We start from the raw sequence: 115,343 nt of genomic DNA, 5'->3' as shown, positions 1-115,343 counted from the left end.
ATAAGCGTTGCCGATTGAGAAACTACAATTCTAAACTTCTGGAGGATATTTTATGCAAAAAGTAATTTTGAACAATGGGGTAGAAATGCCAGTGCTCGGTTTCGGTGTGTATCAGATTGCTGATCAAAGCCAGTGTGAACAAAGCGTTTATGACGCTATCACAAGTGGTTACCGGCTGATTGATACCGCTGCCTCCTATCTGAATGAAGAAGCCGTTGGCAGAGCGATCAAACGGAGCGGCATTGCAAGAGATGACTTATTTATCACTACGAAGCTTTGGGTGCAGGATACTGGTTATGAGCGCACGAAGAAAGCGTTTGAGAATTCACTGAATAGATTGCAACTGGATTATTTGGATTTGTATTTGATTCATCAGCCGTTTGGTGATGTGTATGGCTCCTGGCGCGCGATGGAGGAATTGTACCGTGAAGGAAAGGTCCGTGCAATTGGCGTAAGTAACTTTCATATGGACCGCCTAATCGATCTAATTATTCATAATGAAGTCGTTCCTGCCGTAAATCAGGTTGAAACGCATCCTTTCAATCAGCAAATCGAAAGTGAAGAATTTATGAAGGAGAACAAGGTGCAAATCGAGTCATGGGCGCCTTTTGCTGAAGGAAGGAATAACCTTTTCCAGAATGAGCTATTGGTATCCATCGCTGATAAGTATAATAAATCTGTTGCTCAGGTCGTTTTACGCTGGTTAACCCAAAGAGAGGTTGTAGTCATTCCGAAATCGGTTCGCAAAGAAAGAATGGTCGAAAATTTCAGTATCTTTGACTTTCAATTAAGCGAAGAAGATATGAATGCGATTATGGCGTTAGACACGAAAGAGAGCTTGTTCTTCTCCCACCGCGATCCGGAAATGGTCAAATGGATTGGTAACCGTAAATTAGATATCTGACAATCTAAAGATACTAAAACAAGAGCTGATTGCGTAATTGCATCTGCTCTTGTTTCGTTTGGTTTATAATCGAGAAAAGAAAATTGGAGGAATCATCATGTCGGAGGAAATCCTTAATCAACAAAAAAAACTGGCAAAGCTCATCGAGCAATTTTCACCGAAAGATGGAGTGTTTGAGACAGCTATACCCAATCTGTCTATAATCCGATACTCCAGAGTATCTGAACCTGCATACAGGGTGTATAAACCTTCTTATTGCGTTATTGCTCAAGGGTTAAAAGAGGTGCTCTTGGCTCAAGAACGATTTGAATACGGATCAGCAGATTATTTGATTGCTTCCATGAATTTGCCTGTAGTCGGCCAGATCATTAGAGCTTCCTCCGAAACACCCTATCTGAGCATTAAATTAGAATTTACACATGACCAGATTTTAGAGGTTATCAACGAGGCTAACGTTCGCACGGTGCCGAATGACAATGCAAAGCGTGCCCTGTTTGTAGGTCAGATGGAGCATTCCTTAATGGATGCGACGCTAAGACTCATTGAATTGCTGAACCGACCAGAGGACATGCCGTACCTAGCTCCACTATTTACAAAGGAAATTCTTTATACCCTTCTGAAGGGGCCTTACGGTGTTACACTAGGTCAAATAGCAATGGAAGGCAGCAATACCTATCGAATCAGAGAAGTAATTGATCACATCACTACAAATTTCAATCAATCTATGCGTGTTGAAGAGCTTGCCGAAACGGCGAGTATGAGCCTCTCTTCTTTCCATCGTAACTTTAAGGTTGTGACAGGTATGAGTCCCATTCAATTTCAGAAGCAATTAAGATTACAGGAGGCGCGGCGAGTATTGCTCTCTGAATCTGCAGAAGCTGCTGAAGTTGCTTTCCGGGTCGGTTATGAGAGTTCTTCCCAATTCAGCCGTGAATATTCCCGTATGTTTGGTTCACCTCCAAGATCCGACGTAAAACAATTAAAGGAAATATACGACCCCGCTAAAAGTATCGTTTTCTTAGGGGACTAATGTTTTACATATTTCACCACTTCATAAGCTCTTTGATTTGAGCAGTCAGTTTATTCGCCGCTTTACTATGAGTAGCTTGAGACGGGTGGAAGTCGGCGGCGTAGCCGTCAGCTGCCAGCTGCTCATCAAACTTCATTGCGCTAATATTGCTGTCGGCTGTTTCCCGGCTATACCCGCTAACAGCTTGTTCGACATAAGGATACAGTCTATCCCCCATAATCCCCAGCGTACACAGAATTGAGGCATAAGGATTGTTGCGTCTGACCATTTTTAGAAATTCAATATACTTCCGGGTATATTCTGCTTGCTTACTGGCTTCCTCTTTGGTATAGGAATCATCGTTCGTTCCGAGGTTAATGATAATCAGATCAGGCGCAAACTTATTGAAATCCCAGTATACTTCTTGGGGTAACAGTGTACCATCAAATTCCCCCTCAGACTTGCCCACTTTTTCATAGTAATCCGGGATAAGATGAGTGGTAAGCTTTTGATCGTTTTCCGTGTAGCCTGTGATGATGCCGTATCCGCTGTATGAAACCATGCTATAGTCAGCCTTAAGCTGCTGAGCTGTCAGGTAGGCATAGGTTTTTGTGACATCTTCCGTAGCCGTGGAAAAAGAATGCAGCTCGTATTCATCATCAACGCCATAGCCGCAGGTAATGGAATCGCCGATGAATTCAATTGTATGTAATTTTGGCGGGGTTGGCTTAATGCCATCCGCAGCATCGACAGCGATCTCTTGAATCCCAACTGTTGACATCGCAGCCTCTGATAGTTTAATAACCGTTACCGTTATATCCTGCACAGTGTCGCTTTCAAATACAGTATACGTTTTAATCGGTGTGTCCAGTTGATCGTCAATTACCCGTTTCCCGTTTACGCTAATGCCAATTCGAGCCAAGTTATTACCGGTTGAGGCGACAGCATCACCTTTTAAAGTAATCTCCGCTTTTCTGCCATAGAATGAAAATTCCACACCGCCGCCTGAGAGAGCCAGCCACAGTACTTCGTTATAGTAGTGGGTCCGCCCGATGATCTTCACATGAGGCTCTGTTGCTTTAAACACTTGAGTTGTTGATGACATAATGTACCTTCCTTCCCAGCTTGTATATCAGTAACAGTAACAAAGGTACTTTCTATTTTCAATAATTTGCTTTAATTTAGATGGGGAGTAACCGCAGGGGAAAGGATATTTGTTTCTTCCATTGACAAGCTAATGTTAGTTCAACGGATTAATATACAACTAAAATCCAAACTCTGTTACTCTTTCAAGCCACTCACGCATAAGTGACTCAAATAATAGAGCCTGTTCAATCTGAAGATTATGGCCTGCTCGGTCTAGAACAGCAAAGGTTGCTCTAGGATAATTGTCTAAAATTCTAAAGGCATCTATGTAACCAACGACTGCATCTTGCCGCCCAAGAGTAAATACTGTTGGTTTATCGAAAACTAATTCATCGATATTGGTGGAAAATCCATAGTTTCTTTGAATCTTGCTAAGAAAATCGTAGTCAGCGATTCTACAACCTGCCACTATCTCTTCAGAATACCTTTTCCAATTATATTCATTGAGAACGACTTGATTTGCGCTAAAATCACTTATTTGCTCTTCACTTAAGGTGTCCATAAACTCGCGATCAGAATGAACAACAAAATGCTCGGGAAGTATTCTTCTTTTGTGTTCAGGAATTATTAATGGACAAATCAGTGCAGCACCACCAATACGATCTTTATGTCTATTAATTATTCCTCTTGTAATATATCCACCGTATGATTCTCCTGCTATGAGATAATCTTGGTTTGGGATCAGAGTTTCGATAAAATTTATAACTGCTTCCAGCATATCATCTGAATTACATATTTGATCGTAATCCTTCGTTTGTCCCATTCCGGGTAGGTCAAGATAGATACGACGCCAATCGGAATTATCTTGAAATATCGGTTCCATGCACCCACTCATTAAACGGTGGTCTGGTGTAAAACCATGGATCATTATAATCGGTTTGCCTTTACCAATTTCCTCGTAATATATATGGGCATTCTTGACTTTACAATATGGCATACAGACTCCTCCAAAATTGAGTTATTTATAATATTCTTACACTAAAGAAGAATCTACATTGCCTTTATCGAGCAAACGACCGATAATCTCCATCTCGCCGCCAATTTCGGATTGGAGGTGTTCAAGCTTTTTCTCTGCCGCTGAAAAAATCACCGCCGTCGACGGGCCTCCTGAGGCATTCAGCTTTTCTGTGATCCCTGGAACTGCCTGAAAACTGCAGCCGTTCAGCTCTGCCAGAAGTCCTGCTTCATACCCGGCCCCCTTAGAGCCGACCGGATGAATCTCATGCACCTCAGGCGAGGCTACAAGTGACTGCAGCTGCCGGATACTGCATACTCTTGCCTCTTGTTCCAATACTGCGCTCCCGATCAGCGGTTCTCCCAGCATAACCACACAGTCTCCGGCAACCGACCTCATCAGCTTCAGCCGTTCCTCATCGGTTTCCCCGATTACGGTAATCCCTACGCCGGTCTGGCACGATTTGAAATTTTCTTCCGTGCTGCCGTTCAAATGAGCCTCCGTGAGTCCAGCTTCGTCCAGCAGCCTTTGTACCCCGCGGATAATTTCGCTCCCTGTCGGATACTTTTCCACAGCTAGGGTATCCACTACTGTAAGAATATCCGCGCCTACGGACAGAACTTCCATAACCGCAACTCTGGCTGTATAATAGCCGACTATATCCGGCGGAGTCTGCACAGCATCCATTGGCTTGTTCCCGATACTTGCGCTGGAGTCACAGCCTATGACCAATAAGCGGCTTCCCGCTCTTCGCACTAAAGTTAAATCTCGAATTCTTTGTATTGATGGTTTCATTTATTGTAATCCCCCTGACAACTTTGTAAGCATTGAAGTTCGGATTTTTCAATCCAGCTGTATTTGTGATTATGAAAATGTTCGATACTATGGCCAAAGAAACCTTTAATGGCCTTTGAGTTGAAGAGTTCCTTCTTATCTATCCTGTATGTGATGCTGGACTTTAGTCGAGGTCTGCTACCTACCGCGGTCTGTTACGAATCACGGAGATATTCGTTACAATATGGCTATGTCTTTTGGAGGAGCGATTGATCATGAATTACGAACATAAAGTACAAAGGGAAGTTGCCAACTGGGAACAAAAAATGTTCAAACCGCCGGGATGGCTGGAGAAAACATCGAAAACAATCGGCAATCGAATAAATCATTTAATTCCCCCGAAGGTGCATAACATCATTACGACCACCATACGATCAATCGTGCGTACGGCATTGTTCGGTGCGGAATATACGCCCCGCCGTCCGGTGCAGAGCACTCTGGGTCTGGAGTCTGCCGATAAGGAAGCGAAAGAGTTGTTTGCCTTATACCAAAAAATAGCGGTTGCCGAAGGCGCTGGAACGGGAGCTGGCGGCATTATGCTTAGTATGGTAGACTTTCCAGCTTTAATTGCGATCAAAATGAAATTTTTGTTCGAGCTAGCGCATGTTTACGGTTATGACACCAATCACTTCTCCGAGCGGGTATTCATTCTCAAGGTATTTCAAATGACCTTTTCAGGGCCGGAAAACCGTGCCAGGTTGCTCTATTCCATCATGCATTGGCATATTGAAAAGGAACAGTGGGTCTCCGACGCCGAATACTCCCGAAATATGGACTGGGAGACATTTCAGATCGAGTATCGTGACGCCATTGACTTCCGGAAAATGCTGCAGATGGTGCCTGGAATCGGTGCTGTCGCAGGCGCATGGGCGAATTACACCATTCTTGAGGAGCTGCGTGAATTCGCCATGAACGCTTACCGCCTGCGCAGATTGCACGATGACTTCGAGGCTTTGGGTTGATCCTCTCTCTGTCGCCATATACATCCAAGCCATTACAATATTTCGATATACCCTTCTGTTCCATGCACGCGAATTTGTTGCCCATCTTTTATCAGTTTGGTAGCCTTCTCCACTCCGACAACTGCCGGCAAGCCATATTCACGTGCAATAACTGCTCCATGGGTCATCAGTCCGCCTACTTCAGTGACTAGACCTTTTATGGATACAAATAATGGTGTCCAGCTAGGGTCAGTAAATGCGGTGACTAATATATCTCCATCTTCCAGATCAGCTTCTTCCATGTTTAAGATGACACGTGCCCGCCCCTCTATAACTCCGGAAGAAACAGCTAGACCTGCAATAGCTTCGGCTGGAAGATTTTCTCGTTTGTACTCACCCGAAATGATTTCCCCGTCCGACGTGATCACACGTGGTGGAGTTAGTTTTTCATAAAATTTGTATTCGTCTTTTCGTTTGCTAATGATCTGGTATTCCAGTTTGTTTGTGCGTACGACTTCGCGAAGTTCTTCAAAAGTGAGATAGAATATATCTTCCTTTTCATGAATGACGCCCGCTTGTACGAGTTGTCCCGCTTCTTTCAGTAAAGCCTGCTTATAAACAAGGTAGCGGTTAACCATGCCGTATTTTGGATATTCCCGGTATCCAATGAAATTTCGGATCAGGTCGATCATTCGTTTTGTTTCTTTGGCTTTTTGTTCACCATCCGGTAATTGCTTCAATCTTTCTAATAACTCTTGTTCTTTAGCCAGAGCTTCCTGTTGCCCTTGCTCAAATTTTCGATGGCTAGCATTAGGCTCAAAGTTTTTGATATTACCAAGAATCATGGGGACGAGTGTAATTGGTTTTTCACTCCAACGAGTTCTCGAAATATCGATTTCACCGGCACATCGCATTCCGTATTTGCCCAGATAAGTATAGATAGCGTTTTGAGTTTCTTGTCCACCATCAAACTTAACCAGTTCATCCAAAAAATTATCATCTTTTACATGTTGTAAATAATCAATGACTTCCGGATAAGGACGAATCATATCTGCGACATCCAATAGCGCTAGACCCATTTCCGAAGTAATGTTGTTTGGTACAGATTGAGAAAGCGTATCTGCTGCGTTTTTTTCACCTAACCACTCGTACATTTTTTCATTGATCCATGCTGAAGCATCCATAGCAGTCATAAACACCGCCGTACTTTGTGGGTCAAATAAGATCTTCTTTAATTGCGGGATATCTTCCAGGATAAAATCAAACAAATCCGATCCTGATTTCGTTCGGATGTTTTGTTTCAACTCTTCTATCGATGTTTGATTACGCTTAATCAAATCTGAAACGATGGTCGGGTCGTTTTCGATTGGTGCTTGAAACCCCGCATACGACATCCCTTTATTGCTTTTACCAATACTCTGTTCTTTTTTATCATTTGGTAACGATTTTATAAAATCTCCTCGCTCTACTATGGTCATAACTGCGTCTTTTATGAGCGGATCGTGTTGTCCCATGGCATTTAATAAATTTTCTCTGCTATCAGGTGAAGCCAGATTAGGTGTGATATCAACAAACAGCCTTCCACCGGCTTTTCGCATAGGTGCAGGAGTAATTAACAGATGAAAAGACAGTCCCAATGGTTTCATGGGATCAGTCATCATTTGTTGATGGCCGACAGATACGTAAACGTGATTCTCTTGATCATTTGCTTCAGGAATCGGGAATAAAGTAGTGATTGGCCGGCTCTGGACGATATAAAAGGTATCATGGTCCAGACACCATTCGATGTCTTGTGGACAGCCAAAATAAGCTTCGATCTGTCTTCCGATCCGTGCCAGCTGTAAAATTTGTTGTTCAGTAAGTGTTTGTGCCTTTTGCTGATCGGGATCGAGCTGCCGGGTTTCAGTGCCGCCTTCTGCTAGTCCATAGATAGCCAATTGTTTGGTTGATATGATCTTATCGACGATTTCCTCTTCCTGTACTTTATAACAATCGGGAGAGACCAGACCAGAAACCAGTGCTTCTCCGAGTCCAAAACTGGCATCGATGGATAACAGCTTCCTGTTATTGCTAATCGGATCAGCGGTGAACAATATCCCTGAAGCCTGCGGGAATACCATCTTTTGAACGATCACGGATAAATAAACTTGACTGTGATCAAATCCATTCTGCATACGGTAGATTACCGCGCGTTCAGTAAATAGCGAAGCCCAACATTTGCTGATATGCTGCAGGATGGCTTTATTGCCGATGATATTTAAATAGGTGTCTTGTTGACCCGCAAAAGAGGCATGCGGCAAATCTTCGGCAGTCGCACTAGAACGTACTGCATAGCCAAGCTCATCACCAAGCTGGGAGAGATAGTGAGTTACTGCTTGCACAACATCGGAAGGAATTTCTGCTTCCATAATGAGTTGTCGAATCTTCCGGCTGATTTCACCAATTTGATCCCGATCTTCTACTTTTAGCATAGTTAACTGATTGAGCAAAGCATGATACGTTTCATTTTGTGCGATGGTTTTTTGATATCCCGCTGTTGTAACACAAAATCCTTCAGGCACTTGTATTCCTTCTATTTTTGATAATTCCCCTAAATGGAGCCCTTTTCCGCCAACGAGCAAAAGCTGCGTATTGTCCACTTCCTGAAATCCGAGAACCAAAGAACTCATTTAACATCTCTCCTAACCATTAAATTGAGAAAAAAACATTTGACAAGAGTTCACCGGCATGGTATATTTAAAATGTAAAATACGATATTTATGTCTATACATTTTAAAAAAAGACGCAGACTGATTATATCATCGTGTCTGTTTATATGCAATATAGAAGAACCTGATAAATTACTCAGGTTCTTTTTTGATTTCCCACTACCATTAGTCTCATCATTAAGTGATCACTCTTTTACTTATATCAACACAAAAAAACGGCTGCCGATCATTTAGCAGCCGTTTTTTGTGTGCATTTGTCGAGCCTGATCCAGTTACTTTTGGACCGTTACGATCATCTTCGCCGTTCTGGTTTCACCCGCCATGTTGCGTAACACAGCCTCGTATTCATAGGTTCCCGGAACCTTTCCGGAGATTACTGTTACTGCTGATTGGGCGCCGGGGGTATGAACCTGCAGAGTTTGCGTGTCTACCAGACCTCCATTCTCATAGAGCTCATATTCGGTAGCATTTGTCCCCCACCACAGATTCATACTGACGCTAAAACTACCGTCTCCATCCCAGTTGTCGTTCGATAATACCGCTTGCCCCGGGGATGCATCGGTGACGGTCACAGTCAGCGGCGAACCTTTCGTCGTCCCCAGTGAATTGATCAGTTCACCGGTATAGACATACGTACCGTTCTGCTTGCCGGTAATATCAATCTGCACGGACTGGGCGGATGGAGAATGGTCAGCCAGAGGCACTTCTTTGATGAGCTTGCCATCCTCGTACAGCTTGAAAAGAGTCCCGTTGTTGCCCCACCAGAGATTCATCGTAATAGTGTAATCTCCGTCTCTCAGACCCGTATCGTGCCCGTTATTATCGGACAACACTGGAGTGCCTGGAGCGCTGCTCGCCAGCGGCGTCACCTGGCTGAGCCATGCGGCCCACTTACGCAGCGCGTCTGCCTGTTCAGCCGTAAATACCGTATCTCTGCTGGCATCAACCTCATTGGCGTATGCCGCGAGCAGCTGGCGCGCCATCGCACCATCACGCGCATTCGCCGATTGTTCAGCCTGCTGCAGCTTACCGGCAAGCTGTTCAACAACCGCTCCTGCACCCGGGTCTTCCGATTCGGCTGCAAAGGTGCGTGTCAGCTCTGCCAGGCTTACGAAGGTAGCAGTAACTCCGAAGCTGAAGTCAACGCTGCTCTCCCGGCCCGCACGGTCATAGACCGCTGCAGTTACTGAATTCAAGCCTGGCTCCAGCGTATAAGCCGGGGCATTCAATATTACGCCATTCGGCTCGGCCACGCCGGAGGCCGTATCGGCGGCCGTGTAAGTGATGTCTACGTGTTGATCAATAGTGTATTCAGTTTGACCCTGAATCGCGATGGCCGGAGGTGCGAGATCAATCGGCACCGAAAGCGATTGTTTGGTCTCCTTGTTGCCGTCCAGATCAACGCTCCAGTAGGTCACAGTGTGATTGCCCTCATCGCTCAGAGTTAGATGCGTGCCGCTCTCAATTTCGCCGCCATCGACTTGGTAATAGGTCGTGTCAACTCCCGGGTCTTCATCCGTCGCGGTAAAAGTTACTTTTACCGCTGAAGTATACCACCCGTTCTGCGACTCTCCTTCTACTGCCGCGGTCGTATGCGGTGCTGTCGTATCCGATGGTTCCTCTTCCAGTATGACAAGGTCAGACAGCGGAATATCCAGCTCTTGCACAAGCCGTGCCACCATCTCGGATACCTTGACCGCACCGTTCATCTGAAGATGGGTATTATCTTCAGTTGTACCTACCCACATGAAAATAGATTTGGTGCCCTCAGGACCAAGCTCCTGGAAATATTTCCAGCTGGCCTGATTCAGATCGATCAGTAATGCTCCGGTTTCTTGCGCCGTCTCTTTCATTGCCTGCACATATTCCGGAAAGCTCTTGTTCAATACTTCTCCGGTAAAATCGCGTCGGTTGACCGGCGTAACCAGAACCGGAATTCCGCCTCTCTGTACAGTGCCGTTAATGTAATCTTTCAGATACACCTTGAACTGCTCAGGTGTAAGGTAACGCTCAGGGCGGGATGGTGTGGAATCATTATGGGACCACTGCATGAACAGATAATCCCCTTCGTGAATGCCCAGCAGAATGTTGTTGAGATATCCGCCTACGAGGAAGGTTTTACTGCTTAGGCCGCTTACAGCCCGGTTATCGATACTGATCTGATCCAGATCGAAGTACCCTTTAAGCGTTTCGCCCCATCCGGCCTGCGGACGATAGCTTTCCGCATAATTGGCCACTGTGGAATCACTTGCCAGATAAATAACCGGCTGATCGCCTGCACCGTTGCCCGGCAGATGCTCAATCTTCAGCGCGTTGATCTTCGGCGTGCTGCCTGAGAACTCAAAGTTAAAGACGCCGTCAATCAGGGCGATGTCATACGAAATTTCCTTGAATTCACCCTTCGGTACAGTTGTAACAGGCAATTTGGGCATTTGTTCTACAACAACTCCTGCGTTGGTCGATTCTTGCGAATCGCCAATGGTCATTGTTACCCGGTAATTGGCCGGCTCCATTTCCACCAGGAAGGAGGTACCGTTCACGCGGGTGAAATCCTCCTTCAGGGCATCCCCGGTTTCCCGGTTCTCGTCCTGGAGTAGCGCGGTATTGGCAAAGCCATAGCCGTTTCCTTCCAGGTAAGCTCTTTTGGCGTCTACCTTCCTGTATCCTTCAGCAGCGTTTCCAGAGCCAAAATCAAACTTGTACTCGCTTATCTCGCCTGCCAGTTCACTTGTTAACGAATCCCTCGCGACCGTCAACATGTTCAATGCATGGTCGACCTGGGCCTGCGTCGCTTCCGTACCGATGATCGCTTCCACAACCGCCAAAGCTTTATTCAGCACCGCTTTGGATGCTTCTGTATAAGCCGACAGATCCAATGCTTTCACCTTGTCATGAAGCGCAATCAATGCCTTCTGATCGCCGGCAACCGGCGGCAGCTTCGTCCCTTCAATCTTCACGTTATCGATCTGAGTGGTCCAGTTCAGTGTTCCTCCCCCGCCCTTTCTTGTTCCCAGGAAGCGGAGTGCCCTTGCGTTATTGGCGTAGACACCGGGATTCATCGGAATATCCTCGATCGTCTGCGTGACACTGGGGTCCGCCAGGCTAGTCAACGTCAAATCTATCGTCTTCTTAGCAAAATTAATTTTGACATCCACATTGACCCACTGGTTTTTCAGGATGTTCGTGGCTGTGCCGCCTTCCGGAACAGCTGAGGTGCCGGTACCATAGTCTGCTGTATATGGGCCTGCGAAATAATGGATTTTCGTGTCTGAACTTGAGGAGCCGGTCTTTGTTAACAGAGTAAAAATAATATTCTCGTTTGCATCCTGGAGCGACAAATGTCCTTCCGACGGGGATGCGCCTACATTGCCGGAATGCCAGTCAAAATTGACATTGACGATGTCGCCATTCACTGCATCGAACAGGCGGAACACTTTCGCCCGGTGTCCGGAGCCGGAACCGCTAAGGGACAGCAGCTTGTTCCCGTTCTGCTCTGCGACCGTTCCCGTCATCTGCCCTCCGATACCTGTGGCATTGACCAGCGCATATTTGGAGGCGGCAGGATCACCCTCAAAGTTTTCCTTATAGACCTGGATCTCCGGTTCCGGCTCGGGTTCCAAAATGTCCGGGTCAATGACATACGGCGAAATGCTTAAATCCATGTCTTTCACCGCTCCCGCAACTAATGCGGCAATGACCTGCGCACCGTAGCTGCTGAAATGCGTATTATCGCCCACGCCGTTCGGATACTTCGGATATTCGCCCGGATTGGCGTACAGGAAGATTTTCTCCGTAGCATTCAGGCCGATCTTATCGTAATACGTAACGCTTAACTGGCTCAAATCAATTAGCGGCGCGCCCAGCTCTTCCGCTACTTCTTTGGCAGCGTTCACGTATTCCGGGAAGCTTACGTTAAATTCTTGAGTAACTGTATTAAAATCTCTGCGCCCTACCGGAGTAAGCAGCACCGGTGTTGCACCGCGCTGTCTGGCGCCGTTCACATAACGGGCCAAATATGTTTTGTAATCCGCCGGAGATGCATACCGGTCCGGAATGCCTGCGCTGGCGTCGTTATGGCCGAAGGAAATAAAGAAGAAATCTCCCGGCTTGATCCGCTCTAATATCGTATCCAGACGGCCGTCAACCATAAACGATTTGCTGCTTCTACCGCCGATCGCATCATTCTGGACCACTACTCCATTTGCAAAATAGCGTCCGAATTGCTGACCCCAGCCTTCCTGCGGAGCCTGCATGCTACTATAAGATTGCATCGTCGAATCACCGGCCAAATAGATCGTCGTCGCGGCTCCCGGTGATTTCTCCGGGTATTTCTCGATGATGATTTCCTGCACGTCAATGGCCGTGCCGGAGAAGATGAACTCCAGCTGGCCGTCTACCAGCGCAACGTCATAACAATAGACCCGGGGTTCTCCCGTATTCACGCTGGTCACGGCCAGCTTCTGAACGAATTCGGATTTGACGCCTACGTTCGAGTCGCGTGCATCATCCCCCAGTTTGAGCGTTACCTTGTAATTGGCATTGGGCAGGTCTACGGCGAATTTGGTGTTCTCCGGTAGAGATACATGGTTTGCATCTACCGTAATTCCGCTTGTCTTCTCGAATCCGTAACCCGTAGCTTGTGCATAGAGTGTATCCTGCACGGCGGTTGTACCAGCCGCAGGGTCTGTACCGAAATCAAAGTGATAGACCTGCTCCGGCACTTCTTTTTCGCCGGTAAGAGCCAAATTCGCTTTAGGGAATTCCGTCGCTTCCGCCCCGAGATAAAATCCCGTGTGAGGCGGCTGGTTGTAACTTACATTCTGCCAGGCTACACCCAGCCGGTATACCGGATCTTGCATCAGCGCGGGAATCCGGTAGCCCGTCGGAATTGTCGTCGTATAAAGTCTATATTCCGTGCTGTCTTCACTGCGCAACAGAAGCTCCTCGCGCCAATCGCCCAATATATCCGCCTGAAGGGCCGGATTTCCTTTGGTGTGGTTATTGGTCAAGCTCCCTGCTGCCCGGAAGATTTCCTTCAGCTGCTTATTTCCGTAATCCCACTTGTAAATGAGCGGAATACCTTTCGCTGTACTGTTGTTCCATTCGTGGTCGAACAGCTCCCGCTGGAGATCGCCATCCCACCAGATCGCAAAGTTTGCACTTCGCGGCACTTCATTCTGTTCATAAATGACTTCTCCGTTCGCCGCATATCCGCGGGATAAGGGGTCCATCTGTCCGTTGACAATTGTGGATGCCCAGGATTCGTAACCAGGATAATTCGGATCAATATCCGCCGACATTCCGCGGCCGGTATCTTTCCCTGTATACTGGCCCCAGATAATTTCTCCTGTAGCAGCATCACGCATCTCCAGCCCGTATTCGGCATTCGTATGTTCATGCACGCTGACGATCTGGTAGCCGTCCCGGTTCGGATCGAGCTTGCCGGCATGCATCGCATCGCCATGGCCGAGTCCGGTGCTGTACAGCAAGCTTCCATCGTCGTCAATCGCAAGCGCGCCGTACATGATTTCATCTTTGCCGTCAGCGTCGGCATCCAGCACACTTAAATTGTGATTGCCTTGTCCCTGATATTGAGCCCCGGCCTCGTTGGTGTCAAAGGTCCAACGCTGCACCAATTTGCCGCCAACATAGTCATAAGCCGCCAGCACGGTGCGCGTATAGTAGCCGCGGGCCATGACTACGCTTGGCTTCACGCCGTCCAAGTAGGCAATACCGGCCAGGAACCGGTCTACACGGTTGCCGTATCCATCTCCCCATGCGCTTACATCGCCTCTTGGAGGCTCATATTCTACGGTGGACACGGCTGCTCCGGTCTGTCCGTTGAACAGCGTAAGATATTCCGGGCCCGTCAGGATATACCCGCCGTCGTTACGGTAATCCTTCGTTCCGTCTCCGATCACGGTGCCTTGACCGTCCTTCGTTCCGTCCGCTGTTTTGACGACGACCTCGGCTTTGCCGTTGCCGTCCAGATCATATACCATCAGTTGGGTATAATGAGCTCCGGCACGGATATTGACACCCAGGTCGATCCGCCAGAGCTTGGTGCCATCAAGTTTAACGGCATCAATATAGACATTGCCGGTATAGCCTGCCTGGGAATTGTCCTTCGAGTTGCTTGGACTCCACAGGAAAACGATTTCAAATTCGCCGTCGCCATCCAAATCCGCCACGGAAGCATCACCGGCATAATAGGAATACGTGCCCCCGTCTTTGGTTCGGCCGTCGGCCGGTTTATCCAGCGGAATGGGTAAATAATCATTATGCCACACCGATACCGTCTCCGGCTGCATTTCTTCCTTGCCGGCAATGACGGCGGAAATCTGATACTGTGAGCTGTCTGCGCCTGTTGTGTCCACATAATTCGTGGCATCGCTGATGGGCGCCGTATTGACTTTATATCCGTTTTTATACACATTGAAAGCGATTGCATTTGGATCCGTATTTAAATACCGCCAGCTCAAGAACACGCCGTTGTCGGCCAGAAGCGCAACCAGACCGCGGTCAAGATACTCCGCCTGACGGGCGGTCTGACTGCCCGCTGACTCTGCATATCCCGGAGAAGGGGGAATCGCAAGCGAAATTACCATTAGAAATGACATGAAAAATGCAAGCACCGGTTTCTTGATGGAAATAGCTTTTATACTCATGTACTTAACTCCTCCTATTTATCTAAAATTCATTTTAGAAATCAGGGGAAAATCCGAACATGAAACCGCCATAACAGCGAATCTTCAATCTTCTTATCTTCAATATGTTCTCATTGCTCAGTCTTGTGATGATCCCCCCTTTCTTGACCGTATCTGAATTGTGCAACTTTGACTTCATCCTGACACTGCATCTCCGGTCATGTCTTTCATATTGAGCGGGTCAAACCCCGCATCCAAATATGCACAAAGTGTATCAAATAATGGAATGATGTTCTTCGCAATAAAACGCATTTTAGACCTACATTCGACTTTTTTGCATTTATCTTGGTTCTGAACTATAGGTATTTTGGAAAAGAACTTATAACATAAAAACAAAAAAAAGCCGTCAATATGGCGGCTTCTGATGCACAAAATGACTAAATATCTCGCTCCTCATACTGAAAAGGTTCTTCACACGAATAAATCTCATGGAAAAATCCGAAATACGGGATATCGTCTTCCATGCATTTTATACGATACGACAGTTCCTCATCACACTCCGGCTCTTCGCCGTTGTTTCGCATTACCTCGAACGCATCTATAATATTCTCCAAGAAGTTTGCTTGAATAAACAGGGGCAATGTATCCAACATCGAATTTTCGATCTTGGTCTCAGATCTGTATCCTGCGAGGACTGTTTCAAAATAATCCTTCATAAACTTTTTACGTTTACCGGCGTCTGGTTCAGATTGTATCCAGCCCATTCCGTTTCCCCAGATACTGGCCAAGTCAAACATATACCAACAGTAACAAGAATTATCAAAATCATATACGGTTATTTGCCCGGTATCAAAATCTATCGAATAATTCCCATCGTTGTAATCAAAATGGTTCAACCCAAAAGACTCTTTGTTCCTGTCTACCCCTTCTAAGGTATTAAGGAGCTCTACCAACTTCTCCTTAAGCGGAGATAAGGAATCCGGTATCAGTTTATCAATATATTCGGCATTGTATTTGTCAAAAAAACTATAACGGCGATGGATAGGAGTATACTCTTTCGATATTTGATGCAGTTTCCCCAGGACTTTACCGCAATTATAATAATATTCGGTAATTGGAGCGCCTTCCCGGTACTGATAATTATTTTCCACAAGCATTTTCCCCTTGGCCTTTTTAAACAGGCTGATAAAAAAGATATGATGATTGTGGGTGATCTCTTCCAGCAGATTCCCCTTCCTGGAGCTGACTACATCCGAGACACTTCCTCCATGCTCGAATAAATACCTGATATACTCAAGTTCTCCCAGAAAATCTTCCCGGCTCCTGTCCGGTAAGAAAGCGATTCTGAGTATTTTTGCGTCGGCGCCCTCTTTCTCACAGGTGTATACGACATTCCGCCCTCCGTCATGTGCCTTAACCAGACCGGTTTCATAGCCTTCCAACCCGTATAACTCTGATATTATTGGTAGTAAATATGCATCAACGCTTTTAACGACCTCGTTATAAGTGATAATATCTCTCCTTTAGCTATAACGTATTTATAATAACTTTTGTCCAAACCCCTTCAATATATGTACAGTTTACCAGTTCCTACCGATAACAGGATGGTGAAAAACAATTATAATTGAAATATCCTTCTTCCGTAGTAGCCCGATAAAACAACTTTTTTCAAAATACAAAACCCGCGCGGGGCGCGGGTTATTAATTACTTTAATATTCTCCTTTAATTACAAAAAACGAACCCCGAATTGTTCCAGCTAGTTTAGACTTCTGCCTGGCAAACTTGAATTTTGCTTCTAACTCCTTTGGGACCTCCATCCCCTCAGAAAGCTTAAAACCAACGGCCCGTTTCTTAGGGTCATCCACCGTATACATGACATTGACCGCAAGACCATCCTCATAAAAGACGTAGGCAAATTGGATGTTTTCCACTTGAAAACGCGATGTTTCTAAAGGTTTGGCCGCAAACTCAATATCACGTTCTTCTTTCAAAATCCGGTTCACATAAGCAAGGGTTTCCTGGCTTTCGCTGGTTGGGACAACCGTAAATTCATGCTTGTACTTGTTCATAAAATAACGGGCTTCATTCGCACGTAAACCGGCAAGTGTTTCTACTACAGGTGAAGATTCTAAACCAATCGTAGACACATTTTTAAAATCAACGATATAGGACATGCCTATGCCTCCTTCTATACTCTTTATTTCCTTATAACAGGAATCCACATTTCACCAAAAACTAATCCGTTGTGCTGCCCCATCTCAACCGTTGCATTTGGCCCGCCAACATAAGCAACATTTTTTGCTTCCGGCAAGGCTTGACCAAAGGCAAGGCCGGCAAGGTTATTATTCAGTTCATCAGCCGTCTTCGCTTCCCCTTTAACAACCAGGTATTCCCCCTTAGGAAATTGAATAACTCTGGCTTCTTCTGGTGCAGCTGCTTCGGTCATGACGCCAGCATAATGCATCATCTTGCTATTCACCGCTTCGTTCACGGCAAAAATGTAGTCATTTATGGCTATACCTCTTAAATAATCAAGCCTTCCATCTTGGGTGACGGCCTGCCAAAAATCAGACTTTTCCTTGTTTATGCCAGCATAGTCTGTGTAATCACTTGTAAGCTCCGTTCCTAAACCTATAACGGTAAAGCTTTCTTTTTCTTCTAAGGTATACTGTGCCATATTCAAAAACCTTCCTTCTTGTTAAATTAATCAAATGATTTGTCTTCTTCACTTGATAAGTATATGATAGCCTTAAATCATGTCAAAAAATGATACTGTTTAGGAGTCCGATGAAAAAAGTTGAACGGATTAATATCATCATGCGGTATATCAACAACCGTGCCCACTTTACAATTTCTGAAATCATGCGGGAATTTAACATATCCCGTTCGACAGCTATTAGAGACATCAGAGAAATTGAGGCCTTAGGGATGCCGCTTGTCGCTGAAGTTGGACGGGATGGGGGTTATTTTGTCATGCGAAACTCAGTACTTCCCGTCGTTCGCTTTACCAATAATGAGGTCAAAGCCCTTTTTATTGCCTTTATGGCCACTAGAAATCAACAACTTCCCTATCTAAAGAGTCGTCAGTCTTTATCTGAAAAATTACTGGGCCTCATCTCAGAAAACCAGCAAGAAGAGCTTTTTCTTCTAAATCAAAGCTTGCTTTTTGAAGGGACCAACCCCAACAATCCCGACCTGCTTGATCTTTCAGACCTCCCCCATCCCATGTTAGAAAAACTAATCCAAATCCTTCTTTCAGATAGCTATTTATTGATTACCATCAAAGAGGAGAAGGTAATAAAGTCTTATCCAATTTATCTCTTGCACCTTTATCGTGAAAAAAGCCTTTGGCTGATCGAAGGTTTTGACTTGAAAGAAGAAAAGAAGCAGATTTTTCCTGTCGACCATCTCACTAGTGTTATACCCTACCCGACGAAAAAAAGATTAAGTAAGAAAAAGATTTTAGAAAAGCTAAGTAAGCAGGAAGAAGTAATCAACCTGGTCTTTGAGCTTGGTCCAAAAGCGATTGCCCAGTTCAAAAAATACCATCCTTTAAAGCTTTCAATCTCCTATACGAATCCTTACCAGACCACAGCCGTTCTAAAGACTTTTATCAATGTTAACAAGCCCGAAGAATTGACCGAAATAACAAATTGGCTACTTTTCCTCGGTGGGGATATAAAGGTTAGGGAAATGCCGGAAGAAGTCTTACAAGGTTTGCAAGAGAGATTATATTTATTCTGCCCATAATTAGTATCCAGTTATCCCCTTTTCTGCACACCCGCGGCAGGCGCGGGTTTTTAAAGGAATGATTATTTACCAGTTTCAGCAAACTGTTTGATGCGCTCGCCCACTTGGTCACGTACCCGCTGAAAGACAGCCCATTTTTCTTCCTCTGTTCCTTGCGCTTTCGCTGGATCATCAAATCCCCAGTGCTCACGTTTCACTTTAGGAGGGGTAATTGGACATTTATCTGCGGCATCTCCACACAAAGTAATCACGAGATCGGAGTTGTTCAGCAGCTGTGGATCAATAATATCCGAGGTTTGACTTGAAATATCAATACCCACTTCGTTCATGGCTTGTACAGCCTTCGGATTTAAACCGTGAGCTTCAATGCCAGCACTGTATACATTCCACTCGTAACTCAGGTATTTTTTTGCCCAACCTTCGGCCATCTGGCTCCGGCAGGAATTTCCTGTACACAAAAAGTAAATGGTTTTCTTATCCATGATTGATAGTCTCCTTTAGTTTTAAAATAGGATCAATGTTATATATAAGCCCAGCAGTGTGATGAAAAGCGTGGGAATCGTCAGAATTATACCTGTTTTGAAATACGTTCCCCAGGATATCTTCACACCTTTGGTCGAAAGCACATGAAGCCACAGCAAGGTAGCCAGTGAACCAATCGGTGTAATCTTCGGTCCTAAGTCAGAACCGATGACATTCGCATAAATCAGGGCTTCCTTTATTAGTCCCGAGGTATGCGTAGCCTCAATGGCCAGGGCATCAATCATAACGGTAGGCATGTTATTCATTACTGAGGAGATGATTGCGGCAATAAAGCCCATCCCCATCGTAGCTGCAAACAACCCTTTTTCCGATACAGTCTGAATGGTATTAGCCAATACATCCGTAAGGCCCGCATTTCGCAGCCCATACACGACGACATACATGCCGATGGAAAAGAATACGATCGCCCAAGGTGCGCCCTTCACCACTTCCATTGTCGGTACAGCTGGACTTCTTCTTGCCATGATCAGGAAAAATATGGCGACGATCCCGGCCACCGCAGAAACAGGAATGTTCAGGAATTCACTAACAAAGTATCCCGCCAGCAGAACAGCAAGAACAACCCAGGACAGCTTGAACATCTGTTTGTCCTTAATGGCCTCTTCAGGACTTTTCAGCTGTGAGCTGTCAAAGTTCCTTGGAATGCTTTTACGGAAAAAGAGATAGAGCACGATAATGCTTGCCCCTAAGGAAAATAAGGTTGGCATTAACATCCGCCCGGCATACTCCATAAAGGTTAGTCCAAAAAAATCAGCCGATACGATATTCACCAAATTGCTAACAACCAGCGGCAATGATGTAGTATCGGCAATGAACCCGCTGGCAATGATGAACGGAAATACTTTTTTCTCGTCAAAATGGAGTGCACGGACCATCGCCAGCACAATTGGAGTTAAGATGAGCGCCGCACCATCATTGGCAAAAAATGCGGCTACTATTGCTCCAAGAATGGTGACATAGATGAACATCCGGGTTCCGTTCCCACGGGCGGCTCTTGCCATATGTAAGGCAGCCCATTCAAAAAAACCAATTTTATCGAGAATTAACGAGATCAGAATGATCGCCACAAATGCTAAGGTAGCATTCCAGACAATCAGAGTAACATCAAGAACATCGTTAAAGCTGACTACCCCGAAAAGCAAAGCGAGTATCGCCCCGCCGCAGGCAGACCATCCTATCGAGAGATTTTTAGGTTGCCAAATGACAAAAATCAATGTGACTATAAAGATAAGGCTTGCAAGAGCTACCAAGTCTTTACCCTCCAGTAGTGTCTATACCGCACGCATCTCAGCTCTCCCTTCAAACAAATTTGATCGGACCTCGAACATCATTATATAATTATAAGCTTATATAATCAATAACCTAAATGTCGTTCGCAGCAAACAACAGTTGGCACCTTTTTCATAGTAGAGAGGACTGTTTTGGAATCAGGAGTAAATTGTATACCCACGAATTCACATACACTTGCAATTTACAAGTAATTACGATATAACTAAAGTCAAGAGGTGATAACAATGGAAACCCCACGAGAATTATTCCAAATCATGACCCGGCGTTTAGGATTACTGAATAAAGATTGCTGCAGCGTAGGCGGATGTAATCTCTCCGCAGCCCAAAGCCATCTGCTGTATGAAATTGATCGGAGCCATAGTCCCTCCATGCAACAGGTTGCTGAAACACTCGGGACCGATATTACAACCTTTAGCAGACAAGTCCAATCTTTGGTGAAAATGAAACTGGTTACAAAAACAGCTGACAAGGCAGATCGAAGAGTCTATACCCTGGCGCTTACTCCCGAAGGGAAAATGGTGGCAACAACGATTGATCATCAAATGAACGCCTACCTGGATGAAGCTTTTTCGAATATGAGTGAGTTTGAAGTAGAAACTTTACTCCGTTCGATTAAGCTGTTCAACGAAGCTATGGGGAAATCCAGCAATTGCTGTGCACCGGTAAAAGGGTGATTTCTCTTGACTTATACTTGCATTTTGCAAGTTGATTCAACATATAACGTGTAAACTAATCCAAACCTTTAAAGGAGTGTTCAATCATGACCCAAATGACAAACGACCAGATCCGCCAGAATGTACGGGGCCGCTACCAAAAAATCGCCGTAAAAAAAGTCGAAGCTGCCTCTTCCTGCTGCACCCCAGCCGAAAGCTGCTGTGACTCCCCTTCTGATTTTGATGCCATATCCGCTAAAATGGGCTACTCCAGTGAAGAACTGGCTGCAGCCCCCGAAGGTGCCAATTTAGGCCTTGGATGCGGCAATCCTCAAGCTATTGCTGAACTGCAGGCTGGTGAACATGTTCTGGACCTCGGGAGCGGTGGCGGATTCGATTGTTTCCTGGCCTCCCGGCAGGTAGGCGACCAAGGCCAAGTAATCGGTGTGGATATGACACCTGAGATGATCAGCCGCGCAAGGGAGAACTCTATTAAAGGAAAATTTATGAACACTGAGTTTCGTTTGGGTGAGATTGAGCATCTTCCCGTCTCCGACAATTCGGTAAATGTGATTATCTCCAATTGCGTTATTAATCTTTCGCCAGATAAACAACAGGTGTTCCGTGAAGCCTACCGGGTCCTTCAGCCGGGCGGTCGTCTGGCCATCTCGGACATCGTAACTACGGCGGAGCTTCCACCTGAAATTAAAAATGATCTTGATGAACTCTACTCCGGTTGCATCTCCGGTGCTTCTTCCATTGCAGTTGTTGAAGGGATGCTTCGGGAAAGCGGCTTTACCGAGATCAGGATTGAGCCTAAAGACGAGTCCAGAACATTTATTAAAGACTGGGTTCCCGGTGCCAATGTTGATCAATACATTGTTTCAGCCGTTATCAAAGCAGTGAAATCTTAAACTGATTTGGAGGTTATGGGATATGCGGAACAGTACCGTTCGGAGGGCAACGTATGCAGATGTAGAGGATATTCTTCACATTTACAATCAAGGCATCGAAGATCGAATTGCTGCTCTTGAAGAAGAAACGAAAGATCGTCCCTTCATAAATAACTGGTTTGATGAACATCAAGGAAGTTTTGCGATTCTGGTCGCTGAAAATGATGGAAAGCCGACTGACGTGATGATTATGGAGAAGCTGCTTGTTTGACTTGATACGCCAAGAAGAATGAGTCCGATTTCTGGATGAATTCAATCCATGGTACTGGACATTGATCTATTCGCCAATGAGACCAAGTTCTTGTCCTGCGCAAAGGACAAGAACTTGTATCCTTTATGACTCCTCCCATTCCATTAGGTATTCCTCCTGATTGGTGTTTTCATCTAAAAGAGTTTCTTTAATAGTAAAGCCGTTCTTCTCATAGAAGCGTGTTGCTGAAGTATTTTCTTTATATACTTTTAATGTAATTTTTGATTTTTGAATTTTCATGAAATTAATTAGTTCTTTTCCATAACCATTTTTTTGATAAGATGTATCAATAAAAAGTGCCGCTAAATAGTCCTCAACCATAGAAACGAACCCAACAATTTCTGCTTGATTGTAAATTACATAGGTGTCCGACATTGGAATGTATTTATCTCTCATCTCCGTTTTTTGAGAAAGCCAATATTCTTGATCGATAAAATCATGTGCTTGAATTGAGCCTTTATACCAAATATCTGTTAAAGTATCAATATCACTTTGCTTATGTAACTCTATTTTCATATTTGTTTCCCCTTTTCGAATTCTTTGCTTCTGGCCGATGGATACAATTTGTTTTTAACTCAGTATACGTGAGCAACGTCGCTTAGTTTGCTTGTTGTTTAGAAGGTCACAATCACTTTGCCCTGGGAATGGCCCGTCGACACTTTAAGCAACGCCTTGTTAATGTCACCAAACGTATAAGTTGAATCTATAGAGGGCTTGATATTTTCTTTTTCAACAAGTTTGGTGATTTCTTGTAATTGACTTCCGTTGTCTTGCACAAATAAAAAACGATATTCATTTTGTTTCTTACGCGCTAAAGAATCTAAACGAGCACCCACTAGGCCAAACAATGCTTTTTTCCACAATGGAAAATGATTGTCAACCGCAAAGCGATAATTAGGTCCTGCTTTCAATGATACCAGTTTCCCTTGTGGTTTTAAAATGCCCAGTTCAGCTTTGATCTCTTTAGTACCCAAGGTGTCGATCACATAATCGATATCTGATAGTATGTTAGCATAATTCTCTGCCTTGTAATTTATAAATTGATCAGCCCCGATCGACAGTATACGTGATTTGCCTCTTTCACTGCCACTTGTAATAACATATAATCCCATTGATTTGGCAATGGGGATTGCCATAGCTCCAAATCCTCCGGTTCCTCCAGGAATGAATAGCTTTTTATTCGGCTGGGCATGGAGTACATCATGCAATGCTTGATAAGCAGTCAAGGCAGTAAGGGGTACTGCAGCAGCTTCAATAAAAGATAGATTTTCAGGCATGATGGATAAAGCATCTTCATTTACGGCTGCATATTCAGCAAAAGCACCGATTTTATTAAGCGGCAACCTCGTATAAACAGGGTCACCAACCTTAAAATTCAAAACATCATCACCGACGGCTTCAATCATTCCAGATAGTTCATTCCCTAAAGTTAATGGTAACTTATAGTCGGCAATCATGCGAACACTGCCATTCAGATTAAGGATGTCCAGTGGATTTACACCTACAGCTTTTACTTTGACAAGTACCTCATGACTATTGATCTGTGGTATGTTAACATCATTAATTTCCACTTGTATTACTTTTGAATATTTCTGTATTTGTGCTGCTCTCATATTCATCCTCTTCCTTTGCTAATTTGGGGATAGCGTCGAACAGCTTTAGACTAAAACCATGGCGCACAATCTTCAGTTGTACGCCATGGTTCACCTTTATTCGGTTCACTGAACTTAAAATTCTGAAATTATTGGATAGATTCGGCCCCTCAGATTGAAATCATAGTTCTGGTCTACAATCCCTACCCCTTCGTTGTTATCATAAAGATCCACCATGAAGCCCGCCATTTGTTTGGCAGTGTGGTACTTAGGCATGTTTGCTTTGTAATCAAATTTTTCAGCATCTAATGATTTCTTTACGAATTCTGTTTCCGTTATAGCTGGTGCTAAAACTTTTGCTGTTAGTTTTGCGCCTTTCATTTCTAGTTCTTTTGCAAGCCCTTCTGTGAAGGCACTAACGTAATATTTAGATGCAGAATAAGCAACACTCCCAACAGCAATGGTATATCCGAGTGCGGATGAGACGTTAATTAACTGAGCTCCTTCTACATCAGCATAATCTCGAACATATAGTGTAGAAAGGATCGTCAAGGATTCGATGTTAACACGTAACATAGTTTCAACTTTATCTAAATTCTGCTCTACTACAAAAGAAGCTTCACCGAGCCCCGCATTGTTAATCCAAGTCTCAATTTGGTATTCCTTTAGATTGCTATACAGTGTGTAGGCCTGATCTGTAACAGACAGGTCACTTGTATGAACAATAACATTTACAGTAGGATCAATATCCTGAATTGCTGATTTGAGTTCTTCTAATTTGTCCAATCTTCTAGCTACCAAAATTAAGTTTTTGCCACGTGCAGCAAACGCCAATGCCGTCTCATATCCAATCCCTGAACTTGCTCCTGTAATAACTGTATACTTCATAATATTTTCTCCTCCATAACATGCAGATTAGTGTAAATGAGTTTTAAGTACATATTAGAACGATCGTTCTTATTTAGGTAAAAAAAACAGTATGTCTAGACGGCCATATTCATTTTCAATGAAACGTGGCTTTTTATCTGTGTATTCCTCCCATGCCAATAATATAACATATCTAGAATGATCGGTAAAGAATGATTTTATGACCGTAATTAAGATTAGGTCTTTTTCGGAGTGAAATCCGACCTGTCCTCAGACACCTCTTTACTCGCCCAGACAAATATCTCATGCCCAGGGGATATCTTTTTTTAGAATCAGAAACTAAGGTTAAGAAGCTGAAATTAATTTCCTAAAAGATCGATAAATAGCCCTGCGTAGCTAATAAAAAAAAGACCCTTCATCCCTAAAAATGAACTGTGACCGTATTTGTGGAAAGTTTAAAAAAGAAGACCTTTAAGAAGCGGTTAATAGGTGACTCCTGAATTCATCGGGAGTCATTTTTTTTAATGCCCATTGATATCGCTCGGAGTTATAGTAGGCGATATAGTCATCCACCCTTGTTCGTAATTCCACGAGAGTCATACATGACTTGTACTCCAAATCATCCTTCATATGGCCAAAGAAGCTCTCGATGGCGGCGTTATCCCAGCAGTTTCCTTTCCGTGACATGGACTGTGTAAACCCAGCTTTGTGTACGAGAAGGCGGAATCTAGGATGAGTATAGTGCATTCCTTGATCCGAGTGTAACAGAGCTTCTGGATGAATATTGCCATCCAGTCGTTCAAGTAGTTTCTCCAGTGTTCGTTCTACAATTGGCATGGCCAATGACGAAGAGAGGTAGTGAGCTAGAATCTGTCTCGTAGCCCCGTCTTTCACCACGGATAAATAAGCACATTGTCCATCGCCATAATGCATATAGGTAATATCCGTCAGTAGCACTTTCTCGGGCTCTCTTTGGTCAAACTGACGCTTGAGTAAGTTGGGACACGTTTGGTGCTCTTGTGTGGCTTTTGCCATCTTCCGATAGGGATTGGCTTGCCGGATCGTAGCAATGAGCTTATATTTTCGCATTAATCTTCGAATTTTCTTATGATTCATGATGATACCGTTCTCCCGTTCCAGCCTCATCTTCACGACCAATGCTCCTGCTCTACCATTTAAAGCATCATAGTGTTTCTTGATGAGGAAAGCGTCACGCTCGTCCGCTTCCTCTCGCAACTGTCTGGCTTCCTCAACAGCTTGCCAACGGTAATATCCGCTTAAGCTCACACTGGCTAGCCTGCACAAATAACGCGTCACTCGCTGCAAACCGTGCTTACGTATCGTTTGGTTAATAATTTCAAAGCGCTCGGAGGGTGTCAATGTTCCCTCTGCATCTTCTGCTTTTCGAGCGCCTCTAGCTTTTTTAAAAAATCGTTCTCCATCTCCAAAAGCTTGATTCGTGCCTCTGCACGTTTGAACTTTTCCTCGATAGAAAGTTCTCCAGCTGGTCGTCTGCCCGGGGATCCCTTTCCTCGTTGTTCCTCTAGTAATCCAGCATCTCCCAGAGCATTGTACGTATTACGCCAACGGGTTAGGCAATGCTTAGGCTTCTTGCGACCGATAATATCTACGTCAAATCCCGCACTAAGGAAGATTTCCATTGGAGTTTGACCCTCCTTATAGGCCTTAACCGCAGCCAACTTAAACGTTGACGAATAGGTGATACTCTTTTCCGTCACGTTCTCTACATTTGGATTGTTCTCTAGTAGTTTAATCTCTTTTTCGTTGAATATTTTTGAGCTTCCTCTTGTTTTATTATTCATGAAGGCTTCCTCCGCTATTTCGCTATTTCGATTAAAACACAAATGACCCATAAGAGGGTCACTTTTTTCAAAGTTTCCATCTTACGGGTCACAGTTCAAAATGGGGTTACGGGTCTTTTTTTATACGTGTTCATAGAGAGTGATCCGAAAACAACAAGCTCTTCAGTTAGTTCAACGCGCTCTAATATGGTGATGGAAAATTTCAGAAACGCCCCACCCAACAAGACCACCAAGCACAAGAGCCCCTACCAATACCCATGCTCTAGAAGAAGGATTTGAATTATCGTAACCATTGATTTTTTCTATAATGCGTTTTCCTTCTTCAGAATTGAGTATTTTGGGAATAATCTCATTTAGAGTCGAAGCGTAAGACGATACTATTTCATTTTGTCCATCAGGTATAGACCGACCTTCCATTTCCTTTTCAATCATAGAAAAAATTTGATCTACTTCTTCTGGATATTGAGTAAATAAGTAATCAAGATACGGCCAAGTCAAAGAATAATTTCTAGGTATCCGCGGTTCATTCGGTGAAAAAGGTGGAGGTGTACCCCAGGGCGGAGTCCAAGGAACTAGAAGCGATCCCATTAATGGAATAGCGACTGGCCAGATATAATGGCTAGGTGGCTGAGCCGGCTGAGTTCCCCCACTTTTAGGTGAACACCACGGTGGAGTCCCCCACGGGCTTGATTTCGCCCAAGGTGGTGGACATGATAAACGCATACCTTCCGTGTTTGGCTGAATGTACATCGTTATTAACTCCTCCTTTTGTTTTATGAGCATCACTATTCTGTGTTATTAATTTTTTTTTATGTAGAAAAAAAATTCCAAAGAGGAATTGTTGGGCCTCGTTCGCTCTGTCAAAAATAAGTGCCGAAGCTACGCTTCGGTCAGTGTTATCTCTCCGCGGTTTTGTATGGTTACGTTACTGACAGATGGTTATCGAGGAGGCGAACTGTATCGTCTAGAGCAGCCAGTGGGCAAGCAATCCAGCTATGGGAGTGGCCTGGAACACGCTTCGGAACTTTGAAAAGGTCAAGGACGAGAACCGATTCTTGAAGCAGCAAATGGAACTACTATTAAAGAACAAGGTGTTGGAAAGGAGGAGGAACCAGTCATATGACCTGGATCGAGTCCATTCGAAAAGTAGTAAGTATTATGAGGCCTGTGTATGGCTCGGGGTTGCAAGAGCTTCCTATTACCATTGGAAGTCTGCTGCTGACAAAAGGCGTTCAGATCCGACAGCGGAAAAGACAAGGCAGCTTTGCATGCAGCATGAATTTTCGTATAGATACCGAAAATTTACCGCACTCCTTCGCGCAGAAGAGTTCATAAACCACAAACGGGTTCAGCGAATTATGCAGCGTGAGGGACCACAACCGCGTGAGGAGGAAGAAACGAAAGATCACGGGACAACCTGCCCATCCCGCAGAAAACGTACTCAAGTGTCATTCCAAGCGGAAGGACCTCTTCAAAAGCTGGTTACGGATATTTCCTATTTACCATTTGGAAGCAAAATATTGTAACTCTCAAGCATTCTGAATCATAAAAAGGAGAAATTGTCGCTTACAAAACAACGAAGGATGGAGGGATAACGTCAGGCTTCGCGGCAATTGTACAAGAACAGGGTTCCTTAGCCGCTTCCCTCCATCTCGGATAAAAAAAATCAACCCATTTAAATGAGTTGATCAATAACCATGTCTTCAAGATCGTCTGGAAAATCAATGGCTAATTATTTATCTTCTCCAAGGACGATCGGAAAATTTAATCGGTCTAATAACCTTGCACGGATTTCCTGCAGCAATGACATTAGGAGGGATATCTTTGGTCACTACGCTTCCAGCACCAACAATGCTGTTTTCGCCTATAGTTACACCTTGAGTAACTTTAACATCTCCCCCCAGCCATACCCGATCCCCTATAGTAATTGGTTTCGAATAGACTCCTTTATCCGCCCGTTCAAAGGGATCTTCCGCATGATTTGCTGCATATAACCCCACTCGTGGCCCAATAAAGACATCATTTCCGATTTTCACTTCGTTACAATCAAGAATAATCATGTCGTGATTAATATACACATCGTGCCCCATAGAGATATTGAATCCAAACTCACAACGGAAGTTAGATTCAATATATACATTCTCACCCACGTCTGAAAACAATTCTTTCAATATAGACATATCGTAGCCTTCATTTGTATTTACTTTTTGATTATATTCCCGGCACATGGTTAAAGCGAGTGACCTAACTGCTGCTACATCATCACCTGCGTCATCATACATCTCCCCAGAATTTATAATCTGTTTGATTTTTTCGATGTCCATAACCTACTCCCTTTCGAGTTGTTTTTTGTGAATTCTGCATCCGGTATCCCGATCTCACTATTTTTATGCTTCCCAACTGTCAAATATCCATCTTCATTAATACCTCATGAAGACACTTGGATATCAACTGACGCGGCTTGTTCATACCTTCACTGATCCACACCTCCAATACACCTACTACCCCAGCGACAAGGAAAATAGCCTCCGTCTGTTTGTATTCATCAAACGGGCGCCTGTCCTCCAGGATCAACTTTTTCACAAAAAACTGTTTGATCTTCTGAAATGTCGCTGCTTCTTGTTCCCTGCGTGCCAGCAGAATAAACAGCTCACGGTTAGACTCCATGTATTCCGTCAGCGTTTCCGTAAGCTTTATTAAATTCTCCATCGTATCGCAGGGAAGAGAAGCATCATATAGTTCTTCGAGTTCACGCAATAATTCATTTTCTAATTGATCCGATAAATCGCGGATATCCTTATAATGTAAGTAGAATGTGCCTCTCCCCAAATCAGCTTCCCTCGATATTTCTGCCACTGTAATCTGATTTAAGGGTTTATGTTCTAACAGCTGTAAAAAAGCTGCACGAATAGCCCGCTTCGTTTTGCTTGTCCTTCTATCCTTCATTCAATATCTCCTCAACAATTTTTTATAATATGTTCATATTTGAACACTTTCTGCGATATTGAAGATTGAAATGTTACAACTCCATCTTTACAATAAACACATGTTCAAATAAATACAAGTGTTTATTATTATTTAGCGAAAATAAATGAGGTGCATCAGATGACAACAGATGTTCAGGAAAACACATTAAGTAAGCATATTTTCAAGAAAAGTAATACATCTATTCTTATCGTTGGTGGATATGGCACGGTAGGAACAGTATTAAGCGAGTTGATTTCGATTCATTATCCCGAGGTACATATTATTATTGGGGGACGACGGCTTCATAAAGCACAGTCAGCAGCACGTCTTCTACCCAAAGCTGATGGAGTACGGATCGACATCCTTGATGCCGATCCGCTGGCAGGTATGACATATATGCCCGATGCCATGATCGTGTCAGTCAATGATCAGGAAGATCGATTGCTGCGAGCAGCCGTGAAACGTGGGATTCCACTCATTGATATCACCCGCTGGATCGAACGAATTGATGATGCCCACGCTGTGGTATCCGAAGAAAAAGGCCATTCTCCCGTTGTACTTGCATCTGGCTGGATGGCAAGTGCCGCAACGATTGCCGCTTCATCCATACTGATGGGTAAGGAACCGGCGGAGAACATCGATATCGATATTCTCCTTTCTTTAAAAGACAAAAGCGGCCTAGATTCTTTCACTCATTTCGTTGACGCTCATTTGCCTTTTGAAATATGGGAGCAAAGCAATGCACGCACCGTTCCCGGCTTCTCTGATCCCAAGACTGTCTCCTTCAGCAGAGAACAAGTCTTCCAGTGCCGACGTATAAGCAGTCCTGAGAGTATGACCTTGGTCAGTAACGGACTTGCCAAAGGGGTGTCCATACGTCTGGCCTTCGACAGCCGTTTCACAAACCGTGCATTCGCTGCATTGGTGAGATGTGGTATTTGGGCGCGCCTGTCCCTAAAGAGACGTACGTCCATACTTCATAGCAGCTTCAATACTTCAACCGCACCGCAGGAATTTATTCTGTCTATAAAAACTAATTCAAAGATACATAGAATCCGTGTTACGGACCCGCTAGGTCAAGCACATCTTACGGCAGCCAGTACATTGACTCAACTTGAGCGAATTTTCGAATTAAATGGAAGAACCTCACCTAAACCGGGAGTCAGCTTCCCAGAAGAAGCAACTGACACCGCTTTAGATATTGCCACTATGACACTAATGGGTGTTCAATTTACAGAAATTTAAGTGTCCGTTAAATGGCCCGGCACAAAAACCGGGTAGTTCCCAAGGAAGAGCTGTTCGCCAAGGTATGTGGCGACTCGTTCACTGGGGACTGAGCCCAATAATAGAAACAGCGCCAGTCTTGGACGAGAAAATAAAGTTTTAGACTGCCGCTACTTTAACGACTCATAATCGAACGATTCAGCGATTTCATGCACATTACCAAACGGATCAACGAAAGCAGCATATCGCCCTTGAGTAGGTTTATCATGCAAAAATCGAATACCCTTTTCCTTCATTTCCTTATAAGTTTGCTCAACGGACACGACCTCAAACACCAAAACTGTTCTAGCCTCGTTTGAATAATCTCCAATTTCTTTGGTCTTTTCACACTTAAAAGCTATAAGCTGACATCCGTCAAGGTCAAAAACAAGCTTATTTTCTTGCTCTAACAGTGTTTGCAAACCCAGTAATTCAGAATAAAACCATCTCGCCTTTGTCATGTCATTGACGAAAATCATTATATGTCCTAGTTTCATAAGGCTATGCTGCCCCTTCACTTTTTTGAGGATACCATTTTTTATGGTTCATGCAGAATATACCTCTATCTTTTCAAGCCTCTTCATTCAAGCATTGTTCAATAAAGTCAAACAAGCCTGCCGCCTCAACAGACCGGTTTCCCCAGTCATGATAAAAATAGAGCAATTGCCCAAAGGTCCCTTCTTCTGAAGGGTCTGTGTCTACACAGAGATGATCGCCACCCCCGTTGCTGGCAATAGGGATCCACCGTGGATTCCACAGGAACGGCTTGATCTGCGAGGCAATCTCCGGTTCCATGTCATCCGGCTCAAACTCTTCATTTAGAAATTCCCAATCCTCGATAATCTGTTCAAGCGGCGACAGCGTTAGATTTCGGACAAAACACTCCGAGCCTGCTTCCCAATCCTGACCATTATATATGCTGTAGAAGTCCCTCATCTCTTGGGGAAGTATAACCCCCAGCGTACTGGCAAGCCCATCAAGTTCTTCCCCGCTAGCGCCAGGCTGTAAATTCAAACTTGCTTCGTACCCCGGAGTATTCCGGCTGCCTTTTGCAATAATGCGCTGCCACAGTGTCTCTGCCTTCTCTGTCATATGCCCTCATCCTCCTTATAAACCTTGGCTTACAAAATTTTTATGTTCATCTATGTCCATATGTATCCGATGTCCGGCAAAATAATCCGGTTTGTTCCCAAGCTCAATTGACATCTTAAACGAACCGGCACCATCTACCTGCTCAAAAACAACACTCCATAGAAACAAGCTGTTTAAAAAAGCTTCATCCGAAATAGGGACGCACACAGTTTCCCCGTCCAGCTCAACATAGCCTTCATTGTCCGATAGCTCAACAAAATCCGGGTCATCCCAAATCCATTCCTCGGCCCGCTCTTTAGCCCACTCCATCGCCTTACCGAGTTCTCCCTTGTTCATCTGAAGCCAGGCAAGCTCCTCCTCCAGCAAAGGAACGGCACTTATAGCTGCATCTTTTGCCATTTCCTTCGTTCCGATTGCCGTGGGCAGGAATATTTCAACCTCAACATCGTCTCCCCAAATCTGTACAGGCTGGAAACAGCAGCAATATGTCTCCTTCGTCAATTCCGTTATTGAGCACGATTCAACGAGTATGCGGACCACTACATCTGACATTTGTTTTTCTCCTCCATAATTTACTCCTTCCAATATACCCCAAATAATGCCGTGGAGACACCATATCTTATACAAACTATTCGGTGGCATAAGAGTTATATTGTATTTGTTTTGCAGGTTAACCGGATTGCGTTCCGCCGTGGTACTATACAATCTGTCCGAAAGCGCTTAATATTTTCTATGACGAATGGTTAACATCTGCTTTAGATAAAGTGAAGTTATTCGAGAAGGAGACATAAGTGACATGCTGGAGTCAAACATAACCAACCAATTGAAAAAAACGCTGAAAGCAAGTATCGACAACAAGGAAATCGCAGGAGCGAACTTTATGCTGATCAATAACGGCAACGAAGTTTTTTACCATGAAGACGGCTTGGCTGACCTTGAGTCGGGACGTCCTATTACAAGGGATTCGATTTTTCGTTTATATTCGATGACGAAGCCGATTACCGCCACTTCCGTCATGATGCTGCTCGAGCGTGGGGATATCGATTTATTCGATCCTGTCAGCCGCTATATTCCGGGCTTCCAAAACCAACAGGTCGAGATAAACGGCGAACTGGTGCCTGTCAGCCGGGAAGTCAACATTCACGATTTGCTGAACATGACATCGGGATTGGTATACGGCGGAACGGACAAAGCCGGACAGCAAACAGATGCTTTGTTCCAAGAACTGGGCAGCCGTTTGTACAGTGAAAACGCGATGAGCACAATGGAATTTGCAAATTGCCTAGGTAAAGGCCCCCTTTCGTTCGAGCCGGGAACGTACTGGCAATACGGAACATCGGCAGACGTCCTTGGCGCGATTGTGGAAGCGGTTAGCGGCATGCGGTATGGGCAATTTTTGAAAAAGGAAATCTTTGAGCCGCTGGAAATGAAAGATACCGGTTTCTGGCTGCCTGAAGGAAAAAGAGAACGCCTTGTGAAAACCTATCAGGATGATGGTGAAGGCGGTTTGAAGCTGTATGCGGAAAGCCACCTGGGCATTGGCCATCAGATGGACCTTGATCCGGCATTTGAGTCGGGCGGAGCGGGACTTGTGTCTACGATTGACGATTCCGCCAAATTCACAACAATGCTAATGAATCAAGGCAGCTTAAAAGGTGTTCAACTATTGAAGCCTAGAACAGTTAAATATTTAACCTCTGCAGCTTTAACCGATTGGCAGCAAAAAGGCTTCGATACGTGGCATACATTGCGTGGACATAGCTACGGCAATCAGATGCGCATCATGACCGACAGCGGAAAAGCCGGATTCATCGGCAGCCAAGGTGAATACGGCTGGGACGGCTGGCTGGGGGCGTACTTCAGCAACAGTCCTCAAGAAGGTCTGACTATACTATTTATGATCCAAAAAAAAGATGCCGGCACGATGACAATTACGCGCAAGCTGCGTAATATCGTGTTCAGCACCTTGTAAGGGGCAAAATGAAGGGAATCGCACAGTTAGGAATAACTTTCAGGCGAGTGTTTTGGTCATTATAAAATCAATTTGTTCTTCATCACCCATGAAAAAAGAGTGAGCTCCCGTTTGAACAAAACCGATTTTCTTATAAAAATCAATGGCCTTCTCATTCTTTTCCCAAACTCCTAACCAGATCATCTTTTTGTTTTGTATCATGGCTACGTCCGTTGCTTTGTCTATTAGATACTTTCCAAGCCCTTTTCTTTGAAATTTGATTCTTATATAGATCCTCTCAATTTCGAGTGAATCATCACCTGTTTTTTCGGATTGGGAATCATTGATGTTTACCTTTAAATATCCGGCAAGTTCTTCATTAAAAGAGATGAAAAAGAATTCTGAATAAATATTGCTCAATTCCTTTTCCAACTGTTTATAGTTAAATGCTTTTTCTAAATAGGTTTTCATATTTTCAGGTGAATTCTGATATTTAAAAGTATCATTGAATGTTTCAACGCTAATTTGCTGTAGTATTTGTAAATCTTCACGGCTGCACTTCTTTATTATTACTGACATTCTAGGAGCTCCTTAATTTAAGTTTAATATATTCTTTTGTTGCCCTTTTTTACAAATTCCCAGTCTACTTCAATATTTTTTCTAACTCTTTGAAGAAGTTCAAAAATGGTTTCTGCTTCTCTTTCGGAAAATCCCGCTAACGCTACACTATTTGAATGGTCATTTTCTCTTTTTATAAAAGGCAGAACATTTTCCCCTTTTTCGGTTGGAAAGAGTCTATTTATCTTTTTGTTAATTTGATCGTCTCTCTTTTCAACAAAACCATGGATTTCAAGTTTTTTTATTGCCCGAGCTGCGGTTGTTCTGTCTACTTTAATCATTTCGGCTAATTTTTCTTGAATTATTCCTGGGTTTTCACAGATTCGGACAAGGTATAAATACTGCCCTTTGGTAAGTTCATATTCTTTAAATTCAATATTGCTTATAGAATCTAATGCTCTTGCAATCATTCCAATTTCACGTAGGATTTCTTTCATCAAAACAACTCCATAAATTTTTTTACTTGCCGATACGTTTAATAGTTTATAATAATATTGTTGCATTTGCAACATGTTGCTAAATGAGAGTGTAGTTCTTCATAAATACAGCCAGCAATCACCAACTCATTAAAAGTGGTGGATTTGCTGGCTGTTTGCTTTATTTTATATATCCCCTCGTGAAGGCAATGTTTCCATCATAGTCTAGGTATACATTATGAATATTGGGTTTTTGCAGAACATCTGCAACATAATAATACAGCGGAATGATAGCCATCTGGTCGATAAGCAGCTTTTCGGCTTTGGCATAAAGCTTGATGCGTTCTTTCGGATCAAAAGTATGTTTTGCTTGAGTTACATAGCTGTCATACAACGGATCACTCCAGCCTGAATCGTTGTTCTCATTCGTGGAAGACAGTGTCTCCATCATAGCCGCAGGATCATTATAGTCTGCTCCCCAGCCAGCTCTTACCACGGCAAAATTCCGGCTGACCTTGTTGCTGATCAGCTCTTCCCAGGACTGGACCTCGAGACTTGCTTTGATACCCAGATTGTTGTACCAGTCGTTAATGACGGATTCTGCGATAGTATAATGTCCAGGTCCTTCGTTAACGATGACCGAAAAGCTTGGAAACTCGTTAAGCCCTTCTTCGTTTAAGCCTTTCTGCAGCAATTCCCTGGCCAGCTTCACATTTTCTTTAAAATAAGACGTATCTGCAACTGCGGTACGAAAATTGAGATCAGTGCTACGGATAGCCGGAGGTATAAATCCGAATGCAGGTGATCCATACCGGAGAGCTTCCCGGTCGATTGCCATAGCTAAGGCTTTTCGTATATTCACGTTATTAAAGGGAGCTTGCTGCAGATTGAACTGATAATAATAAGTTGAGCCAAGAGGCATCTCTACGGTACGGATAGAAGATGCCTTAGCACGAGTAGAATTATCCAGCATATCGAATTCCGCAACAGCCCAGTCTACTTCATTATTTATGTAAGCAGCAGTAGTGTTAGCTGTTCCCGGCTTTGGCAGAAGAAATTGGACCTCTGAGAAATGAATATCAGCAGCTGCATGATATTTCGGGTTGCTAACGAGTGTCATTTTATTTTTTTCCCAGGACTGTAGTGTGAAGGGACCGTTCGTGATTATAGTATTTGCAGAGTAAGCCCATTTTTTGTTCGCCTTCACATTCCCCGCATTTACCGGCATATAAACATTCTCTGCCAGCGACTGAATGAAATAGGCTGTTTTTTCGTTCAGCGTCACCTGTAGAGTATTGCTGTTCAGAGCTTTCACTCCCACTTTTGAAGAGTCCTTTAGCCTGCCTTGATTGTAATCCTTCGCATTGGAAATTGTATACATATTGAATGCTGAGTTGCTGCCGGTTTCAGGCGCTAACGCCCTTTTCCATGCGTACTCAAAATCCGCGGCTGTAATCCGCTCCTTATTGCTCCACTTCGCGTCGGACCGTAGTGTAAACGTATAGGTTTTACCGTCAGATGAGATTTTCCATGCTTTAGCGATGCCCGGTACAGCCTGACCTGTTTTATCCAGCCGAACCAATCCTTCGAACAATCCATTGACGATTGTCGATGTAATGACGTCTGAGGATATGGCAGGGTCGAGTGATGCCGGGAATCTCTCGAGACCGATCCGGAGGACTTGCTTTGTTCCTGCTGGTGATGCGGCAGTCCACGAAGCCGTATTTAACCCTGTAAGTAAGCTGAAAATCAATAATACACCTATTAATCTTTTCAACCATGCCCCTCCTCTTATTGCCCAAATATTTACATCGGTTATAGAATATCATAATCATTGAAATCGAGCTACTAAATGAAGAACTCCGCAATCACTCAGATGCTAAAAAAGCCCGGGCTTATCCACCCGGACTTCTGCAAAGAAATTTATATCTAATAGTAGCTTATTATTCGTTGTTGTTCATCCATTGAAAATGGAAGCTTCCCGGCTGATCCACCCGTTCAAAGGTATGCGCTCCAAAGTAGTCTCTCTGTGCCTGCAGAAGGTTGGCCGGGAGACGTTCGGAACGGTAGCTGTCATAGTAGGCCAGTCCGGAAGCGAAGGCCGGAACCGGAATTCCTCTTTTGACGGCAATCGCAACTACATCTCTCCACGCTTCCTGGTAGTTATGAACCACACTGCTGAAATACCCATCCAGGAACAGGTTTTTGAGCTCAGGGTCGCGGTCGTAGGCGTCCTTGATATTTTGCAGGAAGCCTGCGCGGATAATGCAGCCTCCGCGGAAAATCATCGCAATGCTTCCGTAGTTCAGGTTCCAGTTATATTCATCCGAAGCCACTCTCATCTGGGCAAAGCCTTGGGCGTACGAGGCGATTTTGCTGGCATAGAGCGCTTTGCGGACCGCCTCGATGAATGCCTTGGCGTCTCCGTCATAGCTCTTGACCTCAGGTCCCTTCAGGCGCTTGCTTGCAGCCACACGCTCTTCCTTCATGGCCGAGATGAAACGTGCAAAGACGGATTCAGTAATGATGGACAACGGAACGCCCAGATCGAGTGCATTTTGACTCGTCCATTTGCCCGTCCCTTTTTGTCCGGCGGAATCCAGGATCACATCGACCATCGGCTTGCCTGTGTCCGGGTCTGCTTTGGCGAAGATGTCGGCTGTAATCTCAATGAGATAGCTGCTTAGCTCGCCGCGGTTCCATTCCGAGAAAATCTGATGCAGCTCATCAGTATCCAGTCCCAGAACATCCTTCAACAACTGATACGCTTCTCCAATAAGCTGCATATCGCCGTATTCGATGCCGTTATGGACCATTTTGACATAGTGCCCGGCACCATCTTCTCCGATGTAAGTGGAGCACGGATCGCCGTCTACTTTGGCTGAAATGGCGGTCAGGATTGGCTCCACCAGCTCGTAAGCATCCTTTTGTCCGCCCGGCATAATGGCGGGTCCCTTCAGCGCCCCTTCTTCACCGCCCGATACCCCTGCACCGATGAAGCGGAAGCCTTGAGCCTGAAGCTCTTTGTTCCGTCTTTGCGTATCCGGGAAAAAGGCGTTCCCGCCGTCAATCAGGATATCCCCTGGTGACAAATGCGGTACCAGCTGCTGAATCGTATCATCGGTCGGCTTGCCGGCCTTGACCATAATCATGATTTTACGCGGCAGCTCCAGAGACTGAACGAACTCTTCAATGCTGTAGGCACCTGCGAAATTTTTGCCCGCTGCTTCTGCAAGCAGCTCATCGGTTTTCTCCCGGGAACGGTTGTACAAGGCCACCGAGAACCCTTTGCTCTCCATATTCAAGGCCAGATTCTTACCCATGACGGCTAAGCCGACCGCACCAATTTGCTGTTTACCCATCGTCAATAAACCTCCCTATGATATGTGCTGGACAATTAGACCTGTGGCGCTTTCTTCCAGTCGGCAGCGAACTTCTCCAGCCCCTGATCGGTGAGCGGATGTTTGGAGATCTGCTCAATCACGCTGAACGGAATGGTGGCAATATGCGCACCGGCCATGGCAACGCGGGTCACATGGTCCGGATGACGGACCGAAGCGGCGATTATCTGCGCATCCAGGTTATGAATGCGGAATAGCTCGGCGACTTTTACGATCAATTGCACTCCATCCTCCGAAATATCATCCAGACGGCCCAGGAATGGCGATACATAAGTAGCTCCTGCACGGGCAGCGAGCAGCGCTTGGTTCACGGTGAAGATCAGCGTCACATTTGTTTTCACGCCTTTTTGAGTCAGATACCGGCAGGCTTCCAGACCTGCGAGTGTCATCGGGAGCTTGATCGTAATGTTTTTGTCATAGTTATTGATCTTAATCAGCTCGTTCGCCTGTGCGATCATTTCTTCCGCAGTAACGGCATCCGGTGTTACTTCAGCGGATACGGACTCTACCTCAGGCACAGTGCGCAGAATTTCTGCAATGCGGTCTTCAAATTTCACGCCTTCTTTGGCTACCAGAGATGGATTTGTTGTGACTCCGGACAGTACACCGATTTGGTATGCTTTTTTGATATCTTCCACATTTGCAGTATCGATAAAAAATTTCATATTCGTAAACCTCCATTTTTAGTTGAACTAATATTAGAATTAAAAATTTGAAGCATCACGTAAAGAAAGCTCGCTTACTTCTTCAATGGCAGAGTCGAGCCACCAGTGATTTCCATCCTTCGCCAGCAGCTGATTCGATTCTGCAGGTCCGAATGTACCCGCAGCGTAGGGATGAAGGGGAACCGTATTCTTGTCAAAAGCATTCAGGATTGGCTGCACCCATTTCCAGGACAGCTCCACCTCATTCCAATGCGCAAAGAATGACGGATCTCCGTGCAAAGCATCATAGATCAGGTTCTCATAAGCCTCCGGGACCTCAATAGATCTGGTATGGAAGTCAATATGCATAGCCTTGAACTTCCCCTTGTGCTGGGGATCTCTTGCCTTGAGCTGTAGCGTAATCCCCTCGTTCGGGCTGATCTCGAACACCAGAAGATTGGGGATATCATCCTCGGCGGCTGACGAATTCTGTTTGAGCGGCTCTTTGAATTCAATCACAATCCGTGTCGATTTCTCTTTCATTCTCTTCCCGGTTCGGATATAGAACGGCACACCTTTCCAGAATGGATCATCGATCGTAAGTCTGGCCGCAATAAATGTATCGTTCATCGAACCTGCCGGAATTCCCGGTTCGGAGAGATAGCCTGGAACCGGCTTGCCCTTGATGGTGCCTGCAGTGTACTGCCCACGGATTACTTTAAACTGGATATCCGCTTCTTCCAACGGTTCCAGGGCCTCCATAACTTCTTTTTTCTTGTAGCGCACCTCGTCTGCAGAGCTGTCTTTCGGCAAGCGGATCGCAAGCATCATCAGCAGCTGCAGCATATGATTCTGGAACATGTCTCTCAGTGCACCCACATGATCATAATAACCCGCTCTTTCTTCCACACCCACCGTTTCCCCCGCAGTAATCTGCACGTTGGCAATGTAGCGGTTGTTCCAGAGCGCGTGAAGCACCGGATTCGTCTGCTGAAATACATCCAGCTCCTGCACCATTGGCTTGCCCAGATAATGGTCGATCCGGAAAATTTCATCCTCACTAAACGCTTCGCTCAGCTTCAGATTCAGCGCCTGCGCAGACTGCAGATCATGTCCGAAGGGCTTCTCAATCACCAGACGTTTCCAGCCTTTGGCGGCACCCAGACCACTTTCCTTAATGTTCAAGGCAATCGGCTCAAAAAACTCAGGACCGACAGATAAATAGAACATCCGGTTCGGGGAACTGCCCATGCTCTCTTCCTGCTGCTCAACCCGCTGCAGCAGTTTTAGGTAATCCTCTGTATGCCCTACATCCAGCACATTATATCGGAAGGACTTCAGGAAGCGGCGCACGGACGCAGAATCGTTCACTTCCCGCCGGGAGAAATCCCGGATGGACCGCTCCACCATAGCCTGAAAGGCTTCATCAGCAAGTTCTCTTCTGCCAAGACCAATCACAGAGAATGAATGGTGCAGCTTGTGGTCGAGAAACAGATTATACAGCGCGGGGTAGATTTTTCTTCGGGCCAAATCCCCTGTCGCTCCAAATAAAACAAATGTGGTTGCCTCCATCTCCATTCTCCTTCTGCTCTGGTTTATCTTTCCTGGTTACACTATAATACAAATACGAACCATACAAGTAATTAATATAATTCACAGGAGCTATAGACCATGTCTATGAACAATTTCGAGCTATACAAGGTTTTTTACTGGGCAGCCAAGACAGGAAGCCTGACCCAAGCCGCCAAATCCCTGTACATTACCCAGCCAAGCGTCAGTCATGCGATTAAGCAACTGGAAGACAGCTTCGGCCTTACCCTCTTTACCCGGAATTCCAAGGGCGTCATGCTGACACCTGAGGGAGCCACTTTGTACTCCTATATTGAACAATCCCATATCCTTATCACCCAAGCCGAGAAGAAAATGGCCGAGCTCAAAAACCTTGACAACGGCGAACTGCGGATTGGCGGCAGTGATTCACTGTTCAAGCATTATCTGCTGCCTTTTATCGAAATCTTTCACCAGCGCTACCCTGGCATCCGGCTTCATCTGATCCACGGAACGACGCCGGAGGTCATTTCATATTTAAAAGAAGGCCTCGTCGATCTGGGCGTAGTGCGCATGCCGATCACCGATCCCCAGCTTGAGGTGCGGCAGGGACTTCAACTGCAGGACTGCTTCATCGCGGGCAGCCACTATGCTGAGCTGAACCAGAAGGTGCTCTCTATTGAGGAGCTGCTACAGTACCCCATTATCCTCTTCTCCCGCAGCAGCCGCGCACGTATGGCGATTACGGACTTGTTCCAAGGCTACGGATATGAGCTGAAGCCTGAATTCGAGGTTGGCAGCGTTGGCCTGCTGATCGAGTTTGCCCGCAAAGGACTCGGCATCTCGTTCGTGACCAGGGAATTCGTGTCCAAGGAGCTGGAGGAAGGTTCTCTCTTCGAGATTCAACTGGATGTTCAGCTTCCCCCTGCCCGGGTGGGCATGATGACTATGCGCAACATGCCGCTGACGACAGCGGCCAGCAAGTTCATTGAGATTACTAAGGGAGACTGAAATATATAAACTGAGGGGGCTGTGAGGCTGCAGCTTGCTTTATTTAGCTTCCAACACTATGATAATGATGCAATATCACTTTTTGAACTAGCATTCCTTTGATGCTATAACATTCTTTTTGGAACTATTGGAGGATCAGAACATGCTGACTAAAGATGAACTTCCCTTTTGCCCGGTTGCCGTTACTGTGGGATTGATAGGTAATAAGTGGAAGCTGCTCATTATGAGAAACCTTTTGGCTAGACCGAATCGTTTTACTGAACTGCGAAATACAATCCCCGGAATCAGCCAGAAAGTGCTGACGGACAATCTTCGTTCTATGGAACAAGACGGGATTATCGTGAGAAAGGTATTCGCCGAAGTTCCGCCACGGGTGGAATATTCCTTAAGCGATATAGGGCACACGATGCGTCCGATCATCTCCGCTATGGAGCAATGGGGTAATGGTTATCAAGAGACATACAAGGACAATCAGACAGCAGTTGAAAGTAGAGTGTCGGCCGATTAATCCAGTCTACTCATCTATCGCAATCAAGCGCTTCTAAGAGTCGAACATTATTGAATCCTCAATAAATGTGTCCGGCTCTTTCAAGCGCTTTTTTTGTCTGTACCAAACGTTTCTTGTAACTATTTATTTACGATTACAATTTTACCGTTAGCTGAGTTGCTCTCCATTAAGAGATGTGCCTCATGGATGTGTTCAAGCGGCAGCACTTTGGCGATAGGTACTTTGATCTCATGCCGTTCGATATGCTGGAACAGCTCTACGAGCAAGTGTCTCTTGACATGCGTGCTTGTGAACGATGTCAGATACACGTTAGTCGGAACGTCAACCATCGGTTCGAACCCGTCCAATACCCACTCGCCGGCCAAAATCCCCGTGACACACACGATGCCATATTCGGCGGCAAGTCCAAGTGAATGCTTAAGCGTAACGGTTCCTACAAGCTCCAATACTTTATTTACGCCGCCTGGGGCAATAGCAAAAAGCTTCTCGGACAAGCTGTTGTCATCAAGCAAGATATGATCTGCGCCAAACTGCTTAAGAAGCTCCATCTTGTCCGGATTTCTTGTTGTTGAGATCACCGTTGCTCCAATACTTTTGGCAAGCTGTAAAGCTGCGAGTCCTACGGAACTGGTGCCTCCGCGAATCAGTAGTGCCTCTCCCCCAGTCAGCTTCAGGGTGTCAAATAACGAAGCATAAGCCGTGTAGTACATTTCCGGAATCGCAGCCAGCTCAGCCCAGTCCAGCTGAATTTCAATAGGGTACACCTGGTCTGACGGAATTAGTGTATACTCCGCATAGCTGCCGTCAAAATCGCGTCCAAGCCCGCCCATTAACGACACAATCCGTTGTCCTTTGACTAGACCGCTATCCGACGGATCTTCAACTTTACCCACACATTCAATCCCGATAATACGCGGAAGTTGAACGGAAGGCGAATGCCCCTGTCTGGTGTAAATCTCCGAACGATTAATGCCAAAAGCCTGAATTTTAACCAGGACCCAGCCTGGCTTCACTTCAGGTAATGGTACCTCCCTCACCTGCAGCTCCTGCGGCTCACACGGATGCTCCAATACTACTGCTTTCATTTTGCAGCTCTCCTTTATATGCTTTTTTCTATCCTAACGAGCAGCGCATTGACACCAACCGCCATTCCGGCGGATAGTACACTGCCCCAGAAGATTTTATATACGTTCATTGTCCGAAGTCCGTCAAACAAGATATCACCCAATCCTCCTGCGTTGATGAACGCAGCGATCGTAGCCATGCCTATCGTAGATACTACCGCAAGCCGTATTCCGGTAAAAAAGGCTCTTATGGATAACGGCAGTCTGATCTTGTACAGCACCTGCAGGTTACTCATGCCAATGCCTGTAGCCGCTTCGATGATGGCGGGATCACCCCCGTTCAGACCGGCAATGAAATTGCGCAGGAGCAGATATTGATTGTACACTACAAGCACTGTAATAGCCGTGGTCTTGCCCAGTCCCGTTACAGGAATCATCATCGCGAACAGAGCCACACTGGGTATCGAATAGATGATTGAGAACAAATGAACCAAGAACCTGGACAGCATTTTAGATGTCATGGAGATTAGGGTCAGAATCGAGGCGAGTAAAAGCGATGCCAGTAGTGTCATGCCCACAATCTCCAAATGTTCCACCAGCGCCTTTGCCCATTTATCGGGGTGGTTCATGATATATTCGATCAAGTTAACCCCTCCCAGAACTTCTCCTGCCCGCGGGATGAAGCGATTAAGGAGGATACGAAGCCATCTGCAGGGAAGGACGCAATATTCTTTGGCGTATCGAATTGACAGACCCGTCCTTTGTCCATAACAATAACCCGGTGCCCCAATTTAAATGCTTCATTGATATCATGGGTCACGAACAGAAAGGTTTTCTTAAGTCCTCCGTGAATGCGCAGTAGTTCATCCTGCAAATTCATCCGGGTGATGGCATCTAGTGCACCAAAAGGTTCGTCAAGCAGCATGATCTTGGGGTCTGACGCCAGCGCTCTTGCCAATCCGATCCGTTGTTGTTGGCCGCCTGACAGCTGGGAAGGATAGCGGTTCTTAAACTCACCCGGCTCTAAACCAACGAGTGTTAATAATTCATCTACTCTAGCTTCAATCTTTGCTTTGCTCCACTTTAAGAGCTTAGGTACGGCGGCGACATTTTGTCTGATAGTCATATGCGGGAATAAACCTACCTGTTGAATGACATAACCGATGCGTCTTCTTACTGTAACCGGATCCAGGGCTCTGATATCTTCTCCAAAGAGCGTAATGCTCCCTTCGTCCGGCTCGTACAGACGGTTAATCATTTTCATCAATGTAGTTTTGCCGGAACCCGAGGAGCCCAGAATGGTAATGAACTCCCCTTCTTCAATGGACAGACTTACATGATCCACCGCGAAATAGCCGGCCTGATTATATTTCTTGCTCACATTGCTGAGTTCGATCGCAGTCTGTGCCATATTCTCCTCCAGAAATCCCGTTTATTTAATGGAGTCATAAAACTCCTTGGCCACGTCTTCATATTCTTCTTTGTCTACATCCACTTTTGCGTTCAAGGCTGTAATGGTTGCGGTGTCCAGCGCAGCGCTTACCTTATTAATCATCTCTGAAATGTCCGGGTTGGCATTCAATACCTCGTTACGGACAACAGGAGCCAAATTATAAGGCGGCCATACCTGTTTGTCGTCTTCTAGCAGTGTGAATTCATCCGTATTTACCAGCATGCCTTCCGTTGTATAGCCCGGTGCGACATCCGCTTCGTCATTAGAGAGAACCTCATACTTCAAACTGTTATCATAGACCTTTGACGACTTCCATTTCAGCGGACCATAGACCTTCTCAAGCGCCGGGATGCCGTCTTCACGCTGATCCACTTCACCTTGCGATGCAAACCGCAGCCTACTTGCATGTTTCTGCAGATCGGAAATCGTTGTAATCCCCAGCTCCTTAGATACAGCTGTGCGGACAACCAGCCCTGCTCCATCATTGGCTTTGGAGTAATCCAGCCAAGTGACTTGGAACTGTTGTTCATATTCATTTTTCACCATATTGTAAACTTCCTCAGGGTCGGTCATCAGCGGCTTCTTGAGGATGGTTAACAAGCCTGTCCCTGTGTATTCCGGATATAGATCAATCTCATCATTAATAAGCGAGGTATGAATGACGGACCCTGCAATGTTGAAGACTCTCTCGACCTTGTATCCTGCATCCTCCAGCGCCAGAGCATACAATTCACCTACGAGCAAATTTTCAGTAAAATCTTTGCTCCCGACACGTACGGTCGGTTGGCCGCTTCCTTCCTCGTTCTTGCTGCCGCAAGCGGCCAGTGTAAACATCAATAGCAGTACAATTGCAACTGCTGTGAATGACTTTGTTGTATTCTTCATATCCAATCCCTACTTTCCGGTGAATTTATATTTAAACAAATATCTTTCTGCCCCATCAAGGATGAGCGTGGAGGCGATGGACAGCACCGCAACCGATATACCTCCAATCAGGAGCAAGTCGATCCGGTTTAGACCAAGGCCTGTGAAAATAATGCTCCCGAGACCTCCGGCGCCGATCTTTGCGGCTAATGTCGCGCTTGCCACGATCTCAATGGCAGCCGTCTTGATTCCGGTTAGAATGAGCGGCGCGGCTAACGGAAGCTTCACCTTCCATAGCACCTGCCAGTCCGACATTCCCATCGCGTAAGCCGTTTCCAGCATAAACGCAGGCACTTCTTCAAGTCCGGCAACAGTGTTCATCAGAATCGGCGGAATGGCTAGTAATATCAGTGCTGTCATAGCCGGCTGGAACCCTGTCCCCATCAGCGGGATCAACAGAAAGAGGATCGCCAGGCTTGGGATGATCCGTAAAACCTGAAAGATGGTGACGATCCATTTTTCGTATTTCTTGCGTTCCGCACACAAATATCCCAGGATGATTCCAAACAAAGCTGAGCCCCCTAAAGCCAAGACGCTGATGGCGATGTGCTCTTTTACGGAGAACAAGTAAGCACCTATGTCGGTTGTGAAATAATTCGTAATCTGCTCCCATAAGCTGCTGCCCAAGCTGAACCCCGCCTTTACTGATTGCATTTTCTAGCGCTAAAATAATCATAAGTTATATAGTTACTTACCGGAAGTAGGCACCTTTTTATAATAGAGTTACCTTTAGGTGACTATTGGAGATATGTGCGGGAAAATCCCTATAGCATAATGCTCTTCTATGTGCCAAACCACATTCCCTAAAACGAATGAATAATAGTAAACATTCTCCCAATCAAGTTCACAAAACAAAAAAAGCCGCCATCTAGGCGACTTTCTATTGATCTTCATAAAAGGATCGCTCCTGCAGTTCCAAAATGCTCTTGTCCTATCGAACCTTACGTTTGTAAGCTATGTTAACCATTTCAGAAGATACCAGCATGATGCTAAAAAGAATGAGCAGTATTACAGGAACCATAAACATTCCCAATTGACTTGCAAATATCCCCATCAATGATGGTATTAGTGTTGAACCCGTATAAGCACTAGCCATTGCAAGTCCAATGACACTTGGGGAAGCTATTTTGCCAAAACGTTCCGGTGTTGAATGAACAATGCTTGGATAGATTGGTGCTCCGCCCAACCCCACAATAAATAGAGCACCTGCAGAAATCCAATAATGGACTGGCATAACAAGAATCAAAAGTCCAAAGCAGCCAATGATTCCACCATATCTAATCAGGTTTTTACTGGATACGTTAGTAGACAGAAATCCTGATATGATTCGTCCAATGATGATTCCAATATAGAATAAGGAAGATAAAGCTGCTGCTGTGCCAGGAGAAACCCCTTTATTCCCTATAAAAAAAGATGCCATCCATAGACCTGCAGCAGCTTCCGATCCATTGTAACAGAGCATGGTAACCATGGATATTTTCACCCCTGGGATTCGTAAAGCCTCTCTGTTGCTGATCAGTTTCTCTTCGTCGCTTCCTTCTTCTATACTCTCCTTCTCAAAAATCTTCCATAAAGACAAAGACGCCAGTAATATCATCGCTATAGTAAGCAGAAGTAAGCCTACTGTAACGTATCCTGCACGCCAGTTGTTATCACGGTTCAGCCAAAACGACATTATAATTGGACCCGTAAATGCTCCAATTCCCCAAAAACAATGCAACCAGTTCATATGCTTGGCTTTGAAATGCACTGCTACATAGTTGCTCAATGCAGCGTCCACGGAACCTGCTCCTAAGCCCAAAGGAATAGCAAGTAGAAATAGAAATATGAAATCTGATGAAATAGAGAATCCAAGCAAAGCGATTGCCGTAGAGAGTATACTGACCAAGGTTACCTTACCCGTACCGTATCTGTGCAACAATCTGCTGGCAAATAAACTCGATATTACCGTACAGAATGAGACTATTAACGATATATAACCTGCCATTTCCGTTGTGGCACCAATATCGTGTTGCATAATGGGCCAAGCGCTGCCTAGTAAAGCATCTGGCAATCCCAGACCCATAAATGCGAGATAAATAATTATTAGTAATAACGTAACCATCTTAGGGTTCTCCTCTATTTGGGTATTTGTCATCTGATTCAACTTCGAATCGAAACACAAATATAATAATATTGATATTCTTTCATCGGATCTTGCTATATTTTGACTGATTATAGCAATATTCAGTCAACGGACCGTATAAAGACAGATAATAAGGTAATGGGGAGCCCCCTTACAAATGTGTCAGCTTCTTCAGAAGCGGAAAAGTGCTTGCAGCGCCTGAAGTTATGGGATTCCGATACTCTAGCAAAGCGCTTACTAGACGGATTTATAACGAATAAGGTGGTTTGTCAATATTGACTTTCCAACATATAGTGATTAAAATAAACAACGCACACTAAATATAGTGTTAATATGATTTTTCAGTATTTAAAACTAAGCAATTCAATCTTTACAATTTTAAGAGGAGTTTCAATATTTACAGGGGGACTGACACCATGCTAGTCGCGTATGATTCAAAAACAGGAAACGTCAAACGCTTCATCGGCAAGCTGAAGCTGCCGGCTGTGCAGATTGATGAGCATATGACGATTGACGAGCCCTATGTGCTAATTACATATACCACCGGCTTTGGACAGATTCCAGAGAAGGTGTCAGCTTTCTTGGGGAACAATTATGCCAATCTGAAAGGCATCGCTGCCAGCGGCAACAAGAACTGGGGCAAGCTGTTTGCAAACAGTGCAGACTTGATTGCAGACCAGTACAATGTGCCAGTTATCGGTAAATTTGAGTTATCGGGTACATTTGGCGATGTGGAACGAATTAAACAGGAGGTGAGCCGGGTTGCGGCATATTGAACTGAACAACATGTTAATGAAGCGGGACGAGAGCGGCTTCTTTCAACTGGACAAAGACCTTGAGGCAGTAGCCGAATTTATGCGGGATGTAGAGCGGCGGAGCCTGGTTTTTGCAAATACAAACGCTAAGGTCGATTACATGATTGAACAGGATTTCTACGAGAACTTTTACGGGCAGTACAGCGTAGAGGAAATTGAGCAAGTCTACCAGATTGCCCATAGCTACAACTTCAGCTTCCCATCCTATATGGCAGCTTCGAAATTCTACATGGACTACGCTGTAAAAAGTAATGACCGCAAGCAATATCTGGAGCACTACCCGGACCGTGTGGCGGCAGTCGCCCTCCACCTGGGACGCGGCAACGCCGATACTGCCGGAGTGCTTGCCCGTTCAATGATGGAGCAGCGTCTGCAGCCTGCGACTCCAACCTTCCTGAATGCCGGTAAAAGCCGGCGCGGTGAGCTCGTCTCCTGTTTCCTTATCGAAATGGACGACTCGCTCAATTCCATCAACTACGTGCTTAATACCTGCATGCAGCTATCGAAGATCGGCGGCGGTGTGGCAGTTAACCTGTCCAAGCTGCGCTCGCGCGGGGAGACGATCAAGGGTGTCGAGGATGCAGCCAAAGGCATTATGCCTGTGCTCAAGCTTATGGAGGACGGCTTCTCCTATGCTGATCAGATGGGCCAACGCAAAGGCTCCGGAGCAGCCTACTACAACATTTTTGGCTGGGATGTTCTGGAATTCCTCGACAGCAAGAAGATTAACGCCGACGAGAAAACAAGGCTCAAAACCCTGTCCATTGGGTTGATCATTCCGAACCGCTTCTATAAGCTGGCGAAGGACAATGAACCGCTGCATGTATTTGCCCCATACACTGTGTACAAGGCCTATGGCACGCATCTCGACGATATGGATCTGGATGACATGTACGATAAGCTGCTGGCCGATCCGCGTGTCAAGAAGAAGAAGGCCATGAGCGCACGGGATATGCTGACCAAAATTGCCATGATCCAGTTGGAATCCGGCTACCCTTATATCATGAACAAGAGCAACGCCAATGCGGCCCATGCCCTGAAAAATGTCGGACAGATCAAAATGTCCAATCTCTGTACCGAAATCTTCCAGCTCCAGGAGACCACCGAGATTGCTGACTACGGGCAGGAGGATACCATCCGCCGCGATGTAAGCTGTAATCTGGCTTCCCTGAATATTGTCAACGTGATGGAACACGGCAAGATCCGCGAATCCGTGCATGAAGGTATGATCGCCCTGACTGCTGTCAGCGATATGACCAGTATCTCCAATGCCCCTGGCGTAGCTAAAGCGAACAAAGAGATGCACTCTGTTGGTCTAGGCGTCATGAATCTTCACGGCTATCTCGCGAAGAACAACATCGCTTATGAAAGCGAGCAAGCCCGCGACTTTGCCCGGACTTTCTTCATGACAATGAACTTCCATTCCCTGGAGAAGAGCATGGAGATCGCTGCCGCAACCGGCCGATCTTTCCATGGCTTCGAGGCATCAGACTATGCCACCGGAGTTTATTTTGAGCGTTACCTGACAACGGATTACCGTCCGGCTACACCAAGAGTGCAGGAGCTGTTCGGGGATATGTATATCCCGTCACCTGCAGACTGGGAACAATTGCGGGATGCAGTAATGGCCAACGGTCTGTACCATGCTTACCGCCTGGCGATTGCGCCAACAGCCAGTATCTCCTATATCCAGAATGCCACTTCGAGCGTTATGCCGATTGTGGAGCAGATTGAGACCCGGACTTATGCCAATTCAACCACATACTATCCGATGCCGTACCTGCGGCCGGACAATGTGTTCTTCTATAAATCGGCTTACCAGATGGATCAGTTCAAGGTCATTGATCTGATCGCAGAAATTCAGCCTCATATCGACCAGGGCATCTCGACCGTGCTGCATGTCAACAGCGATGTATCCACCAGGGAACTGGCCCGCTCCTACCTGTATGCAGCGCATAAAGGACTGAAGTCGCTGTATTACACCCGGACCAAAAAGCTGTCCGTCGAGGAATGCCTCACCTGCTCGATCTAAATGGAAGGCTATTGCCGCAAAAAAAGGAGATTGCACGATTATGAGCGCTATTCAAGCCGTGAACTGGAACCGTCCCGACGACGATTTCTCATTGATGTTCTGGAATCAGAACATTATGCAATTCTGGACAGATGATGAAATTCCATTGTCCGATGATAAAATGTCCTGGCTCACGCTCAGTGAGCAGGAAAAGGACTCTTATATGAAGGTGCTGGGCGGCCTGACACTGCTGGATACGATTCAAGGCGGAGTCGGTATGCCCCAGATTATGGAGCATGTTGAAGGCCTTCAGCGCAAGGCGGTGCTGGGCTTCATGGGCATGATGGAACAGATCCACGCCAAGTCGTACAGCAGCATCTTTACTACATTAGCCTCCACAGAGGAGATAGACAGTGTATTCCGCTGGGTGGAAGAGAACCCGTACCTGCAGTTCAAGGCGGAGACCATATCACAATATTACAAAAATATAGACTCGCCTAAAGACCTGTATCTCGCTATGGCGGCCTCAGTGCTGCTGGAGAGCTACTTGTTCTACAGCGGCTTCTTCTACCCGCTGTATCTGGCCGGCCAGGGTAAAATGACCTGCAGCGGTGAGATCATCGACCTTATTTTGCGGGATGAGAGCATTCACGGGGTATACGTCGGGGTGCTGGCGCAGGAGATCTTTGACGGCCTCGCGGAAGACGAACAGCGCGACCTGCACCAGACGCTGGTGGGACTGCTCCGCCTGCTGCATGAGAATGAAGAACGTTATACGGAGCAGATCTATGCTCCCATCGGACTGGTGGACGAGGTCAAGACCTTCCTCAGATACAACGCTAACAAAGCGATGATGAATCTGGGCCATGATCCTCTGTTCGACGAGGAAGAGATCAATCCGATTGTCCAGAACGGCATTAGTACCCACACCAAGCAGCATGACTTCTTCTCGAAGAAAGGCAACGGATATATCCGGGCGCTTAACGTGGAACCGCTGAAGGATGAAGACTTTCAATTCTAACCTTATATGTTTCTAAAAATACCGCCCTTTTCGAGGGCGGTATTTTTAGTTACCATCATCTTAAATTAATTGGTTAACACTTCCGGCCATTAATTACATCAGGTATCTTCCCGTAATCGACTGCTCCGCATGGATGATCTGCGGAGGTGTGCCTTCGAACACAACCTGGCCGCCCTTGCTGCCTCCGTCCGGTCCCATATCAATGATCCAGTCCGCTTGGCTGATCACATCGAGGTTGTGCTCGATAACAATCACCGTATTGCCGGTATCCACGAGACGGTTTATGATCTCCAGAAGGTGGCCGATATCTGACATGTGGAGGCCGGTCGTCGGCTCGTCCATCACATAGATGCTGCCCTTCTTATGCAGCTCGCTGGCCAGCTTGATGCGCTGGCATTCCCCGCCTGAAAGCGTGCTGAGCGGCTGGCCGAGTGTAATATAATTCAGCCCCACATCACTCATCGCCTGGAGCTTGCGCACAACCTCTTTTAGCTGAAAAAACGCCAATGCCTGCTCCACATTCATCTCCAGCACTTCTGCTATTGATTTTCCGTTCAGCTTGTACGCGAGCACCTCTTCTTTGAATCGTCTGCCTCCGCATACTTCACAGGGCAGCTTCACGCTGTCGAGGAAGGCAAGGTCTGTGTACACAACACCCAGCCCTTGGCAGTTCTCACAAGCCCCCTTGGAGTTGAAGCTGAACAAGCCTTGACTCACCTTGTTCGCGGATGCAAACGCCTTGCGCACATCATCCATAATGCCTGTGTAAGTTGCGGGATTCGAACGTGTTGACACTCCTATTGCCGATTGGTCGATGACGATGGCGTCCGGATGCTGACTGAGGAATACTTCGTTAATCATCGTGCTCTTACCGGAGCCGGCGACACCCGTAACTACCGTCAGTACTCCGGTTGGAATATCTGTACTCACGTTCCGCAGGTTGTGAAGTGTGGCCTCCTTGATGGACAGCTTACCGGACGGCTGTCTGCACTCTTGCTTCAACTGGAGCGGACGTTTCAGATGTGTGCCTGTCAGCGTACCGGCTTCCAGCAGGCCTTGGAAGCTTCCTTCATACACAATGCTGCCGCCGTGGCTCCCGGCGTGAGGCCCGACATCGACGATATGATCCGCCACCTTGATCACATCGGGATCATGCTCGACGACAATCACAGTATTGCCCTTGTCACGCAGCTTCTGCAGAAGTTCATTTAACAGGTGAACATCACGGGGGTGCAGACCCACGCTGGGTTCATCGAAGATGTAGGTGACATCCACCAGACTGCCGCTCAGGTGCTTAACCATCTTGACGCGCTGCGACTCGCCGCCGGACAAAGTATCTGTTTCACGGTCCAGCGTTAAGTAATCAAGTCCGATATCCACCAGATGCTGCAACCGCTCCGTCAGCGACTTGACAACCGGCACGGCGACAGGATCATTAATCTCACGAATGACGCGGATGAGCTGTCCGGCTTCCATGGAGGATAGCTCCGCAATGTTGAGACCATTGATCCTGCAGCTGAGCGTGGCCTGACTGAGTCTCGCACCGTGGCAGCTGGAGCAAGACCCCTCGGAAATATACGGAGCAACAGCTTTCTGTGTGCGCTCGGACTTCATCTTCACATCCTGCTTGATGTATTTATTGGTGAACTTCTCAATGACGCCTTCCACTGTAATATTTGTTGCCTTGCCGGCGAAATCCATCTTAACTTTTCTTGCCTTGGCGTACAGCAGCTGCTCCAGTTCCTCTTCCGAATAATCGCTCAGCTTCTTGTCGAGATCGAAGTCTCCTGACTGCACGATCATGTTCCATTCCCAGCCGTTCACTGAATAGTCCGGCAGCATAATAGCCCCTTCATGGAGCGACTTTGACTTGTCCAGCGCCATGCTCATGTCGACACCAAGCCGCCGGCCAAGTCCGTTACACTCGGGACACATGCCTTGCGGATCGTTAAACGAAAACATGTGCGCTTGTCCAACATAGGGCTGGCCTACCCGGGAGAAAAGAAGACGGAGAATGGGAGAAATATCAGTAATCGTGCCCAATGTGGAATGGGATCCCCCACCCAGCCGCTTCTGATCCACAATAACAGCCATGCTCAGGTTCTCAATCGCATCCGTATCCGGCTGCGGAACACGGGGCAGAAAATTTCGCACGAACATGCTGAAGTTCTCGTTCAGCAATCGCGTGGATTCTGCGGCGATCGTATCGAAGACGATCGATGACTTGCCGGATCCGGACACCCCGGTGAAGATCGTGATCTTCCGTTTCGGAATGCGCAAAGATACGTTCTTGAGATTGTTTTCCCTCGCACCCGAAATTACGATATACTCCTGATTTGATTCGCTCATGCCAAACATCCCTCCGGGTAGTGTTAATTTCTGTGTATATTCACATTGTACCATTCAACGTGTATAGATAGTCGGGTAGCCCGAACTTCCACCCGTGCACCCGTTAATTTAACATTGGGGGGCTGCATATTCTGTTACATGGATTGACGTACAAAAAAATAAATAAAAGACCGGTATAATACCAGTCTTTTGTTTTCTAGAGGTTTATTTACCGATCAATAAAGTGTTTTGAGTGCTTCAGGAGTAAATGGAATCAATTCATCCAATTTCCCATCCCGAATTTTACTGACCCATGCAGGGTCTACAAGCAATGCTCTACCGATAGCAACCAGATCGAATTCTTGATTTTCGAGCTTTTGAACCAATCTCTCGATACTTGCATTCTCTGCACCTTTTCCTTCAGTGAAAAGAGTCATGAAATCACCATCAAGGCCAATCGAACCCACAGTAATGGTTGGTTTGCCTGTAAGCTTCTTAACCCAACCAGCAAGATTCAAGTCAGAGCCTTCAAATTCCGGTTCCCAGAAACGCCGTGTCGAGCAATGGAAAATATCCACTCCAGCGTTAACCAAAGGTTGCAGAAATTGTTGAAGCTCGTCGGGTGTTTTCGCTAATTTGGCTGTATATTCCGTTCCTTTCCACTGTGAGATGCGCAGCACGATGGTAAAGTCGGGGCCTACGGCTTGGCGGCAAGCTTGGATGACTTCTTCCGCAAAGCGGGTACGTGCAATCATGCTGCCTCCGTAACGATCAGTACGCTCATTAGTTTTCTCCCAAAAGAACTGGTCAATCAAATAGCCGTGAGCTCCATGGATTTCAATTCCATCAAATCCAATGCGCTTGGCTTCAGCTGCCGATTGTGCAAAAGCATCAACGATGCCACTGATTTCGGACTCGGAATAATCATTGACGTTGCCCCGTGCACCCATGTGCCAGATTTGAGGAATAATTTTGCCGCCGGCTTCATGAACCTCAGACACAACATTTGCCCAGCCTTTCAATGCTTCTTCACCATAAAAGTAAGGGACATTCTCCTGATTGGATGCATCTGCATGATCAACAACCGTGCCTTCTGTTACGATCAGACCCACATTATTTTCGGCTCTCCGGCGATAGTATGCAGCAACATCTGCTCCAGGAACCCCATTGGGAGACAGATTCCGGGTCATTGGCGCCATTACTGTCCGATTAGACAGATTAAGATTTCCTAAAGTAAAAGGACGGAGTAATGGTTGTACTGATTCGGTATTAAACATCGTAAACCTCCTAAGTTTTTTTCGTATAATACTCATTAATTTCTCGACAAATCGAGCTTAGAATCCACTAGTATACTGTTTAGGAACTGCTGTTTCTTTTCTCAGCTTTGATGCAGCTTCTAAGGCCCAATATGGATTTCTCAGTATTCCTCTTCCGACTGCAATCAAATCTGCCTCTTCATTTCCTATGACTGCATTCGCCAAAATTGGATCATCCAATCTTCCAACAGCGATCACTGGAATATCGAGTGCTTGTTTGATATCTCTAGCGAGCGGAACTTGATAAGCTGCGTGAGTTCCTGGTCTGCCCCATGCAGCAATAGCTCCCTCGCCACCTGATGAAATATCAAACATGTCTACTCCTGCAACTTGATATTCCTTGGCAAAAGCAATGCTTTCCTGAATCCCATAACCACCTTCAACGTATTCTTTAGCTGATATACGCATGATTAGTGGCATGTCCTCCGGCATCTCGGCCTTTGCAGCCTGAATAACCTCCCGGCCAAACAAGGTAAGATCTTTACCATATTCATCATCCCGTTTGTTCGTTAGTGGAGAATGAAATTGATGGATCAAATAGCCATGCGCACCATGAAGTTCAATAGTATCGAATCCAGCCTGGACAGCGCGAGCTACAGCAGTGCGGAATTTCTCAACCATTTCTTTTACTTCTGCGGTGGTAAGTGCCCGGGGCTGTTTAGAATTTTCATCAAAAGCGATTGCTGACGGGGCTACCGGAACTTCAGCATCTTCCGCCTTGCGTCCAGCGTGAGCGATTTGGATTCCCACTTTGGCACCGTGACTATGACAAGCATCTACAATCCGTTTCAGAGCCGGAATCTGATCATCTGACCAAAGACCAAGATCGAAATCGGAAATGCGCCCATCGGGCTCTACATCAGTCATTTCAATTATGATTAAACCAGTTCCGCCTACAGCACGGCTAACATAGTGCATGTAATGCCAATCTGTGGCAATACCATCTTTATTGTCGACGGAGTATTGACACATTGGAGGCATCACAACACGGTTTTTCAATTCTAAACTTTTAAAAGAATATGGGCTAAACAAATCTATCATGGATATACGCTCCCCTTTTTGCTCTTATATATTAAATTTATCATGCATGCGCAAGCATGTATGTACTTTCAGTTTATTCTAATCTTTACTTTGCAGCGCCTAAGTTTATTTACTGGGTTTTTCAGAACTTTTGCAATGCATCAGGAATCGGATCGTAACCAGCAATCAGATCAAAGGCACTCTTATAGGTGTGCTTCTCTTCCAAAGCAGCCACAATGGTACGCGCTACATCTTCACGAGGGATACTGCCAACAGTGATATTTTCCGCAGCAGACACCTTTCCCGTTCCTGGTTCATTCAATAAAATTCCTGGACGTATAATCGTGTATGTCAGACTGCTGCTTTCGAGCACTTTGTCTGCATAATGCTTAGCTGCGTAATACGGTAGAATATTATGGTGCCAGTTGTCCCGGTTATTCGCCTGAATTGCACTGACCATGATGAATCTGTCAATGCCTGCTTTTTCAGCAGCTTCAATAGTTTTTCCTGCACCGTCCAAATCAATTAACAGTGTTTTGTCATCACCCGTTTTTCCACCTGATCCAGCCGTAAACACAATAGCGTCACAACCCTTGGCGGCCGTTGCAATGGAGTCTACTGTCCCTTCCAAATCCGCGAGAACAGTTTCGACTCCCTGTTGTACAAATGTATCGGCTTGTTCTTTATTCCGTACCATCGCCCGGACGGTGTGATCGTTGCTTGCTTTCAACTGTTGAATAAGGTGCTGTCCGATTTGTCCATTCGATCCGACTACTAACACCTTCATAGCTATCCACTCCTTATCAGCTGAATTGAATTACAGTAACAATGAATAAAGCATGCGCATGCATATAATTTACCGGAGAAAAATAAGTATGTCAAGTCGTAATCCTAAACTTAACAATCATCTCAACTCTACTTACAAGATCTCTACACTGGTCACAAAAACAATTTTTTCGTCAGATTCTTTACTTCTGAATTAAATCCATCTTTTTTTAGTTCTGCTTGTAAGACCTGATTAAAGGTCTGAAGTGCCCGCTGGTATTTATTTTCGCCTAACTCTGTAATTCGAGTATAAATACCACGCCGGTCATCCTCGCATATATGTCTTTCTAACGCACTACAGTTTTTAGCTTCCATTCTAACGACGAGTCTCGATATAGCACTTTGACTTAGTCCCACAAGTTCTTGAAGTTGCTGTAGCCGTAATTTTTTTTCCTCAGCATTGGATATGAAATTTAAAACATAGAACTCCTTCAAAGATAAATTATAATTGTTCAGCAGAGCTTGTTCTAACTTTTCACTTAAATTTGAATTGATGCGGGACCAAGACAACCATACCTCCAAAAGTTCATTTTCATGTTGCAAGCTTAAATCACCCCACCTGATTTTAAAGTCATTCGACATAGTTTGCCTTATTGTATCAATCCAAATTGAAATGGTCAAAACCCATACATTATTCTTCCCACACAACATTGAAAAAACCCTCGTCAGCAATAATGAGGGTTTTTCGCCAAAATGCATGTTGTTAATTAAAATACGTACATTTAAAGTCGCTAAAGTCATTGAATTCCGAACAGCTTCCATCCTGGGAATATAACCCGATTACAACGCCGGTAAAACCTCCGGCAACCTCTGAGGAGAGGTATCTGGTTTGCGCAGAGCCCAAATCAAATTCTATGCCATCGCTTATTACCTGAAAAGAGTAAGTGTCATGATTTGAAATAATTTTTAAAATGGCTACATTTGAATTTAGGTCTGATTGATCGTGTATGGTCTTAATGTCTCCGATGTTCAGACGCTTAACGGCTTCAATTCGCTCCCCTATTCTTCTCAAAGCGAAATCATAATGATGATGCTCATCCATATATAACGTTATTCCCGCTTCACCATCATTCACTCTAATCTCACAGGAGATTTCAGCATGGAAATCCTTTTGCCGCAAGCCTATAAAGGTCGGGGAATCCGCCGTATCTAATGAAATCTGTGAACCTCTTAATTTCAATTCCCCATCGCCCAGCAAATAATTCTGTTTATCGGGATAACGTAAGTAACACCAATCTATATCCCAGCTTGTATTATGAAAAGTATATTGCATCTGTTCTATCTGTTTTGCCGAATTGGGAATGTAGTTTGTTTCAACTTCCCCCTGAGTCGTCCCATCGTCTCCCACCGTAAACCAATGATCTTCATGGAAAGTAACTGGCATCAAAAACACTTCCCGCCCCAGATGATGATGCATAACCCATCTGCCGATTTGCCGAAACCCCAAATGAACAATCCACCAATTTCCATCGTGATCTTGAATTAAATCTCCGTGGCCTACACCCTGTATCTCATATCCCCCCAGATTCCTGTTTGTTAAAACGGGGTTATTGGGATACGCTTCAAAAGGTCCGTAAGGGGAATTGCCTCTTGCATATACAATCATGTGTCCATATTCGGTTCCGCCTTCTGCTGCCATTAAGTAATAGAGATCATTGATTTTATACAGGTGAGGGCTTTCCAGATAACGTCCCCCTGTTCCATGCCAAATCACGCGGCTTGGTGTAAGCTTCTCACCAGTTTCGATATCTATCTCACATTGAAAGATGCTGTTCCTTCCAGTGTCATCAGTGCCGTTGCTCATAAAGTAGGTTAAATTACCTTCAAAGTAAAAGGAGGGATCTATCCCCCCTTGGTCCACAAAGATGGGCTCGGACCATTCGCCGTAGATATCATCAGTCCAAACGTAGAAATTTTGCCCGGTAGAATTATTAGTGGTGGTCATGTAAAAACGACCGTTATGATATCTGATAGTGCATGCGAAAACTCCTCCAGAACTGTCTATCTTCTCAAGATGAACTTGTGATTGTCTTGTTAAGCAATGTCCAATTTGTCTCCAGTTCACTAAATCATCGCTTTCGAACAAAGGTACACCAGGATAATATTGAAAGGAACTGCTGACGAGATAATACTTATTATTAACTTTACAAACACTTGGATCGGGATAGAAACCTTTAATTACGGGATTGCTGTACTTCATGATTTCACCTCATAATTGAATGTTATTGATTGATTGATTGATTATTTCTCATATGGATAGAAACAGATTGAACTTGAGAATTACATTTAGGGAAAAGTGGCGGAGGGGAATTTTGGAACTGGAGGAGCGATAGCGTCCGCCTGAAAGCTTTCCGTAGGAAAGCTCTCTTCGGAAGCATGGGCAAGGTTTGGATTTCTACTGCGATTCGCGGTTAAATTCAGGAAATCCAAACCTAACAGCGGCCGGAAGTCCAAACATTCTCTGTAGTCACGGCCAATCCCGAAATAGAAGAATTTCAGTTCAATTATATACATGAAATTATAAGTTAATGACACGGCTCTATTGAATGATGTATACTGTCGTATATTTGATCTATTCTAAGAAAGGCTAATGATATGATAAGAATATACTATGCCGGATATGATGCCATCCATACCGCAGATTTTGTTTATGACGTCCCTGAAGGACATAATACATGGTTGCTCATTCTCACCAGAACACCCGCCCAATTCTGGGTTGAGGGCGAGATGAAGGAATATCCTGCTAACTGCGCGGTAGTCTTCCAACCACATCAAAAGATACTCTACCGGGCCTGTGCAGATAGCTATGGGAATGACTGGATTCATTTTGATTCAGACGAAATTCATTTGAAGGAATCAAAGCTACTACATGGAGTTCCCTTTCCCATGCCCGACCCGGAATATTTCCACCAATTGTTTCAGTTGCTTACGGCTGAACATTTCTTTTCCTGCGCTTACCGGGAGCTGTCTATGGATTACTTATTCCGAATTATCATCAATAAGCTTATTGAAGCTTCGCACAGTACGAATAATACTCCTCATTATCAAAATCTGTTGAATCTGCGCAAAGCGATATACAATAACCCGGGTCATCCGTGGGCCGTTCCGGCTATGGCCGAACATGTGCATCTCAGTTCTGGCTATTTACAGGCCATCTATAAGTCAGCCTTTGGCATTTCGTGCATGGACGACGTCATTCAATGCCGAATCCGTCTTGCCAAGGAAAAGCTGCTTCATAGTCCGCATCGGATCTCCGAAATCGCCGCAATTTGCGGATACATGAATATTGAGCATTTTAGTCGGCAGTTCCGCCAAATCACAGGCTATGCACCTCGTGAATACCAAAAATTGATGGCATCAGATTCATGAAATCTTCTCGGATGGAATCGATCAAGTTGTTTTTAACTTTATGTATAATGCTCAATTTAAGAAGTAAACCTCATTTTATTAATCCATCTTGGCAAAAATAGTAGGAGCATAAATAAAACTGCAACAGTAATGGAAGGAACGGCAATGATTGTAGAAATACCTCCATAGGGTTCAAAACTTGTGTAATAGCTTTTGAACGCGGCTATCTGCATGGGCAGAAAATTGCCCACGTAATGTTTCAGAAAGAATACCTCGCTCATCTGAATGGCGTAAGATATGGCTATGGTGAATAATAACAGGGCGTAGCCAGTATAAACCTGTGTGACTAATACGCTGATCAATAAGGTAATCCCTGTCATCAGTGAGATTGCCACATATCCAATGACCAGGTTGATCAAAAACTGCTCGAAATAATTCACCTCAACCATTGATAAAAAAAATTGTGGACTACTTTGTATAGGCAAATCCGCTCCTTGTAAACCGTACATAAAGAATATAGGCGTAATGTAAATCGCCACCGCCGCCAGATAAAGCAGTGAAGAGAGTTGGAAGGCGTTGATGATCCGTACCCTACTCAGCTTACGTTTCCCAAACATCGTGGATTTCACCAGTCCGTCCACGCCCAAGGTCTCATCTTCGTTAAAAATGGGGATCAGTAGAATGGAAATGAGAATCAGGACAATAAAAACACACTGGTTCATCCCTGAGTTAACGTTCTTCCAGCCCTCGGCATAACCCATCCGGATAGGTTCGGAGAGAGAAGCCGCTGCAAAAGTCCCGTTGCTGTTTCCTTTCCTAGAACTCCCCGCTTCCTCATGTGCACTTCTGATGATGTCTGCCCTGTCCTGATAGAATTGTTCTGCTGAGACATCCCGTATTCCAGTCCAGTCCGAGCCATACACTTGGACGATCATATCCAAGGCTGGCAAATCTGCAACATCCGCTTTATTCCTGTCTTCTGGCAGGCTAAGTTCTCTGTATTTTTCCAAAATTTTATTAATCTCAACTTCATCCAATACCTCCGGCTGATAGAAATACCGGTATTCCGTCCCATCTGTTACCTCATATCTTGCCTGATTTAAATAACCTGTTTTGATGGTGTCTAAGTTGTAAAAGGTAAGTATCAGAAACAATGCCAACAAAAAACCGAATACGTTTATGTTTAGGATTTTACTTCTGTTTAATTTTGATAAATAGCTCATGATTTCACCTACCTTCCTCTACTGTAAATAATATCTTCTCATCCATATAGAGATACCGATTCGAGATAAGAGAATGTACACAGTACCCAGAAACAGGGCGACAAAAACATAAGGAAACACAGTATTACCCACAAAATATAATTTCTCTATGCCTATAAGATTATTGATAAAGTTCTGGGGCATGAAGACCATCACTTTTTCAATCAGCGCCCCCCTCCCCATCTGATAAGTATTGACGAGATAAAAATAAATCAGTGAAATTGCTAATACCAGTTTCCCTCTTTTAAAAATCACGGACAAAAACAGGATAAGATGAGTCACGACGAGGGTGGAAAAGTATCCCATGGCAATATAGAGTAACGCTTCTTGAAGCTGATTCATCGAATAAAATGTAGTCGTTCCGATTTGAACCGAAGAGTCCCAGCCGTGCAGCGTATAGACTACAGCAACAAACAGCAGTACGATCGTAATATACGCAAAATAGGCTATTGTAGAAAACACACTGGCGGCGCCAAGCTTATAGCTGATCAGCTTCCTCCGGCTCTCTTTGGTGGATAAGGTCACCTTGTCAATTCCTTTGCTGCCGTTTCTGGAGAATCCCTCGCATAGGATGAAGGCCAAGAACATAAAGAAAAGGTAGATTGTATCTAATAAACTTATTTTCAGGTACTCCCAGCCGCTATCGTATTTGAATACAAATGGGGTGGATACTTTTTGCATTTTCTCTGATATGATTTCTATTTGTTCCTCTGTATAAGGAAATAGATTTTGTTCATTGGATAAATATTCGGTAAAGCTGCCCTTCCAATCCTCATAAAAACTGGCGAGCTGCTCATTGGTTAAATTCAAGCTGTTATCGAGCACACGGTACTTTTCATATGGAAAATTCAGTTCCCAGTTCAGCATATCGTGAGGAAACATCAATTTTTTGCCCAGCTTGCGGTCTGTATCCACTTCCCCCTCAATATAAGGTTTGTCCACACTGTTTTCGTAGTTCTGTTTCATTTGTAATAAATAATCTGTAGTCATCGTGCCCTCAACCGTTCGCTCCCTTAAAATATCCCAGCCCCCAATGCCGCTATGTATGGTTCCCTCATCATCCAAAACATCGATACTCCGGGCGGTTTGAAACAAAGGGATCAGAATAATTGTGAGAAAGAGTAGGCCGATAATCGCCGTACTTTTATTTCGTATTTTTTTCAGTTCCAGTGAAATGAAATTACGCATGGCTCCCACTCCCCAAGTAGATGTAGTAATCTTCCAGCGTGGGCTCGCATACGATTGCGCCTGATTCCTTTTCTCCCAAGTAACGTACATTGACAGCGTTTTCTCCCTGCCGGATCCGTACGATCAGGTGCTCTTTTTTAAAGGAGGCAAGCCGCTCTCTGTCCATCTCCTCGGTGAACACTTTTCCTTTAATCCCGGATAACATCTTTTGCACATTACCTTGCTCTTTAATTTTGCCCTGATTTAGGATGATCACATTAGTGGTGATTGCTTCAATATCCGAAATAATGTGGGTAGAAAACAAGATGATCTTATCCTGTCCCATTTCGCTTATGATGTTTGAAAAACGGATTCGCTCATGGGGGTCAAGCCCAGCGGTGGGCTCGTCAAAAATTAATATCTTCGGGTCGTTGATGATGGCTTGGGCAATGCCCACCCGCCTTTTCATCCCACCGGAAAAGGTTTCGACCTTTTTATTAGCAACTTTCTCCAGGTTGACAAACTGTAATACCTCTGGAACTTTGTGCTTTAGTTCCTTTTTTGACAAACCCTTCAGTGCTCCCATATATTCCAGATATTCTGTTGCCGTAAACGCGGGATACACCTCGAAATCCTGGGGAATATATCCCACAAGATTCCGGTAGTCGTCGTTCATATGGAAGATATCCTTACCGTTAAAGGTAACCTTGCCACTAGTTTGATGGTCGATTGCCACAAGAATTCGCATCAAGGTGCTTTTCCCTGCCCCATTATCTCCCAAAAGTCCGTACACACCTTCAGGCAAAATAAAATTCAGTTCATCAATGGCCCGTTTCGTTCCAAATGTTCTTGTTACATTTTCCGCTTTAATTTCCATCGCTAATTTCCTTTCTCAACTGATATACGTCTCCTTCTGAGAGAACTTGCCAGTCCTCTTCCGCAGACGTTCTCCCTAGCAAGAGGTTGGTATATGCTCCGTCCAGCTTTTTCACTGCCCATGCCACCAGGTTTTCATCTTCAAATCCTGCTATGATACCTGATTTTTCTTCTGCATATAGAATATTTTGGATTCTCGGATCAGAAGTGCTTCCTCTGGTGCCATTGTCTGCCGGCTCGGGAAACCGATCCGAATTTTCTCTCATGTATGCATCAACAGTTTTGTAGATACCTATATAATCATCGATAGACAAAGTCGGAATTTCTATCGTTGGCCTAATTGATGACCCTGTCCTTCCTTCCTCCCGATAAGTTCTTTCATTACTTTTTCTATCTGCATCAAGTCGTTTGTCCAAGGCGATATCCTCAGGAGTTCTCTCAACATCTGGCGTAACATCCAAAGAAATCTCCTCTGGGGGCTCCTCATTGCCCAACTTCTCATTCTCTGTCTTGACATTCTTCGGATTGTTATCTACGGCATTTAATTCCTCTGAGATGGTTTTGTCAGCCTGCATGCTTACATATTCTGAGTAGCTACTTTGATTTTGGAAGTAGAGGCTTCCTCCAATTAAAATGGTTATAGTTAATGCAATCATGAAGATTTTTTTCACTAAGACACCTCCGTTTTTAATATGTAACCTCCTCATCTTCGCGAAATCCGGCCATAGAAGAGTTGCTTGCAAGAAGCTCGCCGAACGTTCTCCGGTCTACCGGAGCGATTGCAGATAAGTCATCAACATGCTCAAGGGTGACAAATGCGGTCATAATTTTTGTCAGTGAAGCAGGATAAACCTTGGCTTCCTCACTGTCTTCGTAAATGGCTGGATGTTCCTCCTATTTCTTCTTGGTACAAAGTATAGACTGAACAACTTAAAATCCAGGTGTGTAGATCTTAAATTTTTCTTAAATAAATGGTTTGTGGAACTTCAAATGTGGTCTGTATGATATTATATTTTCACAATAGTATCGCACCGAGCGCTATATATAAAATATTTCAAATAAATTAAAGCTAAAAAAGGGACGTGATTATCCACGTCCCCACCCTATCGAATTTACTCACTTACTAAAGCATATGCGGATATTTTACGGATGCGATATGTGATCAGCATCGAAGTCAAGTAAGAGACAATGACAAGTGCCACACCAAACAAAGTAATCCACGATGTCATGATAATAAAATTCGCCTTCATAATCCCCATAGCACTCATAGCCACTGACATGAATGGATTGGTTAGGGTAATTCCAGCTGCGCTTCCGAGCAATACGCCTATCATGATAGGCGGCAGAAATCCAAGCGAGAGCTGATTCATTAGCTGGAAGGTTGTAAAACCAATTGCTTTTTGTATACCCAGTTCACGTTTCTTACGAATAACCGATGAATTAATTACAAAATACAGAACCAGAATCACGACAACTAAGGTTATAACCATCATGCCAATCCCAAGCTTCGAGACAATTGATAAGTAGGTGCCCATACCCTGTTTCAGGGTTTTATCCATGTCTACTGTTGCCGAGATTGAATCTCCATAGTCGCTTTTAAGCTTGTTTATAAATACATCAGATTTACTATTTTTGTTCAAATAGATTTGCAGATTCTGCTGTTTAAAGTCCGGGTTAAGCTTAAGGAAGCCGTCCCGTCGTATCGACGCATTCATTCCGCCCATATTTGAACCTTGAGATAAGCCAGTGATCAGATACTCAGCCTGCTTAGCGCCGACTTTTATCGTGACACGGTCTCCGACCTTTTTATCCAGTTTGTCGGCTAAGATACCGGCAAGGACAACTTCGTTGCTATGCAGCGGATATCTTCCCTTATAGACAATATCTGTTTCTTTTGCAGAATAATCCTCCATCACATAAGCAGTTACATCATAGCTCTCTATCTTTATCTTAGCCTCATCAAGATACAGCACTTTTCTTACATTCTTCAAGTTTTTAATGTTTTCAACAAGCTTTGGTTGATCCTTATCCGAATTCAAAACAGCCATCACATTTGAAAGTTCGACTCCGGGAGTCTCTGCAAATGCCTTAGTATCAATAACGGTGTTATAAAACATCACAAAGCCAAAGGTACTGGCAAAAGATACAGCGGCAAGGATCACTGCCATCATGAAGGTGTGCTTCCTGCTTTGCAGCATGGATTTGAACCCGAGAACGACCGGCAGACTGCCTATTGACTTATGAAGCGGTAAATGGTTTTTTCTGAAGTTATGGGTTGTGATTCCGCCTCTTAAGGCTACAATCGGATTAAGCTTACGAATTCGTCCCGAGGAAATGAAAGAAACAATGATAACAATGAATAAAATTGTACATAGAATAACACTGCTGATTGCTCCATCGAAGCCTTGCACCCACATAAGTCCGGATTGATGGGCAAACATATTAGAAAGTACTGGCGTAGCTAAATAGGACAACGATATGCCTGCTATACTGCCAACCAAGGCAATAAGCATGTACTCCATTACAATAGACCCTATAATTTGTCTGCTGGTATACCCGATCGCCTTTAAAGACCCGATTTTGGTCATGTCTTCTTCAATACTGTTACCAATTCTAAACCGCACTACGATAAAGCATACAACTGCGATAATAATAGCGAAAGCCATGGACATTACCGATACTATATTTGCCATAGTAACACGGGTTGATTTCAACGTATCTAAATCAATGGTGGATAATGTATCCGTACTGGTTTCCGCAGCTAAAGCAGAAACAGCAAATTTTTGATTCTTTTGTATTAATTGTCCTATCCCTGTTTCAACTTCATTATTTATTTTATCAAGATCAGCAAAAACAAGTGTTGAACTATATTTGTTACCCAGCTTCTGTACAAGCTTTTCATAGGTTTCATGAGGAAGATAAGCCCCTAAAGTTCCGGTATCAAAAGAACTGAAAAAGGCATCTTCTGTAAACCCTTTTACTGTAAATGTAAGAACTTCATCTTCCAAGGTAACTTCAATTTTGTCATTCAGCTTGTAACCACCGTCAATATTCAATATATACGGCACATATATCGACATGGAATCAGGCGGTAAATGCTTTTCAACAAATCTCCATTTAGAGAAATCACGTTTTTTATCCATATCATTGAGAATAAAACTGGTCTTACGTGTTTCACCAATATAGGGGATGGATGCCGAAGCCCATAACACATCCTCTTTGTGCATGTTTGATACATTTTTATTATTTCTGATGTACTCATCTACCTCTCCGGTATATAACTGATTTGGCAAGAGGTAGTACACATCGTTTGTCTTAAGCTCTTTGGTGACTTTTTCAAAATAACTGCCAAAATTCACAAACACTAGCGAGCCCGCATTTAGCAGCAATCCGGCAATGAGGAACAATAGCAACAGTGAAACCGTGTGTCCTTTGGTTTTTCGTATATTTGCAAAGCTGAGCATAGCTAATTTCCGCAACTTTACCACCCCATTTCAGTGAGGAAGGCCTGGAGCTTGCCGTGCCGCTCCCTGTCGCCGCTTACGTATTTGCCTAAGTTGCATATGCCATGAATAACACCGTCACGCATATATAAAATCCGGTTTCCTCTTCTTGCAGATTTCAGATCATGGGTAACCATGATGATGCTTTGCCCCTTGCTGTTAAGATCGGTCAACACATCAAGTACCACTTTACCTGCCGCGGAGTTAAGAGCGCCTGTGGGTTCGTCGGCAAAAACAACCTTTGGCTGGTTTATTAATGCACGCACAATTGCAGCACGCTGAGCTTCCCCACCGGACAATTGGGAAGGGAATTTCCGCCAAATCATTTCAGTTAATCCTACCTGCGCAAACAGATCTTTTGCTCGTGCAGCGATGGCTTTTCTGTCATTACTGACAAGCAGGCCTGCGGCAATAACATTATCCAATATACTCATATTATCGAGCAGGAACATTTGCTGAAATACAAATCCGCAATTTAATCTGCGAAAAACCGCCAGCTTATCATTGGACAGCTTTGCGATTTCCTGATCAAAGTATGTAACGGAGCCTAGCGTCGGCTTATCCATACCTGATAGGGCATACATGAGCGTAGATTTTCCCGCACCGGAAGAACCCATGATTACAGTGAAATCCCCGGATAATATCTCCAGATCAAGATTTTTAAGAATGTGCTGCTGCACGCCCCCAGTAGAAAACGATTTACTAAGCTTATCGGTTGTGATAATTACTTGACTCATTACGTGGCCCCCTATTAAAAAAGACTGTTAAAACTTACTGCCTGGAAAGCAGTTAAAGTTTTATTTACAGTCTTATCTTAGCTTATTAATTCTTAGCGGGTCTTTAGACAGTTCTTAACCAATCCTAAAATCTTTTTACGCGATATGTAATCTTAAGATCACCACAAAACCGCCATCTATATTCCTGCAATTGATATCACCGGACATTTTGTCCATCAGATATTGGGAAATATACAATCCCAGTCCTGTTCCGCTTTTGCCGGCTGAATTTCGGGCACGATAGAATTTATTGAATAAAAGTGGGATTTCCTCCGGAGAGACCCCGCGTCCATAGTCTTTGAATTCGATCTCCAGATATTGTCCTTTAATGTTTGCTAATACACCAATGGATGTACCCGCGTATTTATAAGAGTTGCTTATGATATTGTCAATTACCTGCAGAAGCCGAAGCATATCTACTAGCACAATGCATTCGGGGATAGGCGATATAGTAGCTCTATTATTATAGTCAACATTTTTGATTAGATCCCCCAGTAATACACTCGACTCTTCCGTTACTGTGACAGTTAGCTCCTGTAACTCTTCTAATGTTGCACTAAACATATTCGTGATCAATGTATTTATCTGGTCAGCTTTTGCATTAATTACTTCCAGCTGGCTTATGTCCTCCTCAATAACAGAATTCAAAATCATAACTTCGGAGACAGCCTTAATGGAGGCGACAGGCGTTTTTATATCATGGCTAAGTGAGGCTACCAGCTCCTTTTTGCTCTGATTTGCCAATCTTTCGTTCTCGCGCGCTTTCGCGAGTTCCTCTCTCATTAAGTCAAAGCTTTCTGCAAATGCACCGAACCCGTTGCCCTTTTCCATTTCGAGCGGCATATCCAGCTTGCCCTCTGCCACATGACGGGCAAATGCCTGCAGCTTACGAAAAGGGCGAAAAATAGATCTGTCGATATATACTGCATAGATTAAACAAAACAAAATGATAAAAATGATATTAACTCCAAAAATAACAAGCAGCTTATCCCTGTGATGCTTCCATCGTTCAGTTGTATTATTATAAAAAATTACTTTCCCCAATACCGTGTCATTGCGCGTAATATCCACAATCGTATCCCGATTATAGATAGCAGAGTCTATATTCTCACTTAATCCACGTCTTGTGGCCCCAACCAGCTCCCCGTGGCTATCCAGTACAGTATATTCCAAGCTGTATTGACGACCCGGCAAGGCAGACTGATCCAGAGTGTCCCAATGTTCAACAATCGTTTGTGTAATATCATTTACAGCAACAACATCCGTTCCTGTTTCAGTTAAGCTTCGAAAAACAAAAAGAATTACACTAATGCCAAAAAATAGAATGGCTGCCGCCAAGAATGTTACCTTCTTGATGCTCATCTTTCACCCCTAATCGGTCTCAAATACATAACCGGTCCCCCAAATCGTCTTAATATAACGCGGCTCATTAGGGTTTTCTTCAATTTTTTCACGCAGTTTGCGGATATGGACATTTAAGGTTCCGTCACTGGTGATTGCGTCATTCCAGACGTTAGAGAACAACACCTCTTTAGCGAGAGGGCGATTTTTGTTCTGGATTAAGTAGGACAGCAGCTTATATTCCATAGCCTTCAATTTAATCTCGCAGCCATCATTCATCAACTTTTCTGAGATCAGATCCATTGTAAAGCTGCCAAAGCTTAAAACATCAACATCGCCTCCATATCTTTTCAATACCGTTTTTACTTTAGCCAAAATAATACTGAGTGCATACGGTTTTTGGATATAGTCGTCTCCACCGATATTTAGTGCAAGCAGTACATCATCATCACTGGTCCGTGCACTTATAAACAATATAGGGATGTTGGTGGTTTTTCTCAGTTTTTTGCATATTTCAAATCCGGAGGATTGCTGCCCTAAATTAATATCCAGCAGGATCAAATCGGCCTTGTTTTGAGAGAAAAAATCAAAGCATGCCTGTTCATCAGCTACCCAATAGGTCTTCACGCCAAGCATATTAAAGTATTTACAGGTGCTTGTTGACAGCGCTTCTTCATCATCAACAATTAAACAATCGTATTTCATGATCCATTTTCCTCCATAAATATAACTTGAATAACAGAAACTATTATACTGTTGAATGTAGCATCTTTCTATGAAAAAACCGAGCAATTTCAGGAATATCTCCTGAATTCACTCGGCGATGGGATAAGTGTATTCAACTTCCACAAAATGATGAAGCAGGAATTTAAACTTGAGGGCATACCGGCAATTATATGGGGAGAGATATCAACAGTGGCTGCAAGTACATATCAGCGAATAATCTTCTCACTTCATTGGTTAACCAGGGGGTTATTCCAATGTCTATTCTCAAGAGTGCATTTCATACATTCGAATGGAGTTTCCTAAATACTATTTTTTCTCGTTGATAACGAAAAGAACACCTGTGAGAATTAGGATAGAGCCGATCCAAAACGCTACACCTATGTTCTCTCCTAGAACAAGCCATCCAAGTAATGTTCCAACCAGGGGTTGAAAGAAGAAAAATATTCCTCCACTTGAGGCATTAAGCATTTGTAATCCACGATTCCAAAGTAGAAATCCGCCTGCTGTTGAAACAATACCCAAATATAAAAGTCCTCCCCAAATAGTCGGGTGAGTCAGTTGAGAGATATTTATTTCGTGTAACCGTGGCAAAACGAAAGGAGTCAACACGATTAGGGCTACTAAGATGGAATAGGTGGTTACCACAATTTGTGAATAATCACTTGGCAAACGTTTTACAAGTACAGACATGAGGGCCCATGTTAATGCGGCAATAAGCAGGGCAATACCTCCAAGTGTACTGGATAAATTCATATCCCCAATTCCAACAATGAAAAGCACCCCAATTGTCGCTAATAAAACAGAGATTCCCTTTTTTAAGGTCAACTGTTCTTTAAGGATAAGACGAGCAAAAACAACCATGAATGCTGGTGTTGAAGAAGTTATAATGGCTCCCATTTGTGCTGTGGATAACATGGTGCCAGTTTCCTGAGCGACAATTGAAATGGTATTACCGATGAGCCCAATAGCAACGATTAAGAAAAAATAACGTTTCTCAATTCGCCAGTTTTGTCGTGTGATGAAGCCGATTACGAGAAGTGCAACAATGGCTACTACATATCTCATCCATACAAGTTCTAATGGAGGTATGACCGATACTACAATTTTAACAACAACGTACATACCGCCCCAGATCATGGAAGCTAAAGTTAAATATAAAGAACCTAATAAGGTGTTTTTCATCTTTTATACCCTCCGTTTATTAATTAGGTCGAAAATGCCCCTAACGGAGAGAAGTAATCACACTCACTCCACTAAGAGCAGAAGTGTGCTACTGGTACGTCGTTTTCAAATAATGGAGTCCAAAACATCAAATTCACCCCTAGTCCAATTCTTTTTTAACTTCAATTATGTGTATTTCATTATAGCAAAGAATATTAAGCTGTGTGATAAGGCTTAATAGAAATTTATGCGATTCACTCATTCGTCTGGTTGATCCAGATTTTATTTTGATTTCACTCAATATTTAAATCGTTTACTGAAGATATTTAATCTCTTCGAAATATATCTTCAAGTGCACAATCTGAGTTCGGATCTTCTGACCATATTTGAGTGCCTAAATATTTTCTAATAGTAGTGCCTAACCTAGGGAAATATGTGTCAGTCATATGGGCTTCCAAAACACAAAGAGTTACATCATTATTAATATAATGTGCATATTGATCAATCATATGTGCACCAGTCTGTCCCATAGCGAAATGATCGTTTGCGATGAAATACAGAGTTGATAACAAAGAGTCTGATGCGGAAAACCAGACTGTAGTGCCAGGTTTCTCTAATGGATAATTCATTGCAATCCTTGGGGCTGATGGGTATAATCCCGTGTTCGAGAAAGCATCGGAGGGTAATGCAGCAGCCATGCACCACCATCTGATGAAGGCAGGTTCGAGATCCGGATCATTTTCTATTAGTCGATGACCTGCATTTGCCATAACCTCGCAACCTAATGAATGGGTAACAGCTAAACCTCTATAATTGTGAGGTAAATATTTCATTTTGTTCAAAAAGGGCATGATTTTATCACTTGTTAATCGAGCGCGACGTACCCATTCTTTCCACATGACAGCTGCAAACATACCAGGAGCGTCACCATCTACGATGACCCCTGCAGATTCAAATGCTGACTTAATAATTTGGTGATTTTCGTTTGAAATTTTGGCATCGTAACTCACAATGTATATATCAACAGATGAATAATCAACTCCCGGAACATTATGGTTATACATCCAAGCTGACTTCTCGAATTTCTTATAAAATTCAAAAGCATCCGTCTCCCCTTGATTTTCTACTCCATGGATGAAGACAAACGGAACCCGATCCTGAGGTAAAGAAATTGTATCTGGATCAATTACTTGCATGTCACGTGGTTGACTTTCCCAAACGGCCGGCCCAGGATTAATTAGATGGTATAACCGTATTTCAACTTCTGAGTCGGGAATCTTAAGTAAATCAGCAATACTATTGTAAATTCGCTCGATAAGTTCAACTGGATACACTTCTGTTTCTTTTAATATTCTAGCCACCGAAGTATGATACTGAATAGCCCTATGTGTTGCCCGAAGTCTAATATTATCTATTGCAGAGGCACAATCACCGAGGTTTGAAAGAATATTTCGGATATCACTAACAGTATTATTTATTATTGTATTAGTAGCATTACCTAGATCAGATCCTGCTTTTTTTACTGTTTGTTCCATTTTCTTAATACTCAAATTTCCCATACTTTTGCTCCTCTTTATTACTAATATAGTTTGCGCGGAACTACACGCTATGATATTACGAGCGAGTGGTTTGTGCTATTTGTCGGTCCTTCTCAAAAAACGCATTAAGGGGTAGTATCGACATTAATCTCAAGAATTAATCTTCCCAGTAACTGAACGGTATTCTTCATTTTTATTGAACTATAAATCCCCGAAAGACGGCGATATAGCCTCTGATCGTCTGATGCGTATACATATTATCCCTGCTTCCTGTCATGTGCGGCACAGATCGGGCCGTAGGTGATCTGCTGCGATAAAAAGACTGTTTGATACTATTTTGGCAGTCTAAAAGCCCCCGTCTTTAGGACGAGGGCTTTCTTATCGAACGTATGGGTTATTGGTCTAACCATGTGCGCATCATAGATAACAACTGCGCGCTGTTAACCGGTTTGGTGATGTAATCCGAACAGCCGGCTTCGAGGCACAGCTCCCGGTCTCCCTTCATGGCTTTCGCCGTGAGTGCAAGAATGGGCAGGTTCTTGAATTTCTCTTTCTGCCGGATAGCGCGGGTTGTTTCGTAACCGTCCATTCCCGGCATCATGATATCCATCAGCACGATTTCGATGTCCGGACTCTGTTCCAGAAGGTTAATGGCATCCTGGCCGTTCTCCGCAGGAATGACTTTCATTTGATGGCGTTCCAAAATTGACGTGAGTGCAAAAATGTTACGGATATCATCATCCACCACAAGCACTTTCTTATACTCGATCATTTCATCCGAATTATGCAGCTTGACCAGCTTTTCCCTTGAGCCGGACGGAAGGTTCTCCGCCTTACTGTGCAGGAAGAGAGTCGTTTCATCAATCAATTGGAGATTCGACTTCACCTCTTTGAGAACCACCATTTTGACTAACTCATCCCACTCGTTCTCCTCCGCCGGCGTCAACTTCTTACTCAGGCGGGCTACGACGGGAACTCTTTTGTTTTTGGCATTTTTGTACATATCTCGGGCGAACCGGATAAGATTCATATCCGGCAAGCTGTTGTCCAGCACGACACAATCAAAATCTTTTGTGTTGATCTGGTTCAACGCTTTGCGCCCCGTGTCCACTGCCGTGATCTTGAGATCCTGATTGCTTAGCAGGTCGACAATTTGCTTGCGCTCCTGCTCATCATGGATGATCACCAACAGGTTTTGAACCTTCTTGTCCGCAAATTGGTTCAGACGATCCAAAGCATTCTCCAGCTCTTCGTTAGTCACCGGTTTCCGGAAATAATCGTGAGCACCCTTCTGCAGCAGAAGCACCTCGTCCTCGTCAACGGTCATGACGCAAATCGGAATATGCCGCACCTGGATATCGTTTTTCAGCTGATCGAGTACCAGCCAACCGTTTGTATCCCCACCAAGATGCAGATCCAACGTTATGGCGATCGGATGGTACCTTTGAACGAGTTCCAGGACATCCCAGCCGCTGGCCGTAATGACAGCTTTGATTCCTTTTTTATGGAGGAGATCGAGAATAATTTCATTGAACTTCTGATCATCCTCCACAATCAGGAATACACGGTCACCCGGCTCAATGTTATCCCGGTCGTCAATCAAAGTGTCTTCCGCCGCTCTGCCTAGGTTGCTTCTGCGTTTGGGCGGGGTGATATCAATCACCTCTGGTACATGTATCCTCTTGATCTCCGGTTCCGTGAATTCCGCTTCAGTTGGCAGGTACAAATTAAATACGCTTCCCTTGGTCACTTCACTGTACAGAGTGATTTCTCCACCCAGCATCTCGGCAATTTCCCGGGATATTGCAAGTCCCAAGCCCGTTCCGCCATATTCCCGGTTCGTGCTGCCGTCCGCCTGCTGGAAGGCTTCGAAAATGATCTGCTGTTTCTCATGAGGGATGCCGATTCCTGTGTCGCTGACGGAGAAGCAAATGACCGTTTTGGCGCGATTCAGCGATTCATTTTCTTGGTGCCAGCCCTCGCTTGCTTTCCGGATCTGAAGCATAATCTGCCCTTGCTCCGTGAACTTAAAGGCGTTCGAAAGCAAGTTTTTCAAAATTTGCTGAAGCCGCTTGAAGTCCGTCACTAAGCTTGCCGGAACACCGGGATCAATTTTGATTCTGTAGTCAAGCTTCTTAGCGTCCACCATATGGCGGAAAGTACGGTCGAGCCCGTCTGTCAGTTCGGCCAAAGATACATCGCTGTAATCTGGCGTGATTGTGCCTGATTCGATTTTGGACAGATCGAGAATATCGTTAATAAGATTAAGTAATTCGAGTCCAGAGTCCTGAATGGTTTTCGCGAACTTCACCTGAATCTCGTGAAGATTGTCCTCCGGGTTCTCGGCAAGCTGTTCTGCCAAGAGCAGCAAGGAGTTCAGCGGGGTACGAAGTTCATGCGACATGTTGGCTAGAAATTCAGATTTGTACTTGGACGTGAGGGCAAGCTGCTCCGCTTTCTCTTCCAGATATCGTTTGGCGACCTCTACCTCATGATTTTTGCTTTCCACTTCCGCCTTTTGCAGCACAAGCAACTTTGCTTTATCCTCGAGTTCGTCGTTCGTATTCCGCAGCTCCATCTGCTGTTTTTGGAGCTCTTCGGTGAGTGACTGTGATTGGATCAACAGCTCCTCCGTACGTTGGTTCGCCTGCATCGTGTTAATCACGATTCCGATGGATTCCGTAAGCTGATCCAAGAAGGCGATGTCGATATCACTATATGGGCGGAAAGAAGCAAGTTCCAGAATCGCCAGCACCTGATCTTCGAATATGATCGGCAGCAAAATGATGTTGAGAGGTGCAGCTTCTCCCAAAGCGGACGATATCACGACATAGTCACCTGGCACGTTAGTGAGCAGGATCCGCTGTTTCTCGATCAGGCACTGGCCGACCAACCCTTGCCCGGCCCGGAATTCGTTCGCCAAATGTTTGCGGCTTTGGTAAGCATAGCTGGCAAACAGCTTCAGCACCGGCTCGCCGTTAAACGGTTCATTAATGTAGAAGACACCATGCTGCATGGACACGAGCGGAGCCAGCTCAGACAGGATCATACGGCTGACCGCATACAAGTCTCTTTGTCCTTGTAGCAGCCGTGAGAATTTGGCCAGGTTGGTTTTGAGCCAGTCCTGCTCCGTATTGATCCGGGTTGTTTCCTTCAGGTTTCGAATCATTTCGTTTATGTTGTCTTTCAGCGTTGCGACTTCTCCGGATGCGGATACGTCGATGGCACGTGACAGATCACCGTTCGTCACCGCTGTTGCGACATTGGTGATCGCACGTACCTGAGTGGTAAGCGTACTCGCCATGTAGTTAACATTGTCGGTGAGATCGCGCCAAGTACCGGCGGCGCCAGGCACGTTCGCTTGTCCGCCCAGTTTCCCTTCGGCACCTACCTCCCGCGCTACGGTAGTCACCTGGTCGGCGAAGGTGGCCAGCGTCTCGATCATATTGTTGATGGTATCCGTCAGTTCGGCAATTTCGCCTTTGGCTTCAACAGTCAGTTTTTGCTTCAGGTTGCCGTTTGCAACTGCGGTCACGACCTTGGCAATCCCGCGCACCTGATCCGTCAGATTGGTCGCCATGATGTTAACGTTATCGGTGAGGTCTTTCCAGATTCCGCCGACGCCGCGCACTTGAGCTTGTCCGCCCAGCTTGCCGTCCGTACCGACCTCCCGCGCCACCCGCGTAACCTCGGAGGCGAACGAATTTAGTTGGTCCACCATCGTGTTTATCGTGTTCTTCAGTTCCAATAGTTCACCTTTTACGTCGACGGTGATTTTCTTGGACAGATCCCCGTTCGCAACTGCCGTTGTAACACCGGCAATGTTGCGCATCTGAATGGTCAAGTTACTGGCCATATAGTTAACCGTATCGGTCAAATCTTTCCACGTACCGGAAACATCCTTAACTTCCGCTTGCGCGCCAAGTTTTCCATCTGTGCCAACCTCGCGCGCTACGCGTGTAACCTCGGAGGCGAAGGTCGAGAGCTGGTCCACCATTGTGTTAATCGTATTTTTGAGTTCAAGAATTTCGCCTTTGACATCTACGGTGATTTTCTTGGACAGGTCACCCTTTGCTACCGCCGTCGTAACGTCCGCGATATTCCGCACCTGGTCCGTCAGATTCCTGGCCATGTTATTAACGCTTTCAGTCAAATCCTTCCAGGTCCCTCCAACCCCTTTAACCTGTGCTTGTCCGCCCAGCTTCCCGTCCGTACCTACCTCACGCGCCACCCGCGTAACCTCGGAGGAGAACATCGAGAGTTGGTCCACCATCGTATTGATGGTATTTTTGAGCTCGAGGATTTCGCCTTGGACATCCGCCGTGATTTTCTTAGACAGGTCTCCGTTTGCGACGGCCGTCGTCACGACGGCGATGTTGCGCACTTGGTTGGTCAAGTTCGAAGCCATATAGTTTACACTCTCGGTCAAATCTCGCCATGTCCCTGCTACACCTTTAACTTGGGCTTGTCCACCCAGCATGCCCTCGGTACCAACCTCGCGCGCCACCCGTGTAACCTCGGAAGCGAAGGTGGAAAGCTGCTCCACCATCGTGTTAATTGTGTTCTTAAGCTCAAGGATTTCGCCTTTCGCATTAACCGTGATCTGTTTGGATAGATCCCCTTTCGCAACCGCAGTCGTCACTTCGGCGATATTGCGCACCTGATCGGTCAGCGTACCAGCCATAAAGTTAACGCTGTCAGTTAAATCCTTCCAAGTGCCAGACACCCCTTTAACATCCGCTTGCCCGCCCAGGATTCCTTCTGTTGAAACCTCCCGCGCCACACGGGTAACCTCAGAGGCAAAGTTGCTGAGCTGGTCCACCATGATGTTGATTGTGCTTTTCAATTCGAGGATCTCGCCTTTTGCATCAACGGTAATTGTCTTCGACAAATCGCCCTTGGCAACGGCGGTGGTCACTTCCGCAATGTTACGCACCTGGTTAGTTAAGTTAGAAGCCATGTAGTTAACGCTTTCCGTTAAATCCCGCCAAGTGCCGGATACGCCTTTAACATCCGCCTGCCCGCCGAGTATCCCTTCCGTACCGACCTCGCGCGCCATCCGGGTAACCTCGGAAGCAAAGGTGGACAATTGATCCACCATCGTGTTGATGGTGTTCTTAAGCTCCAGAATTTCGCCTTGCACATCAGCGGTAATCTTCTTCGACAGGTCGCCATTTGCGACCGCAGTCGTAACAACTGCGATGTTGCGCACTTGGTTGGTCAGATTGGACGCCATGTAGTTAACGCTTTCGGTTAGATCTCTCCAAGTACCGGATACGCCTTTAACGTCTGCCTGCCCGCCGAGTTTGCCCTCTGTGCCAACCTCCCGCGCCACACGAGTAACCTCGGAGGAGAACATGGACAACTGGTCCACCATCGTGTTAATCGTATTCTTGAGTTCGAGAATCTCTCCGCGGGCATTAACCGTGATTTGCTTCGACAGATCACCGTTGGCGACGGCAGTGGTTACCGCCGCGATATTACGCACTTGATCCGTGAGGTTTGTCGCCATATAATTCACGCTGTCCGTAAGATCTTTCCAGGTGCCCGACACCCCTTTGACGTCTGCCTGGCCGCCCAAGATCCCTTCCGTACCAACCTCGCGCGCCACACGAGTAACCTCGGAGGCAAAGGTGCTGAGCTGATTCACCATCATATTAATGTTGCTTGCCGTTCTCTGGAATTCACCGGTAAGAGCTCGTCCTTCGATTTCAAGTTCCACCTTCTGGGACAGATCGCCTTTGGCTACGGCGTTAATAACCCGGACCATCTCACTCGTCGGTTGAATCAAGTCGATGACCAGACCATTTAACGAATCAGTAATTGTTTCCCATGATCCACCCAGATTCTTCTGCACAAACCTTCTCGAAAGATTCCCTTCTTTTCCGACAACCTTGGCTACTGTCTGGACTTCAGACACCAGAGCTTCCTGAATATCCATGATCTCGTTAAACGTATCCGCTACCTTTCCAGCCATACCCGTACGGTCATAGGGCATCCTGTAGGAGAAGTTGCCTTTCTTCATCGCCATTAAGGCGTTGAGCAGTTCGCCGACGCCAATTTGATCGTCGCTCGTTTCGTTGATTTGGTCTTGATTGCTCATAAACTCAACACTGCCCCTTTTTCATCACATATTTTTGAATGACCTGTTTTATATCTTCTGATCGAACAGGCTTGGCGATAAAATCGTCCATGCCCGAGGACAAACACCGCTGCATCGTTTCCTTAGAAACGTTAGCCGTCATGGCAATGATCACAGTTTGCTTGTCTATAACTTTCGTTTTGATTTCTTGTACAGTCTCCCAGCCCTCTTTAAAGGGAATTCGGAGATCGAGGAAAAGCAGATCGTAAGGCGTTTGTTCCAAAGCTGCCAGTACCTCTGTGCCGTTCTCCGCCAAATCGGCAAAGAAGCCGAGTGCTTCCAGTATTTGTTTCATTAGCCTCCGGCTTACGTTGTCGTCTTCTCCCACCAAGACACGAATCGGAGCCGGCGTATGGCTGTGGGTTGTAGCATCCGTATGCAGCAGCTTCCGATCTGACTCGTCTGGAGGTTGAACTGGGCTCATGAGCGTCTTGACTGCAATTGTAAAAATGAACGTTGCGCCGGGTTCATTCGACGGTTCTACCCGGATCGTGCCGCCCATTAGTTCAACCAAGGATTTGCTGATCGATAATCCGAGCCCCGTGCCTCCGAACTTACGTGTAGTTGAGGCATCCAACTGGGAGAAGGGCTGAAACAGTTCGTTTATCTTATCTGAAGGGATTCCGATCCCGGAATCTTTAATCATAAACTCAAGCGTTAGCGAATTCTCCGTCTCCGCGAGCTTGTTTACCATTATGTATACACTGCCTTCATGCGTAAACTTTACGGCATTACCCACCAGATTATTCAACACCTGACGGAGGCGATGCATGTCCCCTTTTATACATGGCGGCAGCGAAGGGTCAACCAGCACCACCACTTCCAGATTTCGTTCCCTGATTTTGGCTGTAAACAAATCAATCGTTTCAATCAGGCAGTGTTGAAGAGAGAACGGTTCCTCCTCCAATTCCATTTTTCCGGATTCGATTTTTGAAAAGTCGAGGACATGGTTAATGACAGAAAGCAGAGCATTGCTGCTTGTATGAATGATCCCTGCCATCTCTGAATATTCTTCCGGCAAATCGGAGGCAAAAAGCAGATCAGACATGCCTATGATCCCATTTAGCGGAGTCCGGATTTCATGGCTCATCATGGCCAGAAATTCTGATTTCACACGGGAAGCGATCTCCGCCGTTTCCTTGGCTTGGACCAGCTCCTGATTGGTTTTCTCTAACTGCCTCGTTTGTTTCTTCAACATTTCACTTTGGATCTGAAGGGTTTTGTTAGCTTCGTACATACTGACGTAACCCTCGATTTTGGATTTTAAAATTTGCGGAACGAAGGGTTTCGTCATATAATCCATAGCACCAACGGAATAGCCTGCGAAGATATGCTCCATTTTATTGCTGGTGGCTGTCATAAAGATGATGGGGACGAATTTGGTTTTCTCCCGGGTCCGGATGATGCTGGCTGTCTCTAACCCGTCCATTTCCGGCATTTGCACATCCATGACAATGACGGCAAACTCCTCTTCCAATAAACAGCGCAAAGCCTCAATACCGGAATATGCCCGAACCAGACGATAAGGTTCTCCGCTGAGAACGGCCTCAATGGCAACCAAGTTTTCCGGGTGATCGTCTACGAGCAGGATGTTGACTGCAGAATCCATGACGCCTCTCACTTCCCAACTTGTGGCTTGCTTGCGGTTATATTTCGAAAATATAGCTTATATACCCATATCTTTAAAGAGTGAAACTCTAACTCGGGTATCATCGTTAGTTCTTACTGTACGTAAAAAAACCGGTTAGAATAAACCGGTAATCTAATGATAGATTAAGTTGATAAAGCAAAAAAACGTTGTCCGAAATAAACTATGTTTATGGAGTGCTGTATCCAGCAAATGCTTTTGCAAATTCTAACGGGCGTGTTATTACCTTACTATACATACTACTCTGTTGGCCAACTAGTGCAGCAATGTTATGCATATGCCTAAAATTGATCTCAAGTAACCACACCTTATAATTAGTATCAATTGCCACATCTAAACCTAAATCCGCATAGGGTCCATGTAACTTATCCAGGTTTTCGCAAACTAAAGTACATAAAGACAGAATCTCCTGAGTCTTGAGTTTAATCTGTAGATCGTTTAAATTTAATGCATTTTTCAAACCATCCACTCCTAATTTTAGCGCACTTACATCGTTGGTGTAATGCTTTCCTTTCATACCATATCTAGCAATAATGCCAGTACAGTTCCAGGTTTGTGTATTGTTTTTCTGCATTATAACTCGAAAGTCGACGTGTTTATTATGGACTTTCAAACTTACTGACTGCTGAAATAAGTAAGTCCGCCGCCTCTTTTGGTAACACAATAACTTTATTAATTTTTTTTGACTCAACTTTTTTTTTGTATTCTTATGCTTCCAAAGGTAACCCTTGTTGGTTAATTCGATCTTTACTATACCTCTTCCGAAGGAACCACTCACCGGTTTAAGGTAAACTGAACCATAATCTTTTAACATGCAAATAACTTCTTTTGCATTTCTCAATAGTGCCGTTTTAGGTAAATGGGGATTTATCTTAGGATTATCCTGAAGAGCCTTCCACACTGCCCATTTATCTAAAAAGCTTGGATTAAAGATCTTATGGCCAACAGTAATCAGCAAGTGGTCGTATTTATCATTTCTGTTTACTACAATCCTGCGATAGACAACATCAGGGTATGGAAATACCCCTTTCTTCCAAATTCCTGCGCTTCCTAATTTATCTGGTTGGTAGTAGTAACCTTCTATTCCTGTTTTCGCAGGATTAACCCCCTCTAAGGGACAAAGGTAAATTAATCCTTTTAAATTCTTATAATCCCACAGGTATTCAAGGTACTTAGTTCTAATGCCTGGGGAAACATTTACTCTCGAAGTTAAAATAGCAATTACCGGGCCAAGATGCAGACCATTCTCATCTATTCTTAAATCATAAGGAAGTGTATCAGGAATCATAAAATTGAGTTTAATTGATACAGGTAAAACGATTGTATCCTTTGTTAATAGGGTACTTAGTGTCAATTCTCTTTCTGTTTCAAACGAACCAAAGTGAAATTTTATTTTTGGAGGAATCTGCGCACCAAATTGTAAACTATATTTATTAGATAAAACAATATGTTCTGAATCATTAGACCATTTTATCCACATCAGAATGCCCCCAATTAAGGTGATATCCCACAATATGATTAATTACGGTAAATAAACCTCACATTTATAAAATCAGTTATTGGCCCAATTTTAAATATGCCCAGACAAATGAACTTCTGGGTATATATACTAACGGCATATCGATCAGAGAGGATGATATTATGGGTGTGAAAAACCGAATAGCAGGTCCACAAGGACCTCAGGGACCTCAGGGACCTCAGGGACCTCAGGGACCCCAAGGACCTCAAGGATTACCGGGACCCCAAGGAGTACCAGGGCCTCAGGGTCCCGAGGGACTTCAAGGATTATCAGGAGCTCATGGGCCAGCGGGACCTCAAGGACCAGCGGGACCTCAAGGACCAACGGGACCTCAAGGACCAGCGGGACCTCAAGGACCAGCGGGATCTCAAGGATCAACGGGACCTCAAGGACCAACAGGACCAACAGGATTATCAGGCTCAGCCGGACCTAAAGGACTACTAGGCTCAACGGGGCCTCAGGGAGTGCCAGGCCCGGCAGGACCAACAGGACCTCAAGGATTACCTGGACCAACAGGCCCAACAGGATCTACTGGCCCTCAAGGAACCTTATCCAGCGCATTTGCAGATCTTGTGTTACTATCTACAGCTCCAACAGTTATACCTCCAAATGTTTCCATACCATTATCCTCACTAATATCAGATCCGAAAAGAGGATTTACTTTCGATGCTGGTGCAAGAGCGGCAATAGCAGAACAATCAGGATTTTATTATGTTAACTACATTTTGTACATTCAAGGAGATGCTCTACCAGGTGCTGCTTTTGTAGTCACAGTGAATAATTTTGAACAATCCATAACCATTTCTGGAAATAACACAAATACGACAAATGATGTACATCTGGTTGGGCAAGGAATCATTCCAATTACTGCCGGTGATGCAATACGTCTCACAAATACAGGTACTACGAATGCAGTATTATTACCATTTGCCGGAAATCAACAGGTAAATATGAGTAGCTTTGTCATATTCAAAATAGCCGATTTGTAAACTATGCAAAGACTCAAATCACTTTTCGTTAAATTCTGTTGAAATATTTAAAGCGTTCTGCAATTGCTGGCAGTGCGCTTTTTAAACTGCAGTTTTGCTACATAGGTAATTGAGAGGTTTCGGTTTCGCATGCACTTGAGGGATTTAAATCTGCAGTTCATCCAAAAGTGATTTATTCAAGCCCAAAAGCTTGTATGATAGTTAGATCAAGCTCTAGAGTAGCGGCATTAGAAAAGAGAGGTGATCCACTATGTATCGAGTGGCTATTTGCGATGATGAGGACAAACAAAGAGAGATTGTCAAAGGCTTGCTGATTGCGTTGTCGATCAAGGTGAATATTGATTTTGAAATTGAGGAATTCAGCTCGGGGGAGCAGCTTGTATCTCATTATGAGCGTAATGCCCCCCCCTTTCACATTTTAATATTGGATGTTGAAATGGGTGGTATAAACGGGATTCAGACTGCCCGCCAAATACGGAATTTAAAACACCTGGATGAACAAATTGTGTTTCTGACAAGCTACCCGGAATATATGGTGGAAAGCTTTGACGTAATGACCTTCCAGTATTTAATCAAACCTATTACTCCCCAGGTGTTAGAGGAGAAAATGATCAAGCTATGCCAATACTTCCAAGCCCTTGATAAAAAGTTTATGATCATCAAGTCGGCCTTTGAAGAAATTGTGCTGAAGCATGATGATATCATTGCGATCGAAGCGGCTAAAAGCCTAACCATAAAAAGTAAGCTGAATTTTATAACCCTCAATCAAACCTATGAAGGTAAAGGCATCCTTGCCGATTATGCTCTGGCACTCAAGGACAACAACTTCCTGCAAATCCACCGTTCCGTCATTATTAATCTGCTTCATGTGCGGAAGTTCGCCAGCGGAGTTGTGCTTATGTCAGGTGGGATTGAGCTGCCGATCGGCCGCTCTAAACTGAAAGAGGTTAAAGATTGTTACACCAAATTTATGATAATGAAGGTCCATTGAGATGATTACGGACAACTGGATGTTTGGGTTGTGTGTTGAGGTTGTGATGTGCCTTCAGATCATTTATTTCTTTAACTCGGTGTTCGACAAATCCGCCCAAAAGCAAAAGCGGTGGATTTACTTTATTATTTTCGGGGTGCTTGGTTACGTTTATATTTCCGTCCCGGTATCCTTTGTGATTTCTTCGATCCTGGCCTTAGTGGTCATATTTAGTTTGGCGCTAGCCTATACTGTGGAACTGAAAACAAAGATCATTTTTACTGTGCTGTATGGTGTGTTAATGTCTATTGTTAATTTTATTTCGATCTATTTTTTTTATCTGTTGGATTCGGTTGACCTTACCAGTCTTGAGCCAGTAAATGAACAGAATCAGAACTTGTTATTCAAGGCTACCCTGCTCAGCTTCACGATTATGTTTGCCGTCATTCAGGTTATCCGGCTGATTGCGAAACGCAGAAGCTTCTCTTTGCATTATCGTTACTATATATTATTTATACTTGTCCCTATCATCAGCATCTACCAGCTGAATGTGCTCACGAATTACAATGAGATGAACATCCATTATTTCCTTTCTGCTATTGGATTTCTTTTTATAAACGTGATGATCATCTACATTTTTGATACGATTATTGATAAATTCCAGTTCAAGCACGAGAATGCCCAGCTGCAGCAGCAGATGAACTACCAGGATGCAAATTATGAAAAGACTGTACACAGCTTTAAATCGATCAAAAGAATAATTCACGACACGAACCAGCAATTTCTCTATATCGAGGAGTGTATTAAGCGAAATGAGCCAGCGGCAGCATTAGAGCATATCCGAACGACGTTAAATAAAGTCGAAGGCGCTTATCAGCGGGTAAATACAGGCCATTTGGTGATAGACGCCCTCGTTACTAACACGCTCAACATCGGACAAGCGAATGGCATTCGGATAGATACGAAGCTGAACTTGTATTCTCCTGAGATATTGATAGATCGCTATGACTTATGTGTCGTACTCGGAAATATGCTGGATAATGCGATTGAAGCTTCCAAGCATGTGAAAATCGCGGAGGACCGCTACGTCGTGATCAAGATATTTTCCCATGAATCCGCTCTGTTCATACACATTCTTAACCATATGGATAATGAAGTCGTTCCTTTGCGCAGCCAAAAGCCTAACCCGGAGAATCATGGCATCGGGCTCACGAATATCGCCAGACTCTGTGATAAATACGGCGGACATATGACTATTGAAACCAAGCAAAAAACCTTTCATAATATGGTCATGCTGCCCTTTTGAACGAACAATCCCTAAACAAGCTGTTGTTTAGGGATTGTTTTTTGGCGTTTCGGGGTGTTTTTGCATATACCAGCCTCCTCTCTTGTATGCTGAATACAGACCATTAAACCCCGGTGAATTCCGGTAAAGGAACCTAAGGAGGAAGTTAGCATGAAGAAAATCATTGCTGTAGTAATGGCAGCTATGCTTGTGGTCATACCCATGAGTTCGGCTTCAGCACAAATCAGCAAGGAAACCGTACAGGAGAAGGCTCAAAAACTGGCAGCAAAAATAGTGTCCGACTATGGAGTAACCGGCTTGCAGTACGCCATTATGGATTCGGGCTCGATTGTATTATCGGACAGCGCGGGTGTCCATAATAAAGCCACCAACGCTCCAATTACGAAGGAAACGATGTTCGGTATCGGCTCCGTCAGCAAAATGCATGTAACGGCTGCAGCGATGATGCTGGCTGATGTGGGCAAACTCGATATCGATCAACCGCTTGTCACGTATATCAAGGATTTTACCATGGCCGATGAAAGATATAAAAAAATTACACCACGCATGCTTATGAATCATTCGTCAGGGCTTTACGGAACTCATTATGCAAATAGCATGCTGTTCGATGACAATGATACCCGCAGTCATGATGAGTTATTGCTGAGGCTTCAATCGGAGCGCTTAAAATCCAACCCGGGCGAATATTCGGTGTATTGTAACGATGGATTTCAGCTGCTGGAAATCCTCGTGGAACGAGTAAGCGGCTTAAGCTATACCGAATTTCTGGATCAAAAGGTTATCCAGCCGCTGAAATTATTCTCCACCAAAACGCCGCTTAGTGCTTTTGACAGAGAAAAACTGGCGAAAACCTATTACCCTACAATGGAACAGGCTTTGCCAGTTGAGAATGCCAATGTCATTGGTGCAGGCGGGCTCTACTCCACTGCTGAAGAGCTTACAGTTTTCGGAGATTTATTGATTGGTAATCGGACGAATATTTTATCAGAGAAGTCATCCACCGCGATGCAAAATCCTGAATATAAAAATGGCGTGTGGGTACCTGAGGAGACAAACATCTATAACTATGGTTTAGGCTGGGATGCCGTCAGCTTGGCCCCGTTTGATGATTACGGTATCAAGGCCTTATCCAAAGGCGGGGATACCATTATGTATCACGCTGCCTTGACTTCATTGCCTGAGCATAATATTTCAATCGCTGTCCTGTCATCGGGAGGGAGTTCGATCTACAATAGTATTTTTGCAACTAACGTTCTACTCGAATATTTGCAGGACAAAGGCAAGATCAAAGAGGTTTTGCCGGATCGAACCTTTGAATCATCCGTGAAGGTCAACATGCCGGAAGAGCAGCTCGCTTATTCTGGATTATACGGCGCAGTTGGCACAACGATCGATGTGGAGATTAAAAACGGAGAGATGAAGCTGCCCGCTCTGGTCGGGGGGATTATCCCGCCACAAACCTATGTGTATACGGGCAAAGGACAATTCAAAAACAACGATGGCAATGTGACGATAAGCTTTGACAAACAATCGAATGGAAATACTTATATTAAGCTTAATTCTTATGTGGATATCCCTGGAATCGGGCAAACGATTATGGTCACCTATGAATATCAGAAGCTTGATGCCAATCCTCTGCAGCCGGCAACCAAAGCCGCATGGGAAAAAAGAAACGGTAAAAATTACTATGAGTTGGGAGAAAAGATCAATTCTCTGTTCTATCTCTCCCCTGCCATCTTAGTCAAAAATATAACTGTGGATAGTGAAAACGGCTATGCATCAGGCACTAAAATTGTGGATGAGCATACTGCTGTAAATGCCGTTGAAATTCCGGTTATGAGCGGAAGGGATGCCTTCAATTTGAGCTTCCATACCGTGAACAACAAAGAGTATTTGACAATAGATGGGCAGTCTTATCTAAGTGAGGATGCTGTAAATCCGATCTACGGCGGAAAAACGTCGGTCTGCACGATTGAGGATAACGGTCATGCCGTATGGTTCAAAATCGGTGACAATTCGGCTGCTAAAATGATGAGCGTTAATGCTCCGGCAACCGGAGGATTCGTCGTTTACGATGAGAAAGGAATGCTTGTGTACTCCTCTATCTTTAATAAAGATAAGCCAGTCGCCCTCCCAAAAGGCGGGATGATTGTTTTCGGCGGCGAGGCAGGGGATGTTTTTCAGATTAGTATGAAGAAATAGAGGTTATCAAGAAGAAGCCGCAATTCTTTGATTTTGAAACGCTATTCCCGCAAGATTCCCCTGCTTCTTAGGTCCATCCATAATGAAGAAGAACCGGCCACTTTTTGATGGCTGGTTCTTCTTCATTTAAACCTTATAGAGGTTTCGATATTATGTCTCTTGTGCAGTATGTGCGTGATCCGGTGCTTTTTGGTTCATGATCGGCAACATGACCAGTGCGCCCAGAAGAAATAATAATCCTGCTCCGCTATAGATCGTACCCAGCGAGAAGGCATCTTTTAACACACCAGCGAAAGACATGGAAACGACCATCATGCCAACGAACATCGGATTCAGAACCCCATTCACCCGGCCGACAATGGAAGCATGTGACCATTTCAGAATCATTGTGCTGATCCCAATATGAATACAAGGGAAAACAAGCCCATTCAGAAATTGAACAGTCAGCGTGACCGGGACGCTCGTCGAATACCCGACAATCACTGTACAAACCGCGCCTGCCAGCATCCCTATCGCAAGAAGAAGCTGCGGCGGAACCCGCTTCGCGAATACGGCTACGATCCCGCCCCCGATCAGCATGGCTGCACCATTCACCATCAGCAGATATTGCAGGAATTCCTCACTTTTGCCTAGCCGCTCCGTTACAATAAACAGGTTGAGAGCTTGGGCTATGCCAACAGCGAGTCCCGCGAGAATAAACGCAAGTCCAAGCATACGCAGCACTTGGCTTTGCCAGACATAACGAAAGCCTTCTATGAAATCTTTACGGAACTGCCCTTTTACAGCAGCTGTCTGAGGTTCCATATTATCCTCGGGCAGCCGAATAAGGACGAGTGCAGAAAGCAGAAATACCACGCCCATTACAGCGATCGAAGTTTCAAGGCCAAACTTGCTGTAAACGAAGGTGCCAAGCATAGGGCCAAGCACCATGAAGATAGCCATCAGCGATTGGAACAAAGCCATCCCTTGCTGCAGCTGTTCTTCCCGCACATGATACTTAAACAATCTCATGCTTGAAGGCTGCGAGAACTGCGAAAGAATAGCTGAGATGAAGGCGACAAGGTAGACGGAGTGCCAGGAACCGTAATGGATGGTCAGAAGTACTACGAATACCGATACCGCGGATAATAAATCGCACCAAATCATCGTTCGCTTCGGCCTCCAACGGTCGGCAAAAGTACCTCCGATGAAAGAAAAAACAAAAATAGGCGCGAATTCAGCTACGCTGATTAGCGAAATGGCATAGGGGTCATTGTTTGTTCTATCCGCAACGTATAGGAGAATAGCGAAATTACGTACCCAGATGCCGATCTGCAGGAGTACACTTGATAATAAAATCGTCTGCAGGAACCGATTGCGAAACAGGCTTGGTGCATTGGAGCTATTTTCGTGCCTACTCAATCTTTTCAACCCCCAATTTGTCTAAAATACTTATCTTAATGAATCGAATGACTCTCCTTTCAATTCCTAATTATACTGACCTCATCATCGTGCACATCCTTCTAAAGTCTGAAATTACAGAATGCATCTCCTAATAGATTAAGAAAATCAAATATTAGCAGGTTTGAGCTTTCTCGCTTCTTGCAGATGAAAAGACAAGTATAATCCTAATCCGGCAAAAGCCGTCAATGTCCAGAATGCAATGTGGACGCCTTGGAGCATATCCAGCGGAAAGGCTAAGGAACTGGCACTCGCAGTTGAAGTCATAATCGTTACAAGCAAGGCACCTCCTATTGAACTGCTGAGCGAGCGCAGCGTAATCGTCATTGGAGAAGCATGAGCAACCATAGTGTTTGGGATACTTGCCATGGCATAGGCCGTAATTGGAGACATTACTGCCCCTACTCCAAACATAAGCAGGGCATACATTATAACCAGTAGATTAAAGGACGTCACTGTTGATAACGTGAGGGCAAGAGCCAATGCCATGATCAGAATGAGCAGAAATCCTCCCTGAGTTACGCGGCTAACCCCAAACCGGTCATATAGCCTGCCTGAGATCAGACCGGCGACACCAATCAGCAATGCACCCGGCAACAGCATAAGCCCGGACTCCCGAGGTGTTAAGCCTCTTATCGTCTGTGCATACAGAGGAAGAAGGAGTTCAACCCCCACCATCACCGCAAACAAGATCACCCCCACAATGGAAGATCGGGTAAAGGAGCGGTGCCGAAACAGCTTGAAATCGAGCAAAGGTGCCGTGAGCTTGAGCTGTCTTTTAATAAACACCGCCACGATCAGGAATCCGGCCAGAAGGATGACCCCAACGACAGCGGGATTTCCCTTTTCTTCCCCGACAATGCTAAATCCATACAAAATACCAGCGAATCCGAGTGAAGAATAGATAATGGACCTGGTGTCGAGCTTGGTCTGATGAGTCTCTCCTACATTCCGCAGCGTGAAATGCGCTAAGAATAAATTGGCGGCTGCAAGCGGCCCCACAGCATAAAACAACAGTCTCCATGAATGGTTCTGAACCACGAACCCAGACAGAGTGGGCCCAAGCGCCGGAGCCAGCCCCAGGACCAAACCGACTACCCCCATCGCTGCACCGATTTTCTCCTTCGGAAAGACTCTGAGTATTGTCGTCTGAAACAGCGGAAACAGCAGGCCCGCACCGATGCCTTGAACCAAACGCCCCGTCAGGACTAGCGGGAAACTCCAGGCGATCCCGGCAATCAGTGTTCCTGCTGTGAACGCTCCGACAGAGGCCATGAACAAGGCCCTCGTAGTAAACTTTCCGATCAAAAATCCGGCAACAGGAACAGTTATACCTATCATCAGGTAATATACTGTAATCAGCCACTGCGCTTGATTCTCATGAATTGCAAGATCCTGCATGACACGCGGCAACGCCGTATTTAACATCGTTTGCATCAATTGGGTTAGAAAATTGGCAACCACCAGTGAGGCAACAATAATGCTGGGTTTATTAGACAAGCTATCTTCACCGCTTTCAGAGGTACTATTCGGATGCAGCGAGCTGCTGCAATGCATGTATGGATAGCATCCCCACCTCTTGTTGCCGAGGTTGTCCATCCTTGACTATAAGGGTGGCCGGAATGCTCATCACGCGGTATTTCCCAGCCGTCTTCGGGCTGTCATCCACATTGAATGAGAGTTGTGCAAAAGTAGCATCTTCTGTATGGAGAACTGCGATTATAAATCATCCTTTCTCGATTAATAAAATACATTATAGATTCATTATATCTATAATTGAGATAAATAATAGACTTCACATATCCACAATATATTCAATGAATTATTTTGTCAATCTGATTTTCACTTATTCCTGTGCTTGTACTTATAAAACAAAAAGATCCGTTAACTCTTCAAGAGCAGTTAACGGATCTTTGATTGCAAATGATGCGGTCGAGAGGACTCGGACCTCTACGATATTGCTACGATCCGCACCCACTTTAATGTAGAATATAGTTAAAGCTTCAAATTAATCGTTTGCGGAGGTAGGAATGATGAAATTACGTATCAAGTATATAGGTTTGAGTGCCCTACTATTTTCTACTGTCTTCGTCTTTGGAAAGTCGGATACGCTCAATGAACAATTTGTAGAATCACCAATAGTAGACAACGTTAGCTCGGAATTAGTTTCTGATTCCCACCTTCCAACTTCAGATCGGAATCTGAATGTAGTTCCGGTGGTTGACGAAGACAAGGGTCTAGTTCAGCTCATTCCAATTTATAAGAATGAAGATACTCCCCAAATTAAACTTTTGCCGTCCAGATAAGCTAACGCTCAATTAGAAAACACTTCGCAGGATGATCGCCAAGGCTAACTGCGGCCGGTGGCTTGTGCCAGCTCAGAAAGCCATTTTCCCCGATCCCCTTCGGCTTTGGCGGCTATCTTCCTCAGTTTGTCCGTTCCGCCCCAGATCAAATAAACGATATGCTCCACCTCATAGTTCTGCAGACCGCGTACTTGATCGAGCAGCAGCCGGAGATGAGCCTCATCTTCCATATCGGTTTGGATCTTCAGCTTCATCGAATCCGTGCTATGCAGCATGCATTTCACCAGCGTAGGAATTGTCTCCAAGTGAATGCCATGCCGTTCGGCCAACGCGACTGTGAAGTGATTCTGAACGGACTGGTGTTCTTCGTCAACCATCCCCATGTATTGTTCTACTAATGGAAAATAATCCTGATCTGTAAGCCCAAGGCCGAAGACCGCATAACTGCCCGGCATGCAATTTTTTTCGCCTTCTGTATCCGCATACCATTCGAATGGTTCCATCGCCACCCGGGCGTACTCCTCCAGCAAGGGGTGCAAATTCGGATATTCCAGAGCGTTGGCAAAGAATCGGTGCGTGTTCGACTTGGCCAGCCCTTTGATCGGCAGCCATTGCTTGACGCCGGATTTCAGCTTGATTTGATAGCTTTTCGGGAAGCCCAGGCTTAGCAAGTGAGTCAGAAACCGGAGTGCCCGCGCGTAGCTCTCCTCCGTTTCTTGCTTAATGGCTATGGTCACCTCGGCAAACACATCGTTGGCCGTGCATTCCGCCAGTTCATCGCGCAAGCTGATGTCCTCCTTGGAGAACGTTCCACTGCCTTCCTTTGTCAGACGTTTTGCCTGGGCGCTTCCCAATTCGATAGCGCAATTCAAAATGGCCAGCCCCACACTTCTACTATAGGAAGGTTCGTATTTAAGAATCAGGATTGCAGCATAGAGGGCCAGCTCGATCGGACCTTGCTCCGTATTTTCCAGCCGGGCATCGCTTCTTTTCTTATATTCTTTCTGCCACTGTGTCCCTATATTATCGAAATAACAGGGCAACCAATGACTCTCTACCCAATTCCTCAAAGCCCCGGTAACATTATTCCGATGCTCGGCAAGATGCTTGTTCCCTTTATTCACTTGTTGAATGTTCTCGAAAACAGAAATGATTACACCGGGATCTGTGTCAGGGAACAGTCTCTCGTCCAACAGGTGTCTGGAAAGGAAAAATGTCTCCAAAGGTTTGGTCGGATACTTTCCCGCTTCGAGTTTATCCGAAATATAGATGGAGATTCGTTCCAGCAATTGTTGCTTCTTCGTCTCGTCAACGAATTCGAGAATACGAACGTTGACTCCGCCCTCCCGCGTCCGAAACTTACCGTCAAAAGTAAATTGATAATCGATTAGCGCCGGAGGCAGCGCATTCAATTTATGCTGCATATAAGAAGCAAGCTCAGGGACAATCTGCTCTCGCACTTCTTCCTCGCTCAGTAACTCGCCGGGGATGGCTGTAGCTCCAGGCAAAGTGAGATTGAGCTCATCATCTGTCACGTCAACCCTGCCCTTGGCATATTCGAGCAGAGCATGACCGTGAATTCCCACCTGCAGCTTGGTACGTTTTACAATTTTTTCTGCGTCCTTATTGCTAATATAGGCTATCCAATTGTCAATCTCCTGTTTCATTTCGTCCAGAATCGTTTCTAACGTGTGATCCATATCCATAAAGTGCTCCTTAATATAGTGCTGGTATAAGTTCTTTCTATCATATCTTGTCCTCCAAGGCAGAACAATTAGGCGCGAGACCCAGTTATATGGTGGGTTCCAATAAATTGACCGGCAACAGGTTTTGAAGCCAGCGTGGTTGGAGGTCCCGTATACGAAGAAAAGACGTCCCTTAACTGCTTAGGACGTCCAAAATGAAATAACTAGTCTACTTAATTTGATCTTTCCCTTACTTCAGCAGAAAATTGTATGAATATCGTTACTCACTTGCCTTAAGAAGTGTTGAATCAATGAGTGCTTGGACATTCAAGACAGAAATCATACGATTCTTGGATTCATACCTGCACTCGATCACTTGCTTATTGGGATTATCAGGTGGTTCATGAACGACAGAATCAGCAGCGGAGGCAATGTCTTCAACAGAATCAACAACAAAAGCTAATTTATGTGTATGCAAGATGATGAACTTGTCTTGTTCACGGCGTTCCTGACGAGAAATATTCAGTTTTATTCTCAGGTTAATGACAGTGTAGAGTTCTCCGTAAATAGTTGCGAATCCTTCATGCCAAGGTTCGGCAAATAGAAGCGGTGTGGATTTTTTAGAATCTTGGATTTCCCCGATAGTATTGATATCGAGTCCAAAGTCTTCATTTCCGAGTTTGAATACAATGATTTGATCCATAAATTAGCCAGCTCCTTCTGATGTCAAATAAGCTCTTTGTTGTTTATAATAGTCAAACAAATGTATCACACTTTGAATAAAGTCTTTCTATTTACTTTCGGAAGGAAGTGACGAAGATATGATACGATAATTTTTTTATTTATAATGGATTGTTGAAAAAAACCTCGAAAGGCACAAAGCCAATCAAGGTCGATTATATAATCGTTCAAGTTAGCTGCGTAATGTCTAACTGCGCTCTGAGGGATTGATAATGGCCAGAACCTGATGATCCTCCCATACCCCATTGATCTTTACATTGCTTTGAGAGATGCCTTCTTTGTGGAACCCGGCATTCTCAAGCACGCGCATGGATCCGGGATTCCGGGGAGAGGCTTCCCCTGTGATCCGGTGAAACTTCAGCTCCTCGAAGGCATAGCGCACCACCTGCTTCACAGCCTCCGTCATATAGCCCTTGCCATTATAATCCTGGTCCAGGCAGTATCCGATCATGCAGCACTGAAGCGGGCCCCGCACTACAAAGGACAACCCTACGTTACCAATAATCCGGTCGTCCTGCTTGTGGCACACTATGAAGTCATATTTCCGGTCCTCCGCTCTGTCGGACTTGCTCTTTTTAATTATTTGGAGCTGCTGCTCCTCTGTATAGAACTCATCCGGGTTGGTTGGTGAGAACTTCTCAAAAAACTCCCGATTGCGCTTGAACATTGCTGTCAATTGTTCGGCGTCCGCTTCCTCCGGGAACCGGACGTACACTCGCTGATCTAACATTTGCACCATCCCCTACTAACAAATATATTTAAATAATCATATCACAGGAAGAAAGGTTGGGATATTAGCATTTTGCCACTTTCGGCTTATATCGTTACTACAAAAAAGTCGCCAATATGGCGACTTCTAATGAAATCATAATTCCTTCATAATCGTAAATGTGCCGTCGTTACGGTTCTTGAACACAAGATTCCGCTTAATGCTTCCTAAGTAGTCGGATAGTAAAAATTCATTGTTACCGATTTGACGCAGTCCTGAACCGTCCAGCCGAATGGCGAAAGTCCCTCCCGCTTCCAAGTTTTCAGCCTTTGCGGTGAAATACGCCCATCCGTGCAAGATGTCCAAAGGCTCAAGTTCCCAACCGATTATTTTACGAACAATTTGATTACCTTTTTTAAACAGATGAAGGTAAGTCGTGTCTGCCTCCTCATCATGCTCTACAAAAACAAACGAATCGGAATCTGCATCACCCATGTAATCTTTCATATAGAAAAAATAAGTAGAGAGTTGCTCCTCATTGTTCTTCGCGGTTTTCCAGTTATATTCGATTTCATCGTCTTTCTGCACGATATACTTCTCGCCAGTAGACGGCAAGGGCTGTCGCATAAGCGGAAAATAGACGTCCAACCCATCAGTTTGTATTCCTGAGCCAATGTAATAGCGATACCTTTTATCCTGCGCATCCAATAGGGTTGAACTAACTCTGACCTTCGACTTTCCATCCAGCGCCATCCGGTACACGCCAGGTTCGATAGTCATGCTATTGGTGACATAATAGATGCTCTTGTTCTTGAGGAAAAATTGATCAATTCCCCCTAAGCTGGTCAGGCGCGTCAATCTTTTGGAGGACACTTCTAGCTTGTAGATATCGCTTGTCTGGTTAACCCCATGCTTCAGAAAATATAATGTCTCGTAATCTTCATACAAGATATTGCTGTAAATACCGGTCATGACCATAGTAGTCTTCGTCTTGCCCGGACCGAAAATCGTCTTATACAGCCCCTCATTATCTTTTGCCCAAAAGAATGTCAACGGTTCCAAGGGTTTAGGGTAATCGATTTTTTGGACTCTAATTTTTAATTCGGGTGCTTGTTCAAGATTTGGAGCGATTCTAGTTGCCCCGGTTAGCATTATGGATGTCAATACGGCAACAATTAGAACAATCCTCTTACGTTTAATCATGTCTGTACACTTCTCCCCAGAAAATAATTCAAGCTCTCTCATCATACATATATTCGACAAAAGGGATTATTTCCCTCTGCCTTTCTATACCTTATAGTAAGGGAAGCAGGGGGACGTAAGAAACTGAATAGTCAGTAGAAACCCTTAAAAAGTAGTTCGGAAAATTTCTAGTAGGAGCGTGTAAAATGAATTTAAAAGAAAAGTTGATATTAATAAAAGAAAATGGCTACCAAGCACCTCCCGATACATTCCAATTGATACAAGAAATGATAAATAACATCGGTTCTTTGGATGCTGAACTACGTGATGAGCTAATTTATACAACCTTATCACATTGGATCCCTGGTAATTCTCTAACTGCAAACGAATTAGAACAACTTCTACCAGTTATTTTGGATAAAAACCATTTGCTTTTTAAGCTTGGTGAAACAAATACAGACTCTGTCTTCACTCGATCTTTCTCTATGCTAGTCATACCGCTCCTCTTAATGAGGCATAGAGAATCAGCATTTCTCTCAAGAGAGCAAATTCATCAGATAAAAGAGAGAGTATTTTTACACGTACAAGAAGAGCGAGATTACCGTGGATATGACGAAGAAAAAGGCTGGGCTCATGCCATAGCCCATGCAGCAGATGCTTTAGATGACTTGGCTCAATGCTCCGAACTAGATAAAAATGACCTCTTAACCATCCTCAATTTGGTTTACAAAAAGTTGACCATAACAGATCGAATTTACTCCGACGGGGAAGATGAGAGAATGGTAAATTCCATAATTAGTGTCTTAAATAGAAAAATACTTAGTCAGACTTATGTAGAGCAATGGATTCAAAGTTTTGGTAATGTGGAGAAAAATTCAGAATTTCTTCCTGCCTTTAAGCAAAAAAATAATATAAAGAACTTTTTGAAAAGTTTGTACTTCCGAGTTAAATTTTACAAAGTAGATGCCGATCTCTGCCCAACTATTGAGCATACATTATATAAAGTAGAAAAAGTATACTACTCCTAATTAAGAAAAAAGTGAGGGAATAAGCACCTCTCTTGTCGGCGTCGTTCATGAATTCTTTTAGTAGTTCATGTTTAGGGTTGCATGCTTTTGCAGTTTCGTAGTCAAATACATAATCCAGTCAGGGTCGTTTGGGTTACATAATTTGTTTATCAACAGGCCTAATAAAAGAGCAAGGAATGCAGTCCTCCCCGTCTCTCCTTGCTCTTGTTCGTTGCAGGCTCAAGCGTCTAGCAAAAATAATGAAAGTTAGAAAATCGTCGGCACCATTCCCCCATTCATTCGAATTAGACCCCTTAAATGTGGAGGCATCAGGACTGCATACAAATGCGGCTAATCTTCTTGTGCAGGAAGGCATTGATATAAATCAGGGCGATTATATGGGGAGAACGCCGCTGCTCTTCGGAATGAAGTGATCCAATAGACAAAGCAAAAAAACCGTACGCCAAAGGGTGGTTTTTTTGCTTCATTATAAGGATGATATTTTAAGTAATATTACAGTCCCTTAGCTTCAAACTCATAGATTCGCGCGGCTGTATCGGCACCCTGCGAGGGTTTAGTAATGATTAATTTTACATAGCGGGCTTTAACTAGCGCAATCGCGTCAGTCGTCTCGGCTGCCGTGTTCCCTTGGATTTTGACGGCATCGGCCCAGTTCGTACCGTCGCTGCTCACCTGAATGGTATAATCGCTGGTATTAAACCCGGACCACTCTCCTCCGCTCTCAGCATGCTTGATGACAAAGGTGCTGATTTGATGCTCAGCGCCCAGATCGACTTGAAGCCAGTGAGGCAGATTGCCAAGTGCGCACCATTTGCTGTTGTCCGTCACTTTACCGTCTACGGCATTAGGCGCTCCTTCCTTTTCCCCACAGGCATGATCGGCTGTTGCAGTTTTGCCAAGTGCCAGATTCTTCACCGCACCGGCTTCCTTGCTCACTGTGATGAGCGCCTTTTTCGTCATTGTGTCTTGGCCCGAGCTGTTGGTTGCAGTCAGTGTCACGCTGTACACGCCTTCCTGCTTGAACGTTACCACCGGGTTCTTCGAGGTACTGACAGCCGGACTTCCGCTTTCGAAGGTCCATGTCCATCCTTCTGTCACTTCGGTCGACAGGTCTGTGAAGTTTACGCTCTCACCTGGCGCAACCAGCGTCCGATCTGCCTTGAACTCCGCAGCCGGCTTCGGGTAAGCCGGCCAGCTGATCTGCACGCTGGAGGCCTGACCTTGCTCGTATCTTCCATTGACCGCAACGACCTTCAATACCGTGACTGCTTCTTTGTCTATTCGTCTCATCTCAGGGACGTAAAACACATGATTCGGCGTTGCACCCATTAGCACCTCATTGCCATCCGGCAGTACACGATAGATTTCGTACTGCTTCACCTGCTGATCAAGCGGTTTCCACTGCAATCTGGCATCTCCATAGATTCCATTGCGGAAATCGGATTGAGTGGCTTTAAGCTCGCGAACCGCCGGGAGCTGCTGAATCGGGTCGTTGGCATTTTGGATGGAGAGCTGGCCAATTTGTATGGCATAATCACTTATCGTATCCTTGGTGTCAAAATACAGTGACAACGCCACGATCCGTTTTCCTTTATAAGGGGTCAAGTTCAATGTTTCTGTAGTCCAGCCTGGTGATGTCTTATCCTTCACGTTAAGGAAGACAAATTGGTCGGGATGGTCTGCGAAAGCAAGGCCAACCTTCAGGCTCGGCTTGCTCTGCGTTTTGTAAGTAACCGCCAGCTTCGTACTTGCTTCGATCTTCAGATCTGTCTTGTAGAGCTTCAGATGTGTCGCATTGTCATGGCTCAGCACTCCTGATACCTTCAGCGAGCTGCCGCCGTAATACGCATCGGACCAATCGAGTACCGGTGTAAGCGGTGTTCCTTTGCTGTCTGCGATCCAGCGCCATGTCGGCAGGACATCCTGCAGGCTCCGGTTGTTCCATCCCTTATCCCGCACCTGCTTCCCTCGAACATAATATTTCTGTCCGCTTCCAGTGTTGAAGCTGGTGATGAAGGGCAGCTCATTTAGCGGGGATGCTTCGACCACATTGTTCGCGATTCCTTTCCAGGCCTGGCTGCTCGCGGTATTACCCGGATTTCCGTTTGGACCCACCCAGAATTTGTTCTCGCGGATGAAGAAATCCTCCATACTCTCTGCGCTGTTAAAAGCCCAGTCAGGGCGGTAAATACCCAGAGAAGTGACTGCAGGCACTCCTTCCGGGAATAGCAGATTCCAGTTCACCTTTGTATCGTAACCCTTGGCTTCAACATCAATGCCTGCATACAGGTCAAACGGACTTCTGCCCAAGCTTTTGGCCTTCTCTGCCGAGCTTTTAAGATCCTTCCACCAGAAGTTCAGGAACATGCTGTCTGTTATTTGCTTCCCATTGTCCTGCAGGAACATCGCATTTTTGTCATTTAGTGCATTCTGCCAACTGATACTGCCTTCTTTGGTCATGGAATCGTACCATACGATGTGCATAGATGTAGACTTGTGCGATTCAAAATAACTCAGGAAAGCTTTCATTAGCTGTGCGTCAGCCGGCGTTCCACCCTCAGTCTCCTGGTTAATGAACCAGCCGTCAAATCCGTAATGCTCCGCAACCTGGATCAGCTTGTCAGCGGCAGGAAAGGAGCCGTCGCTGTTCTGCTGAAGCATCTGCTTTACCCATTCATATTTCCCGCCATACACCGTTGGCGGGAAAAACACCGTTCCGATGATCGGCACGCCATTCTTATGAGCTGCGTCGATCGTATCGGCGCTTGGAGGCACGATGATCCCTTCGCCGGCCGAGCCGCCCCAATAGACCAGTTTGTCAATATATTGCCAATAGGTAAACGTGTTTGCCCCGAATTTGTCAGAGCCCTGTGAGGGTACTCCACTTGTTCCCGAATTGAGTGCCGATAAAGCCATAACCTTCGGCGCTTTAGTCGCATGCGAGTTGACTTCTGCTCCCACAAAGCGGTCCTGCAGCGGGATTGTACTGCGGTTGAATGCTGCATCCGGGTCGGATGCAGGACTCCACTGAAGCAATTGCTCTGGAAACCAATAGGATGAATAAGGCTGTTTTGCTAACGCAGAAGTGGATAATGCAGCACACATCATAACTAAGAAGATAAAACCTGCACCTATCTTTTTCATGCCATCCTCCTCCAATTGATCAATCTGTGTTGTAAATAGTAGATTAATGCCAGATTTATTTATTGGCTGCTTTCCACTCGTCGTATTGCTTCTGTGCTTCTGCTATGACTTTATCCAGACCGGCAGCCTTCATCTTGGAGATTGCCTTCGGCAGGTGTTCATCCGGGTCGACCGCACCTGTCATGATAGGTGGATAGAATTCTTTTACGATCGCCGAGATGGACGCTACTTCTGTCTTTACTGGATCAGGGTTGAAGTTGAAGCCAAAGCTTGGAGCAACCTTGGCGGAATTGTTGAACTCCTTGAACGCTTCCCATTTATCCGCAGGGTCTTCCTTGTGGCTGTAGGTCAGGAAAAGATTGCCTAGTGCGAATCCCGGCATCTGGTACCCGTCTTTCATGGCCGGCAGATCTTCAATGACGTCTTCAGAGATCTTCTTATAGTGCGTACCTTCGATACCATAGTTGATCAGATTGCGCAAATATTTGTCCGTATTGAGCAGGTTCAAGAACATCATCGCACGCTCCGGATTTTTGGAATTCGCCGAGATTGCGTGCATAGAACCGGTAGCGGAGCCTGTAAAGATAACCGGGTCCTGCATCGGTGAGGTCACGATGTCATAGCCCGCACTTCTCGACCAGCCCAATTCTGCATAAGGCTGTGTTTGCTCGCGGTCAGCGAACCATTTACCTGTCTTGATGTTATCAATGCCTTCCAGAGTTGCAACATCTTTGCGCAGATATCCGGCTTGATAGTATTTGCGAATGGTGTTGAGCGAGCTTTTCAGTTCGTCGGATTCAAGAATATTTACGTATTTGCCATCCGTTGAATTCATATTCATACCCACCGGGAACTCGTCGCCCAGGAGGAAGTCGAACGGCATATAAGGCTTGAAGCCTTTCGGTACGGCCAGTGGTGTAATGTCAGCCGGCTCGCCTTCCTTGATTTGTTTCAAATAAGGTTCGAGATCCTCTAGGGTGCGGATTTTTGTAATATCCATCTTATACTTGTCGACATACTGTTTGTTGAAACGCCATACCCATTGCGAAGCCAGCTCCTTGTTCACCGGCACGGCATAATTTTTGCCATTCACCTGCGATCCAGTCAGGAAACGCGGGTCGAGCTCTTTTATGATATCCTGACCGTATTTTTCCAGTAAATCATTGATTGGCAAAAATGCACCCCGAGTCGCGTTGGGCAGGTAGTCAAAAGCCCAGGATGAGGTGAAAGCGATATCGTAATTCTCCCCGGAAGCTGTGATAACCGGTAACCGTTTCGAGTAGTCGCCCCAGTCAATCATTGTGATGTCGACGGTTGCGTTGATTTTGTCCGTCAAATATTTATTCATTTCCTCTTGAATCTTTGGCAGGTCACGCTGTGGTCCACCGATGAGGTATACCTTGAGCTTTACAGGGTCCAGCTTATCCCCGGTCTGGTCGCCAGATTCCGTTGGACTAGCCGCTTGGGTCTCGGACGGCGTATTCCCATTATTGTTCTCCTTCGTGTTGTTGCCGCCACAGCCAGCCAACGTGGAAGCAAGTGCAAACAGAAACACAACCATCAGCAATACAATTTTCTTGGACTTCATATGTCTCCCCCTAATCAATATAAATATCTATTGTTACTGCCCTGCTTCGGGCAGCTACAACTTATCCAACTTATTCCTTAACCGAACCAATCGTAAGTCCTTGGATAAAATACTTTTGAAAAAACGGATACGCCAGCGCGATTGGCAGCGTAGCCAGCACAACCATCGCCATACGGACCGTTTCTGTCGGCAAGGTCGCAGCAATGTCGTAAGATACTACCTGGCTGCTGTTCTGTACGATGAAGTCCATATTGTTCTGAATCCGGATTAACAGTGTTTGTAGTGGAATTAAATTTGGATTATCAATATACAGAAGCGCATTGAACCAGTCATTCCAGAAGCCAAGTGTACTGAAAAGCCCGATAGTCGCAATACCCGGCAGCGAGATTGGCAGCACAATACGTGTGTAGATGCCAAATTCGGTTGCTCCGTCGATCTTGGCCGATTCGATGATCGCATCCGGTACAGTCGTCGTAAAGAAGGTGCGCATGACGATAATATAGAATGCGTTCAGAATGGATGGGAATATCAGCGCCCAGATGGAATCCCGCAAATGAAGTACTTGCGTAACGACGATATATCCCGGGACCAGTCCCCCGGAGAACAGCATGGTGAAGAAGGCGAGAAAGCTGAAGAACCGGCGCTGGTCAAAGTTCTTGCGTGAAATTGCGTACGCATATGTAGAAACGAGATACAGCGTCAGAACTGTTCCAATGACCGTTACGGCCAGGGTCACTCCCAAGGATTGGACCATTTGCTCACCGGACCGCATCAGAAACCGGTAGGCGTCCAGACTGAGCACCTCGGGCAGGATGCTGAAGCCGTTGATGGCCAACGTCTTCTCGTCCGTAAAGGAAATGATAATGATAAAAATAAACGGGAAGATACAGGATAGGGCGAATAAGCACACCCCCACATTAAATATAAAATTCCATAATGGACTAATCGCATTGATGTCCCTGGTCTTCTTCCTGGGAGCATAGAGCAACGTTCTCTCCATAGATTCGCTTAAGTCATTCATTGCAGGCACCCCCCTTGCCGATTTTTTTAGAATACGGCATAATCCTTTTCAATTTTGCGTACAGCGTAATTCGCGAGCAGAACGAGAATCAAACCGACAACGGATTGATAAAGGCCCGTAGCCGTACTCATACCTGTATCACCCATGATCGTCAATCCTCGATACACGAACGTGTCGATAACGTTGGTGACCGGATACAGTGCACCGGAATCCCGCGGAACCTGGTAGAATAAGCCGAAATCCGAGCGGAAGATGCCGCCGAGTGCCAGAACTGTCAAAATGATCATAAGCGGCCTCAGCATCGGCAGTGTAATAAACTTAATCTGATTCCATTTGGTAGCGCCGTCGATCATTGCTGCCTCATAATAAGAGCGGTCGATGCCGGCGATTGCTGCAAGATAGACGACGCTCCCGTATCCGGCATTTTTCCAGAGACCCAGAAAGATAAGAAAATACGGCCAAAATTTCGTCTCGCTGTACCAACTGACCGGGTCTTCGCCAAAGAAGACAAGGAGCTGATTGAACACGCCCTTTTCTACATTGAGGAACGAGAATACAAAATAGCTAATAATAACCCATGAGAGGAAATACGGCATAAACATTGCGGTTTGGTAAAATTTCGCCAGCCGTTTATTTAACAGCTCATTCATAATGATGGCAAGCGTAACCGCGAGAACCAGTCCAAGCATGATCAAACCGACGTTATAAAGAATCGTATTGCGCGTTATGATATAAGCATCGTCGGTCGAGAACAGAAACTCGAAGTTTTTGAAACCGACCCATTCGCTTTTTAAAACGCTTTCAAGAAATCCTCCCGGATGAATCCGGAAATCCTTAAAGGCAATAATCGTCCCAAACATCGGCAAATAAGCAAAAATAATAAACCACGCTGCTCCCGGCAATACCAGCAGAAGAAACGCCCTATTCTTCATCAGTTTCTTCAAGATGCCTAGCACGGCTGTCCCTCCTTTGATTCACTTGTAGCTGAGTTCATCCACTGTTCATCCCCTATAATCAACAATGGTAAACTTCAGCTCACTTGGTGTTTTGGAATTTCCCGTTCACCCCTGTCTTTATTATGAAAGCCGGGCAGCCGCCGAGATAGTTGAAAAATACAATAAAATGATGGATTAATTAAAGATAGCGCATTCATTTCACTAAAAAACACACCTCTGCAAGGTGTGTTTTTTAGAACCGGCAGGTCACGGACTACTTTTTCATATACATCGAACGCAGTTCTGTCGGGGAAACGCCGGCATATTTTTTGAACTGCCTGTAAAAGTAAGATGTATCCCAATAGCCTACCTCCGTTGCCACCTCCGCCGTCTTTTTGTCCGAGTACAGCAGCAGATGGGTGGCACGTTCGATCCGGTACTGGTTCACATAATCGGAAAAGCTGGTGCCTGCCTCCTGTTGAAACAACTGCCCCAGATAGTTGGGATGAAGGTCCAGTTTCTGGCTGAGCGTCTTCAGCGAAAGCTCCTCTTTGTAAGTGTTTTTCACGAAATCCAGTACAGCCATCACATGCGGGCTATAGTCCCTTTCAGTCGCATGGTATGTATCAAGTGTTTGTTGGATCACCCTTTTCACCAGCCGCTTCAGCCCGCTGCGAGTATGAATTCTGGATAAGGGAGCGAATACGCCTCCGTAATCCGGAGTCTTTTCCAAAGTCTTGGCCGCCAGCATTAGCTGAATTGCGGAGTTGAAGAACGGCGTTCTTGCCGAGTGCCCATCCTCTGCCTGAACATCAAAGAAGTCGTCGATAAACCGGTCAACCTCAAGACTTTTCCCGTCCCGGAGCAACTTATGGAATTGATCCATAGCGGGCTCCCTTTGCTCATATGCAGGATCGGCTTCTCTTTCGTAGTCCGATGTCACTATGAAAGTCTCTGACTCGCCCAACAAATGATTCTCAAGCCACAGCTTCACTTGTTTGCAGCTTTGCGGAAACCCCAGATAGGATTGCTCGGACTGCCCTTTCACGCTCCATACACAGGCGCCTGTATCAGACGTGATCCACTGCTTCATCCCGCGAAGCGCATGAAATTTCCATTCTTCTTCTTCCATGCCGGTTGAAGCGAACAGCACGATGATATCCCCTTCCTGATCAGGGAAGCAGATGATCTCACAGCCGTGTGGTAATTGGTTTCTACCTATGATTTCACACTGCTCGGCAATTACGGGTCTGTATAACTGCGGATCATCCATCTCGTGATCATGATCAGTTACGATTCGCAGCGCAGCAGCGCTGTAATTTGACTTGGTCAAGGGGATTTCCAGCAGCTGCGCGCGCTCCCGGAACTCTTTGGCATCAATGGTTTCATTAGCCCACCGCTGCAATATATTATTCCTCAGAATCCTCCAGCTCTGATCCATTTGGATTTGTCTGATTTCCTCGCACTCCCAATCATGCTGCATATGCTTAATCGTCGCTTCCAATTCGTCGATATTGACCGGCTTGAGCAAATAGTTCTCGACACCCAGCGTAATGCCTTCCCGCACGTAATTGAATTCCTCGTAACCGCTCAGAATGATGAACTTAGTGAGGGGACTACGTACTTTGATCTCACGGATCAGCTCAAGTCCTGTCATCTGAGGCATCATGATGTCCGTGATAACCAGATCTACGGATAAGCCGTCCAGTTTTGCTAGCGCTTCCACACCATTGCGCGCTGTATCTGCAATTTGCATATGATTCGCATTCCAATCGATGATGGACTGCATTCCTTCGACAATGAGTGGCTCGTCATCCACCAGCAATACGTTCCTCATTCGGTTAGTCCTCCCTTGTGAATGGAATTTCGATGATAACCTCACAGCCTTTATCCTGCTCACTGATCACACGTATTCCAAACTCGCTGCCATAATTCAAACGAATGCGTTCATGTACATTTTTTAGACCCAGGGAATCACTTGATCGCGAAGGTGCTTCCCCCTCACTTTGCAGCGCCTTGCGTAGCTCTATTAATTTCTCTTGCGCAATGCCTTTCCCGTTATCTTTCACTCGAATAATGATGTGTCTCTCCTGTTTTGCAGCCATTATGGAAATCCGGTTATCGTCGTCATTCGCCCGAAAGCCGTGAACGATGTAATTTTCAATAATCGGCTGAATCAGCAGTTTAACCACGATACTTCCGGCGACCGGCATCTCGATGTTCGTTTCCACCTGTAGCTTGTTCTCATACCGGTATTGGATTAAGGCCAAATACATCCCGCACAGCTCGATTTCTTCGGCCAGAGTGACATGTGTTTGTTTTTTGATCAAATGCCTGAACATTGTTGCGAGTATATAAATCATTTGACCGACATCCCTGGCCCCTGAACTGATAGCCTTCATGCGTATACTCTCGAGCGTATTGTACAGGAAATGCGGATTGATCTGCGCCTGCAGAGCCACGAGCTGTGCGTTCTTCTGCTTGATCTCCGAGATATAGACGGTCTGGATATAGGACTCCAGCCGGTCACACATATAGTTAAAGCTTTGCGAGATCTGCTGCAGTTCATCCTCCCCTTCCATTTTGATCCGCTTGCTCAAATCGCCATCCTGCCAGCGCCGCATGTAGACGATAATTCTGTGGATTTTTTTGGAGTAGCGGCGGATAACAGTGAACGTCACTGAGATGCTGATAATGATGCATAAGATCACGATCCCTGTGAGACTAAAACGTAAGGTTTGAAGGCTCTGTACGATTTGAGACTCCGGAATGATGGCAGCAGCGACCATCCCTGTATTCCCGATATTCAGCAGTTGTACTTTGGAGCGTTCCTCCAGATTCACCCAATCCCCCGGCTTAGTCATCTGCTTCCAATACGGATAGACGGTATTATCGTAACGCCCCTGCGAGTCAAAAATCACTTGCCCCTGCGACGTGATCAGCATTATCCGACTGCTCGTATTGTTTAATTTTTCCCGCAGCAGCCCTTTAATCCGGCTTGTATTGAGTTCGAACAGGATGGCACCATATTTCTTCAGCGTCACAGGGTCCTTGAGCACATTCACGTAGCTGTAAGGTGTGGATTCCCCGGCGGCTTTCCCCTCGAACAGCGGCTCGTTGCCCATATACTGCCAAGGCTGATTGCGGAACCCTTCATACCAGTCCTGATGTGCAGCGGATAACGCCGGTTGATCGTAAAAATGCTGCGTTTCCCGGTTTAGAAGGTAATAAAAGTCCTGGTCCGAGCTGTACAGCACAATGTTCGAGATGGATGCTTCCTCCTTCAGCAGCAGGCGTAAATGATAATCAAAGCTGTTGCGCTCCGTCCGGTAGCTGTTTGCATATTGATTCAGACGCCACTTGAGGAAGTTCTCATATTCATGAGTCAAGAAATACTTCAAATCATCTCCAATCATCGCATCCGTATAAATCTGCTGCACCGCGCCATACATCCGTTCGTTCTGCTGATTCAGACTGATGCTGATGATGTCTAGTTCCTGAAGACTCGCATCCATCTGCTCCCGTACGAGCCGCTGCTCATAATAGCGGTAAGCGAGAATAGAGACACTAATAAACAAGAGAACCATGACCATGGAGTAGAACAGGAGGATCTTGTTAAACATTTTTTTCTTCAGATGATTTTGATAAAAGGTCCGGATCTTGGACATTCGCGCCTGACCGCCTCCTTCGGAGCCAATTTTCAACTCAGTGTATCACCGTTCGTTAAATTTGCGCAATAAATAGAACATGCAGTGCCTTCCCCTCAACTTTCAATTGTCAAAAGAAAAAGAAAGCGCTATAATGAGCGCATTCCCCTATGCTATTCACTTTTTATCCCAATTTGGATCTTTCCCTATAAATCATTCACCCTCCGATAATATGAACTGGGGGTCCACACGATGTTTCTTACCGAAAACAAATTACAGGCACGTATTCATGAATTATCCGCACTCCGTTACCGGGACCGGAAGACCCTGAGCGTATTTCTTGCTTGTGAAGACCGCCGGGAAGATATTAATCCTACGGTTCCAGGTGCCGAAGCCAATTGGCAACCAATGCATATTAACGAGACCTGGACTGGCCGGGATCTCTATTTGTGGCTGCGTACAGATGCTGAAATCCCTTTATCCTGGGAAAATAAACGAATCGTCGGCTTGTTTGATTTCGGCGATACCGGGGGCGGCAATAACTCCGGCTTTGAATCCCTTTTCTACTGGGAAGGCAAGCCTTTTCAAGGCGTCGATTCCAATCATAAGGAAGTATTCCTTCCTGCTTCGGCGGCAGGCAATTCAGCTGAGCTGCTCTTCCGCTTATGGTCCGGTCTTGAAGGAGGCGGACAACCGCGTAATCAGACGCATACCTTCAAACAGGCGGAGCTGTGCTGGCTGGATGAGAAAATGGACGATCTTGTGTTCACCGGGACGGCCATTCTCGAAACCGTAAAAATCCTGGATCCAAATGCACCGGAGCGGACGAAGCTGCTGCAGGCGCTTCAGCAATCCTTACGTATGATCGACTGGGCAGACTCCGAATCAGAGGCGTTTTTCATCTCTGTCTACGAAGCCAGAGACAATCTTAGCGCCTGCCTGGAAGCCATGGACAAACTATCCGATGTGACCATCACCTGTATTGGCCATACCCATATTGACGTTGCCTGGTTGTGGCGGCTTAAGCATACACGCGAGAAATGTGCGCGGTCCTTCTCTACGGTGATGCGGCTGATGGAGATGTTCCCGGAGTATGTTTTCCTGCAGACACAGCCCCAGCTATACGAATATGTGAAAGAAGACTACCCGGAGCTGTATGAATCCATCAAGGAGCGCATTGCAGAAGGACGCTGGGAAGCCGGCGGTGGCATGTGGCTTGAAGCGGACTGCAATCTGACCTCAGGCGAATCGCTGGCTCGGCAATTGCTGATCGGTACACGCTTCCTGAAGGAGGAGTTCGGATCGGAGTGCAGGTACTTATGGTTGCCGGATGTGTTCGGGTACAGCTGGTCCCTGCCGCAAATTTTGAAAAAATCGGGCATTCATACGTTCATGACCACGAAAATAAGCTGGAACCAGTATAACCGGATGCCATTCGATACGTTCCATTGGCGCGGCATTGACGGCTCCGAGGTATTGACCCATTTCATCACCACTCCTGAACCGTGGTCTGAGCCGGGTTCATGGTTCTACACCTATAACGGGAAGATCATCCCCAAGACGGTCAAAGGAATATGGGATGCCTACCGCGACAAGGAGATGAATCAGGATCTGTTGCTGTCCTATGGTTATGGTGACGGCGGTGGCGGCGTGAACCGCGAAATGCTCGAGATGCGGCGGCGGCTGGATCTGTTGCCCGGGCTACCCAAGGTAACTACCGGACGTGCAGATGCCTATTTCGAAAAGCTGCAGCAGACGGTAGCGGATACCGGTTCATACATCCATACCTGGGACGGCGAATTGTATCTGGAGTATCACCGCGGGACGTATACCAGCCAAGCTTACAACAAACAGATGAACCGCAAACTCGAACTGGCCTATCGTGAAGCCGAGTGGCTGAATGCCCTGCAGAGCATTTTGCAGGAGGACTGGAATCTGTATCAAGCCAAACCGCTGACCTCAGGATGGAAAATCATTCTGCGCAACCAGTTCCATGACATCATTCCAGGCTCCTCCATCCGTGAGGTGTACGAAGACAGTACAGTTGAATACGAGGAAGCGTGGCAGATCGGCAGTCAAGTCGACACACAAGCCCGGACTGCGATCGCAGCAGGGAAAACGGCAGGCAGTTTCTCGGTGTGGAATTCCTCACCATGGAGTATTACGGAGATAGTCGCTATTCCCGCTTCTGCGGGGATGGAGCAGGGATATTGGTTAAGCGATGCAGGGCTACGCTTGAATGCACAGCTGGATACAGGCATTTGGTATATTGAGGTGCAAGATATTCCTTCGCTCGGGTATACAACCATACATTTCCATGGCGAAGCTGAATCTATCAATTCGGAGTTGTCTCCATTCAGCCATACAGAACTTGGAATCGAAACCCCTTTTTATCAATTGGCATGGAACGAAGCCGGGCAGTTGACCCGCATTTACGATAAAGCAGCACGACGGGAAGTACTGGCCAAGGGTGCTAACGGCAATCTATTGCAGGTGTTTGAGGATAAACCTCTGGCACATGAAGCTTGGGATATTGATATCTTCTATCAGGAAAAAATGACTGAGATTCGAGATTGCACAGCAATCGAAGTGATTGAGACCGGTCCGCTTCGGGCCGTCATCCGCTTCAATTGGCAGTACCGTAATTCTACAATTACGCAGAACCTGATCGTCTATGCCGGGAAACGGCGCATCGACTATGTGACCGAAGTGGATTGGCACGAGAAGCAGCAATTGCTGAAGGTGGCTTTCCCCGTCGGTATCCGCTCAACTGAGGCAACCTATGACATTCAGTTCGGCAACGTCAAACGGCCGACACATTGGAATACGAGCTGGGATTGGGCGCGCTTCGAGTCTGTCGGGCATCAATGGGCAGATTTGTCCGACAAGGGTTATGGTGTCAGCCTGTTGAACGACTCCAAATACGGTTATGATATTAAAAACAATGTCCTGCGGCTCACGTTGATCAAAAGCGCTACACATCCTGATCCGCATGCCGATCAGGGGCTGCATCGCTTCACCTATGCCCTTCTACCGCATCAAGGGGATTGGCTGACCGGTCAGACCGTGAAGCAAGCCTGGTTCCTGAATGCCCCGATTCGCTATACGAAGGGACATGCAGAGCAGCCAAACCGTTCCATGTTCGCCTTGTCCGGCGATACGGCCATGATCTCGGCTGTCAAAAAAGCAGAGGATTCGGACTGCCTCATCGTGCGTATTCACGATTACTCCGGAAGCTCCAACATGCTGGAGCTGACGAGCAGCCTGCAGATTCATGGATGGAGAGAAACGAACTTGATGGAACAACCAGATGGCGAAATGCATAACAATGCTGGCATCTGCTTCGTCCTTGAACCTTATGAGATTAAAACCTTTGAAATCGACCTGCGATGCTAACTGTCATGTAACGATGGCTTTCCTCTAGGATACAGAACAAGGCAAACTCCTGTGAGTTCGCCTTGTTCTAATTTTCACCCTAATTTATGGATTGCAATTTTATAGGACAGTAACTCCCCGCCATCACAAAAGAACGATAAACCCAATGAGTCGGAGGAAGGATAGATCAGATCCGTCATCGCGAGGATTCCATCGTTGGCAAAGACTTCGACGGATGTCCGGTCCACTATAAGTTGAAATTTCACGCACTGCTGGCTGGACTGTAGTTTTGCTTGATGTCTACCTGAAAAATCATCATGAAAATCAATATTTCCGGAACGGGTACGATCGATAAATAAGCTTTCATCTTTAACGGAGTAACCGACGACTGTTGCCTCCTGGCCCGAGGCTCTGATCTTGAAGCCTATAGAATCCACGCTCTCAGTCCATTTGAATTCGGCAACAAGCTCATAGGTTTCTAATTCCATACCTTCGCAAATTGAACTGAGCTTAGCAGAGGAATTCCCTTCCGATTCAATTTGAGGCACTCGGATGGATTCCAATTCATTGACGGGATGCTGAATCAATGCAATGTCTCCGTTCCTCGTTTCCAAAGTCAGCACCCTTGGAAATGTCATGGCCCCCCTCCATCCTTCAGTTGGAGTTTCGCCTGCATATTTCCAATTGTTCATCCAGCCGATATAAATCCGGCGTCCATCTTTAGCAGAGACGTCAGACCAGCTCACGCCAGCGTAATTGTCCTTACCATAATCGATCCAACGAGTCATTTGAGAGGATTGATCCGGTATGAAAGCTAACCCGTCAAAGCGTCCGGTGAAATACTGGGTTCTAGACCCTTCCGGAACATGTGGCTCATTTCCAATACTCACGAACATGACCCATTTCAATGCCGTCTCCTCTCCGTCAACGGGTAATGCAAATAAATCCGGGCACTCCCAAACGCCGTCATGCGAACCCATCCCTTGCCCAAACTCGCTGCTGAAGCTCCATTCTTTCAGGTTCGGAGAACGGTATAAACAAACGGTTTGACCACTGGCAACAATCATCACCCACTGCTCAGTTTCTTTGTGCCAGAACACCTTAGGATCCCGGAAATCAGTATGCTTATCCGAAGTAAGGACGGGATTCCCTTCATACTTAATCCAAGTTCTTCCTTTATCGCTACTGAAGGCAATACTTTGTTTCTCTATTGAATTCCCTCCAGGAGAGTGGGCGTGATGCGTGAAAATAGCGACAAGACCGGGTTCACCGTCGAAAAAACCGGTTGAATCGTTCCAATCCACCACTGCACTACCCGAAAAAATCATTCCCAGCTCGTCGGAAGCAAGTGCAATAGGGAGATGCTCCCAAGTGATCAGGTCTTTACTCACTGCATGTCCCCAGTGCATCGGTCCCCAGCTGGTTCCATGAGGGTGATGCTGATAGAAGAGGTGGTATTCCCCCTTAAAATAAACCAAGCCATTCGGATCATTCATCCAATTCGCTGGCGGACTAAAATGGAATTTGGGTCTGTATTTCTCTGCTTGTATAACTTCAGATGACATCTCTTCTCTCCTCACAACTTAGTTTTATCTCTATAGTGTATTGGGTCTTATCGAAACAATGAGTTCTGTTTTTGACAGAACTCATTGTTGTTCAATATTCTCTTAATGTGTTACTTATCTAACGATTGTTGGATCTCTTTCGTGACTTGATCGCCGCCTTGAGATTTCCACTTGCTTACGAACTCATCAAATGCGCTGATTGGAGCTTGGCCTACGATAATTTTGGAAAAGGTTTCATACTCCAGCTTGCTTAGATTCGACCAACGTTTTTCCATTGTTTTGGTTTGCTCATAGGTCAAGGTGTTTACGAACTGGAATTTACCTTCCACGTACGGCTTCAAGCCTACGCCAAATGCCCAAACCGTACCGAAATCGTCCGCTTTTGTTCCGGAGAAATCCCAGCCCAAGATACTCATATTATCAAAAGGTTCCGTTTTGGAAGCGATGATCTTACTGAATGCATCATCTGTGTAAGCATCGAAGTCTTGGAAATACGTATGAATCTCATCCGCCGTCTTTTTGCCTTCGAGATAATTGGTTGTCTCTTTCAAGACCATGGCAGGACCATCAGCCATAGAGAAGGTTTGGTACATCGGGAATGAAGCATCTCCTAGTACCTTTTGCTCTGCCGGATCAACATGTTTGTAGAGACCATCTTTATAAATGTTAAGCATTTTGATGACGGCTTCAGGGTTTTTGTTATCCTTGCTGATGACCGTGAAGGTTCGGGCTGCGTTGCCTCCCTTCGCCAAGTAGATCCCATCAGTGCCGGAAGCCAGTGAATAAGGCTGCCAGTTCGCGGTTTTGTCATTCTTCCAGCTGTTTCCAAGATCCCCAAACGGGAACCACCAAGGACCAAAGAACAGCCCTGCCTTATTGTTCGACACCAATTCTTCCGTCTTCGAAGTGAGCATGCCTTGTGAAATCAACCCTGCCTTGTACATATCGGCTAATTTCTGCAGCGCTGTTTTAGTTTCAGGCACGATGGATCCATAGACGGCCTTACCTTCACTGTCTTTGACCCAGATGCCTGGGAAGGAATTGAACGCAGCGAAAATTTGATCAAAGTGATAAGCGAAGTTGGAATTCGTCATGTCTTGATATAATTTACCGTCAATCGAAGGTCCTGCAAGTCCAACCGAATCTGCCTTTCCGTTTCCGTCTGGATCTTGCTCAACGAATGCTTTTGCAACGGCTTCCAGCTCTTGCAAATTCGTAGGCGCTTTCAATTTCAATTTATCCAACCAGTCTTGGCGAACCCACATCACGGACAGGAAATCCGGCATTGGATTCGAGGAAGGAATGGCATACATTTTACCATCTTCTTTTACTAAGCTATCAAAGAGTTCTTGGTTAGACTTGTACACTTCTTTTGTTTTCGTGCTCGCATATTTTTCCCAGACTTCGGAAATGTCCATTGCCAAGCCTGCTTTAACAATCGCTTTGTATTCTGTATAAGTCAGTTCAGTCAAGTAATCCGGAATTTCTCCGGTAGCGATCCCAAGATCAACCTTTTGGTGATAATCCGTGCCTGAATTGGATGCGGTAAAAGCATTTTTAATTTCAATGTTGAATTTTGTCTTCAGCATTCTTGTATACGCATTGTCATCTACGTCTTGGCCATCAGGGTACTTCTGGTTCGGATCGAGCGGGACTCCTCTTGTAAGCGTGGTTAACTGAGGTTGTTTTCCAAGCGGATCTGCCGGTACTTCTGCAGCGCTATTGTTGGAAGCAGGATTAGAACTGTTTTCCGAAGAAGACTTGCCATTGTCAGCATTTCCAGTACACGCCGTGAGTGACCCCATGAGTAGCAAAGCGAACGACAAAGTTGCAGCATAAACCTTTTTGTTTTTCATCTGCATATAACTCCCCTTTTGTTTTTTATGTTCAAGGATTCCTCCTCGGACAACATCCTTAGACTACAAGTTAACCTTTTACGGAACCAAGCGTGATACCTTTCACGAAATATCTCTGCAAGAACGGGTAGATAATCAGTACCGGAATCATCGCTACGAAAATTTTGGCTGCATTCAACGAGTCGTTATTCAATTTGGACAAACGATTCATTTGCTCAAGGGACATGGAAGCCATTTGCTGCAGATTAGTGGAAACTACGAGTTGCTGGATATAGGTTTGTAACGGATAACTTTCCTCCCGGGTGGAGAGAACCATGCCTTGGAAGAAGTCATTCCAGTATCCCACTATGGTAAACAAAACAACGGTAGCCAGTACGGGTTTTAATAGAGGTAATAATATGCTGAACAGGTATCTCCAAGGACCAGCCCCGTCTATCTTCGCTGCTTCTTCCAGCTCCTCCGGCAAATTCTTAACGAAGTTCATAATCAAGATCAAGTTGAATATCGGGACTCCCCCACATAACACTAATCCCCAGATGTTATCGATCAGATTATATGTTTTCAGAGTAATGAACCAAGGAATCAACCCGCCGTTAAAGAGCATACAGAATACGAATAGCCACATTAGAAGATTGCGTCCCGGAAAAAGCTTGCCCGACTTTGATAAAGGATAGGCAGCAAGTACTAATGCCAGCATCGTGAAAGCGGTCCCTAATATAACGCGTTCGAACGACACCAATATCGCTCTAAAAAACTTAGCTTCGGACAGAATCACTTGAAATGAATACAAGTTGAATCCGATAGGATAAAAAAACACATTGCCCGCCTGGACCGCCGCCTTGTCACTCAGAGCGATCATTAAGCAATACCATATGGGTACCAAGCAAAGCAGTGTCATTAACACAAGGAATACTAGATTGAAAATGTCGAAAGCCCTCGACCCCAATGATCTGTTCTCTACCAACTTTCTCCCTCCTAAATTAGAATATCCGATACCCTAAAAGCTTCTTGGCTAACAAGTAACCGTTAATAATAAGAATAAAGCTGACGACCGATTTCAATAATCCGACCGCTGTACCCAAGCTGAAGTCCAAATCTTGTAAACCGGCGCGATAAACATAAGTGTCGATAATATCACCCGTGCTGTACACCAACGGATTATATAAGTTGAACACTTGGTCGAAACCAGCATCGAGAACGCTGCCGAGTGACAAAATGGCTAATAGAACAACGGTTGTGCGGATTCCCGGTAAAGTAATATGCCATAATTTTCTCCAGCGGCTTGCCCCATCAATACCTGCCGCTTCATAGAGAGTACCGTCAATGCCCGCTAAGGCAGCCAAATAAATGATGGAGTTGTAGCCGAAGTTTTTCCACACATCCGAACCGATAATAAATCCTCTGAACAAACCAGCCTGTTGGAAAAATTGAACGGGTTCAAATCCGAACATTTCCAATAC

At 45.2% G+C, this 115,343-nt stretch carries 91 protein-coding genes (1 of these 91 running past the window's edge); 23 read left to right on the top strand and 68 right to left on the bottom strand.

Annotated elements, in window-relative coordinates; translation table 11 throughout:
• The first annotated feature begins 52 nt into the window (after positions 1–52).
• Both MHI45_RS01420 and MHI45_RS01415 read left to right on the top strand, forming a co-directional pair.
• Positions 53–904, top strand: coding sequence for an aldo/keto reductase (locus MHI45_RS01420; protein ID WP_076110895.1), 852 nt, complete (start codon positions 53–55; stop codon positions 902–904).
• A gap of 97 nt (positions 905–1,001) precedes the next feature.
• The gene (locus tag MHI45_RS01415) at positions 1,002–1,934 is read left to right on the top strand and encodes an AraC family transcriptional regulator (protein ID WP_076110896.1); all 933 of its coding nucleotides are present in this window, start codon (positions 1,002–1,004) and stop codon (positions 1,932–1,934) included.
• A gap of 13 nt (positions 1,935–1,947) precedes the next feature.
• Here the strand turns inward: MHI45_RS01415 and MHI45_RS01410 are convergent, their stop codons facing one another.
• The 3 genes from MHI45_RS01410 to MHI45_RS01400 form a co-directional block, all read right to left on the bottom strand.
• Positions 1,948–3,018, bottom strand: coding sequence for an SGNH/GDSL hydrolase family protein (locus MHI45_RS01410; RefSeq protein WP_076110897.1), 1,071 nt, complete (start codon positions 3,016–3,018; stop codon positions 1,948–1,950).
• 159 nt (positions 3,019–3,177) lie between these two features.
• The gene (locus MHI45_RS01405; RefSeq protein ID WP_076110898.1) at positions 3,178–3,996 is read right to left on the bottom strand and encodes an alpha/beta fold hydrolase; all 819 of its coding nucleotides are present in this window, start codon (positions 3,994–3,996) and stop codon (positions 3,178–3,180) included.
• Between the two features lie 36 nt (positions 3,997–4,032).
• A complete protein-coding gene (locus MHI45_RS01400) occupies positions 4,033–4,809 on the bottom strand; it encodes an AIR synthase related protein (protein WP_076110899.1) in 777 nt (258 codons plus the stop codon).
• Positions 4,810–5,063: 254 nt separating this feature from the next.
• Here MHI45_RS01400 and MHI45_RS01395 point away from each other — a divergent pair, with 254 nt between their 5' ends.
• Entirely contained in the window at positions 5,064–5,810 is a 747-nt protein-coding gene (locus MHI45_RS01395) for an EcsC family protein (protein ID WP_076110900.1), read from the top strand.
• A gap of 32 nt (positions 5,811–5,842) precedes the next feature.
• Here MHI45_RS01395 and ppsA read toward each other — a convergent pair whose 3' ends face one another.
• The 5 genes from ppsA to MHI45_RS01370 all read right to left on the bottom strand — a co-directional run bounded on the left by ppsA (position 5,843) and on the right by MHI45_RS01370 (position 17,822).
• Positions 5,843–8,458 (bottom strand): phosphoenolpyruvate synthase, encoded by a 2,616-nt coding sequence (ppsA, locus tag MHI45_RS01390; protein ID WP_076110901.1) that lies wholly within the window; start codon positions 8,456–8,458, stop codon positions 5,843–5,845.
• A gap of 311 nt (positions 8,459–8,769) precedes the next feature.
• Positions 8,770–15,165 (bottom strand): rhamnogalacturonan lyase family protein, encoded by a 6,396-nt coding sequence (locus tag MHI45_RS01385; protein ID WP_076110902.1) that lies wholly within the window; start codon positions 15,163–15,165, stop codon positions 8,770–8,772.
• A gap of 416 nt (positions 15,166–15,581) precedes the next feature.
• Positions 15,582–16,586 (bottom strand): phosphotransferase enzyme family protein, encoded by a 1,005-nt coding sequence (locus MHI45_RS01380; RefSeq protein WP_076110903.1) that lies wholly within the window; start codon positions 16,584–16,586, stop codon positions 15,582–15,584.
• A 268-nt stretch (positions 16,587–16,854) separates the two neighbouring features.
• Entirely contained in the window at positions 16,855–17,319 is a 465-nt protein-coding gene (locus MHI45_RS01375) for a phage tail protein (protein WP_076110904.1), read from the bottom strand.
• Between the two features lie 23 nt (positions 17,320–17,342).
• Positions 17,343–17,822 carry a GyrI-like domain-containing protein gene (locus tag MHI45_RS01370; RefSeq protein ID WP_076110905.1) on the bottom strand — a complete coding sequence of 160 codons (480 nt, stop codon included), beginning with the start codon at positions 17,820–17,822 and terminating at the stop codon, positions 17,343–17,345.
• A 110-nt stretch (positions 17,823–17,932) separates the two neighbouring features.
• On the opposite strand from MHI45_RS01370, the gene MHI45_RS01365 reads away from it, so the two are divergent.
• Entirely contained in the window at positions 17,933–18,895 is a 963-nt protein-coding gene (locus MHI45_RS01365; RefSeq protein ID WP_076110906.1) for a helix-turn-helix transcriptional regulator, read from the top strand.
• Between the two features lie 62 nt (positions 18,896–18,957).
• Here MHI45_RS01365 and arsC read toward each other — a convergent pair whose 3' ends face one another.
• Both arsC and MHI45_RS01355 read right to left on the bottom strand, forming a co-directional pair.
• Positions 18,958–19,377, bottom strand: a complete 420-nt coding sequence (gene arsC / locus MHI45_RS01360) for an arsenate reductase (thioredoxin) (RefSeq protein WP_076110907.1) — start codon at positions 19,375–19,377, stop codon at positions 18,958–18,960.
• A 21-nt stretch (positions 19,378–19,398) separates the two neighbouring features.
• Positions 19,399–20,688 (bottom strand): arsenic transporter, encoded by a 1,290-nt coding sequence (locus MHI45_RS01355; RefSeq protein ID WP_076110908.1) that lies wholly within the window; start codon positions 20,686–20,688, stop codon positions 19,399–19,401.
• 264 nt (positions 20,689–20,952) lie between these two features.
• Between MHI45_RS01355 and MHI45_RS01350 the strand changes: the two genes are divergently transcribed.
• From MHI45_RS01350 to MHI45_RS01340, 3 genes are all read left to right on the top strand, one after another.
• A complete protein-coding gene (locus MHI45_RS01350) occupies positions 20,953–21,402 on the top strand; it encodes a MarR family winged helix-turn-helix transcriptional regulator (protein ID WP_076110909.1) in 450 nt (149 codons plus the stop codon).
• Between the two features lie 86 nt (positions 21,403–21,488).
• Entirely contained in the window at positions 21,489–22,295 is an 807-nt protein-coding gene (locus MHI45_RS01345) for an arsenite methyltransferase (protein ID WP_076110910.1), read from the top strand.
• 22 nt (positions 22,296–22,317) lie between these two features.
• Positions 22,318–22,545, top strand: coding sequence for a GNAT family N-acetyltransferase (locus MHI45_RS01340; RefSeq protein WP_076110911.1), 228 nt, complete (start codon positions 22,318–22,320; stop codon positions 22,543–22,545).
• 123 nt (positions 22,546–22,668) lie between these two features.
• Here MHI45_RS01340 and MHI45_RS01335 read toward each other — a convergent pair whose 3' ends face one another.
• The 5 genes from MHI45_RS01335 to MHI45_RS01315 form a co-directional block, all read right to left on the bottom strand.
• Complete coding sequence (locus MHI45_RS01335) at positions 22,669–23,100, bottom strand: N-acetyltransferase (protein WP_076110912.1); 432 nt, start codon at positions 23,098–23,100, stop codon at positions 22,669–22,671.
• Positions 23,101–23,198: 98 nt separating this feature from the next.
• Positions 23,199–24,197, bottom strand: coding sequence for an NADP-dependent oxidoreductase (locus MHI45_RS01330; RefSeq protein WP_076110913.1), 999 nt, complete (start codon positions 24,195–24,197; stop codon positions 23,199–23,201).
• Between the two features lie 114 nt (positions 24,198–24,311).
• Positions 24,312–25,064 carry an SDR family NAD(P)-dependent oxidoreductase gene (locus MHI45_RS01325; RefSeq protein WP_076110914.1) on the bottom strand — a complete coding sequence of 251 codons (753 nt, stop codon included), beginning with the start codon at positions 25,062–25,064 and terminating at the stop codon, positions 24,312–24,314.
• A gap of 450 nt (positions 25,065–25,514) precedes the next feature.
• Positions 25,515–26,866 (bottom strand): IS3 family transposase gene (locus MHI45_RS01320; RefSeq protein WP_144024538.1). Its coding sequence is split into 2 segments (ribosomal slippage): positions 25,515–26,479 and positions 26,479–26,866, totalling 1,353 coding nucleotides; the frame shifts between segments, so codons are not numbered across the junction.
• A gap of 171 nt (positions 26,867–27,037) precedes the next feature.
• The gene (locus MHI45_RS01315; RefSeq protein WP_144024475.1) at positions 27,038–27,616 is read right to left on the bottom strand and encodes a hypothetical protein; all 579 of its coding nucleotides are present in this window, start codon (positions 27,614–27,616) and stop codon (positions 27,038–27,040) included.
• A 245-nt stretch (positions 27,617–27,861) separates the two neighbouring features.
• On the opposite strand from MHI45_RS01315, the gene MHI45_RS35065 reads away from it, so the two are divergent.
• On the top strand, positions 27,862–28,392 hold the full coding sequence (locus tag MHI45_RS35065; protein ID WP_076113914.1) for an IS3 family transposase: 531 nt from the start codon (positions 27,862–27,864) through the stop codon (positions 28,390–28,392).
• Between the two features lie 210 nt (positions 28,393–28,602).
• Here MHI45_RS35065 and MHI45_RS01310 read toward each other — a convergent pair whose 3' ends face one another.
• Both MHI45_RS01310 and MHI45_RS01305 read right to left on the bottom strand, forming a co-directional pair.
• Positions 28,603–29,190: a sugar O-acetyltransferase gene (locus MHI45_RS01310; protein WP_038592278.1), complete on the bottom strand. Its 588-nt coding sequence runs from the start codon at positions 29,188–29,190 to the stop codon at positions 28,603–28,605.
• 79 nt (positions 29,191–29,269) lie between these two features.
• Positions 29,270–29,812, bottom strand: a complete 543-nt coding sequence (locus MHI45_RS01305) for a TetR/AcrR family transcriptional regulator (protein WP_076113915.1) — start codon at positions 29,810–29,812, stop codon at positions 29,270–29,272.
• A gap of 159 nt (positions 29,813–29,971) precedes the next feature.
• Between MHI45_RS01305 and MHI45_RS01300 the strand changes: the two genes are divergently transcribed.
• Entirely contained in the window at positions 29,972–31,078 is a 1,107-nt protein-coding gene (locus MHI45_RS01300) for a hypothetical protein (protein ID WP_076113916.1), read from the top strand.
• A gap of 149 nt (positions 31,079–31,227) precedes the next feature.
• Here MHI45_RS01300 and MHI45_RS01295 read toward each other — a convergent pair whose 3' ends face one another.
• The 3 genes from MHI45_RS01295 to MHI45_RS01285 all read right to left on the bottom strand — a co-directional run bounded on the left by MHI45_RS01295 (position 31,228) and on the right by MHI45_RS01285 (position 32,740).
• Positions 31,228–31,593: a VOC family protein gene (locus tag MHI45_RS01295; RefSeq protein ID WP_076113917.1), complete on the bottom strand. Its 366-nt coding sequence runs from the start codon at positions 31,591–31,593 to the stop codon at positions 31,228–31,230.
• 73 nt (positions 31,594–31,666) lie between these two features.
• Positions 31,667–32,188, bottom strand: coding sequence for an SMI1/KNR4 family protein (locus tag MHI45_RS01290; protein WP_076113918.1), 522 nt, complete (start codon positions 32,186–32,188; stop codon positions 31,667–31,669).
• 15 nt (positions 32,189–32,203) lie between these two features.
• Positions 32,204–32,740, bottom strand: coding sequence for a DUF2262 domain-containing protein (locus MHI45_RS01285; protein WP_076113919.1), 537 nt, complete (start codon positions 32,738–32,740; stop codon positions 32,204–32,206).
• Positions 32,741–32,984: 244 nt separating this feature from the next.
• Here MHI45_RS01285 and MHI45_RS01280 point away from each other — a divergent pair, with 244 nt between their 5' ends.
• Positions 32,985–34,160 carry a serine hydrolase domain-containing protein gene (locus MHI45_RS01280; RefSeq protein WP_076113920.1) on the top strand — a complete coding sequence of 392 codons (1,176 nt, stop codon included), beginning with the start codon at positions 32,985–32,987 and terminating at the stop codon, positions 34,158–34,160.
• Between the two features lie 39 nt (positions 34,161–34,199).
• Here the strand turns inward: MHI45_RS01280 and MHI45_RS01275 are convergent, their stop codons facing one another.
• The 6 genes from MHI45_RS01275 to zwf form a co-directional block, all read right to left on the bottom strand.
• Positions 34,200–34,718 (bottom strand): GNAT family N-acetyltransferase, encoded by a 519-nt coding sequence (locus MHI45_RS01275; protein WP_076113921.1) that lies wholly within the window; start codon positions 34,716–34,718, stop codon positions 34,200–34,202.
• Between the two features lie 23 nt (positions 34,719–34,741).
• Positions 34,742–35,194 (bottom strand): MarR family winged helix-turn-helix transcriptional regulator, encoded by a 453-nt coding sequence (locus MHI45_RS01270; RefSeq protein ID WP_076113922.1) that lies wholly within the window; start codon positions 35,192–35,194, stop codon positions 34,742–34,744.
• 160 nt (positions 35,195–35,354) lie between these two features.
• The gene (locus MHI45_RS01265; protein ID WP_179091861.1) at positions 35,355–36,950 is read right to left on the bottom strand and encodes a peptide ABC transporter substrate-binding protein; all 1,596 of its coding nucleotides are present in this window, start codon (positions 36,948–36,950) and stop codon (positions 35,355–35,357) included.
• 166 nt (positions 36,951–37,116) lie between these two features.
• Positions 37,117–38,535, bottom strand: a complete 1,419-nt coding sequence (gene gndA, locus MHI45_RS01260) for an NADP-dependent phosphogluconate dehydrogenase (RefSeq protein ID WP_076113924.1) — start codon at positions 38,533–38,535, stop codon at positions 37,117–37,119.
• A gap of 35 nt (positions 38,536–38,570) precedes the next feature.
• Positions 38,571–39,239, bottom strand: a complete 669-nt coding sequence (gene fsa / locus MHI45_RS01255; RefSeq protein WP_020428805.1) for a fructose-6-phosphate aldolase — start codon at positions 39,237–39,239, stop codon at positions 38,571–38,573.
• A 39-nt stretch (positions 39,240–39,278) separates the two neighbouring features.
• Entirely contained in the window at positions 39,279–40,790 is a 1,512-nt protein-coding gene (zwf, locus tag MHI45_RS01250) for a glucose-6-phosphate dehydrogenase (protein ID WP_076113925.1), read from the bottom strand.
• 99 nt (positions 40,791–40,889) lie between these two features.
• Here zwf and MHI45_RS01245 point away from each other — a divergent pair, with 99 nt between their 5' ends.
• Entirely contained in the window at positions 40,890–41,777 is an 888-nt protein-coding gene (locus MHI45_RS01245) for a LysR family transcriptional regulator (RefSeq protein WP_076113926.1), read from the top strand.
• Between the two features lie 142 nt (positions 41,778–41,919).
• A complete protein-coding gene (locus MHI45_RS01240) occupies positions 41,920–42,285 on the top strand; it encodes a winged helix-turn-helix transcriptional regulator (RefSeq protein ID WP_076113927.1) in 366 nt (121 codons plus the stop codon).
• A gap of 119 nt (positions 42,286–42,404) precedes the next feature.
• Here the strand turns inward: MHI45_RS01240 and MHI45_RS01235 are convergent, their stop codons facing one another.
• From MHI45_RS01235 to MHI45_RS01210, 6 genes are all read right to left on the bottom strand, one after another.
• Entirely contained in the window at positions 42,405–43,370 is a 966-nt protein-coding gene (locus MHI45_RS01235; protein WP_076113928.1) for a zinc-binding alcohol dehydrogenase family protein, read from the bottom strand.
• 14 nt (positions 43,371–43,384) lie between these two features.
• Positions 43,385–43,993 (bottom strand): ABC transporter permease, encoded by a 609-nt coding sequence (locus MHI45_RS01230; RefSeq protein ID WP_076113929.1) that lies wholly within the window; start codon positions 43,991–43,993, stop codon positions 43,385–43,387.
• Positions 43,990–44,760, bottom strand: coding sequence for an ABC transporter ATP-binding protein (locus MHI45_RS01225; RefSeq protein WP_038592241.1), 771 nt, complete (start codon positions 44,758–44,760; stop codon positions 43,990–43,992). The genes MHI45_RS01230 and MHI45_RS01225 overlap by 4 nt, the downstream gene beginning before the upstream one ends.
• Before the next feature lie 21 nt (positions 44,761–44,781).
• On the bottom strand, positions 44,782–45,687 hold the full coding sequence (locus MHI45_RS01220) for a glycine betaine ABC transporter substrate-binding protein (protein WP_076113930.1): 906 nt from the start codon (positions 45,685–45,687) through the stop codon (positions 44,782–44,784).
• A 9-nt stretch (positions 45,688–45,696) separates the two neighbouring features.
• Entirely contained in the window at positions 45,697–46,353 is a 657-nt protein-coding gene (locus tag MHI45_RS01215) for an ABC transporter permease (RefSeq protein ID WP_076113931.1), read from the bottom strand.
• Between the two features lie 304 nt (positions 46,354–46,657).
• On the bottom strand, positions 46,658–47,830 hold the full coding sequence (locus MHI45_RS01210; RefSeq protein WP_076113932.1) for an MFS transporter: 1,173 nt from the start codon (positions 47,828–47,830) through the stop codon (positions 46,658–46,660).
• Positions 47,831–48,267: 437 nt separating this feature from the next.
• Between MHI45_RS01210 and nrdI the strand changes: the two genes are divergently transcribed.
• From nrdI to nrdF, 3 genes are read left to right on the top strand one after another with little or no spacing between them, the layout of a single operon-like run.
• Entirely contained in the window at positions 48,268–48,627 is a 360-nt protein-coding gene (gene nrdI, locus MHI45_RS01205) for a class Ib ribonucleoside-diphosphate reductase assembly flavoprotein NrdI (protein WP_076113933.1), read from the top strand.
• Positions 48,614–50,698 carry a class 1b ribonucleoside-diphosphate reductase subunit alpha gene (nrdE, locus tag MHI45_RS01200; protein ID WP_076113934.1) on the top strand — a complete coding sequence of 695 codons (2,085 nt, stop codon included), beginning with the start codon at positions 48,614–48,616 and terminating at the stop codon, positions 50,696–50,698. Before nrdI ends, nrdE begins: the two co-directional genes overlap by 14 nt.
• 40 nt (positions 50,699–50,738) lie before the next feature.
• Positions 50,739–51,698: a class 1b ribonucleoside-diphosphate reductase subunit beta gene (nrdF, locus tag MHI45_RS01195; RefSeq protein ID WP_076113935.1), complete on the top strand. Its 960-nt coding sequence runs from the start codon at positions 50,739–50,741 to the stop codon at positions 51,696–51,698.
• Between the two features lie 93 nt (positions 51,699–51,791).
• On the opposite strand, the gene MHI45_RS01190 is transcribed toward nrdF, so the two are convergent.
• The 6 genes from MHI45_RS01190 to MHI45_RS01165 form a co-directional block, all read right to left on the bottom strand.
• Positions 51,792–54,047, bottom strand: coding sequence for an ATP-binding cassette domain-containing protein (locus MHI45_RS01190; protein ID WP_076113936.1), 2,256 nt, complete (start codon positions 54,045–54,047; stop codon positions 51,792–51,794).
• 215 nt (positions 54,048–54,262) lie between these two features.
• Complete coding sequence (locus MHI45_RS01185; RefSeq protein ID WP_076113937.1) at positions 54,263–55,303, bottom strand: NADH:flavin oxidoreductase; 1,041 nt, start codon at positions 55,301–55,303, stop codon at positions 54,263–54,265.
• Positions 55,304–55,360: 57 nt separating this feature from the next.
• The gene (locus MHI45_RS01180; RefSeq protein ID WP_076113938.1) at positions 55,361–56,383 is read right to left on the bottom strand and encodes an NADH:flavin oxidoreductase/NADH oxidase; all 1,023 of its coding nucleotides are present in this window, start codon (positions 56,381–56,383) and stop codon (positions 55,361–55,363) included.
• A 121-nt stretch (positions 56,384–56,504) separates the two neighbouring features.
• A complete protein-coding gene (locus MHI45_RS01175) occupies positions 56,505–57,149 on the bottom strand; it encodes an SDR family oxidoreductase (RefSeq protein ID WP_076113939.1) in 645 nt (214 codons plus the stop codon).
• A 152-nt stretch (positions 57,150–57,301) separates the two neighbouring features.
• Positions 57,302–57,769: a MarR family winged helix-turn-helix transcriptional regulator gene (locus MHI45_RS01170; protein ID WP_076113951.1), complete on the bottom strand. Its 468-nt coding sequence runs from the start codon at positions 57,767–57,769 to the stop codon at positions 57,302–57,304.
• Between the two features lie 121 nt (positions 57,770–57,890).
• Complete coding sequence (locus MHI45_RS01165; RefSeq protein ID WP_076113940.1) at positions 57,891–59,387, bottom strand: glycoside hydrolase family 43 protein; 1,497 nt, start codon at positions 59,385–59,387, stop codon at positions 57,891–57,893.
• Between the two features lie 527 nt (positions 59,388–59,914).
• Between MHI45_RS01165 and MHI45_RS01160 the strand changes: the two genes are divergently transcribed.
• A complete protein-coding gene (locus tag MHI45_RS01160) occupies positions 59,915–60,556 on the top strand; it encodes a helix-turn-helix transcriptional regulator (protein ID WP_341118830.1) in 642 nt (213 codons plus the stop codon).
• 56 nt (positions 60,557–60,612) lie between these two features.
• On the opposite strand, the gene MHI45_RS01155 is transcribed toward MHI45_RS01160, so the two are convergent.
• From MHI45_RS01155 to MHI45_RS01090, 14 genes are all read right to left on the bottom strand, one after another.
• On the bottom strand, positions 60,613–61,758 hold the full coding sequence (locus tag MHI45_RS01155) for a hypothetical protein (RefSeq protein WP_076113942.1): 1,146 nt from the start codon (positions 61,756–61,758) through the stop codon (positions 60,613–60,615).
• 18 nt (positions 61,759–61,776) lie between these two features.
• The gene (locus MHI45_RS01150) at positions 61,777–62,985 is read right to left on the bottom strand and encodes an ABC transporter permease (RefSeq protein ID WP_076113943.1); all 1,209 of its coding nucleotides are present in this window, start codon (positions 62,983–62,985) and stop codon (positions 61,777–61,779) included.
• On the bottom strand, positions 62,978–63,841 hold the full coding sequence (locus tag MHI45_RS01145) for an ABC transporter ATP-binding protein (protein WP_076113944.1): 864 nt from the start codon (positions 63,839–63,841) through the stop codon (positions 62,978–62,980). Before MHI45_RS01145 ends, MHI45_RS01150 begins: the two co-directional genes overlap by 8 nt.
• Positions 63,831–64,511 carry a hypothetical protein gene (locus MHI45_RS01140; RefSeq protein ID WP_076113945.1) on the bottom strand — a complete coding sequence of 227 codons (681 nt, stop codon included), beginning with the start codon at positions 64,509–64,511 and terminating at the stop codon, positions 63,831–63,833. The genes MHI45_RS01145 and MHI45_RS01140 overlap by 11 nt, the downstream gene beginning before the upstream one ends.
• A 441-nt stretch (positions 64,512–64,952) precedes the next feature.
• Positions 64,953–67,319 (bottom strand): ABC transporter permease, encoded by a 2,367-nt coding sequence (locus MHI45_RS01135; protein ID WP_076113946.1) that lies wholly within the window; start codon positions 67,317–67,319, stop codon positions 64,953–64,955.
• A gap of 2 nt (positions 67,320–67,321) precedes the next feature.
• The gene (locus tag MHI45_RS01130) at positions 67,322–68,080 is read right to left on the bottom strand and encodes an ABC transporter ATP-binding protein (protein ID WP_076113947.1); all 759 of its coding nucleotides are present in this window, start codon (positions 68,078–68,080) and stop codon (positions 67,322–67,324) included.
• Positions 68,081–68,215: 135 nt separating this feature from the next.
• Complete coding sequence (locus tag MHI45_RS01125; RefSeq protein WP_076113948.1) at positions 68,216–69,481, bottom strand: HAMP domain-containing sensor histidine kinase; 1,266 nt, start codon at positions 69,479–69,481, stop codon at positions 68,216–68,218.
• A gap of 9 nt (positions 69,482–69,490) precedes the next feature.
• Positions 69,491–70,165, bottom strand: a complete 675-nt coding sequence (locus MHI45_RS01120) for a response regulator transcription factor (protein ID WP_076113949.1) — start codon at positions 70,163–70,165, stop codon at positions 69,491–69,493.
• Positions 70,166–70,492: 327 nt separating this feature from the next.
• Complete coding sequence (locus MHI45_RS01115; RefSeq protein ID WP_076113950.1) at positions 70,493–71,368, bottom strand: DMT family transporter; 876 nt, start codon at positions 71,366–71,368, stop codon at positions 70,493–70,495.
• A gap of 305 nt (positions 71,369–71,673) precedes the next feature.
• Positions 71,674–72,906: a hypothetical protein gene (locus MHI45_RS01110; protein ID WP_076112862.1), complete on the bottom strand. Its 1,233-nt coding sequence runs from the start codon at positions 72,904–72,906 to the stop codon at positions 71,674–71,676.
• A 373-nt stretch (positions 72,907–73,279) separates the two neighbouring features.
• Positions 73,280–78,988 (bottom strand): HAMP domain-containing protein, encoded by a 5,709-nt coding sequence (locus tag MHI45_RS01105; RefSeq protein WP_076112863.1) that lies wholly within the window; start codon positions 78,986–78,988, stop codon positions 73,280–73,282.
• A gap of 4 nt (positions 78,989–78,992) precedes the next feature.
• Positions 78,993–80,636, bottom strand: a complete 1,644-nt coding sequence (locus tag MHI45_RS01100; RefSeq protein ID WP_076112864.1) for a response regulator — start codon at positions 80,634–80,636, stop codon at positions 78,993–78,995.
• A 208-nt stretch (positions 80,637–80,844) separates the two neighbouring features.
• Positions 80,845–82,155 (bottom strand): YheC/YheD family endospore coat-associated protein, encoded by a 1,311-nt coding sequence (locus MHI45_RS01095; protein ID WP_076112865.1) that lies wholly within the window; start codon positions 82,153–82,155, stop codon positions 80,845–80,847.
• Between the two features lie 159 nt (positions 82,156–82,314).
• Positions 82,315–82,572: a hypothetical protein gene (locus tag MHI45_RS01090; protein WP_218642536.1), complete on the bottom strand. Its 258-nt coding sequence runs from the start codon at positions 82,570–82,572 to the stop codon at positions 82,315–82,317.
• Positions 82,573–82,658: 86 nt separating this feature from the next.
• Between MHI45_RS01090 and MHI45_RS01085 the strand changes: the two genes are divergently transcribed.
• The 4 genes from MHI45_RS01085 to MHI45_RS01070 all read left to right on the top strand — a co-directional run bounded on the left by MHI45_RS01085 (position 82,659) and on the right by MHI45_RS01070 (position 87,661).
• The gene (locus MHI45_RS01085) at positions 82,659–83,183 is read left to right on the top strand and encodes a hypothetical protein (protein ID WP_218642537.1); all 525 of its coding nucleotides are present in this window, start codon (positions 82,659–82,661) and stop codon (positions 83,181–83,183) included.
• Positions 83,184–83,433: 250 nt separating this feature from the next.
• Positions 83,434–84,174 (top strand): LytR/AlgR family response regulator transcription factor, encoded by a 741-nt coding sequence (locus tag MHI45_RS01080; RefSeq protein WP_076112867.1) that lies wholly within the window; start codon positions 83,434–83,436, stop codon positions 84,172–84,174.
• Between the two features lies 1 nt (position 84,175).
• Positions 84,176–85,459 carry an ATP-binding protein gene (locus MHI45_RS01075; RefSeq protein ID WP_341118829.1) on the top strand — a complete coding sequence of 428 codons (1,284 nt, stop codon included), beginning with the start codon at positions 84,176–84,178 and terminating at the stop codon, positions 85,457–85,459.
• Between the two features lie 150 nt (positions 85,460–85,609).
• On the top strand, positions 85,610–87,661 hold the full coding sequence (locus tag MHI45_RS01070; RefSeq protein WP_341118828.1) for a serine hydrolase domain-containing protein: 2,052 nt from the start codon (positions 85,610–85,612) through the stop codon (positions 87,659–87,661).
• Positions 87,662–87,811: 150 nt separating this feature from the next.
• Here the strand turns inward: MHI45_RS01070 and MHI45_RS01065 are convergent, their stop codons facing one another.
• Positions 87,812–89,062 (bottom strand): MFS transporter, encoded by a 1,251-nt coding sequence (locus tag MHI45_RS01065; protein WP_076112870.1) that lies wholly within the window; start codon positions 89,060–89,062, stop codon positions 87,812–87,814.
• Positions 89,063–89,209: 147 nt separating this feature from the next.
• Positions 89,210–90,658 (bottom strand): DHA2 family efflux MFS transporter permease subunit, encoded by a 1,449-nt coding sequence (locus MHI45_RS01060; protein WP_341118827.1) that lies wholly within the window; start codon positions 90,656–90,658, stop codon positions 89,210–89,212.
• A 473-nt stretch (positions 90,659–91,131) separates the two neighbouring features.
• Between MHI45_RS01060 and MHI45_RS01055 the strand changes: the two genes are divergently transcribed.
• Positions 91,132–91,407: a hypothetical protein gene (locus MHI45_RS01055; protein WP_144024420.1), complete on the top strand. Its 276-nt coding sequence runs from the start codon at positions 91,132–91,134 to the stop codon at positions 91,405–91,407.
• Between the two features lie 44 nt (positions 91,408–91,451).
• Here MHI45_RS01055 and MHI45_RS01050 read toward each other — a convergent pair whose 3' ends face one another.
• The 4 genes from MHI45_RS01050 to MHI45_RS01035 all read right to left on the bottom strand — a co-directional run bounded on the left by MHI45_RS01050 (position 91,452) and on the right by MHI45_RS01035 (position 95,745).
• Positions 91,452–93,107 carry a DUF6138 family protein gene (locus tag MHI45_RS01050; RefSeq protein ID WP_076112919.1) on the bottom strand — a complete coding sequence of 552 codons (1,656 nt, stop codon included), beginning with the start codon at positions 93,105–93,107 and terminating at the stop codon, positions 91,452–91,454.
• A gap of 265 nt (positions 93,108–93,372) precedes the next feature.
• Complete coding sequence (locus tag MHI45_RS01045) at positions 93,373–93,795, bottom strand: chemotaxis protein CheW (protein ID WP_076112872.1); 423 nt, start codon at positions 93,793–93,795, stop codon at positions 93,373–93,375.
• Between the two features lie 225 nt (positions 93,796–94,020).
• Positions 94,021–94,563: a GNAT family N-acetyltransferase gene (locus tag MHI45_RS01040; protein WP_083675817.1), complete on the bottom strand. Its 543-nt coding sequence runs from the start codon at positions 94,561–94,563 to the stop codon at positions 94,021–94,023.
• Positions 94,564–94,698: 135 nt separating this feature from the next.
• Positions 94,699–95,745, bottom strand: a complete 1,047-nt coding sequence (locus MHI45_RS01035) for a hypothetical protein (protein ID WP_076112873.1) — start codon at positions 95,743–95,745, stop codon at positions 94,699–94,701.
• A gap of 185 nt (positions 95,746–95,930) precedes the next feature.
• On the opposite strand from MHI45_RS01035, the gene MHI45_RS01030 reads away from it, so the two are divergent.
• Positions 95,931–96,752, top strand: coding sequence for a DUF2785 domain-containing protein (locus tag MHI45_RS01030; RefSeq protein ID WP_076112874.1), 822 nt, complete (start codon positions 95,931–95,933; stop codon positions 96,750–96,752).
• Positions 96,753–97,244: 492 nt separating this feature from the next.
• Here MHI45_RS01030 and MHI45_RS01025 read toward each other — a convergent pair whose 3' ends face one another.
• The 6 genes from MHI45_RS01025 to MHI45_RS01000 all read right to left on the bottom strand — a co-directional run bounded on the left by MHI45_RS01025 (position 97,245) and on the right by MHI45_RS01000 (position 107,108).
• Positions 97,245–99,896: an endo-beta-N-acetylglucosaminidase gene (locus tag MHI45_RS01025; RefSeq protein WP_341118826.1), complete on the bottom strand. Its 2,652-nt coding sequence runs from the start codon at positions 99,894–99,896 to the stop codon at positions 97,245–97,247.
• A 55-nt stretch (positions 99,897–99,951) separates the two neighbouring features.
• On the bottom strand, positions 99,952–101,484 hold the full coding sequence (locus MHI45_RS01020; RefSeq protein ID WP_341118825.1) for an ABC transporter substrate-binding protein: 1,533 nt from the start codon (positions 101,482–101,484) through the stop codon (positions 99,952–99,954).
• Positions 101,485–101,554: 70 nt separating this feature from the next.
• Complete coding sequence (locus MHI45_RS01015) at positions 101,555–102,505, bottom strand: carbohydrate ABC transporter permease (RefSeq protein WP_341118824.1); 951 nt, start codon at positions 102,503–102,505, stop codon at positions 101,555–101,557.
• 26 nt (positions 102,506–102,531) lie between these two features.
• Positions 102,532–103,461, bottom strand: a complete 930-nt coding sequence (locus tag MHI45_RS01010) for an ABC transporter permease (RefSeq protein ID WP_038592086.1) — start codon at positions 103,459–103,461, stop codon at positions 102,532–102,534.
• Between the two features lie 253 nt (positions 103,462–103,714).
• Positions 103,715–105,277: a response regulator transcription factor gene (locus MHI45_RS01005; RefSeq protein WP_076112879.1), complete on the bottom strand. Its 1,563-nt coding sequence runs from the start codon at positions 105,275–105,277 to the stop codon at positions 103,715–103,717.
• Between the two features lie 4 nt (positions 105,278–105,281).
• A complete protein-coding gene (locus tag MHI45_RS01000; RefSeq protein ID WP_076112880.1) occupies positions 105,282–107,108 on the bottom strand; it encodes a sensor histidine kinase in 1,827 nt (608 codons plus the stop codon).
• A 231-nt stretch (positions 107,109–107,339) separates the two neighbouring features.
• Between MHI45_RS01000 and MHI45_RS00995 the strand changes: the two genes are divergently transcribed.
• On the top strand, positions 107,340–110,483 hold the full coding sequence (locus MHI45_RS00995; protein ID WP_341118823.1) for an alpha-mannosidase: 3,144 nt from the start codon (positions 107,340–107,342) through the stop codon (positions 110,481–110,483).
• A gap of 74 nt (positions 110,484–110,557) precedes the next feature.
• Here MHI45_RS00995 and MHI45_RS00990 read toward each other — a convergent pair whose 3' ends face one another.
• The 4 genes from MHI45_RS00990 to MHI45_RS00975 all read right to left on the bottom strand — a co-directional run.
• On the bottom strand, positions 110,558–112,027 hold the full coding sequence (locus MHI45_RS00990; protein WP_076112882.1) for a glycoside hydrolase family 32 protein: 1,470 nt from the start codon (positions 112,025–112,027) through the stop codon (positions 110,558–110,560).
• Positions 112,028–112,137: 110 nt separating this feature from the next.
• Positions 112,138–113,883: an extracellular solute-binding protein gene (locus tag MHI45_RS00985; RefSeq protein ID WP_179091817.1), complete on the bottom strand. Its 1,746-nt coding sequence runs from the start codon at positions 113,881–113,883 to the stop codon at positions 112,138–112,140.
• 70 nt (positions 113,884–113,953) lie between these two features.
• Positions 113,954–114,847 carry a carbohydrate ABC transporter permease gene (locus MHI45_RS00980; protein WP_076112884.1) on the bottom strand — a complete coding sequence of 298 codons (894 nt, stop codon included), beginning with the start codon at positions 114,845–114,847 and terminating at the stop codon, positions 113,954–113,956.
• Positions 114,848–114,863: 16 nt separating this feature from the next.
• Positions 114,864–115,343, bottom strand: partial view of an ABC transporter permease gene (locus MHI45_RS00975; RefSeq protein ID WP_076112921.1) — the 3' portion only. Its footprint extends 423 nt past the window's final position; the window shows 480 of its 903 coding nt (coding positions 424–903); its start codon lies beyond the right edge, outside the window — the gene reads right to left on this strand; the stop codon is at positions 114,864–114,866.

It is taken from the genome of Paenibacillus sp. FSL H3-0321 (assembly GCF_038002865.1).
Taxonomy (GTDB): domain Bacteria; phylum Bacillota; class Bacilli; order Paenibacillales; family Paenibacillaceae; genus Paenibacillus_AQ.
Note: the sequence above shows the minus strand (reverse complement) of the source record. Positions and strands in the feature narration are given on the sequence as shown.

Excerpts from the sequence above, each read along its gene's own strand:
- MHI45_RS01420 (WP_076110895.1), top strand. The coding sequence starts at position 53 with ATGCAAAAAGTAATTTTGAACAATGGGGTAGAAATGCCAGTGCTCGGT.
- MHI45_RS01415 (WP_076110896.1), top strand. The coding sequence starts at position 1,002 with ATGTCGGAGGAAATCCTTAATCAACAAAAAAAACTGGCAAAGCTCATC.
- MHI45_RS01410 (WP_076110897.1), bottom strand. The coding sequence starts at position 3,018 with ATGTCATCAACAACTCAAGTGTTTAAAGCAACAGAGCCTCATGTGAAG.
- MHI45_RS01405 (WP_076110898.1), bottom strand. The coding sequence starts at position 3,996 with ATGCCATATTGTAAAGTCAAGAATGCCCATATATATTACGAGGAAATT.
- MHI45_RS01400 (WP_076110899.1), bottom strand. The coding sequence starts at position 4,809 with ATGAAACCATCAATACAAAGAATTCGAGATTTAACTTTAGTGCGAAGA.
- MHI45_RS01395 (WP_076110900.1), top strand. The coding sequence starts at position 5,064 with ATGAATTACGAACATAAAGTACAAAGGGAAGTTGCCAACTGGGAACAA.
- ppsA (WP_076110901.1), bottom strand. The coding sequence starts at position 8,458 with ATGAGTTCTTTGGTTCTCGGATTTCAGGAAGTGGACAATACGCAGCTT.
- MHI45_RS01385 (WP_076110902.1), bottom strand. The coding sequence starts at position 15,165 with ATGAGTATAAAAGCTATTTCCATCAAGAAACCGGTGCTTGCATTTTTC.
- MHI45_RS01375 (WP_076110904.1), bottom strand. The coding sequence starts at position 17,319 with ATGTCCTATATCGTTGATTTTAAAAATGTGTCTACGATTGGTTTAGAA.
- MHI45_RS01370 (WP_076110905.1), bottom strand. The coding sequence starts at position 17,822 with ATGGCACAGTATACCTTAGAAGAAAAAGAAAGCTTTACCGTTATAGGT.
- MHI45_RS01365 (WP_076110906.1), top strand. The coding sequence starts at position 17,933 with ATGAAAAAAGTTGAACGGATTAATATCATCATGCGGTATATCAACAAC.
- arsC (WP_076110907.1), bottom strand. The coding sequence starts at position 19,377 with ATGGATAAGAAAACCATTTACTTTTTGTGTACAGGAAATTCCTGCCGG.
- MHI45_RS01350 (WP_076110909.1), top strand. The coding sequence starts at position 20,953 with ATGGAAACCCCACGAGAATTATTCCAAATCATGACCCGGCGTTTAGGA.
- MHI45_RS01345 (WP_076110910.1), top strand. The coding sequence starts at position 21,489 with ATGACCCAAATGACAAACGACCAGATCCGCCAGAATGTACGGGGCCGC.
- MHI45_RS01340 (WP_076110911.1), top strand. The coding sequence starts at position 22,318 with ATGCGGAACAGTACCGTTCGGAGGGCAACGTATGCAGATGTAGAGGAT.
- MHI45_RS01335 (WP_076110912.1), bottom strand. The coding sequence starts at position 23,100 with ATGAAAATAGAGTTACATAAGCAAAGTGATATTGATACTTTAACAGAT.
- MHI45_RS01330 (WP_076110913.1), bottom strand. The coding sequence starts at position 24,197 with ATGAGAGCAGCACAAATACAGAAATATTCAAAAGTAATACAAGTGGAA.
- MHI45_RS01325 (WP_076110914.1), bottom strand. The coding sequence starts at position 25,064 with ATGAAGTATACAGTTATTACAGGAGCAAGTTCAGGGATTGGATATGAG.
- MHI45_RS01315 (WP_144024475.1), bottom strand. The coding sequence starts at position 27,616 with ATGTACATTCAGCCAAACACGGAAGGTATGCGTTTATCATGTCCACCA.
- MHI45_RS35065 (WP_076113914.1), top strand. The coding sequence starts at position 27,862 with ATGGGAGTGGCCTGGAACACGCTTCGGAACTTTGAAAAGGTCAAGGAC.
- MHI45_RS01310 (WP_038592278.1), bottom strand. The coding sequence starts at position 29,190 with ATGGACATCGAAAAAATCAAACAGATTATAAATTCTGGGGAGATGTAT.
- MHI45_RS01305 (WP_076113915.1), bottom strand. The coding sequence starts at position 29,812 with ATGAAGGATAGAAGGACAAGCAAAACGAAGCGGGCTATTCGTGCAGCT.
- MHI45_RS01300 (WP_076113916.1), top strand. The coding sequence starts at position 29,972 with ATGACAACAGATGTTCAGGAAAACACATTAAGTAAGCATATTTTCAAG.
- MHI45_RS01295 (WP_076113917.1), bottom strand. The coding sequence starts at position 31,593 with ATGAAACTAGGACATATAATGATTTTCGTCAATGACATGACAAAGGCG.
- MHI45_RS01290 (WP_076113918.1), bottom strand. The coding sequence starts at position 32,188 with ATGACAGAGAAGGCAGAGACACTGTGGCAGCGCATTATTGCAAAAGGC.
- MHI45_RS01285 (WP_076113919.1), bottom strand. The coding sequence starts at position 32,740 with ATGTCAGATGTAGTGGTCCGCATACTCGTTGAATCGTGCTCAATAACG.
- MHI45_RS01280 (WP_076113920.1), top strand. The coding sequence starts at position 32,985 with ATGCTGGAGTCAAACATAACCAACCAATTGAAAAAAACGCTGAAAGCA.
- MHI45_RS01275 (WP_076113921.1), bottom strand. The coding sequence starts at position 34,718 with ATGTCAGTAATAATAAAGAAGTGCAGCCGTGAAGATTTACAAATACTA.
- MHI45_RS01270 (WP_076113922.1), bottom strand. The coding sequence starts at position 35,194 with ATGAAAGAAATCCTACGTGAAATTGGAATGATTGCAAGAGCATTAGAT.
- gndA (WP_076113924.1), bottom strand. The coding sequence starts at position 38,535 with ATGGGTAAACAGCAAATTGGTGCGGTCGGCTTAGCCGTCATGGGTAAG.
- fsa (WP_020428805.1), bottom strand. The coding sequence starts at position 39,239 with ATGAAATTTTTTATCGATACTGCAAATGTGGAAGATATCAAAAAAGCA.
- zwf (WP_076113925.1), bottom strand. The coding sequence starts at position 40,790 with ATGGAGGCAACCACATTTGTTTTATTTGGAGCGACAGGGGATTTGGCC.
- MHI45_RS01245 (WP_076113926.1), top strand. The coding sequence starts at position 40,890 with ATGTCTATGAACAATTTCGAGCTATACAAGGTTTTTTACTGGGCAGCC.
- MHI45_RS01240 (WP_076113927.1), top strand. The coding sequence starts at position 41,920 with ATGCTGACTAAAGATGAACTTCCCTTTTGCCCGGTTGCCGTTACTGTG.
- MHI45_RS01235 (WP_076113928.1), bottom strand. The coding sequence starts at position 43,370 with ATGAAAGCAGTAGTATTGGAGCATCCGTGTGAGCCGCAGGAGCTGCAG.
- MHI45_RS01225 (WP_038592241.1), bottom strand. The coding sequence starts at position 44,760 with ATGGCACAGACTGCGATCGAACTCAGCAATGTGAGCAAGAAATATAAT.
- MHI45_RS01220 (WP_076113930.1), bottom strand. The coding sequence starts at position 45,687 with ATGAAGAATACAACAAAGTCATTCACAGCAGTTGCAATTGTACTGCTA.
- MHI45_RS01210 (WP_076113932.1), bottom strand. The coding sequence starts at position 47,830 with ATGGTTACGTTATTACTAATAATTATTTATCTCGCATTTATGGGTCTG.
- nrdI (WP_076113933.1), top strand. The coding sequence starts at position 48,268 with ATGCTAGTCGCGTATGATTCAAAAACAGGAAACGTCAAACGCTTCATC.
- nrdF (WP_076113935.1), top strand. The coding sequence starts at position 50,739 with ATGAGCGCTATTCAAGCCGTGAACTGGAACCGTCCCGACGACGATTTC.
- MHI45_RS01190 (WP_076113936.1), bottom strand. The coding sequence starts at position 54,047 with ATGAGCGAATCAAATCAGGAGTATATCGTAATTTCGGGTGCGAGGGAA.
- MHI45_RS01185 (WP_076113937.1), bottom strand. The coding sequence starts at position 55,303 with ATGTTTAATACCGAATCAGTACAACCATTACTCCGTCCTTTTACTTTA.
- MHI45_RS01180 (WP_076113938.1), bottom strand. The coding sequence starts at position 56,383 with ATGATAGATTTGTTTAGCCCATATTCTTTTAAAAGTTTAGAATTGAAA.
- MHI45_RS01175 (WP_076113939.1), bottom strand. The coding sequence starts at position 57,149 with ATGAAGGTGTTAGTAGTCGGATCGAATGGACAAATCGGACAGCACCTT.
- MHI45_RS01170 (WP_076113951.1), bottom strand. The coding sequence starts at position 57,769 with ATGTCGAATGACTTTAAAATCAGGTGGGGTGATTTAAGCTTGCAACAT.
- MHI45_RS01165 (WP_076113940.1), bottom strand. The coding sequence starts at position 59,387 with ATGAAGTACAGCAATCCCGTAATTAAAGGTTTCTATCCCGATCCAAGT.
- MHI45_RS01160 (WP_341118830.1), top strand. The coding sequence starts at position 59,915 with ATGAAGGAATATCCTGCTAACTGCGCGGTAGTCTTCCAACCACATCAA.
- MHI45_RS01155 (WP_076113942.1), bottom strand. The coding sequence starts at position 61,758 with ATGAGCTATTTATCAAAATTAAACAGAAGTAAAATCCTAAACATAAAC.
- MHI45_RS01150 (WP_076113943.1), bottom strand. The coding sequence starts at position 62,985 with ATGCGTAATTTCATTTCACTGGAACTGAAAAAAATACGAAATAAAAGT.
- MHI45_RS01145 (WP_076113944.1), bottom strand. The coding sequence starts at position 63,841 with ATGGAAATTAAAGCGGAAAATGTAACAAGAACATTTGGAACGAAACGG.
- MHI45_RS01130 (WP_076113947.1), bottom strand. The coding sequence starts at position 68,080 with ATGAGTCAAGTAATTATCACAACCGATAAGCTTAGTAAATCGTTTTCT.
- MHI45_RS01125 (WP_076113948.1), bottom strand. The coding sequence starts at position 69,481 with ATGAGCATCAAGAAGGTAACATTCTTGGCGGCAGCCATTCTATTTTTT.
- MHI45_RS01120 (WP_076113949.1), bottom strand. The coding sequence starts at position 70,165 with ATGAAATACGATTGTTTAATTGTTGATGATGAAGAAGCGCTGTCAACA.
- MHI45_RS01115 (WP_076113950.1), bottom strand. The coding sequence starts at position 71,368 with ATGAAAAACACCTTATTAGGTTCTTTATATTTAACTTTAGCTTCCATG.
- MHI45_RS01110 (WP_076112862.1), bottom strand. The coding sequence starts at position 72,906 with ATGGGAAATTTGAGTATTAAGAAAATGGAACAAACAGTAAAAAAAGCA.
- MHI45_RS01105 (WP_076112863.1), bottom strand. The coding sequence starts at position 78,988 with ATGAGCAATCAAGACCAAATCAACGAAACGAGCGACGATCAAATTGGC.
- MHI45_RS01100 (WP_076112864.1), bottom strand. The coding sequence starts at position 80,636 with ATGGATTCTGCAGTCAACATCCTGCTCGTAGACGATCACCCGGAAAAC.
- MHI45_RS01095 (WP_076112865.1), bottom strand. The coding sequence starts at position 82,155 with ATGTGGATAAAATGGTCTAATGATTCAGAACATATTGTTTTATCTAAT.
- MHI45_RS01080 (WP_076112867.1), top strand. The coding sequence starts at position 83,434 with ATGTATCGAGTGGCTATTTGCGATGATGAGGACAAACAAAGAGAGATT.
- MHI45_RS01075 (WP_341118829.1), top strand. The coding sequence starts at position 84,176 with ATGATTACGGACAACTGGATGTTTGGGTTGTGTGTTGAGGTTGTGATG.
- MHI45_RS01070 (WP_341118828.1), top strand. The coding sequence starts at position 85,610 with ATGAAGAAAATCATTGCTGTAGTAATGGCAGCTATGCTTGTGGTCATA.
- MHI45_RS01060 (WP_341118827.1), bottom strand. The coding sequence starts at position 90,658 with ATGCATTGCAGCAGCTCGCTGCATCCGAATAGTACCTCTGAAAGCGGT.
- MHI45_RS01055 (WP_144024420.1), top strand. The coding sequence starts at position 91,132 with ATGATGAAATTACGTATCAAGTATATAGGTTTGAGTGCCCTACTATTT.
- MHI45_RS01050 (WP_076112919.1), bottom strand. The coding sequence starts at position 93,107 with ATGGATCACACGTTAGAAACGATTCTGGACGAAATGAAACAGGAGATT.
- MHI45_RS01045 (WP_076112872.1), bottom strand. The coding sequence starts at position 93,795 with ATGGATCAAATCATTGTATTCAAACTCGGAAATGAAGACTTTGGACTC.
- MHI45_RS01040 (WP_083675817.1), bottom strand. The coding sequence starts at position 94,563 with ATGTTAGATCAGCGAGTGTACGTCCGGTTCCCGGAGGAAGCGGACGCC.
- MHI45_RS01035 (WP_076112873.1), bottom strand. The coding sequence starts at position 95,745 with ATGATTAAACGTAAGAGGATTGTTCTAATTGTTGCCGTATTGACATCC.
- MHI45_RS01030 (WP_076112874.1), top strand. The coding sequence starts at position 95,931 with ATGAATTTAAAAGAAAAGTTGATATTAATAAAAGAAAATGGCTACCAA.
- MHI45_RS01025 (WP_341118826.1), bottom strand. The coding sequence starts at position 99,896 with ATGAAAAAGATAGGTGCAGGTTTTATCTTCTTAGTTATGATGTGTGCT.
- MHI45_RS01020 (WP_341118825.1), bottom strand. The coding sequence starts at position 101,484 with ATGAAGTCCAAGAAAATTGTATTGCTGATGGTTGTGTTTCTGTTTGCA.
- MHI45_RS01015 (WP_341118824.1), bottom strand. The coding sequence starts at position 102,505 with ATGAATGACTTAAGCGAATCTATGGAGAGAACGTTGCTCTATGCTCCC.
- MHI45_RS01005 (WP_076112879.1), bottom strand. The coding sequence starts at position 105,277 with ATGAGGAACGTATTGCTGGTGGATGACGAGCCACTCATTGTCGAAGGA.
- MHI45_RS01000 (WP_076112880.1), bottom strand. The coding sequence starts at position 107,108 with ATGTCCAAGATCCGGACCTTTTATCAAAATCATCTGAAGAAAAAAATG.
- MHI45_RS00995 (WP_341118823.1), top strand. The coding sequence starts at position 107,340 with ATGTTTCTTACCGAAAACAAATTACAGGCACGTATTCATGAATTATCC.
- MHI45_RS00990 (WP_076112882.1), bottom strand. The coding sequence starts at position 112,027 with ATGTCATCTGAAGTTATACAAGCAGAGAAATACAGACCCAAATTCCAT.
- MHI45_RS00985 (WP_179091817.1), bottom strand. The coding sequence starts at position 113,883 with ATGAAAAACAAAAAGGTTTATGCTGCAACTTTGTCGTTCGCTTTGCTA.